General features: G+C 70.6%; 99 protein-coding genes, 2 tRNA genes, 2 pseudogenes and 1 riboswitch (2 of these 104 only partly in view). Of the genes and pseudogenes, 40 read left to right on the top strand and 63 right to left on the bottom strand.

Translation table 11 applies throughout. The features are described from left to right. Window positions 1-1,363: the 3' portion of a tetratricopeptide repeat protein gene (locus ACZ60Q_RS10330; protein ID WP_469631127.1), read on the top strand. The gene continues 647 nt to the left of window position 1, outside the view; 1,363 of the gene's 2,010 nt are visible here — the last part of the coding sequence; the start codon falls outside the window, past its left edge; the stop codon is at window positions 1,361-1,363. A gap of 160 nt (window positions 1,364-1,523) precedes the next feature. Here ACZ60Q_RS10330 and ACZ60Q_RS10325 read toward each other — a convergent pair whose 3' ends face one another. The 4 genes from ACZ60Q_RS10325 to ACZ60Q_RS10310 all read right to left on the bottom strand — a co-directional run bounded on the left by ACZ60Q_RS10325 (window position 1,524) and on the right by ACZ60Q_RS10310 (window position 8,110). Beyond that, entirely contained in the window at window positions 1,524-2,801 is a 1,278-nt protein-coding gene (locus ACZ60Q_RS10325) for a mannosyltransferase family protein (protein WP_469631124.1), read from the bottom strand. Window positions 2,802-2,974: 173 nt separating this feature from the next. Continuing rightward, window positions 2,975-3,448, bottom strand: a complete 474-nt coding sequence (locus ACZ60Q_RS10320) for a hypothetical protein (protein ID WP_469631121.1) — start codon at window positions 3,446-3,448, stop codon at window positions 2,975-2,977. Next, window positions 3,441-3,941, bottom strand: coding sequence for a SigE family RNA polymerase sigma factor (locus ACZ60Q_RS10315; protein ID WP_469631118.1), 501 nt, complete (start codon window positions 3,939-3,941; stop codon window positions 3,441-3,443). Before ACZ60Q_RS10315 ends, ACZ60Q_RS10320 begins: the two co-directional genes overlap by 8 nt. Window positions 3,942-4,255: 314 nt before the next feature. Then, window positions 4,256-8,110, bottom strand: coding sequence for an nSTAND1 domain-containing NTPase (locus ACZ60Q_RS10310; protein WP_469631115.1), 3,855 nt, complete (start codon window positions 8,108-8,110; stop codon window positions 4,256-4,258). 33 nt (window positions 8,111-8,143) lie between these two features. Between ACZ60Q_RS10310 and ACZ60Q_RS10305 the strand changes: the two genes are divergently transcribed. Next, window positions 8,144-9,847 (top strand): glycosyltransferase family 39 protein, encoded by a 1,704-nt coding sequence (locus tag ACZ60Q_RS10305; RefSeq protein WP_469631112.1) that lies wholly within the window; start codon window positions 8,144-8,146, stop codon window positions 9,845-9,847. 372 nt (window positions 9,848-10,219) lie between these two features. Further along, window positions 10,220-11,038 (top strand): hypothetical protein, encoded by an 819-nt coding sequence (locus ACZ60Q_RS10300; protein ID WP_469631109.1) that lies wholly within the window; start codon window positions 10,220-10,222, stop codon window positions 11,036-11,038. Between the two features lie 86 nt (window positions 11,039-11,124). Here the strand turns inward: ACZ60Q_RS10300 and ACZ60Q_RS10295 are convergent, their stop codons facing one another. The 5 genes from ACZ60Q_RS10295 to thrC all read right to left on the bottom strand — a co-directional run bounded on the left by ACZ60Q_RS10295 (window position 11,125) and on the right by thrC (window position 17,618). Then, window positions 11,125-13,098: an ABC transporter ATP-binding protein gene (locus ACZ60Q_RS10295; RefSeq protein WP_469631106.1), complete on the bottom strand. Its 1,974-nt coding sequence runs from the start codon at window positions 13,096-13,098 to the stop codon at window positions 11,125-11,127. Between the two features lie 211 nt (window positions 13,099-13,309). Then, window positions 13,310-14,932: a chaperonin GroEL gene (gene groL, locus ACZ60Q_RS10290; protein WP_018958808.1), complete on the bottom strand. Its 1,623-nt coding sequence runs from the start codon at window positions 14,930-14,932 to the stop codon at window positions 13,310-13,312. Window positions 14,933-15,361: 429 nt separating this feature from the next. Next, window positions 15,362-15,568 (bottom strand): cold-shock protein, encoded by a 207-nt coding sequence (locus ACZ60Q_RS10285; protein ID WP_469631102.1) that lies wholly within the window; start codon window positions 15,566-15,568, stop codon window positions 15,362-15,364. Between the two features lie 441 nt (window positions 15,569-16,009). Next, window positions 16,010-16,288, bottom strand: coding sequence for a MoaD/ThiS family protein (locus tag ACZ60Q_RS10280; RefSeq protein WP_469631099.1), 279 nt, complete (start codon window positions 16,286-16,288; stop codon window positions 16,010-16,012). A gap of 28 nt (window positions 16,289-16,316) precedes the next feature. Continuing rightward, a complete protein-coding gene (gene thrC / locus ACZ60Q_RS10275) occupies window positions 16,317-17,618 on the bottom strand; it encodes a threonine synthase (RefSeq protein ID WP_469631096.1) in 1,302 nt (433 codons plus the stop codon). Between the two features lie 19 nt (window positions 17,619-17,637). Next, window positions 17,638-17,765, bottom strand: a riboswitch (SAM riboswitch). Window positions 17,766-17,919: 154 nt separating this feature from the next. Here thrC and ACZ60Q_RS10270 point away from each other — a divergent pair. Together ACZ60Q_RS10270 and ACZ60Q_RS10265 are read left to right on the top strand one after the other, a co-directional pair. Then, on the top strand, window positions 17,920-18,870 hold the full coding sequence (locus ACZ60Q_RS10270; RefSeq protein ID WP_469631327.1) for a glucosyl-3-phosphoglycerate synthase: 951 nt from the start codon (window positions 17,920-17,922) through the stop codon (window positions 18,868-18,870). A gap of 121 nt (window positions 18,871-18,991) precedes the next feature. After that, the gene (locus ACZ60Q_RS10265; protein ID WP_469631093.1) at window positions 18,992-20,392 is read left to right on the top strand and encodes an alpha,alpha-trehalose-phosphate synthase (UDP-forming); all 1,401 of its coding nucleotides are present in this window, start codon (window positions 18,992-18,994) and stop codon (window positions 20,390-20,392) included. A 128-nt stretch (window positions 20,393-20,520) separates the two neighbouring features. Here ACZ60Q_RS10265 and otsB read toward each other — a convergent pair whose 3' ends face one another. The 3 genes from otsB to ACZ60Q_RS10250 form a co-directional block, all read right to left on the bottom strand. Next, entirely contained in the window at window positions 20,521-21,372 is an 852-nt protein-coding gene (gene otsB / locus ACZ60Q_RS10260) for a trehalose-phosphatase (RefSeq protein ID WP_469631090.1), read from the bottom strand. A 149-nt stretch (window positions 21,373-21,521) separates the two neighbouring features. After that, on the bottom strand, window positions 21,522-24,119 hold the full coding sequence (locus ACZ60Q_RS10255) for an ABC transporter permease (protein WP_469631087.1): 2,598 nt from the start codon (window positions 24,117-24,119) through the stop codon (window positions 21,522-21,524). Beyond that, window positions 24,113-24,910, bottom strand: coding sequence for an ABC transporter ATP-binding protein (locus ACZ60Q_RS10250; protein WP_469631084.1), 798 nt, complete (start codon window positions 24,908-24,910; stop codon window positions 24,113-24,115). Before ACZ60Q_RS10250 ends, ACZ60Q_RS10255 begins: the two co-directional genes overlap by 7 nt. Window positions 24,911-25,036: 126 nt before the next feature. On the opposite strand from ACZ60Q_RS10250, the gene ACZ60Q_RS10245 reads away from it, so the two are divergent. The 6 genes and pseudogenes from ACZ60Q_RS10245 to ACZ60Q_RS10220 form a co-directional block, all read left to right on the top strand. Then, window positions 25,037-26,584 carry a sensor histidine kinase gene (locus ACZ60Q_RS10245; protein ID WP_469631081.1) on the top strand — a complete coding sequence of 516 codons (1,548 nt, stop codon included), beginning with the start codon at window positions 25,037-25,039 and terminating at the stop codon, window positions 26,582-26,584. Further along, window positions 26,584-27,228, top strand: coding sequence for a LuxR C-terminal-related transcriptional regulator (locus ACZ60Q_RS10240; protein ID WP_469631078.1), 645 nt, complete (start codon window positions 26,584-26,586; stop codon window positions 27,226-27,228). The genes ACZ60Q_RS10245 and ACZ60Q_RS10240 overlap by 1 nt, the downstream gene beginning before the upstream one ends. 183 nt (window positions 27,229-27,411) lie before the next feature. Next, complete coding sequence (locus ACZ60Q_RS10235; RefSeq protein ID WP_469631075.1) at window positions 27,412-28,356, top strand: ABC transporter ATP-binding protein; 945 nt, start codon at window positions 27,412-27,414, stop codon at window positions 28,354-28,356. Beyond that, window positions 28,353-29,327 carry an ABC transporter permease gene (locus ACZ60Q_RS10230; RefSeq protein WP_469631072.1) on the top strand — a complete coding sequence of 325 codons (975 nt, stop codon included), beginning with the start codon at window positions 28,353-28,355 and terminating at the stop codon, window positions 29,325-29,327. Before ACZ60Q_RS10235 ends, ACZ60Q_RS10230 begins: the two co-directional genes overlap by 4 nt. A gap of 45 nt (window positions 29,328-29,372) precedes the next feature. Then, on the top strand, window positions 29,373-29,777 hold the full coding sequence (locus tag ACZ60Q_RS10225) for a GntR family transcriptional regulator (RefSeq protein WP_097866115.1): 405 nt from the start codon (window positions 29,373-29,375) through the stop codon (window positions 29,775-29,777). A gap of 283 nt (window positions 29,778-30,060) precedes the next feature. After that, window positions 30,061-30,342, top strand: a pseudogene (locus tag ACZ60Q_RS10220) (response regulator transcription factor); the annotation flags it as partial. Between the two features lie 84 nt (window positions 30,343-30,426). Here ACZ60Q_RS10220 and ACZ60Q_RS10215 read toward each other — a convergent pair. Continuing rightward, window positions 30,427-30,888, bottom strand: a pseudogene (locus ACZ60Q_RS10215) (Uma2 family endonuclease); the annotation flags it as partial. A 7-nt stretch (window positions 30,889-30,895) separates the two neighbouring features. Here ACZ60Q_RS10215 and ACZ60Q_RS10210 point away from each other — a divergent pair. The 4 genes from ACZ60Q_RS10210 (at window position 30,896) to ACZ60Q_RS10195 (ending at window position 32,639) form a co-directional block, all read left to right on the top strand. Beyond that, a complete protein-coding gene (locus ACZ60Q_RS10210; RefSeq protein WP_469631068.1) occupies window positions 30,896-31,033 on the top strand; it encodes a hypothetical protein in 138 nt (45 codons plus the stop codon). A 27-nt stretch (window positions 31,034-31,060) separates the two neighbouring features. Further along, window positions 31,061-31,303, top strand: coding sequence for a type II toxin-antitoxin system VapB family antitoxin (locus tag ACZ60Q_RS10205; RefSeq protein ID WP_469631066.1), 243 nt, complete (start codon window positions 31,061-31,063; stop codon window positions 31,301-31,303). Further along, window positions 31,303-31,722: a PIN domain-containing protein gene (locus ACZ60Q_RS10200; protein WP_469631063.1), complete on the top strand. Its 420-nt coding sequence runs from the start codon at window positions 31,303-31,305 to the stop codon at window positions 31,720-31,722. The genes ACZ60Q_RS10205 and ACZ60Q_RS10200 overlap by 1 nt, the downstream gene beginning before the upstream one ends. 320 nt (window positions 31,723-32,042) lie before the next feature. After that, entirely contained in the window at window positions 32,043-32,639 is a 597-nt protein-coding gene (locus ACZ60Q_RS10195; RefSeq protein ID WP_469631060.1) for a hypothetical protein, read from the top strand. A gap of 416 nt (window positions 32,640-33,055) precedes the next feature. Here the strand turns inward: ACZ60Q_RS10195 and ACZ60Q_RS10190 are convergent. The 11 genes from ACZ60Q_RS10190 to ACZ60Q_RS10140 form a co-directional block, all read right to left on the bottom strand. Continuing rightward, window positions 33,056-33,129: transfer RNA gene (locus tag ACZ60Q_RS10190), tRNA-Thr, on the bottom strand. Window positions 33,130-33,253: 124 nt separating this feature from the next. Beyond that, window positions 33,254-34,783 (bottom strand): alpha/beta hydrolase, encoded by a 1,530-nt coding sequence (locus ACZ60Q_RS10185; RefSeq protein ID WP_469631057.1) that lies wholly within the window; start codon window positions 34,781-34,783, stop codon window positions 33,254-33,256. 79 nt (window positions 34,784-34,862) lie between these two features. Continuing rightward, the gene (locus ACZ60Q_RS10180) at window positions 34,863-36,068 is read right to left on the bottom strand and encodes a DNA polymerase III subunit delta' (protein ID WP_469631054.1); all 1,206 of its coding nucleotides are present in this window, start codon (window positions 36,066-36,068) and stop codon (window positions 34,863-34,865) included. A 168-nt stretch (window positions 36,069-36,236) separates the two neighbouring features. After that, complete coding sequence (gene tmk, locus ACZ60Q_RS10175; RefSeq protein ID WP_469631051.1) at window positions 36,237-39,539, bottom strand: dTMP kinase; 3,303 nt, start codon at window positions 39,537-39,539, stop codon at window positions 36,237-36,239. A gap of 287 nt (window positions 39,540-39,826) precedes the next feature. Further along, entirely contained in the window at window positions 39,827-42,721 is a 2,895-nt protein-coding gene (gene topA / locus ACZ60Q_RS10170) for a type I DNA topoisomerase (protein WP_469631048.1), read from the bottom strand. 281 nt (window positions 42,722-43,002) lie between these two features. Beyond that, a complete protein-coding gene (locus ACZ60Q_RS10165; protein ID WP_469631045.1) occupies window positions 43,003-43,200 on the bottom strand; it encodes a hypothetical protein in 198 nt (65 codons plus the stop codon). 407 nt (window positions 43,201-43,607) lie between these two features. After that, entirely contained in the window at window positions 43,608-45,134 is a 1,527-nt protein-coding gene (locus ACZ60Q_RS10160) for a DUF7059 domain-containing protein (protein ID WP_469631043.1), read from the bottom strand. A 78-nt stretch (window positions 45,135-45,212) separates the two neighbouring features. Next, on the bottom strand, window positions 45,213-45,899 hold the full coding sequence (locus ACZ60Q_RS10155) for a small secreted protein (RefSeq protein WP_469631040.1): 687 nt from the start codon (window positions 45,897-45,899) through the stop codon (window positions 45,213-45,215). 397 nt (window positions 45,900-46,296) lie between these two features. After that, on the bottom strand, window positions 46,297-48,726 hold the full coding sequence (locus ACZ60Q_RS10150) for a sodium-translocating pyrophosphatase (RefSeq protein ID WP_469631037.1): 2,430 nt from the start codon (window positions 48,724-48,726) through the stop codon (window positions 46,297-46,299). A gap of 437 nt (window positions 48,727-49,163) precedes the next feature. After that, window positions 49,164-49,634, bottom strand: coding sequence for an ATP-binding protein (locus ACZ60Q_RS10145; RefSeq protein ID WP_469631034.1), 471 nt, complete (start codon window positions 49,632-49,634; stop codon window positions 49,164-49,166). A gap of 200 nt (window positions 49,635-49,834) precedes the next feature. Next, on the bottom strand, window positions 49,835-50,188 hold the full coding sequence (locus ACZ60Q_RS10140) for an STAS domain-containing protein (RefSeq protein ID WP_003967428.1): 354 nt from the start codon (window positions 50,186-50,188) through the stop codon (window positions 49,835-49,837). 79 nt (window positions 50,189-50,267) lie between these two features. Here ACZ60Q_RS10140 and ACZ60Q_RS10135 point away from each other — a divergent pair, with 79 nt between their 5' ends. Next, complete coding sequence (locus tag ACZ60Q_RS10135) at window positions 50,268-52,784, top strand: DEAD/DEAH box helicase (RefSeq protein WP_469631031.1); 2,517 nt, start codon at window positions 50,268-50,270, stop codon at window positions 52,782-52,784. 48 nt (window positions 52,785-52,832) lie between these two features. Here the strand turns inward: ACZ60Q_RS10135 and ACZ60Q_RS10130 are convergent, their stop codons facing one another. From ACZ60Q_RS10130 to ssd, 7 genes are all read right to left on the bottom strand, one after another. Beyond that, the gene (locus tag ACZ60Q_RS10130) at window positions 52,833-53,288 is read right to left on the bottom strand and encodes an Rv3654c family TadE-like protein (protein WP_469631324.1); all 456 of its coding nucleotides are present in this window, start codon (window positions 53,286-53,288) and stop codon (window positions 52,833-52,835) included. A gap of 250 nt (window positions 53,289-53,538) precedes the next feature. Beyond that, window positions 53,539-54,012 (bottom strand): TadE family type IV pilus minor pilin, encoded by a 474-nt coding sequence (locus ACZ60Q_RS10125; RefSeq protein ID WP_469631026.1) that lies wholly within the window; start codon window positions 54,010-54,012, stop codon window positions 53,539-53,541. Next, window positions 53,999-54,265 carry a DUF4244 domain-containing protein gene (locus tag ACZ60Q_RS10120; protein ID WP_469631023.1) on the bottom strand — a complete coding sequence of 89 codons (267 nt, stop codon included), beginning with the start codon at window positions 54,263-54,265 and terminating at the stop codon, window positions 53,999-54,001. The genes ACZ60Q_RS10125 and ACZ60Q_RS10120 overlap by 14 nt, the downstream gene beginning before the upstream one ends. A 130-nt stretch (window positions 54,266-54,395) precedes the next feature. Further along, the gene (locus ACZ60Q_RS10115; protein ID WP_469631321.1) at window positions 54,396-55,199 is read right to left on the bottom strand and encodes a type II secretion system F family protein; all 804 of its coding nucleotides are present in this window, start codon (window positions 55,197-55,199) and stop codon (window positions 54,396-54,398) included. A gap of 35 nt (window positions 55,200-55,234) precedes the next feature. Further along, entirely contained in the window at window positions 55,235-56,152 is a 918-nt protein-coding gene (locus ACZ60Q_RS10110) for a type II secretion system F family protein (RefSeq protein WP_469631020.1), read from the bottom strand. Further along, window positions 56,152-57,300: a TadA family conjugal transfer-associated ATPase gene (locus ACZ60Q_RS10105; RefSeq protein ID WP_469631017.1), complete on the bottom strand. Its 1,149-nt coding sequence runs from the start codon at window positions 57,298-57,300 to the stop codon at window positions 56,152-56,154. Before ACZ60Q_RS10105 ends, ACZ60Q_RS10110 begins: the two co-directional genes overlap by 1 nt. Beyond that, the gene (gene ssd / locus ACZ60Q_RS10100) at window positions 57,297-58,433 is read right to left on the bottom strand and encodes a septum site-determining protein Ssd (RefSeq protein WP_469631014.1); all 1,137 of its coding nucleotides are present in this window, start codon (window positions 58,431-58,433) and stop codon (window positions 57,297-57,299) included. The genes ACZ60Q_RS10105 and ssd overlap by 4 nt, the downstream gene beginning before the upstream one ends. A gap of 502 nt (window positions 58,434-58,935) precedes the next feature. Here ssd and ACZ60Q_RS10095 point away from each other — a divergent pair. Then, complete coding sequence (locus ACZ60Q_RS10095) at window positions 58,936-59,781, top strand: HAD family hydrolase (RefSeq protein ID WP_469631011.1); 846 nt, start codon at window positions 58,936-58,938, stop codon at window positions 59,779-59,781. 591 nt (window positions 59,782-60,372) lie between these two features. Here the strand turns inward: ACZ60Q_RS10095 and ACZ60Q_RS10090 are convergent. Continuing rightward, window positions 60,373-61,197: a Fic family protein gene (locus tag ACZ60Q_RS10090; RefSeq protein ID WP_469631008.1), complete on the bottom strand. Its 825-nt coding sequence runs from the start codon at window positions 61,195-61,197 to the stop codon at window positions 60,373-60,375. 102 nt (window positions 61,198-61,299) lie between these two features. On the opposite strand from ACZ60Q_RS10090, the gene ACZ60Q_RS10085 reads away from it, so the two are divergent. Then, the gene (locus ACZ60Q_RS10085; protein ID WP_469631005.1) at window positions 61,300-62,295 is read left to right on the top strand and encodes an ATP-binding protein; all 996 of its coding nucleotides are present in this window, start codon (window positions 61,300-61,302) and stop codon (window positions 62,293-62,295) included. Window positions 62,296-62,515: 220 nt separating this feature from the next. Here the strand turns inward: ACZ60Q_RS10085 and ACZ60Q_RS10080 are convergent, their stop codons facing one another. Next, entirely contained in the window at window positions 62,516-63,979 is a 1,464-nt protein-coding gene (locus ACZ60Q_RS10080) for a polysaccharide deacetylase family protein (RefSeq protein WP_469631002.1), read from the bottom strand. A 362-nt stretch (window positions 63,980-64,341) separates the two neighbouring features. Here ACZ60Q_RS10080 and acs point away from each other — a divergent pair, with 362 nt between their 5' ends. The 5 genes from acs (at window position 64,342) to ACZ60Q_RS10055 (ending at window position 69,904) form a co-directional block, all read left to right on the top strand. Next, a complete protein-coding gene (acs, locus tag ACZ60Q_RS10075; RefSeq protein ID WP_469631000.1) occupies window positions 64,342-66,339 on the top strand; it encodes an acetate--CoA ligase in 1,998 nt (665 codons plus the stop codon). Between the two features lie 231 nt (window positions 66,340-66,570). Next, window positions 66,571-67,992 carry a Na+/H+ antiporter NhaA gene (nhaA, locus tag ACZ60Q_RS10070; protein ID WP_469630997.1) on the top strand — a complete coding sequence of 474 codons (1,422 nt, stop codon included), beginning with the start codon at window positions 66,571-66,573 and terminating at the stop codon, window positions 67,990-67,992. A 40-nt stretch (window positions 67,993-68,032) separates the two neighbouring features. Further along, entirely contained in the window at window positions 68,033-68,575 is a 543-nt protein-coding gene (locus ACZ60Q_RS10065) for a phage holin family protein (RefSeq protein ID WP_469630994.1), read from the top strand. Then, entirely contained in the window at window positions 68,572-69,585 is a 1,014-nt protein-coding gene (locus ACZ60Q_RS10060) for an alpha/beta fold hydrolase (RefSeq protein WP_469630991.1), read from the top strand. Before ACZ60Q_RS10065 ends, ACZ60Q_RS10060 begins: the two co-directional genes overlap by 4 nt. Before the next feature lie 115 nt (window positions 69,586-69,700). Continuing rightward, a complete protein-coding gene (locus ACZ60Q_RS10055) occupies window positions 69,701-69,904 on the top strand; it encodes a hypothetical protein (protein ID WP_469630988.1) in 204 nt (67 codons plus the stop codon). Window positions 69,905-69,980: 76 nt separating this feature from the next. Here the strand turns inward: ACZ60Q_RS10055 and ACZ60Q_RS10050 are convergent, their stop codons facing one another. The 3 genes from ACZ60Q_RS10050 to nth all read right to left on the bottom strand — a co-directional run bounded on the left by ACZ60Q_RS10050 (window position 69,981) and on the right by nth (window position 72,958). Next, window positions 69,981-71,186, bottom strand: coding sequence for a MarP family serine protease (locus tag ACZ60Q_RS10050; protein WP_469630985.1), 1,206 nt, complete (start codon window positions 71,184-71,186; stop codon window positions 69,981-69,983). 91 nt (window positions 71,187-71,277) lie between these two features. Further along, window positions 71,278-72,072 carry an NUDIX hydrolase gene (locus tag ACZ60Q_RS10045; RefSeq protein WP_469630982.1) on the bottom strand — a complete coding sequence of 265 codons (795 nt, stop codon included), beginning with the start codon at window positions 72,070-72,072 and terminating at the stop codon, window positions 71,278-71,280. A 94-nt stretch (window positions 72,073-72,166) separates the two neighbouring features. Next, window positions 72,167-72,958, bottom strand: a complete 792-nt coding sequence (gene nth / locus ACZ60Q_RS10040; protein ID WP_469631318.1) for an endonuclease III — start codon at window positions 72,956-72,958, stop codon at window positions 72,167-72,169. A gap of 534 nt (window positions 72,959-73,492) precedes the next feature. On the opposite strand from nth, the gene ACZ60Q_RS10035 reads away from it, so the two are divergent. Further along, on the top strand, window positions 73,493-74,167 hold the full coding sequence (locus tag ACZ60Q_RS10035) for a Crp/Fnr family transcriptional regulator (RefSeq protein WP_003967450.1): 675 nt from the start codon (window positions 73,493-73,495) through the stop codon (window positions 74,165-74,167). Window positions 74,168-74,254: 87 nt separating this feature from the next. On the opposite strand, the gene ACZ60Q_RS10030 is transcribed toward ACZ60Q_RS10035, so the two are convergent. The 4 genes from ACZ60Q_RS10030 to ACZ60Q_RS10015 form a co-directional block, all read right to left on the bottom strand. Beyond that, window positions 74,255-75,091 (bottom strand): MBL fold metallo-hydrolase, encoded by an 837-nt coding sequence (locus ACZ60Q_RS10030; protein ID WP_469630979.1) that lies wholly within the window; start codon window positions 75,089-75,091, stop codon window positions 74,255-74,257. After that, window positions 75,088-76,029 (bottom strand): NUDIX hydrolase, encoded by a 942-nt coding sequence (locus ACZ60Q_RS10025; protein ID WP_469630976.1) that lies wholly within the window; start codon window positions 76,027-76,029, stop codon window positions 75,088-75,090. Before ACZ60Q_RS10025 ends, ACZ60Q_RS10030 begins: the two co-directional genes overlap by 4 nt. Window positions 76,030-76,250: 221 nt before the next feature. Next, window positions 76,251-76,721, bottom strand: coding sequence for a RidA family protein (locus tag ACZ60Q_RS10020; protein WP_469630973.1), 471 nt, complete (start codon window positions 76,719-76,721; stop codon window positions 76,251-76,253). Next, window positions 76,721-76,879 carry a DUF4177 domain-containing protein gene (locus ACZ60Q_RS10015; RefSeq protein ID WP_003967454.1) on the bottom strand — a complete coding sequence of 53 codons (159 nt, stop codon included), beginning with the start codon at window positions 76,877-76,879 and terminating at the stop codon, window positions 76,721-76,723. The genes ACZ60Q_RS10020 and ACZ60Q_RS10015 overlap by 1 nt, the downstream gene beginning before the upstream one ends. 72 nt (window positions 76,880-76,951) lie before the next feature. Here ACZ60Q_RS10015 and bagA point away from each other — a divergent pair, with 72 nt between their 5' ends. Then, on the top strand, window positions 76,952-77,926 hold the full coding sequence (gene bagA, locus ACZ60Q_RS10010) for an ATPase BagA (RefSeq protein WP_469630970.1): 975 nt from the start codon (window positions 76,952-76,954) through the stop codon (window positions 77,924-77,926). Then, complete coding sequence (bagB, locus tag ACZ60Q_RS10005) at window positions 77,923-79,386, top strand: ATPase BagB (RefSeq protein ID WP_469630967.1); 1,464 nt, start codon at window positions 77,923-77,925, stop codon at window positions 79,384-79,386. Before bagA ends, bagB begins: the two co-directional genes overlap by 4 nt. Before the next feature lie 96 nt (window positions 79,387-79,482). On the opposite strand, the gene ACZ60Q_RS10000 is transcribed toward bagB, so the two are convergent. After that, window positions 79,483-79,833, bottom strand: coding sequence for a WhiB family transcriptional regulator (locus ACZ60Q_RS10000; protein WP_003967458.1), 351 nt, complete (start codon window positions 79,831-79,833; stop codon window positions 79,483-79,485). Window positions 79,834-80,472: 639 nt separating this feature from the next. On the opposite strand from ACZ60Q_RS10000, the gene ACZ60Q_RS09995 reads away from it, so the two are divergent. Continuing rightward, window positions 80,473-82,710 carry a transglycosylase domain-containing protein gene (locus ACZ60Q_RS09995; protein WP_469630964.1) on the top strand — a complete coding sequence of 746 codons (2,238 nt, stop codon included), beginning with the start codon at window positions 80,473-80,475 and terminating at the stop codon, window positions 82,708-82,710. A gap of 106 nt (window positions 82,711-82,816) precedes the next feature. Here ACZ60Q_RS09995 and ACZ60Q_RS09990 read toward each other — a convergent pair whose 3' ends face one another. After that, entirely contained in the window at window positions 82,817-83,281 is a 465-nt protein-coding gene (locus tag ACZ60Q_RS09990; protein ID WP_469630961.1) for a GatB/YqeY domain-containing protein, read from the bottom strand. Window positions 83,282-83,360: 79 nt separating this feature from the next. Between ACZ60Q_RS09990 and ACZ60Q_RS09985 the strand changes: the two genes are divergently transcribed. From ACZ60Q_RS09985 to ACZ60Q_RS09975, 3 genes are all read left to right on the top strand, one after another. Further along, window positions 83,361-84,299: a metallophosphoesterase gene (locus tag ACZ60Q_RS09985; RefSeq protein WP_469630958.1), complete on the top strand. Its 939-nt coding sequence runs from the start codon at window positions 83,361-83,363 to the stop codon at window positions 84,297-84,299. A gap of 114 nt (window positions 84,300-84,413) precedes the next feature. Continuing rightward, the gene (locus ACZ60Q_RS09980) at window positions 84,414-85,184 is read left to right on the top strand and encodes a Pr6Pr family membrane protein (RefSeq protein ID WP_469630956.1); all 771 of its coding nucleotides are present in this window, start codon (window positions 84,414-84,416) and stop codon (window positions 85,182-85,184) included. A 28-nt stretch (window positions 85,185-85,212) separates the two neighbouring features. Then, window positions 85,213-85,286 (top strand) — tRNA-Pro (locus ACZ60Q_RS09975). Window positions 85,287-85,369: 83 nt separating this feature from the next. Here ACZ60Q_RS09975 and ACZ60Q_RS09970 read toward each other — a convergent pair. The 15 genes from ACZ60Q_RS09970 to ACZ60Q_RS09900 form a co-directional block, all read right to left on the bottom strand. Beyond that, entirely contained in the window at window positions 85,370-86,545 is a 1,176-nt protein-coding gene (locus ACZ60Q_RS09970; RefSeq protein WP_469630953.1) for a site-specific integrase, read from the bottom strand. A 65-nt stretch (window positions 86,546-86,610) separates the two neighbouring features. After that, window positions 86,611-86,811 carry a helix-turn-helix domain-containing protein gene (locus tag ACZ60Q_RS09965; protein WP_469630950.1) on the bottom strand — a complete coding sequence of 67 codons (201 nt, stop codon included), beginning with the start codon at window positions 86,809-86,811 and terminating at the stop codon, window positions 86,611-86,613. 174 nt (window positions 86,812-86,985) lie between these two features. Next, window positions 86,986-88,233 (bottom strand): DUF3631 domain-containing protein, encoded by a 1,248-nt coding sequence (locus ACZ60Q_RS09960; RefSeq protein WP_469630947.1) that lies wholly within the window; start codon window positions 88,231-88,233, stop codon window positions 86,986-86,988. Next, window positions 88,230-88,574, bottom strand: a complete 345-nt coding sequence (locus tag ACZ60Q_RS09955) for a hypothetical protein (protein WP_469630945.1) — start codon at window positions 88,572-88,574, stop codon at window positions 88,230-88,232. Before ACZ60Q_RS09955 ends, ACZ60Q_RS09960 begins: the two co-directional genes overlap by 4 nt. Further along, on the bottom strand, window positions 88,571-89,473 hold the full coding sequence (locus tag ACZ60Q_RS09950) for a bifunctional DNA primase/polymerase (RefSeq protein ID WP_469630942.1): 903 nt from the start codon (window positions 89,471-89,473) through the stop codon (window positions 88,571-88,573). Before ACZ60Q_RS09950 ends, ACZ60Q_RS09955 begins: the two co-directional genes overlap by 4 nt. 84 nt (window positions 89,474-89,557) lie before the next feature. Beyond that, a complete protein-coding gene (locus ACZ60Q_RS09945; protein WP_469631315.1) occupies window positions 89,558-89,839 on the bottom strand; it encodes a hypothetical protein in 282 nt (93 codons plus the stop codon). A gap of 20 nt (window positions 89,840-89,859) precedes the next feature. Then, complete coding sequence (locus ACZ60Q_RS09940; RefSeq protein WP_469630939.1) at window positions 89,860-90,330, bottom strand: hypothetical protein; 471 nt, start codon at window positions 90,328-90,330, stop codon at window positions 89,860-89,862. Window positions 90,331-90,542: 212 nt separating this feature from the next. After that, a complete protein-coding gene (locus ACZ60Q_RS09935) occupies window positions 90,543-92,654 on the bottom strand; it encodes a hypothetical protein (RefSeq protein ID WP_469630936.1) in 2,112 nt (703 codons plus the stop codon). Between the two features lie 2 nt (window positions 92,655-92,656). After that, window positions 92,657-94,246, bottom strand: coding sequence for a hypothetical protein (locus tag ACZ60Q_RS09930; RefSeq protein WP_469630933.1), 1,590 nt, complete (start codon window positions 94,244-94,246; stop codon window positions 92,657-92,659). A gap of 107 nt (window positions 94,247-94,353) precedes the next feature. Beyond that, window positions 94,354-94,689, bottom strand: coding sequence for an RRQRL motif-containing zinc-binding protein (locus tag ACZ60Q_RS09925; RefSeq protein WP_469630930.1), 336 nt, complete (start codon window positions 94,687-94,689; stop codon window positions 94,354-94,356). Further along, window positions 94,686-95,198 carry a hypothetical protein gene (locus ACZ60Q_RS09920; RefSeq protein ID WP_469630929.1) on the bottom strand — a complete coding sequence of 171 codons (513 nt, stop codon included), beginning with the start codon at window positions 95,196-95,198 and terminating at the stop codon, window positions 94,686-94,688. The genes ACZ60Q_RS09925 and ACZ60Q_RS09920 overlap by 4 nt, the downstream gene beginning before the upstream one ends. Continuing rightward, entirely contained in the window at window positions 95,195-96,205 is a 1,011-nt protein-coding gene (locus ACZ60Q_RS09915) for a DUF2637 domain-containing protein (RefSeq protein WP_469630926.1), read from the bottom strand. Before ACZ60Q_RS09915 ends, ACZ60Q_RS09920 begins: the two co-directional genes overlap by 4 nt. Beyond that, window positions 96,202-96,486, bottom strand: coding sequence for a DUF6303 family protein (locus ACZ60Q_RS09910; protein ID WP_469630923.1), 285 nt, complete (start codon window positions 96,484-96,486; stop codon window positions 96,202-96,204). The genes ACZ60Q_RS09915 and ACZ60Q_RS09910 overlap by 4 nt, the downstream gene beginning before the upstream one ends. Beyond that, complete coding sequence (locus ACZ60Q_RS09905; protein WP_469630920.1) at window positions 96,483-96,785, bottom strand: hypothetical protein; 303 nt, start codon at window positions 96,783-96,785, stop codon at window positions 96,483-96,485. Before ACZ60Q_RS09905 ends, ACZ60Q_RS09910 begins: the two co-directional genes overlap by 4 nt. Window positions 96,786-96,872: 87 nt before the next feature. Next, a complete protein-coding gene (locus ACZ60Q_RS09900) occupies window positions 96,873-97,325 on the bottom strand; it encodes a protein kilB (protein ID WP_469630917.1) in 453 nt (150 codons plus the stop codon). 435 nt (window positions 97,326-97,760) lie between these two features. Between ACZ60Q_RS09900 and ACZ60Q_RS09895 the strand changes: the two genes are divergently transcribed. From ACZ60Q_RS09895 to ACZ60Q_RS09885, 3 genes are all read left to right on the top strand, one after another. After that, window positions 97,761-98,627 carry a GntR family transcriptional regulator gene (locus tag ACZ60Q_RS09895; protein ID WP_469630915.1) on the top strand — a complete coding sequence of 289 codons (867 nt, stop codon included), beginning with the start codon at window positions 97,761-97,763 and terminating at the stop codon, window positions 98,625-98,627. After that, window positions 98,617-99,318: an HAD family hydrolase gene (locus tag ACZ60Q_RS09890; RefSeq protein WP_469630912.1), complete on the top strand. Its 702-nt coding sequence runs from the start codon at window positions 98,617-98,619 to the stop codon at window positions 99,316-99,318. The genes ACZ60Q_RS09895 and ACZ60Q_RS09890 overlap by 11 nt, the downstream gene beginning before the upstream one ends. A gap of 413 nt (window positions 99,319-99,731) precedes the next feature. After that, window positions 99,732-101,132: an MGMT family protein gene (locus ACZ60Q_RS09885; RefSeq protein WP_469630909.1), complete on the top strand. Its 1,401-nt coding sequence runs from the start codon at window positions 99,732-99,734 to the stop codon at window positions 101,130-101,132. Window positions 101,133-101,174: 42 nt separating this feature from the next. Here the strand turns inward: ACZ60Q_RS09885 and metG are convergent, their stop codons facing one another. From metG to ACZ60Q_RS09865, 4 genes are all read right to left on the bottom strand, one after another. Next, a complete protein-coding gene (gene metG / locus ACZ60Q_RS09880) occupies window positions 101,175-102,896 on the bottom strand; it encodes a methionine--tRNA ligase (RefSeq protein ID WP_469630906.1) in 1,722 nt (573 codons plus the stop codon). A 437-nt stretch (window positions 102,897-103,333) separates the two neighbouring features. Then, the gene (locus ACZ60Q_RS09875) at window positions 103,334-104,839 is read right to left on the bottom strand and encodes a LacI family DNA-binding transcriptional regulator (RefSeq protein ID WP_469630903.1); all 1,506 of its coding nucleotides are present in this window, start codon (window positions 104,837-104,839) and stop codon (window positions 103,334-103,336) included. A 30-nt stretch (window positions 104,840-104,869) separates the two neighbouring features. Beyond that, window positions 104,870-105,220 carry a helix-turn-helix domain-containing protein gene (locus ACZ60Q_RS09870; protein ID WP_469630900.1) on the bottom strand — a complete coding sequence of 117 codons (351 nt, stop codon included), beginning with the start codon at window positions 105,218-105,220 and terminating at the stop codon, window positions 104,870-104,872. Between the two features lie 203 nt (window positions 105,221-105,423). Further along, window positions 105,424-105,675, bottom strand: coding sequence for a helix-turn-helix domain-containing protein (locus tag ACZ60Q_RS09865; RefSeq protein ID WP_469630898.1), 252 nt, complete (start codon window positions 105,673-105,675; stop codon window positions 105,424-105,426). A 613-nt stretch (window positions 105,676-106,288) separates the two neighbouring features. Here ACZ60Q_RS09865 and ACZ60Q_RS09860 point away from each other — a divergent pair. From ACZ60Q_RS09860 to ACZ60Q_RS09835, 6 genes are all read left to right on the top strand, one after another. Further along, complete coding sequence (locus ACZ60Q_RS09860; protein WP_469630896.1) at window positions 106,289-107,206, top strand: hypothetical protein; 918 nt, start codon at window positions 106,289-106,291, stop codon at window positions 107,204-107,206. Continuing rightward, window positions 107,203-107,901, top strand: coding sequence for an ATP-binding protein (locus ACZ60Q_RS09855; RefSeq protein ID WP_469630893.1), 699 nt, complete (start codon window positions 107,203-107,205; stop codon window positions 107,899-107,901). Before ACZ60Q_RS09860 ends, ACZ60Q_RS09855 begins: the two co-directional genes overlap by 4 nt. A 98-nt stretch (window positions 107,902-107,999) precedes the next feature. Next, window positions 108,000-109,292 (top strand): hypothetical protein, encoded by a 1,293-nt coding sequence (locus tag ACZ60Q_RS09850; protein ID WP_469630890.1) that lies wholly within the window; start codon window positions 108,000-108,002, stop codon window positions 109,290-109,292. 340 nt (window positions 109,293-109,632) lie between these two features. Next, window positions 109,633-110,121, top strand: a complete 489-nt coding sequence (locus tag ACZ60Q_RS09845) for a plasmid mobilization protein (RefSeq protein ID WP_469630887.1) — start codon at window positions 109,633-109,635, stop codon at window positions 110,119-110,121. Next, window positions 110,118-111,857 (top strand): relaxase/mobilization nuclease domain-containing protein, encoded by a 1,740-nt coding sequence (locus ACZ60Q_RS09840; RefSeq protein WP_469630884.1) that lies wholly within the window; start codon window positions 110,118-110,120, stop codon window positions 111,855-111,857. The genes ACZ60Q_RS09845 and ACZ60Q_RS09840 overlap by 4 nt, the downstream gene beginning before the upstream one ends. Window positions 111,858-111,909: 52 nt before the next feature. Beyond that, window positions 111,910-112,344 carry a hypothetical protein gene (locus ACZ60Q_RS09835; RefSeq protein WP_469630882.1) on the top strand — a complete coding sequence of 145 codons (435 nt, stop codon included), beginning with the start codon at window positions 111,910-111,912 and terminating at the stop codon, window positions 112,342-112,344. A gap of 244 nt (window positions 112,345-112,588) precedes the next feature. On the opposite strand, the gene ACZ60Q_RS09830 is transcribed toward ACZ60Q_RS09835, so the two are convergent. Then, window positions 112,589-113,437, bottom strand: a complete 849-nt coding sequence (locus tag ACZ60Q_RS09830) for an SPDY domain-containing protein (protein ID WP_469630879.1) — start codon at window positions 113,435-113,437, stop codon at window positions 112,589-112,591. Window positions 113,438-113,529: 92 nt separating this feature from the next. Continuing rightward, a complete protein-coding gene (locus ACZ60Q_RS09825; protein ID WP_469630876.1) occupies window positions 113,530-113,883 on the bottom strand; it encodes an SPDY domain-containing protein in 354 nt (117 codons plus the stop codon). Window positions 113,884-114,812: 929 nt separating this feature from the next. On the opposite strand from ACZ60Q_RS09825, the gene ACZ60Q_RS09820 reads away from it, so the two are divergent. Continuing rightward, window positions 114,813-115,343, top strand: the 5' portion of a protein-coding gene (locus ACZ60Q_RS09820; protein WP_469630873.1) for a nucleotidyltransferase domain-containing protein. Its footprint extends 174 nt past the window's final position; the window shows 531 of its 705 coding nt (coding positions 1-531); it begins with the start codon at window positions 114,813-114,815; its stop codon lies off the right edge, out of view.

The raw sequence follows: 115,343 nt of genomic DNA, 5'->3' as shown, positions 1-115,343 counted from the left end.
GGACCCCATCGACCTTCTGGATCAGGGGGCCGCGTACAGCGGCGGCGACACCTCCCGGCATCTCGCCAGCACCACCTGGGAACTGTCGCTGAACGCACTACGTACCCAAGGGCTGCCGCAAGCAACGGCGTTGGTCCGCCTGCTCAGCTGCTGGTCCCACGATCCCCTGCCCCTCCGACTGCTGACCGTGTCCGACATCGATGCGGTCGTGCCCCGAGCACGGGTCGAGCCGGCGCTCCGCGGTCTGCTCGACCACTCCCTCACCCGTCTGGTCCCCGGCCCGCCTCGCTGTCTGCGAACCCACGGCGTATTGCTGGACAGCATCGCCCGCAGTGCCCCTGGCGATCAGCACGACGTGCTGGTGAGCACGGCGGCTCAACTGCTCAGCGCGGCCGTGCCGGACGTATCGCGGCCGTGGGCGCGTGAGGATCCTCCCCTCGCCCCGTACGTACCGCACACCCTGGCGCTGCTACGGCGGGCGACCCAGTGGACAGAAGTGGGGCCGGCATCCATGACACGCGTGCTGGAGTGCACGTTGCGGTTGGCGGTCGCACTCCACCGAGCCGGGGACTACGCGTCGGCCCTGTCGGTGGCGCAGGACGCGGTGACACGTGGGACTCAGGTGCTGGAGGCTGACCACCCCGCGGTGATCGCGATCCGCCAACGCGCGGGGCGGTCCCTCTACCGGCTCGGGCGGTACGAGGAGGCGGAGGCGACCCACCGCCTCGCGCTGGCGGACTGCACCGCCGTGTTCGGTGCGAGCGCTGTCGAAACACTGGAGAGTTGCGCGGGGCTTTCACCGGTGCTCGCCTGGGTTCTCGATCGGAAGGACGAGGCGGTGGAGCTGGTGCGGCGCGCGGTCGAAGGCCGGACCGCCGTGCTCGGCCCGACACACCCGTCCACACTCATCGCGCGGACGTACCTGCTGGAGTTCGCTGCCGGTCCCAAGACGCATCCGGACGCCGGAGCCTCCTTGGTATCGGACTGCCGCAGCGAGGTCGGTCCCGGGCACCCCATCACCTTGAACGCCGAACTGAACCACGGCTTCGCCTTGGTCACCGTCGGCCGTCAGGCCCGGGCTCTTCCTCTTGTCCGAAACGTGGTCACGGGTTTCGAGCTCACCTATGGAATCGAGCATCCGAAGACTCTCGCAGCCCGTTCCCTGCTGAGCCGCGTGCTCGGGGAGCTCGGGCAGTTCCCAGAGGCGTTGGAACAGGCCGAGTCGGTGGTGGATGCGCGCACGCGCCTACTGGGGGCCGGACATCCATGGACCCTGTGGTCACTTGATCGTCTCGCAGAGCGCCGACGCACCCTGGACGACGGGCGGAGCACTGGCGGCGGAGGGCGAGGAGAGACGTCGTAACTGCCTGAACTCCTGGACTTCCGTGCCTTCCGCAACTCCTGGAACTGGAACCGAAGATGTCCATGTACCACCAGCACCAGCACCAGACCTCTGTAACCGTCGTCGGTCCGGGCACGATGGGCAGCGCACTGGCGGCGGCCTTCATAGAGGCGGGCCGGGCTCACCCCGCCCACCTCCCCGTCAGGAACGTCAGCGCGACCAGCGTCGTCACCGGCGCGGCCACGCTCAGGTACGCCGTCCTGAACCACGGCCGCCGCAGGCTCAGCGCCGCCAGGCCGATCCACAGCGGCCACCACAGCAGCGTCGCGCGCGGGATCGACGTGTACCAGTGCGAGGTGCCCAGGGCCCAGAGGCTGAGGGCCACGTACAGCGCCTCGGGCCAGCGGCGGCGGTACAGGAGTACGGCCACCAGCGCGAGTCCCACCAGCATCGCCACGAGTTCCGCCTGGAACATGAGCGCGTAGCCGGTCGTCCGCGCGTGGCCGAACGCCTCGTTCCAGGTGTTCCCCCACGCCTCCCACGGGGTGTGGAACGTCCGGTACCAGCCGCGTTCCTGCGCGTGCTTCCAGGCCATCCAGTCGCCGGTGTGCGCGTGCAGATACCAGCTGTACGCGGCCGGGGGCAGCGCCGGAAGCAGCGTCCAGCCCGCCGCTCGCCAGTCCCGCCGGTCCCGCCGGTCCCGGGCGGTCAGCACGAAGAGCAGGGCGATGGCGGCGGCGAGGAACAGGCCGCTGACGCGGACCGTCGTCGCCAGCGTCGTCAGTACGGCGGCGAGCGCCCAGCGGTGCCGCACAGCGGCGAGCCAGGCGGGCAGGGCGAACGCGAGGAACAGCGCCTCCGTGTAGCCGACGGCCAGGAACACCGCGCAGGGCGAGAGCAGGAAGAGAAGGGCCGTCCGGCGGACCGCCGCGTCCTCCGGCAGATACGTCCGCGCGATACGGGACAGGGCCAGTACGGCCACCGCCCCCGCGACGAACGAGATCAGCAGCCCGGCCGCCGTCCAGTCCGGTACCACCGTGTGCACGGTACGGAGTAGGAGGGGATAGCCAGGGAAGAACGCCTCCCGGTTGTCCCAGCCGATCGTCCACGGGCCCGCGCCGGCGGGGAAGTAGCCGTCGCGCGCTATGTGCAGGTAATGGTTCGCGTCCCACTGCTGGAAGGGCGCGAGGACCGGTGCCGCCTCCCGCGTACCGGTGCGGGCCGAAAACAGCCGGTGGGCGAAGTGGGCCGTGATCCACAGGGATATTCGGGTCAGGAGGTAGAACCACAACACGGCCCGGTCGGCAGGGGGCAGGCGGGCCGCCGCCCGGCGGAACCGCCCCGCCCGGGGCCCGGTTGATCCAGCGGGCACCCGGAGCTCAGGGCGCACGGGTGCCCGGGGCTCGGGCGGCACGGGGCGGGCGGATGAAGGCCGCGGCCCGGGAGGAAGCGTGGACAACTGAGGCACCTTTCGGGCGCGCCTCGCGGATACGCCGAGACGAAGACGTACGGGATCGCCCGGTGAAGTCGCCGGGGCACGGCGAGGGAGGAGGGCGGGGACGGGGAGGAAAGAGGTAGGTGGAACGCAGGGGAAAGAAGGAAGCTGGTCGGGTCAGGGCAGCGCTGTTGCCCCTAGCTCGTCGCAGTCGCCGTCGCCGTCGGCGACCGCTGCGGCGTACCCGCCCCTGTACTCGTCCCCGTGCTCGTCCCCGTACTCCTGGCCGCTCCGCCCGGCCCGGTGGACCGGCCCGACGGCACCTCCGCCCCCGAGCTCTCCGCAGCCCCCGGCAGCGTGGTGCTCGGTGACGGCTCCGGTGACGGCGACTCCTTCGGCAGCCGGTCGGACGGTACGGGCGACGGGTAGCCGGGCGACGGGCCGGTGGCCGGTGCGACCGGCTGCGGCCGGACCGGCAGGAGGCCCACCGCGACCGCGCCGCCCCCGCCGACGACCAGGCACACGCCCACCGCGACCACGGCCATCCGGCGTCGCCGCGCGCGCATTCCGCGTTGCGTGATGCTCGACGCGGCGTCCGCGTCGGAGCGGGCCTGCCCGAACTCACCGGCCTCCCGGAACAGGGACCGCAACGGATCCCGCGGGTCAGACATCAGGGGCCTCCTCGATGCGGGGGTCCCGCAGACGGTGGGCGAGCGCCGCCCGTCCGCGGACCAGGTGCGTCTTGATCGTGCTGCCGGAAAGCCCGGTCTCTCCGGCGATCTGCTCGACCGTGAGGTCGCACAGGTAGTGCAGGGTCAGCGTCCGCCGCTGTTGCGGGGGCAGTTCCCGGAGCGCGTCGACCAGGACCACGTGGCCGGGGTCCGGCGGCTCCACGTGTCCGGGCTCGCCGCTCCCCCGGCTCCAGGCGTCCGCCGAACGCCGCCGGAAGCGCCAACGGCTCACCGCCAGGCGCCAGGCGACCGTACGGATCCACGCCTCGGGCTGCCCGTCGCGCTCCAGCCGGTCGCGCCGGACCCACGCCTTGACGAACGCTTCCTGCACGACGTCCTGCGCCTCCTGGAGGTCGCCGGTCATCACGTACAGCTGGCCTGTGAGACGTGCGACCGCCTGGGCGTAGAACTCTTCGAACTCCTCGACGGTCAAAAGTCACTCCCGGATCTTTCGCTTCACCGGGTATACGCCCGCCGCCGGTCATCCGGTCGACATCATCGGCGAAACAGCGGAGTGATCACCATCACGCACCCGGGAGGCCGGCAGCTCGCCCTCGCCCTCACCCGCGCCGGACACGGGGATCACCCCGGCAAGGCCGCCGGTCGGGGGCCCTTGCGGCCCCGACCGGCCCCGGCCTGCCCTGCCCGCCCCGGCCCGGCCTCGGCCCGCCCGGCCTGCCCTACCTGCCCCGCCCCGGCCCGCCCCGGCCTGCCCCGGTCCTCGGCTGCCGCTGCCCGGCCCTCGCCTCAGCAGAGGTCGCGGTAGGGGATGCCCGGCAGATACGAGTCCCACATCTCCCTGGTCAACCCGCCTCCCGCCCGCGCGCACACCGCCCCGGCCGTCCGTTCCAGCCCGAGCGGGTACGTACGGACGGGTGTGTGCGGAGTCGTCACCCGCAGGCCGGAGGCGTCCGGGCCGAAGGCCAGAGCGAGGACCGGGCCGTCCGCCGCCGGAAGCGGCGACCCCGCCGCCCGGGGGGCGTCCGTGGACCAGAAGCGCAGCTCCCCGTCCGCGTCACCCACCGCCAGCAACCCCCCGTCGGCGGAGAAGGCCAGCGCCGAGGGCCGGCCCTCCCTTCCGGTGCCCGCCTCCGCGCCGGGGGTGAGAACGGCCAGCCGGGTACTTCCGTCGCCGTCCCACAGCGTGACGCGGCCCTCGTGGTCGCTCATGGCCAGGTGGCGACCGTTCGGACCGAACACGGCAACCGCCGCCGGGCCTTCGCCGCGCATGACACGTTCGACGCTCGCCGCACGGTCTCCGCCCGGATCGATCAGCAGGCGTTCGTCGGTGATGATCCTGCCGTCCGGGGCCCGGTCGCGGAGCGAGCCGTACCGCTGGCGGGGCAGGGGTGCTCGGGATGTCCCCGGGGCCAGGAAGTCGACCCCGTACGACGTCCGGGTCACGACCACGGAGTCCCGGCCTCCGACCGCGATGCCGTCGACGCCGGTGCGTGACGGGAGCGCGGTGACGGTGGGACGCGGGCCGGAGTTCCTCAGAGTTACGGTGTCCGGCGTACTCAGGTAGGCGAAGGTGCGGCTGTCCCGGCCGAAGGCCGTCACCGGCACGGGCGAACAGGCGGCGCAGGACGCGGCGGCGAAGGTGTCGTACGGCCGGCCTGTGACGCCATCGCGCAACTCGATCTTCCCTGGACGGCCGGTGACGAGGCGGCTGCCGTCCGGGCTGAACCGGGCCGCGATGAAAGGGCGTTCCTCCCACCCGCTCGGTTCGCCGCCGGTTCCGATTCCCGTTCCCGTTCCGGTTCCGGTTCCGATTCCCGTTCCCGTTCCCGTTCCGGTGAGAGCGACGGTACGCACGGCGCTGACGAGGTTGTTCCCCTCCGTGAAGCGGATCACCCCGTTCTCCAGGTCGAGCGCGAGCTCGCTCGTGCTCGACGCGATGACCCGGTGCCGGAGCAGCGGAACGGACACGTCGGCGGTGCGCCAGAGCCGCAGCTCACCGTGGGCCAGCGTCGCGACGTGCGAGCCGTCCGCGCTGAACGCGGCATCGGGCGTGCCGTTGGTGGCGATCCGGGGTCGTTCCCGCCCGGACCGCGCCTCCCAGGTCCGCAGCGCGGACGGGAAGCCGACGGCCAGCGCCCGCCCGTCCGGGGTGAACCGGAACGCGTCCTGTCCGCACACCCGCCCCTTCGTCGCCCAGGGCGTCGACAGCCGACGGCCCTCGCGTACGTCCCACACCTGGAGCGCGTCGTCGTCCGGGCAGAACGCGAGCAGCCGTCCGCCGGGCGCGACGGCGAGGGCGCGGACCGATGCCCACCGTCGGCCCGTCTCCAGCAGGAGACGGCCCCGGGTCGCGTCCCACACCTGGAGCGGTCCTCCGTATCCGTGCACGGCGACCGTGCGCGCGTCGGGGCCGAACCAGACGTCGACGTCGTCGCCCGGCGGCCCGAACGCCGCACCGGTCGGCCTCCCGGCCGCGAGGTCCCACAGCCGCACCCCCTCCGGGGTCCGGTAGGCGACCGTGCCGGTGTCGGGGCCGACCGCGGCGATGTTCACCGCCCGACGCCCCAGACCCGGCAGGTCGGACAACGGGCGCCCGTCGGCGACGTCCCAGCGCCGGGTACGGTCCGGACCCACCACCGTGAGGGTGCGGCCGTCGTGGCTGAGCCGTCGCCAGGTGTCGTTGTCGTCGGGGGCCATCTCGGGGGAACCGGCCTCGAGAAGGCCCAGGTCCCGTTGGGCGGCGGCACCGTACAGCGCCTCCCTGGTCTCCGGAAGGTCGGCGATCCGCCAGGCGGCCACGCTCAGCCGGAGCGCCGTGCGGGGGTCCGACCGGCGCAGGGTGTCCACGACCGCCGCAACCCTGCGCGCCTCCGCCTCGGTGGCCCGGCGCTCGGCCGTACGACTCTGCTGCCGGGCGGCCAGCCCCGCGACGACGGCCAGGCAGAGCAGCACGGAGAGCGCGGCGACCAGTGCGCGCAGGGTCCGTGCCGTACGTGCCGCGGTGCGCCGCTCCCTGTCGTGCGCGCGGATGCTCGCGTCCAGGAACGCACGCTCCACGGAGGTGAGTTCAGAACTCGGCAACGTGCCACGAGTAAAGCCGAGCACGGCACCGGACGCGGCACTGGACGCTGCTCCGCGCACGGCACCGGACCCGGCACCGGACGCGGATCCGGACACGGATCCAGACACGGATCCAGACACGGTTCCGGACGCGGATCCGGACGCGGATCCGGACGCGAACACCGCTCGTGCGGACTCCAGTCGGCCTCCCCGGTACAGGGCCCCGGCGTCACGTTCCAAGGCGGCCCACGTCCCTGCCGCCTCGGTCAGCCTCCGCTGTACCCGCAACAGCTCGCGGTCGGTTTCGACCCAGGCCCGCAGTCGCGGCCACGCCCCGATCAGCGCCTCGTGGGCCAGGCTCACCATCTGGTCGTCGACCGTCAACAACCTCGCCCGCACGAGCTGTTCCAGCACCTCCCGCGCGTGTCCCAGCTCCGCCAGGTCCTCCAGCTCGCCCCGGGCGACCGGACGGCCCGTGTCCCCGGTGCCGGAGCCCGGTGTGACGAGCCGCAGCAGCAGGGCCCGCGCGGTCGCGGCCCGCACGTCGTCGAAGCCGCTGAAGACCGCCTCGGCGGTATGGGCGATCGCGCCGCGTACGCCGCCGATCGCCTCGTACGCGGCAAGGGTCATCGCCCGCCCCCGACGCCTCCGCCAGGTTTCGAGCAAGGCGTGGGACATCAGCGGGAGGCCGCCCGGTTCGTCCGCGACGTCCTCGACGATGCGAGCGGTCAGCTCGCGCTCCACGATCAGGCGCTCCGCGACCGCGGGGCCCACCACCGCCTGCCGCAGCTGCTCGGGATTCATCGGGCCGAGGAGGAGCGTGGCGCGGCGGAGAGCGGAGACGAGGGCCTCGTGGTCGGCGCACCGCCCGTAGAGGTCCGCCCGTACGGCGATGACCACGCGCGCCCGCGCCCCCACCAACAGGTCGATGAACTCCGCCCGTTCGGCGCGGTCCTGGCAGAGCGTGAACACTTCCTCGAACTGGTCCACCAGCACGACCGCGTCGTCCGCGAACAGGGCCCGGTCGATGCCCGACGGGTGCTCGCCCGGCGTCAGGATCCTGATGGCCGAGGGCGTGTCACCGGCCCGTCCGGCCCGCAGCGCCGGTACGAGCCCCGCCCGCAGCAGCGACGACTTGCCGCTCCCCGACGCCCCCACCACCCCGACGAATCCGTACCGCCCCACAAGCTCCGCGAGGTCGTCCACCACGGTGTCCCGGCCGAAGAACATCTCCCGGTGCTCGGCTTCGAAACGCCCGAGCCCCGGGTACGGCGAAACGGCGTCGTCGTCCGCCGCCGCGTCCTCCCGGAACCGGTACGCCTCCTCCGCGGCCTCGGCCAGTCGGCGCGCCCACGCGTCGGGGTCCCCTCCGCACGCGAGGACGTAGGCGCGGGTGACCGCCGGGGACGGCAGTCGGTCGCCTGCGGCTGCCGCCGACAGCGTGGGCGCCGCGTAGCGGGCCACCCGGGCCATCGCCCGGTAGGTGGGACCGCCCGACTCCCGCCGCAACTGCCGGAGCTCGTGGGCGAAGCGCTGTACGGGGCCGGATTCCGGTTCGAGCGGCTTCTCCTGACGCCCCACAGCAACTGTCCCCCACTCCCTGGTCCCCCTGCCGTGAGCGTAATTGATTGGTCCGGCGGGATCGGGCTGACCATCAACACGCCGGTGGCTGGAGTCAGGTGCGTACGTCGTCCGTCCCCTCCCGACCCGCCACCGGAGCCGACCATCACACCCGCACCCGCCCCCTCATCCGCACCCGCCCTCCCGCCCTCACCCTCACCCGCCCTCGTCTCGCGTCCGGGGCCTCCCACCGCGGCAGGCCGGTCCGCCCACCGGCCCACGGCGTACGTCCTCGCGCCCGCCGCGACAGCACTGGCCGTCGGGCTCTGGGGCATCCGGCGGCAGAACTCCCTGTGGAGCGACGAGGCCGTCACCTACGAAGTGGCCCACCGGAGCACGTCGGACATCTGGCGTCTGCTGGCGGAGGCCGATGTCGTGCACGGCCTCCACTACTTCCTCATGCACGCCGTGTTCGCCTTCTGGGAGGGCGGCCCGGTCGCCCTCCGCCTTCCCTCTGTTCTCGCCGTCGCCGCGGCGGCGGCCGGGGTCGGCCTGCTCGGCCGGCGCTTGGTAGGACCGCGCGCGGGGCTGCTGGCCGGGCTCGTCCTGCCGTTTCTGCCCTCCATACAGCGCCACGCCCAGGAGGGCCGCTCCTACGCCTTGGTCTGTGCGTTGATGACGTGGGGCACCTGGATGCTGCTGAACGCGCTCGACGGCGGAGGCCGCGGGCGCTGGGCGGGGTACGGGGCCGTGATGCTGACGGCCTGCCTCCTGCACGAGTTCGCCGTTCTCGGGCTGGTGGCCCATGGCGTCACCGTGGCGCTCTCCAGGAGGGCGCTCCGCCCCTGGGGCCTGACAGCCACCGCTGTGGTGGCCGGCCTGACCCCTCTCGCTCTCTTCAGTGCGACGCAGTCCGGGCAGGTCAGCTGGATCGGCGCTCCGAACGCGTCCGACCATCTCGCCTTCGTCGGTACGGCGTCACTGGGAGTCGCCCTTGCTCTCGTCTGCCGGTTCGGCGGTGAAGGCGGTGGTGACGGAGGAGGAGGTGACGGAGGCGGAGGTGACGGAAGAGGCGACGGAGGAGGCGGTGACGGAGGAGGTGAAGGTGGCGGCCGGGTGGTCGACAGGCCTGTGGGACTGCCCGCGCTCGCCCTCCCGCTGCTCGTTCTTCCGGCCGGGCTTCTCCTCCTGCTCTCGCTTCTGCGCCCCCTGTACGTCGACCGGTACGTCCTCTTCGGATCGATCGGTCTCGCCCTCCTCGCCGGGGCGGCCCTGGACCGGCTCCCGGCCCGCAGGACGGTCGCGGTCGTATCGCTCGTGGCCGCAACCGCGGCCCTGCTGACCCCCGGGCACCACCTGCGTACCCCGGAGAGCCGGTCGGACGACGTGACGGCGGTGGCCCGCGCCGTGAAAGCGACCGGAGCACCGGGCGACGGCCTGGTCTTCCTGCCCGCCCGCCGCGCCTGGGCCCTCGCGACTCCGGGCGCGTACGCGCATCTCGACGACCTCGCGCTGGCGGCCTCCCCCGCCGATTCGGGCACGCTCTTCGGCACGGAGGTGCCGCCCTCCGAGATCCGTGCGCGCCTGCTGGGTGCCCGACGCGTCGTCGTGGTACGGGACACGCTCGGGGAGCCCCGGGACCTCACCGGTGGCGAGGCCGCGAAACTGGCCGTGTTGCGCGCGTCGTTCGAGGTGTGCGGAACGACGAGGGTCACCCGTGCGCAGATCACCCTGTACGCCCGGCCGGGAGACTGCTGAGTACGGAGCACGCGCCTCCCGGGGCTCAAGCCGCGAGTTCCGAGCGCTCTTAACAGTGATGGGGTGGATGGGTCAGTTGTCCCACCCACCCACCCTGCTTGCGAAGTTGACAGTTTGTGATCGAGTTGCGACGCACGGTCGCCAGGCTCTAGCGTGCGGGAAGACCACGACCAGACAGAAGAACGACCCCCGCCGGTGCTCCAACACCGACAGGGGTCTCACCAACAAAGATCGAAAGCAGCGATCCCCATGGCTGAGAGCCAGTTTAGTGATGCCCCCCGCGCCCCGCACGCGGCCCTCCTCGCAGGCCCGGAGGCCGCCCACGCGAGCCCGGCGCCGAAGGCGCAGGCCGCCTACGCGTGTGCCCACCCCATGGCCAACCCCGGCTACGGAAAGCGCTCCGCCCCCGGCGAACGCCCCCGCACCGACCGGGACTTCGCCCACCTGCTCCCCCGCGACGCCGCCGTCGCCGCCTACGTCGACCGGCTGCCCGACGGCTCCGACATCTCCGTGAAGACCCTGGCCAAACACCTCCCGTACGGCCAGTGCGCCCTGCGCACGACCCTCAACCGGCTCCAGGACGCCGGGCACCTGCGGCGCGGCAGCGAGTGCGTGATCACCGACGAGGTCATGCTCTGGGTGACCCGCTCCTTCTTCTCCCGCACCGCACGCCAGGACGACTGGTGGAACACCTACACCCGAGGTGACGCCCCGCCCGACGAACCCCAACGGCCCACCCGTTCACGGGCGTTCATCCTGCTGGCGGCGCTCGGCCGGACCGCCCCCGCGCTGACGCTGTCCGCCGCCGACTGCGTACACCTGGAACCGCGGGTCAGCGAGTGGTTCGCGCGGGGTGCGACGGAGGCGGAGCTGCTGCACGCGCTCACCGGCGGGCTGCCGTCGCCCGTCCACTGCGCCGCCCGCCTCGTCGAACGACGACTGCTCGACAAGCTGCCGCCGGAACGGGTCCTGCCCGGCCCCCGTACGGTCCTGCGCACCCTGGAGTGCGGTGACTGCGGAGCCCCCGGCAGCCCGGAAGCCCTCCTCGGCGGTCTCTGCCGGCCGTGCCGGGGGCCGTCCCCGGAGCCGCCCGTCGGCCCGCCGGGAGCCGTGCAGCCGCCCGGCGTGCGCGACCGGATGAACGCCGTCAGGGCGGGCCTGATCCCCCGGTCCGAAAGAACCTACCGATGACCGCGCGGCTCACCGGCGGCCCGGACAGAGCACACGAGGGAGGGAAGGAGAAGGAAGGTGAGGTGAGGTGAGGTCCGCCCGACTCCTCACCGCGCGTCCGCCGCCAGCTGCGTCGTCGCCAGCTCGCGGTACAGGTCGTCCCCGGCGATCAGCTCCTCGTGGGTGCCCGCCGTGCGGACCCGGCCGTCCTCCAGGACCACGATGCGGTCCGCGTGCCGGACGGTGGAGAGCCGGTGCGCGATGACCAGCACCGTGGTCTGCTCGGCGAGTTCGAGGATCACGTCGCGCAGCGCCCGCTCGTTGACCGCGTCCAGTTGCGAGGTCACCTCGTCGAGGAGAAGCAGGCGAGGGCGGCGCAACAGGGCCCGGGCGATGGCTATCCGCTGGCGTTCGCCGCCGGAGAGGGTGACGCCGCGATGACCGACCGCCGTGTCCAGACCGTCCGGCAGCCGGTCGACCAACGCGTCCAGCCGGGTCCGGGCCACCGCGGTCGCCAGCGCCTCCTCCTTCGCGTCCGGGGCGGCGAAGACGAGGTTCTCCCGCAGCGTCCCGGCCAGGACCGGCGCATCCTGTTCCACGTACGCGAGCGAGCCCCGCAGCTCGGCCAGTGGCCAGTCCCGGATGTCCCGGCCGTCCACGGTGATGGTGCCACCGTCATGGTCGTAGAACCGCTCCAGCAGGCTGAACACCGTCGACTTGCCCGACCCGGACGGGCCCACCAGGGCGACCAGACCGCCGGTCGGAACGTCGAACGTCACCCCCTTGTGGGCGGGGGCCCGCTCGTCCCCGTACCCGAACGTCACGTCCTGGAAGGTGACGCCGAGCGGTGCGCCTTCTCGCGGTACGCCCCCGAAGCCCGTCGCCGGTTCGCCGGGCAGGGACTCGACCTCGTCGATCCTGCGCACCGCCGCGAGCCCGCTCTGCAAACCCGTCCAGCCCTCGACCAGGCCGCCGATCGGGCCCATCAGATAGAAGAGGTAGAGCAGGAACGCGATCAGCGACGAGATCTCCAGCGAGCCGGAAGCGACCCGTGCGCCGCCCACGCCCAGCACCGCCAGGAACGCCAGCTGGATCGACATCGCCATCGTGACGTCGGAGACCGACGACCACCGCGCCACCGAGACACCCCGGTCGTGCGCGTGCCGGGCCGCCGCCGCGACGGCCGCCGCCTCCCGCTCCTCCGCCCCGCTCGCCTTGACGGTGCGGAACGCCTGGAGCACCCGGTCCAGTGCCGCGCCCATCGCGCCCACGGACTCCTGGGCGCGGAGCTGGGCCCGCTGGATGCGCGGCATCAACAGGGACGTCACGGCCCCGATGCCGACGATCACCACCAGCGTCACGCCGAGCAGCGTCAGATCCATGTACGCCATGAAGCCGATCGTCCCCAGCAGCATCAGCACACTGTTGAACGATTCGACCAGGCCGCTGGAGAGGACGGTTCGCAGGAGCGTCGTGTCGCTGGTGACGCGTGACTGGAGGTCGCCGGGGGTCAGCCGGTCCACCGCCGGGACCTTCAACCGCATGATCCGGCCGACGAGTCGGTCGCGGGCGCGAAGGACGACACCTTCTCCCGTACGGGCCATGAGATAGCGCCCGTACGCGGAGAGACAGGCCCCGATCAGGACGAGGGCGGTGAGCACGACCAGCGGGCCGACGGGCGAGCGGTCGGCGGCGAACGCGTCGACCGCGTGCTTCGCCATCAGCGGCATCGCGAGGCCCGCCCCGGACCCGGCGAGCGAGAGGAGGCCCGCGCGGAGGAGAACGCCCCGGTGCGGACGGACCCGGGAGAGGAGGAGGCGGAGAGGGGAGGGACCCACGCCCGGCTCTCCCTCGGCGGAATCTCCCGCGGGCCGCTCCCCGGCGGAATCCCCTGCGGGCCGCTCCCCGGCGGTCGTCCCTGGGGGCTGTTCCCCGGGCTCCCCGGCGGGCGACCCTGCGGGGTCCTCCCCGGGCTCCCCGGCGGGGTCCTCGCCGCGCGCGGCCTCCTGAGCGCGCAGCGCGTCGGCCGCCTCAGGCCCTCGGCCCTCGTCCGCCTCCGTCGTCCCCGCCACCGTGCTCACCCGGACCCCCTCCGTCTGTCTGTTGTCACCACCTTCAAGGGACGCAGATCCGCCGGTTCCACCTGCCTCCCCTCCCCGACCGTATCCGGGGGCAGTTGCCCGGCCACCGCCGGGAAACGCCACAGGGGCGGCACCTCCATGAAGGAGATACCGCCCCGGTGGGACGTACGCCGGACTTCGATCAGGCGGAGGCCGGAGCCTCCGTGGCCGATCAGAAGTCCATGTCACCGCCCGGCATGCCGCCCGGAGCGGCCGCGCCGGCCTTCTCGGGCTTGTCGGCGATGACGGCCTCGGTGGTGAGGAAGAGCGCGGCGATGGACGCGGCGTTCTGCAGAGCGGAGCGCGTGACCTTCGCCGGGTCGAGAATGCCCTCGGCGATCATGTCGACGTACTCGCCGGTCGCGGCGTTGAGGCCGTGACCGATCGGCAGGTTGCGGACCTTCTCCACGACGACGCCACCCTCGAGACCACCGTTGACGGCGATCTGCTTGAGCGGGGCCTCCAGCGCGAGCTTCACGGCGTTGGCGCCGGTCGCCTCGTCACCCGTGAGGTCGAGCTTCTCGAAGACGGCCGAGGCCTGGAGCAGAGCCACGCCACCACCGGCGACGATGCCCTCCTCGACGGCGGCCTTGGCGTTGCGCACCGCGTCCTCGATGCGGTGCTTGCGCTCCTTGAGCTCCACCTCGGTGGCGGCGCCGGCCTTGATGACGGCCACGCCGCCGGCCAGCTTCGCCAGACGCTCCTGGAGCTTCTCGCGGTCGTAGTCCGAGTCGGAGTTCTCGATCTCGGCACGGATCTGGTTGACGCGACCCTGAACCTGGTCGCTGTCACCGGCACCGTCGACGATCGTGGTCTCGTCCTTGGTGATGACGACCTTGCGGGCACGGCCGAGCAGGTCCAGGCCGGCGTTCTCCAGCTTGAGACCGACCTCCTCGGAGATCACGGTGCCACCGGTGAGGATGGCGATGTCCGCGAGCATGGCCTTGCGGCGGTCGCCGAAGCCCGGAGCCTTGACGGCGACGGACTTGAACGTGCCCTTGATCTTGTTGACGACCAGGGTGGAGAGCGCCTCGCCCTCGACGTCCTCGGCGATGATCAGCAGGGGCTTGCCCGACTGCATGACCTTCTCCAGCAGCGGGATGAGGTCCTTGACGCTGGCGATCTTCGAGTTGACGATCAGGATGTACGGGTCGTCGAGCGACGCCTCCATACGCTCCATGTCGGTCGCGAAGTACGCCGAGATGTAGCCCTTGTCGAAGCGCATACCCTCGGTGAGCTCGAGCTCCAGACCGAAGGTCTGGGACTCCTCGACGGTGATGACGCCTTCCTTGCCGACCTTGTCCATCGCCTCGGCGATCTTGGCGCCGATCTCGGTGTCGGCGGCGGAGATGGAGGCGGTCGAAGCGATCTGCTCCTTGGTCTCCACGTCCTTGGCCTGCTCCAGCAGAGCGGCGGAGACGGCCTCGACGGCCTTCTCGATGCCCCGCTTGAGGGCCATCGGGTTGGCGCCTGCGGCGACGTTGCGCAGACCCTCGCGGACGAGAGCCTGAGCCAGAACGGTGGCGGTGGTCGTACCGTCGCCGGCGACGTCGTCCGTCTTCTTGGCGACCTCCTTGACCAGCTCCGCACCGATCTTCTCGTACGGGTCCTCGAGCTCGATCTCCTTGGCGATGGAAACACCATCGTTGGTGATCGTGGGCGCGCCCCACTTCTTCTCGAGGACGACGTTACGGCCCTTGGGGCCGAGGGTGACCTTGACGGCGTCGGCGAGCTGGTTCATCCCGCGCTCGAGACCGCGCCGTGCCTCCTCGTCGAACGCGATGATCTTGGCCATGTGAAGTGGTCCTCCCGGACAGGGGTGGATTCTCCGGACCGAGAGGCGCCCGCGACGGACGGCCTGCCTGCGTGGTGGTTCCTTGCCCCACCGCGCCTGCGGGCCTCACCGGCCCGGTCCAAGTTTCTGTCACTCTCACCTGGAGAGTGCTAACGCCAATGATTAGCACTCGACCCCTGCGAGTGCAAGCGTCCCTCTCCGGATGTGGACAGTGGCGCCCACCGGTACAGGGACAACGGCGGCCATCGCACACGGCGGGCGACCTGCCTTCTCACAAGGCCGACGAGGCGACGAGGCCGACGGGCCGACGAGGCCGCGCGGGAGCGCCGGGACGCACGGGAGCGCCGGGACGCACGGAGGGCCCGATCCCCTGATCCGGGGGCCGGGCCCTGCGTGCGTGAGTAGTGTCGTCGGACGACCGCGCCGAGCTCAGCCGACGGCGAACTTGACCATGTCGGCCTGGGGCCCCTTCTGGCCCTGCGAGATCTCGAATTCAACTCGCTGACCCTCTTCGAGGGTGCGGTACCCGTCCATCTGGATCGCGCTGTAGTGGACGAAAACATCCGCACCACCGTCGACCGCGATGAAGCCGTACCCCTTCTCCGCGTTGAACCACTTGACGGTGCCCTGAGCCATGCCTAACTCCCCTATTACTGGCCCTTGCACGGGACCGCACTTCGCGGGCCCGGGTCGGAACTCACCCCCGACAGGAGAGGGTGCGCGGCGCCGCAGCGCGTCGACCGCGGCCGAATGTATCCGTCCAACTGCCCTCTGCAACAGGTCAATCGGACGAGAATTCTGGGCACAGAAGAACACGCGAATATGCGGGTTTGCTGAGATTTACGGGCAAGTCGGGCCAGGCAAAGGGCACTTATGCCGCAAGAGGTTCACGTACTTTGGCTGCTTCTTATCGGGACCGGGCGCATTCTCATATGCGGGCGGCACGGGCAGCGGACGGGGCTTCCCCAACTGTACCGTGCTCAACCATACAGAATTGCCCCCTCCGCTTCTCTCGCGGAGGGGGCAACGGTGTTCACACAGAGGTGCGATGGGCCACCGAGGAGCGGCCCTGACGGTTCAGCAGCCGCCGGCGACCGCGGGGATGATCGAGACGCCCGCGCCGTCCGGCGTGGCCGCGTCCAGGCCGCCCTCGAAGCGCACGTCGTCGTCGTTGACGTACACGTTCACGAAACGGCGCAGCTTGCCCTGGTCGTCCAGGACGCGGGCCGCGATGCCCGGGTGGTCCTTCTCCAGGGACTCGATGACCTCGGAGAGCTTGACGCCCTCCGCCGGGACCTCGGCCTGGCCGCCCGTGTACGTACGGAGGATGGTGGGGATGCGGACCTTGACACTCATGGTGGCGCCTTCCTGAAGTCTCGGGTGATCAACTGGCGGCGAGGCCCGCGGCGCGGAACGCGTCCAGGCTCGGCTTGATGGTCGCCGTCGCCTGCGAGGTCGCGGCGACCGCGTCCAGCGTCTTGAGGCCGTCGCCGGTGTTCAGGACGACGGTGGTGAGCGCCGGGTCGATGACGCCCGCCTCGATGAGCTTCTTCGTCACGCCGAGCGTCACGCCGCCCGCCGTCTCGCCGAAGATGCCCTCGGTGCGCGCCAGCAGCTTGATCGCGTCGACGACCTGCTCGTCGGTCACGTCCTCCACCGCGCCACCGGTGCGACGGGCGATGTCCAGGACGTACGGGCCGTCCGCCGGGTTGCCGATGGCCAGCGACTTGGCGATGGTGTCCGGCTTCTGCGGGCGCACCACGTCGTGGCCCGCCTTGAAGGCGGCGGAGACCGGGGAGCAGCCCTCGGCCTGGGCGCCGAAGATCTTGTACGGCCGGTCCTCGACGAGGCCGAGCTTGATCAGCTCCTGGAAGCCCTTGTCGATCTTCGTGAGCTGGGAGCCGGACGCGATCGGGATGACGATCTGGTCGGGCAGCCGCCAGCCGAGCTGTTCGCAGATCTCGTACGCCAGCGTCTTGGAGCCCTCGCCGTAGTACGGGCGCAGGTTGACGTTGACGAAGCCCCAGCCCTCGCCGAGCGGGTCGCCGATGAGCTCGGAGCAGAAGCGGTTGACGTCGTCGTAGTTGCCCTCGATGCCGACCAGTTCACCGCCGTACACCGCGGCCATGACGACCTTGCCCTGCTCCAGGTCGTGCGGGATGAACACGCAGGAGCGCAGTCCGGCCCGGGCGGCGGCGGCGCCGACGGCTCCGGCCAGGTTGCCCGTGGAGGAGCAGGAGAGGGTGGTGAAGCCGAAGGCGCGGGCCGCCTCGACGGCGATGGCGACGACGCGGTCCTTGAAGGAGTGCGTGGGGTTGCCGGAGTCGTCCTTCACGTACAGGCCGCCGGTGACGCCCAGCTCACGGGCGAGGTTGTCGGCCTTGACGAGCTTGGTGAAGCCGGGGTTGATGTTGGGCTTCTCCGCGACGTCGGCGGGCACCGGCAGCAGCGGGGCGTAACGCCAGATGTTGTTCGGGCCGGCCTCGATGCGCTTCCGCAGCTCCTCGGGGGTGCCGGCGGGCAGGTCGTAGGCCACTTCCAGCGGCCCGAAACAGGACGCACAGGCGAAAAGGGGGCCGAGCTCGAAACGCTCGCCGCACTCGCGGCAGGAAAGCGCCGCGGCGGGACCGAGATCAACGGCCGGGGCGGAAGAAGTGGTGCTACCTGCGACGGTCTGAACAGCCATGATGGCGGAGGTCCCTTTCTCCTCATCTTCCTTGCGACGCATTTCGCCGCAAGACGGAATTGGCACCTTCCCCACCGTGACCTCGCGGTCGGCGGGAGGGTTGCCGGGACTTCAACGGGCCGTTCCCTCAGTCCCTCTGGATGAGCTCCTATGGCGCTGGATCTTCGATCCAGGCGTTTATGTGCGGTCCGACCCCGACATGCGAGGGCCCTACGCGTTGTTCAAGACTGTAACCGAAGCACCGGACCGTTGAGATAGTCGTCCGAACCGCGAGATGGATCACACACAGGGAGTGCCGACCGTGCTCGAAGAGGTGGAACGCTGGCTGACCAGGCGTTCCTGGTCGTCCGGCGACCGCCCGCTGAACCGGCTCACCGACGCCCGGAACGCCGATCCGCGCGCCACGTCCGTGAGCGTGGTGCTGCCCGCGCTGAACGAGGAGGCCACGGTCGGCGCGATCGTGGCGACGATCCGCCGGGAGCTGATGGAGAAGGTCCGGCTCGTCGACGAACTCGTGGTGATCGACTCCGGCTCCACCGACGCCACCGCCGCCGTGGCCCGGGCGGCGGGCGCCCGGGTGGTCCACCGGGACGCGATCCTGCCCCGGATCCCGGCCCTGCCCGGCAAGGGCGAGGTGCTGTGGCGGTCACTCCTGGTGACCAGCGGCGAGATCGTCTGCTTCGTCGACGCCGACCTCAAGGACTTCTCCGCGGACTTCGTCTCGGGCACGGTCGGACCGCTGCTCACCGACCCGTCCGTTCAGTTCGTCAAGGCGATGTACGACCGTCCGCTCGGCGACACCGCAGGTCAGGGTGGCCGGGTCACCGAGCTGGTGGCACGTCCGCTGCTCAATCTGCACTGGCCCCAGCTGGCCGGGTTCGTGCAGCCGCTGGGCGGCGAGTACGCGGTGCGGCGCTCCCTGCTGGAGCGGCTGCCGTTCCCGGTCGGTTACGGAGTCGAGCTGGGGCTGCTGGTGGACGCACTGCACACGGTGGGCCTGGACGCCCTGGGCCAGGTCGACGTAGGCGTGCGCAGACACCGCCACCAGGACGGGCAGGCGCTGGGCCGGATGGCGGCGGCGATCTACCGCACGGCGCAACTGCGGCTCTCCCGGGGCCATCTGGTGCGGCCCGCGCTGACCCAGTTCGAGCGCGGCGAGGACGGCTTCGTGCCCCGTACCCACGCGGTGGACACCGAGGAACGGCCGCCCATGCGGGAGATCGAGGAGTACGCGGAGCGCCACGCGGCGTGAGGGTGGCGGACGGCCGGTGCGCACCACACCGCGGGAGGGGCGGGAGATCCGGGGGGGGTCAGGCGGTCCAGGAGGTCCGGGAGGCGTTTGGAGGCTTCCCGAACGGGCTAGGTTCCGCTACATGGTCTCCGAGCACGCCGAACCCGCAGCCGCCTCCACCGCCCAGGTCCTCGTCGCGTCCAACCGCGGCCCGGTCTCGTACACGCTCGGCGAGGACGGGACGCTCGACGCCAAGCGCGGCGGCGGAGGTCTCGTCTCCGGGCTGAGCGCCGTCGACGACAAGCTGTGGGTGTGCGCGGCCCTCGGCGACGGGGACCGCGAGGCGGTGCGGCGGGGGGTCGGGGAGCCGGGCGTGCGGATGCTCGACATCGACGCCGAGGTCCACGCCGACGCGTACAACGGCATCGCCAACTCGGTGCTGTGGTTCGTCCACCATCTGCTCTACCAGACGCCACTCGAGCCGGTCTTCGACGCGGAGTTCCGCCGTCAGTGGGCCTCGTACGAGACGTACAACCGGGCCTTCGCCCGGGCGCTCGCCGAGGAGGCGGGCCCCGGGGCGTCGGTCCTCGTCCAGGACTACCACCTGGCCCTGGTCCCCGGCATCCTCCGTGAGCTGCGCCCGGACCTCAGGATCGGCCACTTCTCGCACACCCCGTGGGCGCCCGTCGACTACTTCCGGCTGCTGCCCGACGACATCGCGGAGCAGTTGCTGCGCGGCATCCTCGGCGCGGACCGGGCCGCGTTCCTGACCCGGCGCTGGGCGGACGCGTTCATCGGCTGCTGCACGGAGATCCTCGGCGGGACGGGCCGGACCAGGATCGGGGTGCACGGCCTCGGGGCGGACGCGGACTTCCTGCGCCGGCGCTCGCACGAGGCCGATGTGGACGAGCGGATGGTGGCGCTGCGGGAGCAGGTGGGCGAGGGCCGGAAGACCATCGTCCGGGTGGACCGCACCGAGCTGTCCAAGAACATCGTGCGCGGCCTGCACGCGTACCGGGCCCTGCTGGACGCCCACCCCGAGTGGCGCGAGCGCGTCGTGCACATCGCCTTCGCCTACCCCTCCCGGCAGGACCTCGCCGTCTACCGGGACTACACGGCGGCGGTACAGACCCTCGCCACGGAGATCAACGGGGTCTACGGAACGGAGAGTTGGACACCGGTCGTCCTCCACGTCAAGGACGACTTCGCCCGCTCGCTGGCCGCGTACCGGCTGGCGGACGTGGCCCTGGTCAACCCGATCCGCGACGGGATGAACCTGGTCGCCAAGGAGATCCCCGTCGTCTCCGACCACGGCTGCGCGCTCGTGCTGTCACGGGAGGCGGGGGCGTACGAGGAGCTGGGCGAGGACGCGATCGTGGTGAACCCGTACGACGTGACGGGCACGGCCGAGGCCCTGCACGAGGCCCTGACGATGAGCGGCGACGAGCGGGCGGGACGCACGAAGCGGCTGGCCGGGGCGGCGACCGCGCTACCGCCCCAGCAGTGGTTCCTGGACCAGCTGGAGGCGCTGCGGCAGGGGTGAGCGCACGGGGCCGCGCGCCGGGGCTTCCCCTGCCGGTGGGACCTCGCGTCGGGCTCAGCCGACGGCCGGGCACCCGGGGGCCGTACACCGGCCCGAGGCGCCCGGCGGCGTTCCGCCGGGCGCCTCGGCTACAGCCGCTCCGCCAGCGCCGCCAGGAAGTCCACCACGGCGGCCGGGCCCGGCACCGACAGGTCCGCTCTTTCGGCCAGTTCGGGCACCTCGGCGCTGCCGCTGCACACCAGGAGGCCGGGGACGCCGTCCGGGCCCTCGGTCCGCAGCTTCTCCACCGCGGCGAACGCGGCGAGGTCCCCGAGGTCGTCGCCCGCGTAGATCACGGACTCGGCGTCCAGCTCCGCGACGAACATGGCGAGCGCTACGCCCTTGTCCATGCCGGCCGGGCGCAACTCCAGTACCAGACGTCCCGGTTCGACGATCAGCCCGTGTTTCGCGGCCAGCTCGCCGAGGGGGCCGCGCAGGGTCTCGAAGGTCGCCTGCGGATCCTGCGCGCGCCGGGTGTGGACAGCGAAGGCCTGCCCCTTCTCCTCGATCCAGGCGCCGTTCGCGGAGTCGAACTCGTGCAGCACCCGGGGGAGTTCGGCCCGTGCGGCGGCGACCCCGGGGTGCGGGGCACGGGTGTTGACGGTGCCGGTCACGGCGTCCCAGCGTTCGGCGCCGTAGTGTCCGAGCACGACGAGGTGCTCCAGTCCGGGGACACCCGCGAAGCCTCCGTAGCGCACCGCGAGGCCCGCCGGGCGGCCGGTGATCACGGCGACGGCGGCGACCTTCGGCGCGAGCGCGGCGAGCGCAGCCACCGTGCCGGGGTGGGCGCGGGCCTGCTCGGGGTCCGGGACGATCTCGGCGAGCGTGCCGTCGAAGTCGAGGGCGACGACCGCGCGGTCGGGCCGGGCGAGTACGGCGTCGAGCCCCTCGCGTCCGGCCGGGGTGGTCGGGTTCGGCAGATGTGCGGAGTGACTGCCCATGGGGCGAGCCTATGCCCTGGGCCGGTTGATCACGAGTGCTGATCACCAGTATCCGCGGGGCCGACGCCGAACTCGTGCAGTGCCCCGGGACGACTGCCGGCCGGTTGATCAAGCGTGTTGATCGACCCGGATCGCGGGGCCGGCGACGACTACTCACGGGCACCCGCGAGTTCGACCGGCCGGGTCCGCAGGGCGAACGAGGCCGGCAGGGCGGCGGAGACTGCGGCCAGGAGCGCGGCGGCCGCGACGACGAGGCCGAGCGTTCCCCACGGCACGACGACGGCGGACGGGACGCCCAGCAGTGCCAGCGCGCACCACACCACCAGCAGGTTCACCGCCGCGACCACGCCCCCGAGCACGGCGCCCACCCCGACCGCCGCCACCGCCTCGGCTGCGACGAGCCGCAGGATCTGAGGGGCGGTGGCTCCGGCGAGACGGAGCACGGCGAGATCGCGGACCCGGTCGGAGGTGGCCATGACCAGGGTGTTGGCCAAGGCCGTCGCCGTGCAGAGAAGGGCGATGCCGAGAATCATCCGGAGCCCGGTCCTGGTGGAGTCGTTCGTACGCGGGCCGTTCGCGGCCAGCCATTCGGCACGGGTCGTCACCAGCGTGCCGGTGGCGTCCCCTGCGGTACGCAGCGCGGCGGCGACGGCCCGCCGGTCACCGCCCTCGGCCACCTTGACATCGATCCGGTCGACGTCCGCGCCCCCGGAGTTGCGCCGGGTGACGTACACGCCGTTGTCGCCCGTTCCGGTCGCCAGGACGGCGGCGATCCGCAGCGAGGCCCTACGGCCGTCGCCCAGCCAGACGGTCACCCGGTCGCCGACCCGCGTGGTCAGCCACTCCTCGTTGACGACGATCGTGCCGTCGTCGAGATCGGCGAGCCGGCCCGCCGTCACCGGCAGCTCCGACACGGCGGCCAGCCGGGCGGGGTCGACCGCGCGCGCCTCGGAGGTGACGAGGGCCGTGTCCTCTTCGAGGACGGTGACGGCCGTGGACCGCGAGACGCTGACCACGGCCCCCTCGACGGCCCGCGCCCGCTGCACGAAGGCGGGTGCCAGCGGCCGGCCCTCCTGCCCCGGCGTCACCACGAAGTCGGCGGTCGTGGCGGTGCTCACCTCGGTGGCCCTGGCCTCCTCCAGGGTGGCGACGGTGCCCGTCAGGGTGGCGGCGAGGGCGACGGTGATGAGGACGGGGGCGGCGACGGCCGCGGTCCTGCGCACCCCGGCGGTGGTGTTCTCCCGGACGAGCAGGCCGGTGGCGCCGGGCAGCCGCGCGGGCAGCCAGGTCAGCAGCCGGCCGACGGGGCGCACCAGGACGGGGGCCAGGAGGGCGCAGCCGACGACGAGGAGCATGGGCCGGGTGACGTAGGACTTGCGGCCCAGCAGGTCGCCGGGGTCGACGGCCAACGCCAGTGCGGGCAGGCCCAGTCCGGCGAGCAGGACCAGGACAGCGGCCACCCAGCGGCTCGCCGGCATGACCCGGCTGTCGACGGCCGCCTCGCGCAGCGCCTCGGTCGGAGCGGTCCGCCCGGCCCGGTGGCAGGAGACGAGCGCCCCGGCCGTGGCGACGAACACCCCGGTCCAGAACGCGGTGTGCAGCGGCCAGGAGGCGTCGCCGAGGGCGAACCAGGGCGGTGCGAGACCTCCCTCGACCATCCGGCCGACGAGCAGGGGCGCGCACCTGGCTCCGAGCCACACGCCCGCGGCCGAGGCGAGGAGGCCGACGACGACCGCTTCGGCGCACACCGTACGGCGGATCTGGCCGGGCGTCGCACCGGCCGTTCGCAGCAGGCCGAACTCCCGCCGCCGCCCGGCCACGGCGAACGAGAACGTCGAGGCCACGACGGCGGCGGAGACGAACAGGGTGATGCCCGCGGCGGTCCCGAGCAGGGCGTTGACGGAGACCAGGGCCTGGGCGTCGCGGTCCGGGTCCGGGTCGGCGCGGCGGCGGTCGTGGCCGGTGAGGACGTCCATGCCGCTGTCCGGCCCGAGCGCCCCGCGTACGGCGGTGGCGTCGGCGTGCACCACGAGGGCGTCGATGTCCGGTGAGATCCGGGCGGCCTCGTCGTCGGTGAAGAAGACGGCGTCCTCGAAGCCCCGGCCGGCCACGGTGCCGACGACGGTCCGGGTGTCGTTCCCGGCCGGGGTGCGGACCCGGACGCGGTCACCGGTACGGAGCGGGGCGCCGCCGGACCCCGTGGTGACGACGACCTCGCCGGGGGCGGCGGGGGCCCGGCCCGAGGTGAGACGGTACGGGGTCGCGGCCGCGACCGGCCACGGGTGCCCGACGCGGACCCCGGCTCCCTGGCCGGTACGCGACTCCTCGGCATCGGGACCGGTAAGCGACTCCTCGGCGCCTTGGCCGGTACGAGGCTCCTGGGCGGTACGAGGCTCCTCGCCGTCAGGGCCGGTACGAGGAACCGTGACGTCCGCCGGGAACGTCCGGTCCTCCACCGTGCGGCCGAGGGCGGCCAGTCGGTCGGCGATCCGCGGGCGGACCGGTCCGGGGCGGTCGAGCGGCTTGCTCCGGGTCCCGGTCGGGGTGTCGATACGGAGGCGATCGGCGGCCCGGACGACGACGGGGGCGGCGCCGAACCGTTCGGGTCCGCGCTCCGGGGCGTCGAACGTCGCGGCGAGGGCGAGTCCGGTGGCCGCGATCAGGCCCACGCCCAGGGCGAGGGCGACGAAGGACCCGACGAAGGTGACCCAGCGTGTGCGCAGCCCGCACAGTGCCAGCGTCAGCACGAGACCACCTCCGGGGAAGCGGACGCAGGGCGAGCCGGGGCAGCCGAAGCGGCGCCCGCTGCCATCCGGGCCGCGACCCGCTCCGCAGAGGGCGCGTCCAACTCGTCCCGGATACGGCCGTCGGCGAGGAAGACCACCCGGTCGGCGAAGGAGGCGGCGACCGGGTCGTGGGTCACCATGATCACGGTGCGCCCCTCGTCGGTCATCGCACGCAGCAGGCCGAGCACCACGCGCCCGGCGGTGGAGTCCAAAGCCCCGGTCGGTTCGTCGCCGAAGAGCACCTCGGGCCCGGTCACCAGGGCGCGGGCGATCGCCACCCGCTGCTGCTGGCCTCCGGAGAGCTCGCCGGGCCGGTGGCCGCCCCGGTCGCTCAGCCCGACCTGGTCCAGCGCGTGGAGCACCTCGGCCTTGCGCGGCCGTCGGCCGGCGAGCCTCAGGGGCAGCGACACGTTCTGCGCGGCGGTCAGGGAGGGCAGCAGGTTGAACGACTGGAAGACGAAGCCGATCCGCCCCCGGCGCAGTCGGGTCAGCCGGGCCTCGCTCAGCCCGGTCAGATCGGTCTCGCCGAGCAGCACCCGGCCGCCGGTCGGCCGGTCCAGGCCCGCGACGCAGTGCAGGAGCGTCGACTTTCCGGAGCCGGAGGGCCCCATGACAGCGGTGAACGTGCCGCGGGGAATGGTCAGGCTGACATCGTCGAGCGCTTTCACCGTGCTGCCGCCACGGCCATAGGAACGGGTCACGGACCGGAGCCGAACGGCCGGTACCTGACCGGCGCTTGCTGCTGGATTCATGAGCTCCACTCAACCGGCGGCGCTCGCACGGCACATCGCAGCGAGAGGGGGCTCCCATGGTGGAGCCAGCTCCACCATCCCCGTGGCAGAGAAGAGGGTGGCCGCCCGGGGGGACCCTCTCGTAGCGTGCCCGGCATGCTCTCCCCCAGCCCGCCGCCCGCGTCCCCGGAACCCCGGCCGCCCCTCCCACCGGCCACCCTCCAGACTCCTCCCCGGTCCCTGTCCCGATCCCTGCCCCGGTCCCTCCCCCGAGCCCTGTCCCGGCGGCTCCTCGGCGGCCGGCCGTGGCGTGCCGCGCTCTACCTCCTGACCAGCGTGCCCCTCGGCGTCGCGACACTGGTGGCGCTGCTCCTGCTGGCGGTCGCGGGCAGTGCGCTGACCGTCCTCGTCATCGGCGTGCCGCTGCTGCTGACGCTCGTCCTCGCCGGGATTCCGCTGGCCGCGCTGGAGCGGCGCAGGCTCCGGCTGATCGACCCGGCGCCCCTCCTCGATCCCCACCGCGAACCGCCCGAGCCGGGCCTTGCCTCCTGGCTGCGGACCCGGCTCCAGGAGCGGTGCACCTGGCGGGAGTTGGCGTACGCGCTGCTCTTCGCGTTCGTCCTGTGGCCGCTGGAGGCGCTGGCCGTCGGCAGCGTTCTGCTGGTGTGCGGCGGGCTGATCGGAACCCCGGTGATGATGGCGGCGGGCGGGGACGGGGAGGCGCGCGTCCTGAAGCTCTGGCTCGCCGACTCCTGGCCGGAGGCGTTCGCGGTGCTGCTGGCGGGGGTGGTGCTGCTGCCGTTGCTGACCTGGCCGCTGGAGGTGGTGGCCCGGGGCAGGGCCGTACTGACCCGGGCGCTGCTCTCCCCGCCGGACTCCGCACTCGACTCCCGGATCGCGGAGCTGGACCGGTCGCGGACGCGGCTGGTGGACGCTTTCGAGGCGGAACGCCGCCGTATCGAACGCGACCTGCACGACGGGGCGCAGCAGCGGCTGGTGGCCCTCTCCATGACGCTGGGCCTCGCCCGGCTGGAGAGGCCCGCCGAACCGCTGGGCGGACTGCTGGACCGGGCGCACGAGGAGGCGTCGGTCGCGCTGGTGGAGATCCGCGAGCTGATCCACGGGATCCATCCCCATATCCTCACCGACCGGGGCCTGGAGGCCGCCGTCGAGGACCTGGCGGACCGCTCGCCGATCCCGGCCGAGGTGCTCCTGGCCGTACCGGACCGGCTGCCCGAAGCCGTCGAGACCGCGGTCTACTTCGCGGTCAGCGAGGCTTTGGCGAACGTGGCGAAGCACAGCGGGGCGGGCCGCGTGACGGTGACCGGCGCGACCACGAGGAGGTGGCTGACGGTGGAGGTCGAGGACGACGGGCGCGGGGGCGCGCGCCTGGGCGGGACGGCCAACGGGAACAGGGGACGACCGGCGAACGGGGACGGGGACGGCACGGCGAACGGGAGCGGGGGACGGACAGCCGACGGAGACAGGGACGGGGTGGCGAACGGGAGCGGGGGACGGACAGCCGACGGAGACAGGGACGGGGTGGCGAACGGGAGCGGGGGCGGGACGGGCCTTCAGGGCGTCGCCGATCGCCTCTCGGTGCTGGGCGGGACCCTGCTACTGTCCAGTCCGCCCGGGGGGCCGACGGTGTTCCGGCTGGAGGTTCCCTGCCCGCCCGCCCGATCGAGGACCTGATGCTGCGCGTCGTACTGGCCGAGGACAGTGTGCTCCTGCGCGAGGGCCTGGTCGGCCTGCTGGAGCGCTTCGGGCACCGGGTCCTCGCCGCGGTGGGCACCGCCGACGAGCTGACGGCCGCCGCCCTGGAGCATCGCCCGGACATCGTGGTGACCGATGTCCGGATGCCGCCCGGCTTCTCGGACGAGGGCCTGCGGGCCGCGGTCGCACTGCGCGAGAGGCTGCCGGGGCTGCCGGTGCTGGTGCTCAGCCAGTACGTTCAGCGCACCTACGCCGAGGACCTGCTGGACGCCTCGGACGGTACGGGGGTGGGCTATCTGCTCAAGGAGCGCATCGGCCACGTCGAGGAGTTCGCCGACGCGCTGCGCCGGGTCTCCGAGGGCGCCACGGTGGTGGACCCCGAGGTCGTACGGCAGTTGATCCGGCGCCGCCGCGACCCGCTCGCCCGGCTCACCGCCCGCGAGGTGGAAGTGCTCGCGCTGATGGCGGAGGGCAGGTCCAACGCGTCCGTCGCCGAGGCCCTGCACGTCGGCGAGGGCACGGTCAGCAAGCACTTCGGGTCGATCCTCACCAAGCTCGACCTCGACGTCTCGGACGCCACCAACCGCCGGGTGCTCGCGGTCCTGGCGTTCCTGCGCGGCTGAGCCGACCGCCCCGCCTCGGCCTCCCAAGAAGGCTTCCACCGACTCCCGCGCCCCACCCCACCCGACCCACCTGTCCCGCCTGTCCCGCCTCCGGCGACCACCCGGCGACCACCCGGGCTTGACAGCCATTCCCCCACGACTCCATGATTCCATTAATTGACTAATGGAATTGAGGTGAGGCGCGTGGCGGACACGGGCACTCCGAACGCGACATCCGGTAGCTGGGCGCTGGAAGCCCGCGGCCTGGGCAAGCGCTACCGGCGCGGCTGGGCGCTGCGCGACTGCTCCTTCCGGATCCCGGCCGGCCGCATCTGCGGCCTGGTCGGCCCGAACGGGGCGGGCAAGAGCACCCTGCTCGGACTGGCGACCCGACAGGTGCAGCCGACCACCGGCGAACTGCGGATCTTCGGCGTACCGGTCGACAACGCCGCCGTGCTGCCCACCTTCGCGTTCCTCGGCCAGGAGAAGCCGCTGTTCAAGCGGTTCACCGTGGCCGACACCCTGCGCATGGGCGCCGAACTGAACCCCGGCTGGGACGCGGCGGCGGCGACGCGCATCGTCCGCTCGGGCGACGTCCCGCTGCACGCGAGGGTCGGCACGCTCTCCGGCGGTCAGCGCACCCGCGTGGCCTTCGCGCTCGCCTTCGGCAAGCGGCCGGACCTGCTACTCCTGGACGAGCCGATGTCGGACCTCGACCCGCTGGCCCGCGACGAGATGAGCACCCTGCTGATGGCGGAGGCCGTCGAGCGCGGCACCACGGTGGTGATGTCCTCGCACATGCTGACCGAGCTGGAGGACATGTGCGACTACCTGCTGGTCGTCTCCGAGGGGCGGATCCGGATGGCCGGTGACGCCGACGCGCTGGTCCCGGCCCACGCGCTGGTGACCGGCGTGGCCAGGGACGGCTCGCTGCCGCCCGAGCTGGCCGACCACACCGTCATCGAAACCCGCCTCCAGGGGCGGCAGTTCCAGGCGATGATCCGGCCGAAGGCTCCACTCCCGGCCGACTGGGAGAGCGCCGAGCCCTCCCTGGAGGAAGTCCTCCTCGCCCATCTCCGCTCCCCGGACGCGCCCTCGCTCTACACCCAGGGCGCCCGCGTCGAGGCCGAAGGGACCCAGGCCGCATGAGCACCACCCTCACCGAGAAGCCCGCCGTGTCCGACTCCGGACGCCGCCTGCTGCGCGGAATGCCGTGGCTCGTCGTACGCCAGCACCGGGTCGCGCTGGCCTGCGTCCTCGGCCTCACACTGCTGACCGCACTCTGGATCGCGTACGAGCGCAACGAGCTGGTCCAGCTGCTCGACGCGAAGGGCTGGCCGGAGAAGGACGCCGGCCTGCGGATGGAGGACGACCGCGGTTACGGGTACATCACCTCCATCCTCGGCGGCCTCCCCCTGATCCTCGCCGTCTTCATCGGCGCCCCGCTGATCGCGGGCGACCAGGAGAACGGCACCGCGCAGCTCGTCACCACCCAGTCCACGACCCGCCGCCAGTGGCTGATCGCCAAGCTGGGCCTGGCCTACACCCTCGCGCTGGTCTCCGGCGTGGTGCTCTCCGCGCTGTTCACCTGGTGGTGGAGGCCGCACCGCTCGGTCTTCCTCGGCGAGTGGATCGACGGCGTGATCTTCGACAACACCGGGCCCGTCCTGCCCGCGTTCCTCCTCTTCTTCACCGCGGCGGGCATCACCATCGGCGTCCTGATCCGCCGGGTGCTCCCGGCCATGGTGGTCGCGTTCCTCTTCACGGCGATCACCACCATGATCGTCTGGGACGAGGTGCGCGTACGCCTCGGCGTCACCCAGATCTTCACCTACCCGATGGGCAGCGAACTCCCGGCCCGCTACGCCGAGGTGCACGAGGTGGACCGCTGGGTCGGCAGCGCGGACGGGGCCCTGTACGGCTGGGGCACCTGCGTCAAGGCGACCGAGAAGGCGCATAACGCGTGCATCAAGGAGCACGGCATCGTCAACGACGTGGTCGAGTACCTCGGCTACGACCAGATGGCGTCGATGCAGTGGACCGCGGCAGGCCTCCTGCTCGCCGGGACGGCCCTGCTCACGGCGTTCACCCTGTGGCGGGTCGCCCGCCGCCCGCTGTGAACATCGCCCTCTCCTCCTACGTAAAATGTCGCAATCGAGCGGAAGGTGAAGACCGTGGTCGTGTTCCGCATCGACCGGCGCAGTGGAGTGGCGACCTATCTCCAGATCGTCCGGCAGGTCGAGCAGGCGCTGCGCATGGGCGCACTGGAGGAGGGCGACCGGCTGCCCACCGCGGCCCAGGTCGCCGCGACCACCAAGGTCAACCCGAACACGACCCTGAAGGCCTACCGCGAGCTGGAACGCATGGGCCTCGCCGAGGTGCGCCAGGGAGCGGGCACGTTCATCACCCGCTCCCTCGCGCAGCCCCAGTCCGGCCCCGGATCTCCGCTGCGCTCCGCGCTCGCCGACTGGCTGGACCGGGCCCGCGCCGAGGGCCTCACCGGGCAGGACGTCACGGCCCTGTTCCACGCGGCGTTCGAGAGCGCCTACCCGGGCGAGGCGCCGGACTGACCGACACCGGTCAGGCGCGGTCGCACCGGTAGCCGCCGCCGGGGGCGGGGCCGACGTCGCACTGGATGCCGGACCCCGGCGACGGCGAGGAACGAGGGGTCGGTGTCGCGGCGCACACCAGTGGAACGACCTTGTCCACCAAGGCCGTTCCACCATTGCTCCGCCGTCCGCCTACAGCCGTCCGTCACGGACGTCACGGACGTCACCTTCGCGGTGTCCTCGCAGCGCCCGGCCCCCTGTACGCCGGCGACGAGTGTGACCGCGCTCCGCCCCGACGACACCGGGCGACACCCTGATCAGCCCCTCCCTCACCGTCAGCCTGCTGAGGCACCACCGGGACGCCGGCCGGCCCAGGACCGCGCAGCCGATGGACGCACTGACGAGCGGGGAAACGGAGATCGCCCGCCTGGTCGCCAAAGGAATGACCAACGCGGAGATCGGGGCGGAGCTGTTCATCTCGGCCGGTACGGCCAAAACGCATGTGGCCAACGTCCAGCGCAAGCTGAGCGTCCGCAATCGGGTCGGCATCGCCGCCTGGATCTGGGGCAACGGACTGGAGGAGTGACCCCGGCGGGGACCACCACGAAACCACGAAAGCCCAGCTCAGAGACTTCTGAGCTGGGCATAGAGAGACTGCTTCAGAAGGAGATCAGATCCTGCCGAGGTCGACCTCCGCGGTGAAGGGCGCCGAAACCTTGACGACGCCGGTGAACACCTCCCCGTCCCGGTAGGTCCTGGTAGCGGGGTCGAGAACGTAGGTGTACACAAGAGGGACGCCGGTCGCGGCCTGCTCAACCCTCCAGTAGAAGGCGATGCCCGACTTTGCGTACTGATCCGTCTTCACGATCCGGTCGGTGGTCTCCGACCCCGGCGAGACAACCTCCACAACCAGCAGCACGTGCTCAGGGCGGGTAGGCGTGATGTCGATCGTGTCCGCGCGGTACACCACGACATCCGGGCGCCGATTCGTGAGCGGGACGTCTTGAAGGCGGACGTCGAAGTCGGTATCGGCGTTCCCATCAGGGCCCGCAGCCGCTTCCAAGGCATTCGCCAGGATCCGAGCGAACCGGTTGTGGCGCTTGGGCGCACTGGGGCTCACAACGATCATCCCTGCGTGGATGCACGAGCAGATCACCCCCGTCGAGCGCCGGGATCCGCTGAAGATCAGCGGTCACTACTCGGTGGGCGTTGCCGAGCCTCAGCCACCCGAGCACACCAAACGATATCTACTCAATCAAGAAAATGATATCGTTTGATGTGCTCGAGACCCAAAGGAGGCCCGCATGGCAAGGACAGTGATCGACCTCGACGAGACCATGGTCGCCGAGGCCATGCGCATTTTCGGCACCAAGACAAAAGCCCAGGCCGTACGTCTCGCCATGGAGGACGCCGTCAAACGGCACCTGCGGCAGGAGGGCTTCGACGCCATGGACACCGGCGACTTCGACTTCAGCGAGATCATCGAGAGCACTGGCCCTCGCAACGCCGACGGAACTCTCAAGCGTGAGGGCGGTCGCGCCGCCTGATGCAGGATCGCTACCTGATCGACAAGTCCGCTCTCGCACGCTGGACGAAACCCGGCGTCAGAGAGGTGCTGAAGCCTCTCCACGAACGCTATCTGCTCGCGGTCTGCCAACCGACCGAGTACGAGATGATCCACTCAGCTCGGGACACTGCCGAGGCAACGCGTATCAGCACCTGGCTCCACGCCTTCGACTATCTGCGCAGCGACGACGACACGTTCGCCCGCGCACTGGAAGTCCAGCGCCACACTCTCAACGCAGGATTCCACCGGGCTCTGTCACTGCCTGACCTTCTCATCGCTGCGACAGCGGAGCTGAGTCGGCTGACCGTGCTCCACTACGACGGCGACTTCGACATGATCGCTTCCCTCACCGGCCAACCCACCGAGTGGGTAGTACCGCCTGGCAGCGCGGACCGCTGAGAGCGCCACCACGCTTCCTCAGCTGTCTATCGGGCCGACCGGCGTCAACTACTGAGCAAGGATGTGGTGAGGAGCCACGAACGATGCTCTGTTGATCTCCAGGGCCCATGGCAGAGATATCACAACGGTAATGGTGAGATGCCGGCAACGAATCCGCTCGTCAAGCCATTGAACCGTCTCAGGCCGATCCAACACCTTGAGCAGGTCACGGCAGAAGAAGGCCCGACAGAAGGAGGTCAAAGACGTAGGCCACGACGGCCTACCCTGCCTGCGCCCGGCAGGGTTCCCTTCGACGCGGCACGCCGACATGATGAGTTGTCGTGGAGAACTACGTGATTCCCCTCTCGATCGCAGTCATTGGACTGGCTGCCACCGCTGTAGGCGCTCTCATCGGAGCGCGGTCAACCAGGTTCGGCGCGGAGCGGAATGCTGAAGTCGCTCGTCAACAGGTACGTGACCAAAGTGTCATTGAGCACGGTCACCGGCTGAGGCAGCAGCGTTTCGACACCTATGAGAGCTTCCTTGGCGCGTGGGACGAGTGCCTCAGGATCACTCAAGAATCCGCCGAGAATCATGATACGGACCTGGCCGGCCTCGCGAACCTCAGGAACGCCGCAGACCGGATGGCGGAACGCTCGCGACGTATCGCGCTACTCGGCCCCGAGGCAGTCACGCGTGCGGCAGACGAACTGACCGAGACGATGCGGAGCGACGTCGAAGTCACCACCGAATTCATCGAGGTGGCACAAGCCGCGCTCGCGGCGATCGACGATTCACGTCTGTCAGGGGACACCTTCCGAGAGGCCACCGACGAGCTCGTAAGACACACCGAGCGGGTTACCGCCCTGATGTGGGCGAACTTCGACGAGGGGGGAGCCTGCAAGATCTTGATGGCCACCCCTTGTTGGGAGAAGTGATGACGAGCGGCCAGCAGTATCAGCGAGCCTCCCAGGAAGCACTGCGAGCGCTGGAGTCGGACGCGGAGCAGCTCACAGGCGCTGCGGAACAGGCAGCTGGCACAGTGAGCACCCTCACTCAGAATAAGGAGGCGCGAGAAGACAGTCGAAAACGCTTCACTGCCGCAGTACAGCAGGCTCTCGGTACACCTCCCACGACCTCGGCGAACCCCGGAGCCCGGTAGGGCACATGCCCAACAGTCGAGATCCCACATGATCTTGTGGGACGCGCCGACGAAGCGTGGCAGGCCACCGCTTAACACCCTCCGCTCGCGCATCGCTCACGCAGGCCATCTCGCGGCACCCCCGCCCGAACCGCCTGCCACCCCAAAAAGAAAGACCCCAGGTCACGGCGAGTGACTCCTGGGGTCCTTCTGAGCCGCCTTCGGGATTCGAACCCGAGACCTACGCATTACGAGTGCGTTGCTCTGGCCAACTGAGCTAAGGCGGCATGCCCTGTCGCACTATGGTGCGATCAGCAGCGGAGCCAAGTCTACACAGTTTCCGGAGGCGCTCCGCACACGGCACCCCCGGCGGCGTTTGCGCTGGTCAGGGCAGGTTGGAGGGGCAGCAAGTCAGGTGCACTTCTTGCCGTCGGTGGGGGGAGTGCCCTCCAGGAGGTACGTGTTGATCGCCGTGTCGACGCAGTCGCTTCCCCGGCCGTACGCGGTGTGGCCGTCACCCTCGTAGGTGAGCAGGGTGCCGGAGGAGAGCTGCTCGGCGAGGGACCGGGACCACTTGTACGGGGTGGCCGGGTCGCGGGTGGTGCCGACGACGACGATCGGGTCGGCTCCCTTCGCCTCGGTGCGGTGCGGGGTGCCCGTGGCCTCGGTGGGCCAGTAGGCGCAGTTCAGGGAGGCCCAGGCGAAGCCGCGCCCGAAGACCGGGGAGGCCGTCTCGAAGTCCGGGACCGCCTTCTTGACCGCGTCGGGGCCGTCGAAGGCGGGCGGCAGGTCGAGGCAGTTCACAGCGGCGTTGGCGAACATCAGGTTCGCGTACTTCCCGTTCGGCTCGCGCTCGTAGTAGCTGTCGGCCAGGGACAGCAGACCGGAGCCGTCGCTGCGCTGCGCGCCCGCCAGCGCCTCGCGGAGCTGCGGCCAGGCCGCCTCGTCGTACATGGCGGCGATCACCCCGGTGGTGGCCAGGGACTCGCCCAGCTTGCGGTCGTCGCCGGTCGGGATCGGCTTGGCGTCCAGGTCCTTGAAGAGCTGCTTCAGCGCGGTCGCCGCGTCGGCGGTGGACGTGGTGCCGAGAGGGCAGTCCGGCTGCTCGACGCAGTCGGCGGCGAAGGACTGGAAGGCCCCCTCGAAGCCCGCCGTCTGGTCGCGGTTCATGTCGATGGCCTTCAGGGAGGGGTCCATCGCCCCGTCCAGGACGAGGCGGCCGACCCGCTCCGGGAAGAGGTCCGCGTAGGTGGCGCCCAGGAAGGTCCCGTACGACGCCCCGACGTAACTCAGCTTCTCGTCGCCGAGCAGGGCCCGCAGGACGTCCATGTCGCGGGCCGTGTCGACGGTGGAGACGTACGGGAGGATCTCGCCGCTCCGCTTCTCGCAGCCCGCCGCGAACTTCTCGAAGGACGCGCTCAGCTTCTTGACCTCCGCCTCGTCGTCGGGCGTCTGGTCGACCTGGGTGTAGGCGTCCATCTCCGGTCCGGTGAGGCACTCGACGGGTTCGCTGCGGGCCACGCCGCGCGGGTCGATCGCCACCATGTCGTAGCGGGCTCTCACCTGGGCCGGATAACCGAGTGCCGCGTACCCCTGGAGATAGCCGATCGCGGAACCGCCGGGGCCACCCGGATTCACCAGGAGGGAACCGATCCGCTCGCCCGGTCCTGTGGCCTTCTTGCGGGAGACGGCGAGCTCGATGTCGCCGTCAGCCGGCTTGTCGTAGTTCTTCGGCGCCTTCATCGTCGTGCATGCGAACCCCTCCACCCCGCAGTCTCGCCAGCTCAGCTTCTGCGCGTAGTACGACGACAGCCCCTCGGGGGCCGCGGTACCGGTGGCCGAAGCGCTCGGCGACGATCCACTGCCGCTGCAGCCGGAGATGAGGAGGCCGGCAGTGCCGATCCCGATGGCGAAGGTGCGGAGCAGCCGCCTGGTATCCATTCAGGGAGCGTATCCGCCGGGTGACGAGTCGCCCGATTCCCTGCTCATTCGGGTGAACAGGGTCCTGTCGTGGACGCCTTCAGCCCGCCCTCAGCGCCATCGTCATCGCCTCCACCGCGAGCAGTGGCGCCACATTGCGGTCCATCGCCTCCCGGCAGGCGATCACCGACTCGATCCTGCGCAGGGTCCCCGCTGGTGTCGACGACTCCGCGATCCGGTCGAGGGAGTCCTGCACATCCCCATGGGCGATGGCGATCCGAGAACCGAGCTGGAGCGCCAGCACATCACGGTAGAACCCGGTGAGCTCGGTCAGCGCCAGATCGAGGCTGTCCCGCTGCGTACGCGTCTTGCGGCGCTTCTGTCTGTCCTCCAGCTCCTTCATCGCCCCCGCCGTACCGCGCGGCATCCGGCCTCCGGCCACCCCGCCGAGCGCCGCCTTGAGATCCTCGGTCTCCTTGACGTCGACTTCCTCCGCCATCTGCTTGGCGTCGTCGGTTGCCGTGTCGATCAGCTCCTGGGCCGCCTTGAGGCAGCCGCCGACGTCGGCGACCCGCAGCGGAACCTTCAGCACCGCCGCCCGCCGCGCCCGCGCCCGCTCGTCCGTGGCGAGACGACGGGCCCGGCCGATGTGCCCCTGGGTGGCGCGCGCCGCGGAGTGCGCCCGCTCGGGGTCGACGCCGTCGCGGCGGATCAGGACGTCGGCCACCGCCTCCACCGACGGGGTGCTCAGAGTGAGGTGCCGGCAGCGGGATCTGATCGTGGGCAGGACGTCTTCGAGCGAGGGGGCGCACAGCATCCAGACCGTGCGCGGCGCGGGCTCCTCGACGGCCTTCAGCAGGACGTTGCCCGCACCCTCGGTGAGGCGGTCGGCGTCCTCCATCACGATGACCTGCCACCGGCCGACCGCCGGGGAGAGCTGGGCCCGCCGGACCAGGTCGCGGGTCTCCTTCACACCGATGGAGAGGAGATCCGTACGGATGACCTGGACGTCGGCGTGCGTGCCGATCAGGCTGGTGTGGCAGCCGTCGCAGAAACCGCAGCCGGGTGCGCCGCCCAGCGCCCGGTCCGGGCTGGTGCACTGGAGCGCGGCGGCGAAGGCCCGTGCCACCGTGGACCGGCCGGAACCGGGCGGTCCGGTGAACAGCCAGGCATGCGTCATCTTCGAACCCTGGTCCAGCGGCTTGCCGTGGGACACGGCGGTGACCAGAGCGTCGGCGTCCTTGGCGGCGGCGGCGAGCTGTTCCTGCACGCGGGTCTGTCCGACCAGGTCGTCCCATACGCTCATGGGTCACCGCCCTTCCGATGGTGTCGTGCCGTGCTGCGGAAGCGCGGTGCGTCCTCGCCCTCCGTCGTGGTCTTCCTCCATTGTGGGGGACGACACTGACAGTCCGGCCCGCCCACCCCTGGAGGGACGGACGGGCCGGGACTTCACCGTCGGCGGTGGGGCGGGGCGTCAGCCGCGCGGGCGACGTCCCCGGCCTGCGGGGCCGTCGTCCTCCTGGCCTCCGAGCAGCTCGTCCGCCAGGGTCGGCAGATCGTCCAGCGGAGTCTCCTCCGCCCAGTCCGGGCGGGGGCGCTTGCGGCGGCCCTGCTGCCGGTCGGGCGTCTCCCCGGCGTTCGGGTCCTCGACCTGCGGCAGTTCCCGGGTGCGCTCGTTCTCGCTCTCCGCGGGCGAGGCCGCCGGGCTCTCGTCCCGGAAGAAGCCCTGCGGCACCCGGTCGGAGGGCTGATCGGCGGAGACCGGCGGCAGCACGGCCGTCTCGTCCGCGTCCCGGGCCTGTCGCCGGTCCGCCGGTCCACCGGCCGCCGTCCGCCGGTCCTCCGGCCGCTGGTCCGTCACGCGCGGCAGCATCGCCGTCTCGTCGTCCCCGAGAGCGGAACCCGAACGTGCGCTCGTGCCCGCACCCGTACCGGATCCGGAAGGACGGTCGTCCTCCGGCCGGATTGCCGGGACCGGCTGCGTGATCTCGTTCGGGTTCACGATCGGTGTGGGCACCGTGAGCTCGTTCTCCGGGACGGACGGGCCTTCCGACTGCGAGGACGACCGGGAGGACGACTGCGAGGACGACCTGGAGGACGGCGACGACGAGTGTGAGGACGTCTCCGTCCGGGACGCCCGCTCCGCCTCCCGCGCCGCTTCCGCCCGGTCGGCCTCGACCCGCGCCGCCTCCGTACGGGCGGCAGCCTGGGCCTCGGCCCGGCGGCGGGCCTCCTCGGCACGCATCAGGGCCTCTTCGGCCCTGCGCTGCTTCTCCAGCCGCTGCGCCTCGGCCTCCTTGCGGAGCCGGGCCTCCTCCTCGGCCTGCTTGCGCAGGCGTTCCTGCTCGGCCTCGCGGACCCGCTCCTCGGCCTCCAGCCGGAGCCGGTCCTCCTCGGCACGCCGACGAGCCTCCTCGGCGCGCTGCCGGGCCTCCTCCGCCTGACGCTCGGCCTCACGGCGGCGGGCCTCCTCCAGCTCGCGCTGCTTGCGCTCCTCCTCCTCGGCGCGCAGCCGGGCGAGCTGCTCCTGGCGCTCCTTCTCCAGGCGCTCCTCCTCGGCCTTGCGCGCGGCCTCTTCCTCCGCCTTGCGCCGGGCCTCCTCGATGGCCTGGCGGCGGGCCTCCTCAATGGCCTCGATCTCGGCCTCGGAGAGCGGAAGGAGCTGGTCGAGCCGGTGACGTACGACCGTGGTGATCGACTCCGGCTCCTGGCCGGCGTCCACCACCAGATAACGCGCCGGGTCGGCGGCGGCCAGGGTCAGGAACCCGGACCGCACCCGCTCGTGGAATTCGACGGGCTCCGACTCCAGCCGGTCCGGCGCCTCGGTGAACCGCTCCCGCGCGGTCCTCGGGTCGACGTCCAGCAGCACCGTCAGATGCGGTACGAGGCCGCTCGTCGCCCACCGCGAGATCCGGGCGATCTCGGTCGGGGCCAGGTCCCGGCCCGCGCCCTGGTAGGCGACGGACGAGTCGATGTAACGGTCGGAGATGACGATCGCGCCGCGCTCCAGCGCCGGGCGGACCACGGAGTCGACGTGCTCGGCGCGGTCGGCGGCGTACAACAGGGCCTCGGCCCGGTTGGACAGCCCGGCGGAGGACACATCGAGCAGGATCGACCGCAGCCGCTTCCCGACCGGTGTGGCCCCGGGCTCACGGGTCACGACGACCTCGTGGCCCTTGGACCGGATCCAGTCGGCGAGCGCCTCGACCTGAGTGGACTTGCCCGCTCCGTCACCGCCCTCCAGCGCGAGGAAGAAGCCGGTGGCGGCCGGCGCGACCGCCGGGTCGCCGCCGCGCAGTGCCTCGCGCAGGTCCCGGCGCAGTGGTACGCCCGCCCGGTCGTCCGCCCTGGCGAGGACGAGGGCGGCGACGGGCAGCAGCAGCGCGCCGAGCAGCATCAGGGTGAACGCGGCCCCGCCGTGGGCGAAGACGAAGTCGCCGGCGACCAGGCGGTGCCGCCCGATCGCGGCGGCCAGCAGGGGGCCCGCGACCGCGCCGAGCGCGACGAGCACCCGGACGACGGCCTGGAGGTGCTCGGTGGTCCGGGCCTGCCGGAACGCCTCGCTCTCCTGGTCGATCAGGGTGTGCCCGGTGTTCGCGGCGACCCCGGCGGCGTAACCGGCGAGCAGGGCGATGGCGATCCCGGTCGCGGTGTCCGGCACCAGGCCGAGCGCGAGGAGCGCGAGACCGGTGACGGCCGTGGCCAGCGCCAGCAGGCGGCGGCGCGACAGGGCGGGCAGCACGTGGCGCGCGGTGCGGATACCGAGGGCGGTGCCGCCGGTCAGTCCGATGACCAGCAGCGCGAACGTCGCGGGCCCGCCGCCGAGGTCGTAGGCGTGCAGTACGGAGACGGCCGCGGCTGCGGCGACGGCTCCGGCGAGGGCCGCGCAGACCGCGACCAGCAGGGGGACGGCGCCGGTGCGGCCCTTGTCGGGACCGTTGCCGGTGGCGGGGCGGCGCAGGCCCTCCAGCGGGGAGCGCGGCCGGGACGTCTGCGTGGCCGGGAACTGAAGGAAGTACAGGATGGAGATGGAGGCGGCGAAGAGCCCGGCCGCGACGTAGGAGCCCAGGGCCGCCTGGTGGAAGGAGAACCACTCCAGGCCCGAGCCGAGGAGGTTGCCGACCAGCGTGGCGGCCAGCAGGACCACCCCGGCGGCGGGCACGGCGAGGAAGTTCGTACGCAGCGAAAGGCGGCGCAGGGCGTCGAGATGGTCGGGCAGGGGGCGTACGGCCGCGCCTTCGAGGGGCGGGGCGGGCAGCAGCGCCGGGGCGGCGCTGTCCTTGGCCACAGCCCACAGGCGCTCACCGGCGCCGGTCACGAAGACGGTGATGAGGACCATCATGAGCGCCTTGTCGGGCGTCCAGTCGATCCACAGCGGGGCGACGACCAGGAGCGCCAGGCGCAGCCCGTCCACCCCGATCATCAGCCATCGTCGGTCCAGCTTTCCGCCGGGCCCCGTGAGGGACGTCAGGGGCCCCAGGAGTACGGCTCCGAAGAACAGGGTGGAAAGGATCCGGGCACCGAAGACCGCGGCGACGGCGAAGGCCGCCCCGCGGTATCCGGTGCCGAATGAGCCCTCAAGGACCGCCGCTTGCAGCGACAGCAGCACCAGCACGAGAAGGGCGAGTGCGTCGCCGATACCGCCGACGAGCTGGGCGCTCCACAACCGCTTCAGCGGGGGAATACGCAACAGGGCCCGTACGGCGCGCTCGCGTGAGTCTGCGGCAAGTGTGTCGGAGGTGGGGCTCACGACCGTTGGCTGCTCGGCTCGCGTCATCCGCCCAGCCTATCGGCAGCGGTGCGGTGACCGTCGGCCCGTCCGAACATACGGACGCAGACAGCTTCCGGCCATGGTGCGCGAGACCCCCTTGCGCACCACCGCCGCGCACGCCTATGTGCCGCCGCCCGACACGCGTACGCGCCACCCTGCCCGCCACGCTTCCGTGCCACCGCCCGCGCACGCTTCCGTGCCACCGCCCAGCACGCTTACGCAGCGCCGCCCGGTACCTGGATCACGGGGATCGAGGTACCGGGCGGCGGGGTGCGATCCGCGCGATGCCGGGGTCAGTCGTCCGACAGGGCGGAGGAGGCGGCCGAAGCCGTCTTCTTCGCCGTCGCCGTCTTCTTGGCGGCCGTCTTGGCGGTCGTCGCCTTCTTGGCCGTCGTCGTCTTCGCCGCGGTCTTCTTGGCGGCCGTGGTCTTGGTGGCCGTCGTCTTCTTCGCGGCCGTCTTCTTGGCCGTCGCCTTCTTCGCCGGGGCCTTCTTGGCCGTCTTCTTCTTGGCGGGCCCCTTGGCGCGCTTCTCGGCGAGCAGCTCGTAGCCGCGCTCCGGCGTGATGTCCTCGACGCTGTCGTCGGTCCGCAGCGTCGCGTTGGTCTCGCCGTCGGTGACGTACGCGCCGAAGCGGCCGTCCTTCACCACGACCGGCGCGCCGCTGACCGGGTCGGTGCCCAGCTCCTTCAGCGGCGGCTTGGCCGCGGCCCGCCCACGCTGCTTGGGCTGGGCGTAGATCGCGAGGGCCTCTTCGAGGGTGATGTCGAAGAGCTGGTCCTCGGAGGTCAGCGACCGGGAGTCGGTGCCCTTCTTCAGATACGGGCCGTAGCGGCCGTTCTGCGCGGTGATCTCGACGCCCTCGGCGTCCTCGCCGACGACGCGCGGCAGCGACATCAGCTTGAGGGCGTCGGCGAGGGTGACCGTGTCCAGGGACATGGACTTGAAGAGGGAGGCGGTCCGCGGCTTCACCGCGTTCTTGCCGGTCTTCGGCGTCCCCTCGGGCAGTACCTCGGTGACGTACGGGCCGTAGCGGCCGTCCTTGGCGATGATCTGGTTGCCGCTGACCGGGTCGGCGCCCAGCTCGAAGTCGCCGCTGGGCTTCGCCAGCAGTTCCTCCGCGAGCTCCACGGTCAGCTCGTCGGGTGCCAGGTCCTCGGGGACGTCGGCCCGCTGGTGGCCCTCGGCGTCCTTCTCACCCCGCTCGATGTACGGGCCGTAGCGGCCGACGCGGAGCTTGATGTCGTTGCCGACCGGGAAGGAGGAGATCTCCCGGGCGTCGATCGCGCCGAGGTCGGTGACCAGTGCCTTCAGGCCGCCGAGATGGTCGCCGTCGCCGTTGCCCGCGTCGGAGGCCGCGCCGGCCACGGCGGTGTCCTCACCGGGCTGGGCGCCGAAGTAGAAGCGCTTGAGCCACGGCACGGACTGGGCCTCGCCCCGCGAGATGCGGTCGAGGTCGTCCTCCATGCGGGCGGTGAAGTCGTAGTCGACGAGTCGGCCGAAGTGCTTCTCCAGCAGGTTGACCACGGCGAAGGACAGGAAGGACGGGACGAGCGCCGTGCCCTTCTTGAAGACGTAGCCGCGGTCGAGAATGGTCCCGATGATCGATGCGTACGTCGACGGACGGCCGATCTCGCGCTCTTCGAGCTCCTTGACCAGCGAGGCCTCGGTGTAGCGAGCCGGGGGCTTGGTGGCGTGCCCGTCGACCGTGACCTCCTCGGCGGACAGCGCGTCGCCCTCGGTCACCTGCGGCAGCCGGCGCTCGCGGTCGTCCAGCTCGGCGTTCGGGTCGTCGGCGCCCTCGACGTACGCCTTCATGAAGCCGTGGAAGGTGATCGTCTTGCCGGAGGCGGAGAACTCGGCGTCCCGGCCGTCGCTCGCCCGGCCGCCGATCTTGACGGTGACGGAGTTGCCGACGGCGTCCTTCATCTGGGAGGCGACGGTCCGCTTCCAGATCAGCTCGTACAGCCGGAACTGGTCGCCGGTGAGGCCGGTCTCGGCGGGGGTGCGGAAGCGGTCGCCGGAGGGGCGGATCGCCTCGTGCGCTTCCTGCGCGTTCTTGACCTTCCCGGCGTACGTACGCGGCTTGTCGGGGAGGTAGTTCGCCCCGTACAGCTGCGTGACCTGGGCACGGGCCGCGGAGATCGCGGTGCCGGAGAGGGTCGTGGAGTCCGTACGCATGTAGGTGATGAAGCCGTTCTCGTACAGCTTCTGCGCCACCTGCATGGTCGCCTTCGCCCCGAAGCCCAGCTTGCGGCTCGCCTCCTGCTGGAGGGTCGTGGTCCGGAAGGGGGCGTACGGGGAGCGGCGGTACGGCTTCGACTCGACGGACCGGACCGCGAAGGAGGAGTCGGCGAGCGCGGCGGCCAGGGCGCGGGCGTTCGTCTCGTCCAGGTGCAGGGTCTGGGCGGAGCCGGCCTTCAGCTGCCCGTCGGGGCCGAAGTCGCGGCCCTGGGCGATCCGGCGGCCGTCGACCGCGCTGAGGCGGGCGGTGAGGGTCGAGGGGTCGGAGGCGTCACCGGTGCGGCCGGTGGCGAACTTTCCGGTCAGGTCCCAGTACTCGGCGGAGCGGAAGGCGATGCGCTCGCGCTCCCGCTCGACGACGAGCCGGGTGGCGACGGACTGCACGCGGCCCGCCGAGAGCTTCGGCATGACCTTCTTCCACAGGACCGGCGAGACCTCGTAGCCGTAGAGGCGGTCGAGGATACGGCGGGTCTCCTGGGCGTCGACCATGCGCTGGTTGAGCTCGCGCGGGTTGGCGACGGCGGCCCGGATCGCGTCCTTGGTGATCTCGTGGAAGACCATCCGGTGGACCGGGACCTTGGGCCTGAGCACTTCCTGGAGGTGCCACGCGATGGCTTCGCCCTCGCGGTCCTCATCGGTGGCGAGGAAGAGTTCGTCGGACTCGGCCAGCAGCTGCTTGAGCTTTCTGACCTGGGCCTTCTTGTCGGCGTTGACGACATAGATGGGCTGGAAGTCGTGTTCGACGTCCACTCCGAGGCGGCGGACCTCGCCGGTGTACTCGTCCGGGACCTCGGCCGCGCCGTTCGGGAGGTCGCGGATGTGCCCGACGCTCGCCTCGACGACGTATCCGGGGCCGAGATAGCCCTTGATCGTCTTCGCCTTGGCAGGCGACTCGACGATGACGAGTCGGCGGCCGCCCTGTGCGGTCTCGCTGGTCGGGGACAACTTCGCTCTTCTCTCCGGTCGACACTCGATGGGCATCCGGGCAGCGTCATGACGCTGCCCGCGGTGCTGTCGCTGCGGAGTGTGACGGTACAACCCGCCCCCGTGTCAAACGGCAAAAGCCCGCAACGGCCACTCGAACGGTAACCCGACTTCCGCCATTCCTGCCGCCCGGACCGCCGGGTCCGCGCCCCGCGGAGGCTTGGCCAGTGTCTTTTGGGCGGTGGTCGCGGTGTCCGCCGCCCAACCTGTCGGCCCGGGCGCCGCCCTGCCGGGGACGGGAATCAGACGAGCGTGAAGCACCACACGCCGAGGCCGAGAGAAACTACGCCGAAGAGCGTCGTGAGTGCGGTGGAGGCGACGGGGCTCACATCGTGCGCCACCGGCGCGCGGTGCAGGGCTCGCGCCCCTGTCCAGATCAGGAGGGCGGCGCCGAACAGCGCCAGGGCCGTACCGGCGAAGACTGCTGAGACGCTCTCCATGTCGTACCCCTAGACCGTCGTGGCGAACCACCCGGGGCGGGCCGGCCGGTCCCGGAGCCGGACCTCCGAGGTCCGGCACGGGGAGGTTGTCACCCCGGGGCATCGCCCACGCCAACCCAGGGTGAACAGCACTCCCCCGCCGACCAGCGGAACCCCATCGGCCGCGTACGGCGCGCACAGGGGCCGCACACGACCGGAATGCGCGGTCCGGGCGCGCCGGAGAGCGCGCCGAGCGGGAACGCACTGGTGACAAGGACGACACCGCCCGACCCGGGAGCGTCCTTGGCCCCGTACCGGAAGACAGTCGCAGCCACTGTCGTACGGACACGCCTCCAGGTCGCCGGTCGCCCGCACCTCCACACCCTCCACGCACCCCACGGCCTCCTGGACCCCCGGTGGTTCGCGGCCTACTGGACCCGCGGTACGACGCCGGGCGCCGGCTCCAGGAAGCCCTCCTCGACCAGCAGCCGGATCGCCTGCGGGGTGCGGTCGCGCAGGAGCACCGGGTCTTCCGCCATCAACTGTGCGATGGCGTCCAGGATCCGCCCGGCGGGCAGCGAGCCGTCGCAGACACCCGCGAACCCGGCGGCCACCGCGTCGACCTTGGTCGCCCGCATCATTCCGCGGTGCTGACGCAGCACCACGTGCTCGGGGTCCTCCGCGCCCGGCAGTCCGACCTGCTCCTGCACGACCTCGGCGGCGAGGGTGAAGTGCCCGGCGAGCAGCGCCGCGTCGTCCTGGTCGCGGAGGTAGTCCTGGCGGGCGAAGTGCTCCTGGACGGCCTGTCCGAGCGGTTGCCGCACCGCGTGCGGCCATTCCTCGACGAGGATCGAGGGGTTCCCGGCCGCTGCCGCCGCGGATTTACGCAGGGTGATCCAGCCGAACCCGACGGCCGTTGCGCCCCGTGCCTCGAACTCGTCGAGCCACGCCTCGTACCGCTCGGTGTACTCGGCGGGGTCGCTGCGGTGGTCGCCACTGTCCCGCAGCCACAACTCGGCATACTGCGTGACGTCCTGGACCTCTCGCTGGACGATCCAGGCGTCACAGCCGAACGGCACCCAGGAGCGCAGCCGGTCCTGCCACTTCTCGCCCTCCACGTGCTGCCAGTTGGCGAGGAACTGGGCGTAACCCCCCTCGTTCAGACGGTCGCCGGACTGCTGCACCAGCATGCGGCACAGGTCGTCGCCGCCCATGCCACCGTCCCGGTAGGTGAGGCGGGCACCGGGCGAGATGACGAAGGGCGGGTTGGAGACAATCAGGTCGAACGTCTCGGAGCCCACCGGCTCGAAGAGGGAGCCCTCGCGCAGGTCGGCGGGGGCGGCGCCGGACAGGGCGAGGGTGAGCCGGGTGAACTCCAGGGCACGAGGGTTGAGGTCGGTGGCGGTGACCCGGGTCGCGTGCTGGGCAGCGTGCAGTGCCTGGATGCCGGAGCCCGTACCGAGGTCGAGTGCCGAGACGACCGGCGCCCGGACGGTGATCCCGGCGAGGGTGGTGGAGGCCCCGCCGACCCCGAGGACGACGCCCTCCTCGCGCGAGCCGATCCCGCCCGCACCACCGACCGCGCACCCGAGGTCGGACACGATGAACCAGTCCTCGCCGTCCGGCCCCCCGTACGGCCGTACGTCGACGCCCGCACGGACCGTCCCGTCGGCGAGGCTCACCCAGCCGTCCGCGACGCACTCGGCGAGCGGCAGGGCGTCACGCGCCTGCTCCTCGGCGACAGGACGCTGCAGAAGGAACAGCCGCACCAGCGTGTCGAGCGGGGTGTCACCCCGGGTGGCCCGCAGGGCGGGCACCGTCTCGCTACGGGCGAGGGCGGCATAGGCGGGCGCGCCGAGGCGGTCGAGGAGCCCGTCCGCGGTGAAGTCCGCGGCGAGCAGGGCCTCACGGAGGGCGGCGGCATGGTCGGGTGCGGGAAGGCTGCTCTTACTCACCCACCCATTGTGTCCGCTCCCACCGACAACGGCAGCGGCCCGGACACCTACCGGGTGTCCGGGCCGGGAGAACGGCGCTCAGTCCTTCTTCTCCTCGGAGGCCTTGTCCGCGGCGTTCGTGTCCGCGGATTCCTTCTCCGTAGATTCCTTCTTGTCGGGGGCCGTGCCCTCCGGGGGCGCGTCGGAGCCGGCCGCCCCGGAGCCGGAGGGACCGGTCGAGGCAGTCGGCTTCTGGCAGCCCTTCTGCTTCGACATCGCGACGCCGACCTCGCCGGACTGGAGCTTCTTCAGAGCCTGGTCACCGCTGGTGCTGATCTTGTTCAGCTCGTCGGCGATGCCCTTCAGTCCGTCGGCGAACTTCGCCTGGTCCTTGGTGTCGAGCGCGTCGACCTCGGTCTTGAGGTCGGCGTACGCCTTGGAGGAGGCGTTGAGCTCCTTCACCGCCTCCTTCTGCGTGGTCTCACCGTCGTCGACCGGCGGCGGACCGGCCGAGTCCACGGCGGTGCCCAGTGACTTGTACGCCTGGGAGATCTGCTGGAAGGCGGCAGAGTCGGTCTTCTGGACGTCGGCGGGCTTGCTGTTGTCCGCGGTCTGCTGCTGGATGGACGCGTTGGCGTCGGCGATCTTCTGCAGTTGCGGCTGAACCTGGTCACAGACCTTCTTGGCCCAGTCGTCGACCTTGTTGTCGCTGTCGTCGCTGCAGCCCGACAGCGTCAGTACCAGTACCGCACCGCCGGACAGTGCGGCTGCAAGCTTCTTGTTCACCGGATTGGTCCCTTCCAAGGCTCTCGGCCCCGGAACTTACACGCCGAGGGGACGACAGCCGGGTGCCGGTCATCCGGTGTGCATGCTTTTGAAGCCATTTGCACCAAGGGAAATGAGGGAGATGCCACTCGCGCAGAGAATCGGACGCACGATCGGCCACTCATCCGAAAGGCTGTCTCTGTCTCATCGGCACCCACCGACGCGGACGACACCGGACGAGGGCGGAGGGCGCGGGCGGAAGGCGGGCGGGAGGAGGGCGCGGGAGGACGGAAGAAGGCAGAGGCGGGCGGAGGCGGAGGGGACAAAGGCGGACGGCACGTCAGCACGCACCGTCCGCCCGACCCTTGACCACACGTCACACCGATCCGGGCGCCCGGCACACCTCGCTACGTGCGGCTCACGGGGCCGCCGCGGGATCCGGCGCGGGAACCGGGGGGCCGCCGCCCCCCGCGGCATCGTCGTCGCCCACGGCGATGCCCCGCCGCTTGGATACGTAGACCGCGACGACGATGATCCCGATGGCGACGACGGCCACCATCGCCCGCACCCAGGGATTCGCGTCCGCTCCGTAACTGAACTGCACGATCGCCGGGGCGATGAGCAGGGCGACCAGGTTCATCACCTTGAGCAGCGGGTTGATCGCCGGACCCGCCGTGTCCTTGAACGGGTCTCCGACCGTGTCGCCGATGACGGTCGCGGCATGGGCCTCGCTGCCCTTGCCACCGTGGTGGCCGTCCTCGACGAGCTTCTTGGCGTTGTCCCAGGCGCCGCCGGAGTTGGCGAGGAACACCGCCATCAGCGTGCCCGTGGCGATCGCGCCGGCGAGGTACGAGCCGAGCGCGCCGACACCGAGCGTGAAGCCGACCGCGATCGGCGCCAGGACCGCGAGCAGTCCCGGCGTGGCCAGTTCGCGCAGGGCATCGCGGGTGCAGATGTCGACGACGCGCCCGTACTCGGGCTTCTCCGAGTAGTCCATGATCCCGGGATGCTCGCGGAACTGCCGCCTGACCTCGTAGACCACGGCTCCGGCGGACCGGGACACCGCGCTGATGGCCAGCCCGGAAAACAGAAAGACGACCGCGGCGCCCAGGATCAGACCGACGAGGTTGTTGGGCTGCGAGATGTCCAGGCTGAGCCCCAGCTCTCCCGCCCCGGCCCCGACCTCGTCCACCGCCGTGGCGATGGCGTCGCGGTAGGACCCGAAGAGCGCCGCCGCCGCCAGGACGGCGGTGGCGATGGCGATGCCCTTGGTGATGGCCTTGGTCGTGTTGCCGACCGCGTCCAGGTCGGTGAGCACCTGGGCGCCGGCCCCCGTGACGTCCCCGGACATCTCGGCGATGCCCTGGGCGTTGTCCGAGACCGGCCCGAAGGTGTCCATGGCCACGATGACGCCCACCGTGGTGAGGAGCCCCGTCCCGGCGAGCGCGACCGCGAAAAGCGCCAGCATGATCGACGTACCGCCCAGCAGGAACGCCCCGTAGACGCCCAGGCTGATCAGCAGCGCGGTGTACACGGCCGATTCCAGGCCGATGGAGATGCCCGCCAGCACCACGGTGGCCGGGCCGGTGAGCGAGGACTTCCCGATGTCCCGGACCGGGCGGCGATTGGTCTCGGTGAAGTAGCCGGTGAGCTGCTGAATGAGCGCGGCCAGGACGATGCCGATGGCAACCGCGACCAAGGCGAAGATCCGCGGATCGCCACTGTGCCCGGCGATCGCCTGGTCGGTGACCCCGGCCAGCTCGGCGTACGAGGAGGGCAGATAGGCGAAGGCGGCGACGGCCACCAGGGCGAGCGAGACCACCGCGGAGATGAAGAAGCCGCGGTTGATCGCGGTCATCCCGCCGCGGTCGGCACGGCGCGGGGCCACCGCGAAGATCCCGATCATCGCGGTGACGACGCCGATCGCCGGGACCATCAAGGGGAAGGCGAGACCGGAGTCGCCGAACGCTGCCGTACCGAGGATGAGCGCGGCAACGAGCGTCACGGCGTACGACTCGAAGAGGTCGGCGGCCATGCCCGCGCAGTCGCCGACGTTGTCGCCCACGTTGTCGGCGATGGTGGCGGCGTTCCGCGGATCGTCCTCCGGGATGCCCTGCTCCACTTTGCCCACCAGGTCGGCGCCCACATCCGCCGCCTTGGTGAAGATCCCGCCGCCGACCCTCATGAACATGGCGATCAGCGCCGCGCCGAGACCGAACCCCTCCAGCACCTTGGGCGCGTCGGCGGCATAGACGAGCACGACGCAGGAGGCCCCGAGCAGACCGAGTCCCACCGTGATCATTCCGACCACACCACCGGTACGGAAAGCGATCTTCATCGCTTTGTGCGAGACAGCGGTGAGATCCTTTTCCGGTTCGCCTTCCGCCGGAGTCGCCTCACGCGCCGCTGCTGCCACCCGCACATTTGCCCGTACGGCGAGCCGCATGCCGATGTAACCAGTCGACGCCGAGAAAAGCGCGCCCACCAGGAAGAAGAGGGAACGCCCCGCGCGCTGCGACCAGTTGTCGGCCGGCAGCAGGAAAAGCAGGAAGAACACGACGACGGAGAAAACTCCGACTGTGCGCAACTGCCGGGCCAGATAGGCGTTCGCGCCCTCCTGGACCGCCGCGGCGATCTCCTTCATGCGTTCGGTGCCCTCGCCGGCCGCCAGGACTTGGCGTACGAGCAGCTGGGCGACGATCAGCGCGGCGACGGCCACGACCGCCACCACGATGACGATCAGCCGGTTGCCGTCGGTGAGTACCGCCGCCGCGAGGGAGACGGGTCGGTCGGAAAGTGCGGATTCTTGCGTCAGTGCTGCCATTGGGGTGGTGAAGAACTCCGCCATACGTCCTCCTTGACGCTCAGCGCTCAAGTCGTGGACGGATTGTAGGGAGCGGAACCTGATCAAAACAGTGGGCGGGAGGAGAATTGACCGCACTCCCCCCAACGCCGAAAGATCAGCGGAGAGATTCTGCTCGAATGCAGTAATGGGGCAGACGCATTACGCGAAGATAATCAAGAAAGAAGGCCCTGCTCAGCTGGGCCTGAGAAAACGAAACATCACCCGCGCGGCTCAACGCCCACGGTTCTCAACACCCGGGGCGGGACGGGAGGGCGGACCCAAGCACTCAACACCTCGGCACCTCGGCACCTCGGGCACAGTGCTCAGCACCTGGAATCAGGGGCAGAAGCACGGAAACAGACAGAGGCTCGGGGCGCGGGCACAGGCCACGCGAGCACGGGCACAGGTGCGGGTACGGACACAGGTGCGGGTACAAGCCCTCAGGGGCGTACCGTGGCGTCGGCCGTCGGCCAGCTCATACGGATCACTCCGCCGCCCGCACCGGATCGAACCTCCACGTCGTCGACAAGACCGCTGATGACCGCGAGGCCCATCTCGTCCTCGCTATCACCGTCCATCTCGGGATCGGGCCGGTCCGGTCCTGCTCCGGAAGTGCCGGAGCCGTTACGCGCCCCGGACACGGCGGCATCCCCGCCGGGGCCGGGAACGCTGTCCCCGACCTCGATGGAGAACGCCTTCTCCTCCTCGGTCAACGCAACGCTGACCGGCTCGGTGATGCCGTGACTGCGGTGCAGCCCGACCGCGCGGCTGCACGCCTCTCCGACGGCGAGCCTGACCTCGTCGAGCACCGCCTCGTCGACGCCGGCCCTGCGCGCCACGGCGGCCGCCACCAGGCGGGCCGTCCTGACATGTTCAGGCTGGGCGCTGAAGCGGAGTTCAACGGTGGCCATGACATCCCCCTCGAACGTTCGGGCGTACGCCTCAGAGGCCCCGGGCATGTCACCCGGCACCCCTGCTCTCCTCCTCCGGAAGCCGACAAAGCCGACAGCCGACCCGAGGGTCGACCGCCTGCCCATCGCGGCCCACACACTGCCGCTGCCGGCCTGTTCACTGCCTGCCGACCGACCCGGGGGGCCGGTCCGCTCCGACCTCAGTCGGTGGCGGCGACAGCCTCGTCGACCGTGGTGTGAATCGGGAACACCTTGGTCAGACCTGTGATCCGGAAGATCTTGAGAATGCGCTCCTGGTTGCAGACCAGGCGCAACGAGCCCTCATGGGCCCGGACACGCTTCAAGCCGCCCACGAGCACGCCGAGGCCGGTGGAGTCGAGGAAGTCGACGCCTTCCATGTCGACAACCAAGTGGTAGCTGCCGTCATTCACCAACTCGACCAACTGCTCGCGCAGCTTGGGCGCGGTATACACATCAATCTCGCCACCGACCTCGACGACCGTACGGTCGCCACCAGGGCCGGACACATTGCGAGTCGACAGGGACAGGTCCACGGATCCTCCAGCACCTTGCTATCGAGCGGTCGCCCCTCGGTCTCCCCGACGGAGGCCAGGGGACGGATCGCCAGCCGCGATGGCATTCAATCACTTACCAGCAGCCATGCACGACGCCTTGGGACCATTGTCCGTCACGCCAGTGACACACTCGGTGCCGATGGCCAAGAATCACCGTCCCGGACGACCACCCGAGAGTGGGGCCTCGCGCCCCTCTCCCGCCATGATCCTCGACCGGCTCGCCGCAGGGGCGGGCCGGGCCGCGCGCATCACTCATACGGAGCACTTGCCCCCGCGATCGGGAACCCATGCCATCTGGCCGGATCGCATCCGACCAGAAGTGATCTCGGCGATCGAAAAAGCCGGGATCGCCCATCCGTGGGCGCATCAGGCTGCCGCGGCGGAGCACGCGCTGGACGGCGAATCGGTCGTGATCGCCACCGGCACGGCCTCCGGGAAGTCCCTCGCATACCTCGCGCCGGTCCTCAGCACCCTCCTGGACGGCTCAGAGGCCCCCAACGGCCGCGGGGCCACCGCCCTGTACCTTGCCCCCACCAAGGCCCTGGCAGCCGACCAACGGCGCTCGGTGAAGACGCTCGCGGCCCCGCTCGGCAACGCCGTCAGGCCCGCGGTCTACGACGGCGACACCCCCGTCGAGGAACGCGAATGGGTGCGGCAGTACGCGAACTACGTCCTGACCAACCCCGACATGCTGCACCGCGGGATCCTGCCGTCCCACCCCCGCTGGGCGTCCTTCCTGCGCGCCCTGCGGTTCGTCGTGATCGACGAGTGCCACACCTACCGGGGTGTCTTCGGCTCCCATGTCGCCCAGGTCCTGCGCCGCCTACGCCGTCTGTGCGCCCGCTACGGGGCCGATCCGGTCTTCCTGCTCGCCTCCGCCACGGCGGCCGATCCCGCGGTCGCAGCAGGGCGTCTGACAGGCCTGCGGGTCCGGGAGGTGTCCGACGACGCCTCCCCGCGCGGCGAGCTGGTCTTCGCCCTCTGGGAGCCGCCGCTGACCGACCTGCACGGCGAGAAGGGCGCACCCGTTCGCCGTACCGCGACGGCCGAGACCGCCGACCTGCTCACCGATCTGACCCTCCAGGGCGTCCGCTCGGTCGCCTTCGTACGCTCCCGGCGCGGCGCGGAACTGATCTCGTTGATCGCCAAGGAACGTCTTGCGGAGGTCGACCGCTCGCTGCCGAAGCGGGTCGCCGCCTACCGCGGGGGTTACCTCCCCGAGGAGCGCCGGGCCCTGGAGCGGGCGCTGCACTCCGGCGAGCTGCTCGGTCTGGCGGCCACCACCGCCCTCGAACTGGGAATCGACGTCTCCGGCCTCGGCGCGGTCGTCATCTCCGGCTACCCGGGCACGCGGGCCTCCCTCTGGCAGCAGGCGGGCCGCGCCGGCCGCTCGGGCCAAGGCGCCCTGGCCGTACTCGTGGCACGGGACGACCCGCTGGACACCTACCTGGTGCATCACCCCGAGGCCCTGTTCCAGCAGCCCGTCGAGTCGACGGTGCTGGACCCGGACAACCCCTACGTCCTGGCCCCCCATCTGTGCGCCGCAGCCGCCGAACTGCCCCTCACCGAGTCCGACATCGCGCTCTTCGGGCCCGCCGTGCCCGAGCTGCTGCCCCAGTTGGAGGCCGCGAAACTGCTGCGCCGGCGGGCATCGGGCTGGCACTGGACCCGACGCGAGCGGGCCGCCGACCTGGCCGACATCCGGGGCGGGGGCGGCCGCCCCGTCCAGATCGTCGAGGAGGGCACCGGCCGCCTGCTGGGCACCGTCGACGCGGCCGCCGCCCACACGGCCGTCCACGAGGGGGCCGTCCACCTCCACCAAGGCCGCACCCACCTGGTCCGGAAGCTGGATCTGGAGGACTCCGTGGCCTTGGTCGAGCAGGCCGACCCGCCGTACTCGACGGTCGCCCGTGACACCACGGCCATCACCGTCCTGGAGACCGACATCGAGATCCCCTGGGGCCAGGGGCGGCTTTGTTACGGCTCCGTCGAGGTCACCAACCAGGTCGTCTCGTTCCTCCGCCGGAAGCTGATCACCGGGGAAGTCCTGGGCGAGACGAAGCTCGACCTGCCGCCCCGCACTCTGCGCACCCGCGCCGTGTGGTGGACGGTCACCGAGGACCAGCTGGACGCGGCCCGCGTCAACCCGGAGATCCTCGGCGGCGCACTTCACGCCGCCGAACACGCGTCGATCGGCCTGCTGCCGCTCTTCGCCACCTGCGACCGCTGGGACATCGGCGGCGTGTCCGTACCGCTGCACCCGGACACCCTGCTGCCGACGGTCTTCGTGTACGACGGCCACCCAGGCGGAGCAGGGTTCGCCGAGCGGGCCTTCCACACCGCCCGTACATGGCTGACAGCGACACTGGCGGCCATCGTGTCCTGCGAGTGCGAGGCGGGCTGCCCCTCCTGCATCCAGTCCCCCAAGTGCGGCAACGGCAACGAGCCCCTGCACAAACGCGGAGCCGTACGCCTGCTCACCGAACTCCTCAAGTCCGCACCCCCGGAACCGAGCGAACCGGCCGCGCCCGGCGGACCGACTACACCCGACGGTCCGGCCACGCTGAAGGGTTGAGGCGCCAGGAACAACACCTTCGACAGCCGGCCGTCGGCGACGACACTTTCAGGAATCTCTGTCAGGACGCTCTGTCAGGAGCGGGGAGGGCCGAGGGACCGGCCGGACGAGCGGCCGGGGGCTCACCCAGTGGTCCGGTCCGCGATCGCCCGGAGGGTCCGGCCCGACGATCGCCCGGAGGCCCTGCCTAGGGCCGGTCGGAGGCCCTGCCCGGGACCTGACGACGGGCAGGTAGGGCCCGAACGCCGAGCGGGCGGTCACATCGGCGATCTCCCCGTGCACCTCGCAGCGAACGAGCACGGCCCCCTGTGCCAGGGCTACCCGCCGGGCCGTCTCACACGCGACCACCGCCCCTTCCAGCGCCCGGTCCGCAGCCGCGAGGGCCGCCAGATCCGCTGCCCCACCTGCCCGGTGACGGGCGGCTACGGCCTGGCCCAGTGCGAGCACCACAGCGAACACGGTGCAGAGACCGGCCGCAGTGACAGCCACCCACACGGTCGCCATACCTCGATCCGCGCCGAGCCCCGCACGCAGGATTGCGACCCGGGGTGCGATCCAGTTCATTCGTCGATCCATTCGCCGACCCACCCCCGATCCGCGCCACGCCCCATACCCCTGCCCATACCTCTGCTCTCGGCCTCGCCTACCTCTGCCCTGGGCCTCGCCCTCGCGCTTCTCCCCCGCCCCGACCCAACGCCGAAACCTGCACCGACGACAACCCCGTCCAGTCTCCGGCCCCAGGTTTCCCTCGTCCTCATGGCCCGGCACCCCCGACCGTGTCCTCCGCCAGGGCAGCCGCCTCGGCGCTCAGCGTCAAGGCCAGCACTCCCGGTCCCGGGGTCGGGGCCTCCACCCGGACGCGCCACAGGTCTCCTGCCCGGCCCATCTCGACCCGGGCGCCGTGGGGCGCCGCGTCACGCGCGGCTTCCAGCACCGCCGCCTCCGGCTCAGAACGGGCCGCCGCCCGCGCCCCCGCCCGCGCCGCGTCCACGCACAGGATCTGGTCCGAGGCCGCCATCAACGCCCACAGCAACGCCATGGCGAAGGTCACCAGCACCGGGATCGCCACGGCTGCCTCCGCAGTCACCGCGCCCCGGTCACCGCACCCGTAGCCGCTCGGGGCCGGGCGCCCGTGCGACCCCCGGTGCCGTCCCCGAGAAAGGCTGCGGTCCGACGCCACAGGCCCCTTCCACGGGCAGGCCCCCGCCGCGGCCTCAGAACTTCGCATCGAGCGCGTCCTCGACCAGCGACTGCAGCGCCGACAGCACCGGCCCGCTGTTCACCACCTTGTAGAGCACCGCCGCGAAAGCGCACGCGGCGATGGTTCCCACCGCGTACTCCGACGTGGTCATCCCTCGGTCGGACCGGCCGAGCCGTCCCGCCCACCGTGCGGACCACTTCACCATCCGGTCCGGCACACCTGCGGACAACCGGCCTCCACGCAGAACGTCGACGGCCCGGTCCCAGAACTTCGTTTCCATTTCATCCCCCGATGAGCATCGATGAGGAGCGGGTGCCCGATCGGAACACCCGCGAGCGACAGCGAGAATGAGTGACCGCCAGGTCACCGCACGCCGCGAAAGCCGGGCAGGCTCACCGGCCCGCACAGCCTCACCGGCCAGGCCGGCCGGTCGCGAGCAGGTCGCCGGCCAGGCCGATGATCACCGGCGCCACCCCGACCGCCAGGAAGGCGGGGAGGAAGCACAGGCCGACCGGCGCGGTGATCAGCACCCCGGCCCGTTGCGCCCGCGCCACCGCCGAGGCGGCTCGCTCGGCGCGCATCGACTCGGCCAGCCTGGCAACCGGCTCCGCGGCCGGGGCCCCCGTCGAGCCGGCCCGATGCAGACAGCGGGCCAGCGGGCCGGCGCCCGGTATCTCCCCGAACCGACCCCACGCCTCGGCCGGTTCGCCGCCGAGACGGATCTCGGCGGCGGTTCGGGCGAGCCGATCGCCGACGGGGCCGCCGATGGATTCGCCCACCTCCGCAGCCGCCTCCCGGGGGCCTGCCCCGACCGCGATACAGGCCGCCAGCAGATCCGCGGCCAGCGGAAGCTGCCCGACGATCGCGGCCCTCTCCGAAGGGTTGTCGCCGGGATGAGGACGGGGGCGGGACAGCTGCCACCGCCACGTCCCGTACGCAGCGACCGAACCGACCGCGCAGCCCATCACACCGCCGACCAGAACCCATCCGGCCGACCAGGCTCCGGCCGGAGCCGCCCAACGCCGAGCGGTCTCGGGGAGACCCGAACCACCGCCCGCCAGGAACGGCGCGACCAACCGGCTCCACCTGCCGGACCGTGCCGCAATGGCCGTCCCCAGCAACAGTGCGCCCCGTCGGCGAACCGCTCGCTTCCCAAACCTGGCGGCAATCACGGCTGCCAGGTGCGCCGCCACTCCCAGCACCGCCGCCGACATCCCCAGGCTGTGGAGAACTTCTCCGTCCGCCACGTTCACGCCGCCTCCCCTCCGCGCACGATCCGGCAGGCCCAATACAGCCCGGCCGCCTCCAGGAACACCCCCACCGCCAGGCAGGCCAAGCCGCCCGGGGTGTGCAGCAGTACGCGCAAGGGTTCGGCTCCGAGTGCCGCTCCCAGCCCCAGACCAGCGAGCGGGAGCAGCGCCAGAACCACGACCGTCGACCAGGCTCCCGCCAGTTGAGCGCGTAGCTCCTCCCGTCTGCGCCGGTCCTCCCGCAGCGCGGACTCCAGGCGCTCAAGCCCGGTCGCCAGCCCGGCCCCGCCGTCCACGGCCACCCGCCAGCACGCGGCCATCCCGGACAGGCCCCCCAGTCCCGGGCCCTCCGCCGCCTGCCGCAGCGCCGCCGGCACATCACCGCCGAACCGCGCCGCCGCCAGCACCGCGGCCTCCGCCTCCCCCAGCCGGCCGCCTGAAGCGGGCGCAGCCGAGGGGCTGTCCGCCGCCGGACCTTCGCGCAGCGCGACCAGCAACGCCTGTCCCGGCTCGCGGCCGGCCCGCAGCTCCCCGACCACGGCTCCGCACAACGCCGCCACCGCGGTCGTGGCCCGCTCCGCCTCCCGCGCTCCGGCCCGCCTCCGCAGCCACCGGCGCACCAACGGGACCGCCACGGCCCCCGCGACGAGCGGCAGCACCGAACCCCCCAGCACCGCAAGCAGCAGGGCGACCGGGACGCACCCCCACTCCCGACGCCCCCGGACGGACTCCGTCACGCGCCCAAGGGCCCTGAGCAGGCGTGGCCGCCGACTCCATGTCCGACACGACTCGGTGGGAACGTCCACGAACAGCACCCGCGCCCGCCGAACGCCCGGGTCCCGCACCATCGCGAGCCACACCGCTGAACCCGCGCAGAGAGCCACCGCATGGGCGGCGTACACGGAGGTTGCCCCCATCACAGCGCACCCCCGATCAGCGACCGCAGCCGTTCCCAGCCCCGCTCCGGAACAAATCCGCCGATGCCCCAGCTCAGGGCCGGAACCGTGAGGACCAGACCCGCCGGATCCCTCTCCAGGACGTGCACCTCGGCGACTCGCCGTTGCCCCGCGCGGTCCCGCACGAGATGCACGACCACCGAGAGCGCGGCCGCCAGCTGGCTGTGCAGGGCCACCCGGTCGAGACCGGCCGCGGTGCCCAGAGCCTCCAGCCGGGCGGGAACATGCTCGGCGGCGTTGGCGTGGACGGTGCCACACCCGCCTTCGTGCCCGGTGTTCAAGGCGGCCAACAACTGAGTGACCTCAGCACCTCTCACCTCTCCGACCACCAACCGGTCGGGCCGCATGCGCAGTGCCTGTCGCACGAGATCCCGCAACGTCACCCGGCCCGCACCCTCCTGATTGGCCGGACGGGACTCCAGGCGGACCACATGCGGATGATCCGGCCGCAGCTCGGCGGAGTCCTCGGCGAGCACGATCCGCTCGTTCGCCCCGACCGCCCCCAGCAGACTGGCGAGGAGCGTTGTCTTGCCCGCCCCGGTGCCGCCGCTGATCACATAGGAGATCCGCGCTTCCACAAGGGCCCGCAGAATCCGGTCTCCGCCCGGCGGCACCGTGCCCGCGTCCACCAACTCCGCCAGCGAGAAGGCCCGTGGCCGCACCACACGCAGGGAAAGGCAGGTCGAGCCGACGGACACCGGGGGCAGCACGGCGTGCATCCGTGTGCCGTCAGGCAGTCGTGCGTCCACCCATGGCCGTGCGTCATCCAGCCTCCTTCCGGCCACCGCGGCGAGACGCTGGGCCAGCCTCCGCACCGCCGCCGCGTCCGGGAAAGTGACGCCCGTCAGCTGGAGCCCCCCGCCCCGGTCCACCCACACTCGGTCCGGTGCGGAGACCAGCACATCGGTCACCTCCGGATCCGCGAGCAATGGCTCCAGCACTCCCGTGCCGACGAGTTCGCCGCGCAGCTCTGCCGCGGCCCCGAGCACCTCGGCATCCCCCAGCAACCGCCCCTGGGCCCGTAGAGCGGCGGCCACTCCGGCCGGGGTGGGAGCCGCACCGCTGCGTGCCAGCCGCTGGCGTACGGCGTCCAGCAGTTCGTCCGTCATGCCGCCCCTCCCCCGGACGGGCCGGTCACGGCGCTTGCGTCACCGGCCGCCGCCGCGTGCTCCCAGAAGGCCGAACAGAACCGGGCCAGCGGGCCCTTGGCGCTGCCTCCGGGCGGGGTTCCATCGTCCTGGGAGACCAGAAGGCCGGATTCCAGAGGGAGTTCACCGACGAGCGGGAGGCCCATGGCCCGGGCGACCCATCGCCCGTCCAACCCTGACGCATACGGTCCCCGGGGCACCACCCGCAGGTCGTCCAACACCATTCCGGCCATGGTCGCGACGCGCCTGGCCGCTGCTACCGCGCGCAGTTCACCCGGCACCACGAGCAGTCCGAGATCGAGTTGGGCCAATGCTTCGGCAACTGACTCGTCGACCCGGCGTGGCAGGTCCACGACCACCACGCCGCCGAGTCGCCGCGCGGCGGCCAGCACCGCACGCATCGCCTGCGGCGGGATCACCACCTCGTCGTCCCGACCACAGCTCAGCACCCGCAGCCCGTGGAGCGCGGGCAGCGAGTCCTCAAGAGCTCCGCCCCCGAGACGGCCCTTCGACTGCGCGAAATCCGGCCACCGCATACCTTCGGCGCGTTCGCCGCCGAGCAGGACGTCGATCCCGCCCCCCAACGGGTCGGCGTCGATCAGCATCGTCCGCCTACCGGACCTCGCCGCGCTCACGGCAAGGGCACAGGCCAGCGTGGATGCGCCGGAGCCGCCCCGGCCGCCCATCACACCGACGGTGAGAGCGGGCCGCCCCACGCCTTCGGCGGCGTTGGCGATCTGATCGACGAGCCAGGCCTCGGAATCGGGCAGCCGCAGTACATATTCGGCCCCGATCTCCACCGCCCGCCGCCACACGTCCGGGTCGTCCTGGTCCCGGCCCACCAGCATCACCCCCTTCCTGCGGCCGGTGCCGCGGCAACGCGCGGCGGCGTCATCTCCCACCAGCACCATCGGAGCCCGCTCCCAACCACCCCGACGTCCGGGCGGCCCGTGATGAACTTCCGGCTCGGCTCCGGCCGCCGCACACAGCCGCAGCAGGTCGTCGAGCAGCTCCACGTCTTCCGTCACGATCAGCGGGCCTCCGCGCCGCGCCTCGGCGACCGCCGCTCCTTCTCCTGCGATGGATCCAGCCACGATCTCCGCCCCCTTCTCACTGCCCCTACAGTGCGGTTCGCGGTGTTCTCGGAGCGTTTCCGAGATGCGCGATTCCGGCACCCGCGGACTTCGCGGGTGGAATCAACGTGCAGCACCGCGGAAAATCATGTGGATCTTGATGAAAAACTGTGGACAACTTCGAGGCTGTGAATAACTTCGTAACCCGAACCAGCGACTTCCGGAGCGCAGCCTTCTGGCTACACACTGTGACGAGTCGGGTGGCACGACACCCGACTCGCACAATCAGGCCGATGACGGCCGGACGGGAGGCTCAGGTGATACCCACCCCTAAAACGCGTCCGGACATGCGACGACCCCCGCCGGGGGGGAGAGCGGGGGTCGTCCCCACGGCCGACTCGGGGGGGGGGAGGAGCCGGACCGGGTTAGCACGGTCGCGAACGATCCGTGACTTCCATGGTGTACCCGAGGGCCTTCTCAGGCAAACCCACGCGCCGGGGTTTACGCCGAATGGTGGGCCCCTATGCTCAGCGTTGTGGAAAACTGCTTCTCGCCGCGCACAGCAGCCTTCTTTGACCTGGACAAGACGGTCATTGCGAAGTCTTCGACGCTGACCTTCAGCAAGTCCTTCTACCAAGGCGGACTGATCAACCGCCGCGCTGTACTGCGCACTGCGTACGCACAGTTTGTGTTCCTGGCCGGGGGCGCAGATCACGACCAGATGGAGCGGATGCGTGAATACCTCTCCGCTCTCTGCAAGGGGTGGAACGTCCAGCAGGTCAAGGAGATCGTCGCTGAGACCCTCCACGACCTGATCGACCCGATCATCTACGACGAGGCCGCCACCCTCATCGAAGAACACCACACGGCGGGGCGCGACGTGGTCATCGTTTCCACCTCGGGCGCCGAAGTCGTCGAGCCCATCGGCGAATTGCTCGGCGCCGACCGCGTCGTCGCCACGCGTATGGTCGTCGGCGACGACGGGTGCTTCACGGGCGAGGTCGAGTACTACGCCTACGGACCGACCAAGGCCGAGGCAGTGAAGGCGCTAGCGGCCTCGGAGGGGTACGACCTTTCGCGCTGCTACGCCTACAGCGACTCCGCGACCGATGTACCGATGCTGGAGTCGGTCGGCCACCCGCACGCGGTCAACCCGGACCGCGCGCTGCGCCGCGAAGCGACCCTTCGCGAGTGGCCGATTCTCGTCTTCAACCGCCCGGTCCGACTCAAGCAGCGACTGCCCACCTTCTCCATGCCGCCCCGCCCCGCCCTCATGGCGGCGGCCGCGGTCGGCGCGGCGGCCGTCACCGCCGGGCTGGTCTGGTACGCCAGCCGTCGGCGTACCGCCGGCGCGACCCTGTCCGGGTGAGATGGGACGAGGCGCAGCGAGGTGAAGCGGGCAGCGCTCCACCGGAGTGGCGCCTCGCCCGATTCGCCCTTGATTGAACCTAAAAGTAAAGAAGCGGAGCCAGGGCTATCCCTTCCCCGGGTCCTGGAGTACAAAGGATGTAACGGCCCGCGAGACCAAGGACATCCGCGAGGATGACCTGTAACGCAGGACGGCCCCACGGACCGAGCACGAAAGCCGAGCACCCACGCGACGTCGACCCGTCGATTACGGGCCAGCCGCACCAGGTGACGGGCAAAGTACCCGACCTGATGGGCAACACAAGAGGACGCTTGGTAACTGGGCGGACGTGCCAGCGGCGGCACCGCACATCGGTGCCGCCGCAACCCTTACCCCGGGCCATCACCCTTCGTCCGCCCTGGAGTCGCCCTCCTCCGTGCCGTCCGCGCCCTCTGAGCCCGCCGTATCGGGCCTTGGAGCCGCTTCCACCCCGAGACGCGTCGAATGAGGCCGCATCCACCCCCTGAGGTCGTGTCGGGCCCTGGACAGTGTCGGGCCCTTGGCCGCGTCGACCCCGTGGTGTCACCGGGCACCCCGGCTGCGACAGGCCCCTCAGGCGGCGCCTCGCTGAAGTGCCTCGCACACTGCGGTCGACTCGCGCACACCCAGCTCGACGGAGCGCCCGCAGTGGGTGATCCAGGCGGCCACGCCCTCCGGAGTTCCGGCCGTATAGCCCTCGAACGCCGCGACATAAGCCGCCCGGCCCTGCTCCGCGTGCCCCACCTCAGCCGGACAGATCGACTTCGGGTCAAGTCCACTGCCGATCAGCACAATGCGCTCAGCCGTCCGGGCCACCAAACCGTTGTGCGAGCCGAACGGGCGCAGCGCCAGTAGCTCACCATGCACCACAGCGGCCATGACCAGCGCGGGGGCGCTGCCGCCCGCGATGATCAGCCGCGAGAGCCCTTCGAGCCGTCCGGCGACCTCCTCGGCCCCGGGAATCGGCGCCTCGATCAACGGCTCGTCCACGGATTCGCCCGCCAGCCGAGGACGCCCCACCGCGTCGTCGGAAGTCACCCCGCCGGCCGCCACCAGATGCAACCGAGCCAGCACCCGCAGCGGCGACTGCCTCCAGATGGAAAGGAGTTGCCCAGCTTCCGCGGTAAGCCGCAACGCGGCGCCGACCATGCGCGCCTCATCCTCGCCACTGAAGTCGGCACGCCGACGCACCTCCTCGAGGTTCCAGTCGGCACCGGCCAGCGCGGCCGAACCACGAGAACCCCGCAGAGCGGCTTCAGCTGTGACCTCATTGCTGCGGCGCCGCATGACGCGATGACCGTAGACCCGGTCGACGGCCTTGCGCACGGAATCCACGGCATCGGGAACTCCGGGCAGGGAACCGAGCGCGGCAAGCGGGTCCGAGGCAGTCGTACTCATAAGTAGCGAGGCTACGCGCCCACCGCACCCACACCACCCCCAAGTGGCCTTCTTCACGAACAGTGGCAGCGCAACGCAATGGAGCGACTACCCTAGGTGAACATGAAGATCGCTTTCGTCGGGAAGGGCGGCAGCGGAAAGACCACGCTGTCCTCGCTCTTCATCCGCCACCTCGCCGCCAACGAAGCCCACGTCATCGCCGTGGACGCCGATATCAACCAGCACCTGGGGGCCGCTCTCGGTCTGGACGAGACAGAGGCCGCCGCGCTGCCCGCCATGGGTGCACACCTCCCCCTCATCAAGGACTATCTGCGGGGCACCAACCCCCGTATCGCTTCCGCCGAGACGATGATCAAGACGACTCCACCCGGCGAGGGCTCCCGGCTGCTGCGGGTCTGCGAGGACAACCCGATCTTCGCGGCCTGTGCGCGCACGGTGCGGCTCGACGACGGGGACGTCCGGCTGATGGCGACAGGGCCCTTCACGGAGTCGGATCTCGGAGTGGCCTGCTACCACTCCAAGGTCGGAGCCGTGGAGCTCTGCCTCAACCACCTGGTAGACGGCCCCGATGAGTACGTCGTGGTCGACATGACGGCGGGCTCGGACTCATTCGCCTCGGGTATGTTCACCCGCTTCGACATGACGTTCCTGGTTGCGGAGCCGACCCGCAAAGGCGTGTCGGTGTACCGCCAGTACAAGGAGTACGCACGCGACTTCGGCGTCGCCCTGAAGGTCGTCGGCAACAAGGTGCAGGGCCCGGACGACCTGGAGTTCCTGCGCGCGGAGGTCGGCGACGACCTGCTGATCGGGATCGGCCACTCCGACTGGGTACGGTCGATGGAGAAGGGGCGGCCGTCCAGGTTCGAGCTGCTGGAGGCCGACAACCGGATGGCCCTGCAGACGCTGCAGGACACCGCCGAGGACTCGCACGGGTTGCGCGACTGGGAGCGCTACACGCGCCAGATGGTGCACTTCCACCTGAAGAACGCCCAGAGCTGGGGCAACGAGAAGACCGGTGCCGACCTGGCCGCCCAGGTCGACCCCGCCTTCGTGCTCGACGAACGGCACGCAGGAGCGGGCATGACCGCACCCGCCTGACGGGTCGCGTGGGGCCACCGCCCTCGCCCCGCGGGGCGAGGGCGGGGCGGCACCCACGCCACGTGGGCATCACCGTCGCCGCCCCACGTCCTGCCATCCCGCGCCCTCCGTCCCCTCCGTCCACCCCCTCCACACGCATTCGCCGGCCACCGAAAGGTGGCCGGCGAATGATGCCGTGCGCGCGGCCGGCCGATGTTCGGCCGGCTGCCTCCTCGGTGTCTCAGCCAGTCGCTCCTGCGGGAGCCGAACCTGCCTCACCCTGTCCCGACACCTTCTCCGGAGCCCGATCCGGAGCCTCTCCAGCGCCCTCGGCCGGGGCTTGGCCCGGAGCCTGATCCGGGGCCCTTTCCTTGCTTTCGGCCCCGCCCTTGCCCTCGGCCTTGTCCTCTGTCTTGCCCTTGCCCTTGTCCGCGGGCTGCGCGGCAGCCGGCTGGTTGCCCAGGTAGGACGACCAGCCCGTCTTCGGCTCCTCGCCAACGCCGAGCGTGGTGAGCTTGGCCAGCGCCTTCGGGTCCTGTGCGTCCAGCCAGTCGGCGAGCTGGCGGAAGGACACGCAGCGCACGCCCTCCTTGGTGCACACCTGCGCGATGGTCTCCTCGATGGCGCGCATGTAGGTGCCGCCGTTCCAGGACTCGAAGTGATTGCCGATGATCAGGGGCGCCCGGTTGCCGGTGTACGAGCGGTCGAAGGCCTGAAGCAGACCGTCCCGCATCTGATCGCCCCAGTACTCGTGCTGGGAGGGGTCTCCCTGGGTGGCCGTGCCGGACTGGTTGACCATGAAGTTGTAGTCCATCGAGAGGGTCTCGAAGGCACGGCCCGGCATCGGAACCAGTTGGAGCGGAATATCCCAGACCCCGTCCTTCTTCTTGGGCCAGACCTGGTTGCCGACACCGCTGGAGTCGTAGCGGAAGCCCATGTTCCGAGCAGCGGCGACCATGTTCTTCTGGCCTTCGAGGCAGGGGGTACGGGCCCCGACCAGTTCCTTGTCGTAGTCGAAGGGGAGCGGGGCCTCGCCCTTCAGCTCCGGAGTGTTGGTCTTCCAACCCTTGACGAAAGCTTTCGCCTGGCTGATCTCGCTCTTCCACTCATCGACGGACCAGGTCCCGACGCCGCCGTCCTCGCCACAGAAGTGGCCGTTGAAGTGGGTGCCGATCTCGTTGCCTTCCAGCCACGCGGCACGCACCTCGTCAAGGGTGTCGCGGATGCCCTCGGTGTCGTTGAAGCCGATGTCAGAACGGCCCGGTGCGTGCTGGGGCGGGTTGTAGAGGTCCTTCTTGTCCTCCGGCAGCAGGTACACGCCACTGAGGAAGTACGTCATGTCGGCCTTGTACTTTTCGGCCACGCCACGGAAGTGCGAGAAGAGCTTCTGACTGTCCTCTCCAGCTCCGTCCCAGGAGAACACCACGAACTGGGGAGGCTTCTCGCCGGGTGCCAGACGTTCGACGGCCGGCATCTTCGGCTGGACCCCGGTGAAGGCCGTGGACCCGTCCCCGATGAGCTTGACCGCGCTCTTCGGGGCGACGGCCGGGGGGTTCTCCTTGGCCCCGTGGGCACCCTTCTCCGCGTCGGCTCCGGCGCCCCCTGACGCGGACCCTCCGGGCCCGGCCCCGGAACAGCCCGCGAGAACGGCGACCAAGGCCGTGGACATGACGCCCAAGGCGATCCTCTTCGTGGCGGCCATCATCCGCCCACCCTCTTCCTTGCAGGTTATTTGCGTTGAAGTGCCGACACGGCGCGGCCAAATTCGCACGCGGTTCCGCATAGCAAGGGCGACATACCGAATGAAAAGCTGACTATTCACTGATAAGGGTTATCAACTAGCCCGAACGCCTCCGACCTGAACCGGGCGAGCCCTCGGCCCGTGCAACCAGGTGACCTCGTTCCGTATCGCACCTCGACGCACCTGACGGGGGCGGAACTGCCGTGCGCCACGCGTCGTACGGCGCCCCTCGACCGCGGAGCGGGATCATGGCTCCATACACGAAGACACAGGTCTAAACCAATTCCCGGCAGGCCCTTGTCACCCGGCCCCGCGCCTGATGAGCTATGCCCCGGGACACAACGGACACCCTGGGACTGGGAGAAGTCGTGAGTAACGAAAGCCTGGCCAACCTGCTTCGGGAAGAGCGGAAATTCGCTCCGCCCGCCGAGCTGGCCGCCAACGCCAACGTCACCGCAGAGGCGTACGAGCAGGCCGAGGCGGACCGGCTGGGCTTCTGGGCCGAGCAGGCCCGTCGCCTGACGTGGGCCACCGAGCCGACCGAGACCCTCGACTGGAGCAACCCGCCCTTCGCGAAGTGGTTCGCGGACGGCAAACTGAACGTCGCGTACAACTGCGTGGACCGCCACGTCGAGGCGGGCAACGGCGACCGGGTCGCCATCCACTTCGAGGGCGAGCCGGGCGACAGCCGCGCCATCACCTACGCGGAGCTGAAGGACGAGGTCTGCCGCGCCGCCAACGCCCTGACAGAGCTGGGCGTCGGCAAGGGTGACCGGGTCGCCGTCTACCTGCCGATGATCCCCGAGGCCGCCGTCGCGATGCTGGCCTGCGCCCGCATCGGCGCAGCGCACTCCGTGGTCTTCGGCGGCTTCTCGGCCGACGCCATCGCCGCCCGTATCAAGGACGCGGACGCCAAGGTCGTCATCACGGCCGACGGTGGCTACCGCCGCGGGAAGCCGTCCGCTCTCAAGCCCGCCGTCGACGATGCCGTCTCGCGTTTCGAGAACGTCGAGCACGTCCTCGTGGTCCGCCGCACCGGCCAGGACACCGCGTGGACCGAGGGGCGCGACGTCTGGTGGCACGAGATCACCGCCCGGCAGTCCGCCGAGCACACCCCCGAGGCCTTCGAGGCGGAGCAGCCGCTCTTCATCCTCTACACCTCGGGCACCACCGGTAAGCCGAAGGGCATCCTGCACACCTCCGGCGGTTATCTCACCCAGGCGTCGTACACGCACAACGCGGTCTTCGACCTCAAGCCGGAGTCCGATGTCTACTGGTGCACCGCCGACATCGGCTGGGTGACCGGGCACTCCTACATCGTTTACGGTCCGCTGGCCAACGGCGCGACGCAGGTCATGTACGAGGGCACTCCGGACACCCCGCACCAAGGGCGGTTCTGGGAGATCGTGCAGAAGTACGGCGTCACGATCCTCTACACCGCCCCGACGGCGATCCGTACGTTCATGAAGTGGGGCGACGACATCCCCGCGAAGTTCGACCTGAGCAGCCTCCGTGTCCTGGGTTCGGTCGGTGAGCCGATCAACCCCGAGGCGTGGATGTGGTACCGGAAGAACATCGGCGCCGACACGTGCCCGATCGTGGACACCTGGTGGCAGACCGAGACCGGCGCGATGATGATCTCGCCGCTGCCCGGTGTGACGGAGACGAAGCCGGGAAGCGCCCAGCGCGCGCTGCCGGGTATCGCAGCCACCGTCGTGGACGACGAGGCCAACGAGGTGCCGGACGGCGGGGGCGGCTACCTCGTCCTCACCGAGCCGTGGCCCTCCATGCTCCGCACCATCTGGGGCGACGACCAGCGGTTCATCGACACCTACTGGTCGCGTTTCGAGGGCAAGTACTTCGCGGGCGACGGTGCGAAGAAGGACGAGGACGGCGACATCTGGCTCCTCGGCCGGGTCGACGACGTCATGCTCATCTCGGGGCACAACATCTCCACCACCGAGGTCGAGTCCGCCCTCGTCTCCCACCCCTCGGTCGCCGAGGCCGCCGTGGTCGGCGCCGCCGACGAGACGACCGGCCAGGCCATCGTGGCGTTCGTGATCCTGCGCTCCACCGCGACCGCCTCCGACGAACTGGTCGCGGAGCTGCGCAACCACGTCGGCACGACCCTCGGCCCGATCGCCAAGCCCAAGCGGGTGCTCCCGGTCGCCGAGCTGCCGAAGACCCGCTCCGGCAAGATCATGCGCCGGCTGCTCCGCGACGTCGCCGAGAACCGCGAGCTGGGCGACGTCACCACGCTCACCGACTCCTCCGTGATGGACCTGATCACCACCCAGCTGCCGTCCTCCTCGTCCGAGGACTGACGGCACAGAACAGACACATGAGTACGGCTCCGATGGGCATCCGGCAACGTGCCGGGTGCCCATCGGGCGTTTAGCCTGAAGATCACCCATAACGGTCCCGCTCTTTACGCCCCCGGTAGAGTGGCCGCTTCACGCACAACTACAGAGAACATCTCCACAGGGGCGCCGGGAAGTCTGGTCGGCACGTCGATCAGTCATGCCCTCATGCCGCCCTGACCTGGAGGTCTTCTCGTGGTACCGCCCAACCCGCCCACAACCGCGCCCCCCACACCGCCCCAGCGCTCGCTGCTCGGCAGGCTCTCGCTCCCCGAGCGGAACTACGTGGCAGAGGCGCTGCGCACCGAGACGGTGGGCGGTGTGCTGCTGCTGCTGGCGGCGGTGGCCGCACTCGTCTGGGCGAACACCTTCGGCGGCTCGTACGAAGCGGTCAGCGACTTCCACTTCGGCCCCGGCTTCCTCGGCCTGGACCTCTCCGTGGCGCACTGGGCGGCGGACGGACTGCTCGCCGTCTTCTTCTTCGTCGCCGGCGTCGAGCTCAAGCGCGAGCTGGTCGCGGGCGAACTCCGCGACCCGAAGGCCGCGGCCCTCCCGGTGGTGGCGGCCCTGTGCGGTATGGCGGTACCCGCCCTCGTCTACGCCCTCACCACGGTCATCGGCGGCGGCTCGACCGACGGCTGGGCGGTCCCCACAGCCACCGACATCGCCTTCGCGCTCGCCGTCCTCGCGGTGATCGGCACCTCGCTGCCGTCCGCGCTGCGGGCGTTCCTGCTCACCCTGGCCGTCGTCGACGACCTCTTCGCGATCCTGATCATCGCGGTGTTCTTCACCTCGGACCTGAATTTCCTGGCGCTGGGCGGGGCCGTCCTCGGCCTGGTCGTCTTCTACCTCCTCCTCCGCTTCGACGTCCGGGGCTGGTACGTCTACGTTCCGCTCGCCCTGGTCATCTGGGGCCTGATGTACAACAGCGGCATCCACGCCACCATCGCCGGTGTCGCGATGGGCCTGATGCTGCGCTGCACCCATCGCGAGGGCGAGAAGCACTCCCCCGGCGAGCACATCGAACACCTGGTCCGCCCGCTGTCGGCAGGGATCGCCGTCCCGCTGTTCGCCCTGTTCTCGGCCGGGGTCGCTCTGAACGGCGAGGCGCTGGCCGGTGTCTTCACCCGGCCCGAAGCGCTCGGCGTCGTCCTCGGTCTCGTCGTCGGCAAGACGGTCGGCATCTTCGGCGGCACCTACATAGCCGCCCGATTCACCAAGGCGGAGCTGAACAAGGACCTGGCCTGGGCCGATGTGTTGGCACTCGCCTCGCTCGCCGGCATCGGGTTCACCGTCTCGCTGCTCATCGGCGAGCTCGCCTTCGAGGGCGACCCGGAGATGGTCAACGAGATCAAGGCGGCCGTCCTGCTCGGTTCGCTGATCGCGGCGCTGCTCGCCTGCGTACTGCTCAAACTCCGGGTACGCAGGTACAGGGAGTTGTACGAGGCCGAGGAGCTGGACGAGGACGAATCCGGGGTACCCGACGTCTACGAGCAGGATGATCCGGAATATCACCTGCGCATGGCCGTCATCCACGAGCGCAAGGCGGCAGAACACCGCCGTCTCGCCGAAGAGCGGGCGGGGGCAGCGCGCAACAAGCCGAACAGTCCGGCATGATCTGACATCGGATGTGTCGAAGACGGAGAGGGAGTCAGGGATGAGCGACCCCGGCAACTACACGGGCAGTGCGGACCGCAGCATCGGGCAGCTGGTCGCCTCGGCGACGGCCGAGATGTCCGCGCTGGTGCACGACGAGATCGCCCTGGCCAAGGCGGAGGTGCGGCAGGACGTCAAGCGCGGGGCGATCGGCAGCGCGGCGTTCATCGCCGCGGGCGTGCTGCTGCTGTTCACGATGCCGATGCTGAGCTTCGCCGCCGCGTACGGGATCCACAACCTGGGCCTGGGCCTGGCGTGGTCCTTCCTGATCGTGGCCGGAGCCTTCATCCTCCTGGCCGCCCTGATCGGCTTCATCGGTCTGCGGAAGTTCAAGAAGATCAAGCCGCCGGAGAAGTCCATCGCCTCCGCCAAGCAGACCGCCGCCGTCCTGCAGAACGCCAAACCGCACCCGCGTCCGTCGATCGAGGCCGCCGCGATCATCGAGCGCTCCGGCAGCTCGCCGGCGAAGAAGAGCATCGGGAGCGGCTCCGGAAACGCCTCCGGTAAGGACAAGGCCGACGCTGTGGCACGCTCGTCCACATGACGGTTCCCGATTCCAGCGCATTCGGCCCGACGGGCCCGGTGGCCCCGGAGGGTTCGGCCGCCCCGGCCACGAGCCCCGTGGGCCGGACCGCCGCCGGGGGCCCGGTGCGTCTCGACGGCCCCTGGACCCACCGCGACGTGGCGGCCAACGGTGCGCGGTTCCACATCGCGGAGATGGGCGAGGGGCCGCTGGTGCTCCTGCTGCACGGCTTCCCGCAGTTCTGGTGGACCTGGCGTCACCAGCTGCCCGCGCTCGCCGAAGCGGGCTTCCGGGCGGTCGCGATGGACCTGCGCGGGGTGGGCGGAAGCGACCGCACGCCGCGCGGTTACGACCCAGCCAACCTGGCCCTCGACGTCACCGGGGTGATCCGCTCCCTCGGTGAGCCCGACGCGGCCCTGGTCGGCCACGACCTCGGTGGCTACCTCGCCTGGACGGCCGCCGTGATGCGGCCCAAGCTGGTCCGCCGGCTCGCCGTCTCCTCCATGCCGCACCCGCGCCGCTGGCGCTCGTCGATGCTGTCCGACTTCGCGCAGTCGCGGGCCGGTTCGTACGTCTGGGGCTTCCAGCGCCCTTGGCTGCCGGAGCGTCAGCTCCTCGCGGACGACGCCGCCCTGGTCGGGAGCCTCATCCAGGACTGGGCGGGCCCCCGCACCCCGGGCTTCCCGGACGAGGCGACCCTGGACGTCTACCGGCGGGCCATGAGCATCCCCACCACCGCCCACTGCTCGATCGAGCCGTACCGCTGGATGGTGCGGTCGATGGCGCGTCCTGACGGGATCCAGTTCAACCGGCGGATGAAGCGTCCGGTCCGGGTGCCCACGCTGCACCTGCACGGGTCGCTCGATCCGGCGGTCCGTACCCGTAGTTCGGCGGGGTCCGGCCAGTACGTCGAGGCGCCCTACCGGTGGCGACTTTTCGACGGTGTCGGGCACTTCCCGCACGAGGAGGATCCGGTCGGCTTCTCCACCGAACTCATCAACTGGCTCAAGGACCCCGAGCCCGACCGGTAGCCGCCCGCCCGCCACGGGCACGCGTGTCCGACGAACAGCCAATTGCCTGCCGCATACGCCAATTGGCTGACTCGCACACGATTACCGACCTTGGGTCACGGGCAGACGTCGGGGTATGGGCTGGACGCACGACTTCACTGACGAAGCACGCAACCGCCGCTCCACCGCGTCTGCCGGTGTGGGCACTCATGAGGGGGGCGGCCCTCGTGGCCGGGTGCACGAAGTGCATGACCTTCACCGTTCCCGTCTCGGGATTCCGCGCATCCTCCGCCGTCGGGCCCGCTGGGTCTCGGCACGGCTCCGACACCCCCGTAACTGACCCTTCCTGAACCGCTGAGGCGGGAGTACGGGGGCGGGCACCGGTCCTACGGCGGGCGGGACTCTCGCAGCACGCCCTAAAGGGCGCAGCCCTGGCTGTCGACCTGCTGGTTGGCCTCGCGACCGATCTCGATGTCCTCGCGGATCTCGTCGGCCGTCAGCGCGTAGCCGGTCTCCGGGTCGTCGAGCGACTTGGCGAACACCACTCCGTACACCTTCCCGTCCGGAGTGAGCAGCGGGCCGCCCGAGTTGCCCTGGCGCACCGTCGCGTAGAGCGAGTACACATCGCGGCGCACCGTGCCCCGGTGGTAGATGTCCGGACCGTCGGCGTCGATGCGGGCGCGGACGCGGGCCGAGCGCACGTCGTACGCGCCGTTCTCGGGGAAGCCCGCGACGATCGCGCTGTCGCCGGTCTCCGCGTCGTCGTTCGGGCCGGTGAACTGTAGCGGCCTGGCCCTCAGATCGGGGACGTCCAGGACAGCGATGTCGCGCTGCCAGTCGTAGAGGACGACCTTCGCGTCGTACAGCCGGCCTTCGCCGCCGATCTGGACGGTGGGTTCCTCCACGCCGCCGACCACATGGGCGTTGGTCATCACCCGGCGCTCGGAGAAGACGAAGCCGGTGCCTTCGAGGACCTTGCCGCAGCTCGGGGCCGTGCCCACGACCTTGACGATCGACTGCTTGGCGCGGGCGGCCACCGGGCTGCCCACGAGGGCCGGGTCCGGGGCCTTGACCTCGGTGATCGGTTCGTTGGCGAACGGGCTGAAGACCTGCGGGAAGCCGTTCTGCGCGAGGACGGAGGAGAAGTCCTGGAACCAGCTGGGCGCCTGCTTGGGCATCACCCGGTCGACCCCGAGCAGCACCGAGGAACTGCGGACCTCCTTGCCGAGGGTCGGCAGCGAGGTGCCCGCCAGCAGCAGGCCGATCATCCAGGCCACCAGCAGCATGGCCACCACATTGACCAGGGCGCCGCCGGTGGCGTCCAGGGCGCGCGCGGGCGACCACGTGATGTACCGGCGGAGTTTGTTGCCCAGGTGGGTGGTGAAGGCCTGGCCGATCGAGGCGCAGACGATCACGATGACGACCGCGCCGATGGCGACGGCGGTGGAGACCTCGGCGTCCTCGGTCAACCGGTCCCAGATGACCGGCAGCAGGTAGACGGCGACGAGACCGCCCCCGAGGAAGCCGATCACCGACAGGATGCCGACGACGAAACCCTGGCGATAGCCGATGACCGCGAACCACACGGCAGCCAGCAGCAGCAGGATGTCCAGCACGTTCACCGTCTGTAGCCTCGCAGTTTCGTCACCTGGCCCGTCGGTGGTGACGGGGTCCGGGCCGGGCCCGGAACAGCGCAGCAGGACAGCCAGCGTGTCATGCGCGCCAGTCGAGCGGCACCTGTCTGGTCCTGTCCCAGGGGCGTTCCCATCCCGCGTAGTGCACAATCCGGTCGATCACTCCGGCCGTGAAGCCCCAGACCAGAGCCGATTCGACCAGGAACGCCGGGCCGCTGTGCCCGCTCGGGTGGATGGCCGTGGCCCGGTTCGCGGGGTCCGTGAGATCCGCCACGGGGACCGTGAAGACCCGGGCCGTCTCGGCCGGGTCGACCACCCCGACCGGGCTGGGCGCGCGCCACCAGCCGAGCACGGGGGTCACGACGAAGCTGCTGACCGGGATGTAGAGCCGGGGCAGCACGCCGAAGAGCTGTACGCCCCGGGGGTCGAGCCCGGTCTCCTCCTCGGCCTCGCGCAGTGCCGCCCGCAGGGGCCCGGTGGTGGCCTGGTCGCCGTCCTCGGGATCCAGTGCGCCGCCGGGGAAGGACGGCTGCCCGGCGTGGGAGCGCAGGGTCCCGGAACGCTCCATCAGCAGCAGCTCGGGCCCGCGCTCCCCCTCGCCGAACAGGACCAGGACGGCGGACTGCCGGCCCGCCCCGCTCTCGGGCGGCAGGAAGCGGCTGAGCTGCTGCGGCTGGACGCTGCGCGCGGCGCGGGCGACGGGGTCGAGCCATGCGGGAAGGCCGTCGGTGGTCACGGCGACCCCGGCGTCCCCTGCCCAGCCCCCCGGGACCGGGACCGGTCCCGATGCCGGCCCTCCGGGGCTTTTGTGCCCCAGCCCCTCGGCGGAGCCGTTCCCGGCCGGTGTCCTGCCGTGTGTCTGCGTGTGCGTCATGGGCACCCCCGTTGATTCACAACGCCTGTCGTCGGCCATTTCGTTCCGAGCCGTTCCGTCCTTGAGGGTGAAGGCGAAGGCGAAGGCGTGACCCTCACTCCGCCCCGAGCGCGGGCGCGGGCTTTCCCGGGTAGTCGGCGGGCGGGCTGAGCCGCTGGCCCGGATAGCCGCCCATCTCGTACTTCAGGAGCTTTCTGGCCTTCTCCGGATCGGTTTCACCCTCTCCGTACGAAGGACAGAGAGGGGCGATGGGGCAGGCCCCGCAGGCAGGCTTGCGGGAGTGGCAGATCCGGCGGCCGTGGAACACCACCCGGTGCGAGAGCATCGTCCACTCGCTCTTGGGGAAGATCCCGGCGACGACCGCCTCGACCTTCACCGGGTCCTCCTCGTCGGTCCACTTCCAGCGCCGCACCAGACGCCCGAAGTGCGTGTCGACCGTGATGCCGGGGACGCCGAAGGCGTTGCCCAGGACCACGTTGGCAGTCTTGCGGCCGACGCCGGGCAGCTTCACCAAGTCATCGAGGCGCCCCGGGACCTCGCCGCCGAACTCGTCCCGGAGGGCGGCCGAGAGGCCGAGCAGCGACTTGGTCTTGGCCCGGAAGAACCCGGTCGGCCGGATGATCTCCTCCATCTCCTCCGGCACCGCCGCCGCCATGTCCTCGGGCGTGGGGTAGGCGGCGAAGAGCGCGGGGGTGGTCTGGTTGACCCTCAAATCCGTGGTCTGGGCGGAGAGGACCGTGGCCACGAGGAGCTCGAACGGGTTACGGAAGTCCAGCTCGGGATGGGCGTACGGATAGACCTCGGCGAGCTCGCGGTTGATCCGGCGCGCCCGGCGGACCATCGCGAGGTGCGACTCCGCCTTCGGCGCCTTGCGCGCCGTGGCCACCTTGGCCGTGGCTGCCGTACGCGCCGTGGCTGCCGTACGCGCCGTGGCCGCCTCGCCCGCCTTGCCCGCCGTGGTCGTGGCCGCCTTGCGGACCGTGGAAGCTCTGCCGGTTCTGCCGGGTTCACCGGACTTGCCGGGCGTTGACGATGGCGACGATGACACTGCGGACCTCCTGGCCGACTTCCGGAGCGGCTTCCCCGGCTCTCCGGGGGAGCCGTGCGCGCCCCCGAGGGGGCCATTCGCGGCATTCTCCGAGCGCGGCCGAGGCTGTTCGCCCACAGCGGAATCGCCACCCTTCGGTACCCCGTCAGCCCCCTTGGTCTGCGCTCTCCCCGGCGTTCTGGACACCCGGCCAGCCTAGAGCCAGGCACCGACAACCACCGCTGTCACGGCGTATCCACCCCCGATCGGCCCCCCTGCCGTAGGGTCCGGCACGCCCGTGCGTCAAACTGGTTTGTGATTGATCGCACTGTTTTACCGTCCGGCATGATGGGGACCACGGTTCCCTGAACAGGCCGACAAGGAGAGAAACTCGTGGACGACGTTCTGCGGCGCGCCCCGCTTTTCGCGGCGCTCGATGATGAGCAGGCCGCGGAGCTCCGCGCCTCGATGAGTGAGGTGACCCTCGCGCGCGGAGACGCGCTGTTCCACGAGGGCGACCAGGGTGACCGCCTGTACGTGGTCACCGAGGGCAAGGTGAAGCTCCACCGCACCTCGCCCGACGGGCGGGAGAACATGCTGGCCGTGCTCGGCCCCGGCGAGCTGATCGGGGAGCTGTCGCTCTTCGACCCGGGCCCGCGTACGGCGACCGCCTCCGCGCTGACCGAGGTCAAGCTCCTCGGCCTCGGCCACGGCGACCTGCAGCCCTGGCTGAACGCCCGGCCCGAGGTGGCCACCGCGCTGCTGCGCGCGGTCGCCCGGCGGCTGCGCAAGACCAACGACCAGATGTCCGACCTGGTCTTCTCCGACGTGCCGGGCCGTGTCGCCCGCGCCCTCCTGGACCTGTCGCGCCGCTTCGGCGTCCAGTCCGAGGAAGGCATCCACGTCGTGCACGACCTCACCCAGGAGGAGCTGGCCCAGCTGGTCGGCGCCTCCCGCGAGACGGTCAACAAGGCGCTCGCGGACTTCGCGGGCCGCGGCTGGCTGCGCCTTGAGGCCCGTGCGGTCATCCTGCTGGACGTGGAGCGGCTGGCGAAGCGTTCGCGCTGACCCCGATTCCGTACGCGAAGGGCCCCGCCGACCGACGTGCCTACCGGTGCGTCCGCCGGCGGGGCCCTTCGCCGCGCGTGGGCCGAATCAGCTCTGGATCAGCCCGTGCTCGGTCAGGTATTCCAGCTGCGCCCGCACCGACAGTTCGGCGGCCGGCCACAGGGAGCGGTCCACGTCGGCGTACACCTTCGCCACCACCTCCGACGGCGTACGGTGCCCGGCCTCCACCGCCGTCTCCACCTGGGCGAGGCGGTGTGCGCGGTGGGCCAGGTAGAACTCCACCGCCCCCTGCGCGTCCTCCAGCACCGGCCCGTGGCCCGGCAGCACCGTGTGGACGCCGTCGTCGACCGTCAGCGACCGCAGCCGCCTGAGCGAGTCCAGGTAGTCGCCGAGCCGCCCGTCCGGGTGCGCGACCATCGTCGTGCCGCGGCCGAGGATCGTGTCGCCCGTCAGCACCGCCCGGTCGGCGGGCAGATGGAACGAGAGCGAGTCCGCGGTGTGCCCGGGTGTCGGCACGACGCGCAGCTCCAGGCCGCCGGTGGTGATCACGTCGCCCGCCGCGAGGCCCTCGTCGCCCAGCCGCAGCGCCGCGTCCAGGGCCCGCACCTTCGTCCCCGTCAGCTCCGCGAACCGGCCCGCGCCCTCCGCGTGGTCGGGGTGGCCATGGGTGAGCAGCGTGAGACCCACGCGCCGACCGGACCGCTCCACCGCCTCGATCACGGCCCTCAGGTGTACGTCGTCGAGCGGCCCGGGATCGATGACGACCGCGAGACCGGAGCCGGGCTCGGCCACGATCCAGGTGTTCGTCCCGTCGAGCGTCATCGCGGACGGGTTGGGCGCGAGGATGTTGACCGTACGGGCGGTCGCGGGGCCGGAGGCCACGGTTCCGCGCGGCTGTCCGGGCAGTGCTGCCGCATCACTCACGCCGCACCGCCTCCCGGGCCAGCCGCGGGCACGTGTTGGGTGAACTCGTCGTGCCCCGGCCAGCTCAGCACCAGTTCGCCGCCCTCCGGACGGGCCTGCGCGAGGACCGGGGTCATGTCCTGCCCGTCAGCCGCCCCGAGCGCCTCGGCGGCCGTCCTGTACGGCGCGAGGGCCCTCAGCGTGGTCACGGTGGGCGGCATCATCAGCAGCTCGCCCGCGTCGTAGCGGCGTGCCGCGTCGGCGGCGGCGATCCACACCGTGCGGTCGGCCTCCGTGGAGACGTCCCGGGTGCGCTGGCCCTCGGGGAGCGCGGCCACGAAGAACCACGTGTCGTACCGACGCGGTTCGAACTCCGGGGTGATCCAGCGCGCCCAAGCGCCCAGCAGGTCCGAGCGCAGCACCAGGCCGCGCCGGTCCAGGAACTCCGCGAAGGACAGCTCCCGGGCGACCAACGCCTCCCGGCCGGCCTCCCAGTCGTCCCCGGTCGTGTCGCCGACCACGGTGGTGGCGGTCGGCCCGGCGAGAAGGACACCCGCCTCCTCGAACGTCTCGCGTACCGCCGCGCAGACGATGGCCTGAGCCTCGGTGACCGTCGCCACGCCGAGCCGGGCGGCCCAGCGCTCCAACGGGGGCCCGGCCCACCCGATCAGCCGGTCGTCGTCGCGCGGATCGACTCCGCCACCCGGATAGGCGTACGCGCCTCCGGCGAACGCCATGGAGGTCCGCCGCCGCAACATGTGCACGACAGGGCTAGCGGTGGCATCGCTCTCCCCGCCCCGATCGCCGCGCTTCCCGTCCGGATCACCACCGATCCCGCCGGGATCGCGGAGCAGCATCACGGTGGCGGCCCGCCGGGGTGTCACGGCCGTCAGCTCACCGGCGGCGAGGGCCCGGATCCGGTCGGGCCATTCCGGGGGGTACCACTGACCTTGGGACATGGCCGGAGGCTATCCGGAACCGCGCCGATGTTCGAGAGGCTCCCTGATCATCGTTCGAGGCTCCCCGATCGTCGCGGAGACCCGGCATGCCCCGTACACGCCCGACACGCCCCGTACACGCCCGGCATTCCTCGTACACGCCCGACACGCCTCGTACACACGATCGATCCCGCCCGGTCGCGGGACCGGACGGGATCGGAAGCACGAGCGAAAAGGGATACTCAGGCGTCGACGAGCTCCACCTGGACCTCGACCTCGACCGGTGCGTCCAGCGGCAGCACGGCGACACCCACGGCACTGCGGGCGTGCACGCCCTTGTCGCCGAGGACCGCGCCCAGCAGCTCGCTGGCACCGTTGATCACGGCGGGCTGTCCGGTGAAGTCGGAGGCCGAGGCGACGAAGCCCACGACCTTCACGACGCGCTTGATCCGGTCCAGGTCGCCGGCGACCGACTTCACGGCGGCCAGGGCGTTGAGCGCGCAGGTCCTCGCGAGCTCCTTCGCCTCGTCCGGCGTGACCTCGGCTCCGACCTTGCCGGTGACGGCGAGCTTGCCGTCCACCATCGGCAGCTGGCCCGAGGTGTACACGTACACCCCGGTCCGCACGGCCGGCTGGTACGAGGCCAGCGGCGGCACGACGGCGGGCAGGGTCAGGCCGAGCTCGGCGAGCCGCGCCTCGACGACGCCCGCCACTACGCCTTCTCCCGCTTCAGGTAGGCCACGAGCTGCTCGGGGTTGTTCGGGCCGGGAACGACCTGGACCAGCTCCCAGCCGTCCTCGCCCCAGGTGTCCAGAATCTGCTTGGTCGCGTGCACGAGAAGCGGCACGGTCGCGTATTCCCACTTGGTCATGGGCCCGACTGTAACGCCTGGCACGTACGGTCCCGTGCGTAGGCCGGGGCCGGACTGGTTAGGCTCGAATACGTGAGCAGGTTCCAGGTCGTCAGCGGCAAGGGCGGTACCGGTAAGACCACGGTCGCCGCCGCCCTCGCGCTCGCCCTCGCGACCGAGGGCAGGCGCACCCTCCTCGTCGAGGTCGAGGGCAGGCAGGGCATCGCCCAGCTCTTCGATTCCGACGCGCTCCCCTACGAGGAGCGCAAGATCGCCGTCGCGCCGGGCGGCGGCGAGGTGTACGCGCTGGCGATCGACGCCGAACGCGCGCTCCTCGACTACCTCCAGATGTTCTACAAGCTCGGCAGCGCCGGCCGGGCGCTGAAGAAGCTCGGCGCGATCGATTTCGCCACCACCATCGCGCCCGGCGTCCGGGACGTCCTGCTGACCGGCAAGGCGTGCGAAGCCGTACGCCGCAAGGACAAGCAGGGCCGGTTCGTCTACGACCACGTGATCATGGACGCCCCGCCGACCGGCCGGATCACCCGCTTCCTGAACGTCAACGACGAGGTCGCCGGACTGGCGAGGATCGGCCCCATACACAACCAGGCCCAGGCTGTGATGCGGGTCCTGAAGTCCCCGCAGACCGCGGTCCACCTGGTGACCCTCCTGGAGGAGATGCCGGTCCAGGAGACCGCGGACGGCATCACCGAACTGCGCGCCGCCGAACTGCCCGTGGGCAGCGTCTTCGTCAACATGGTCCGCCCGCATCTGCTCGACGAGGACGCCCTGCGCACCGCCGCGGGCGGCCGCCGAAAGGAGATCGCCAAGGTGCTGACCCGGTCCGGGGTGACCGGTTCCGCGGCGCTCGTGCGGCCCCTGGTCGAGCAGGCGGCCGAGCACGCCGAGCGGGTCGGCCTGGAGCGGGAGCAGCGCGCGGTGCTGGCCGGTCTCGGGCTGCCGACGGCGGAGCTGCCGCTGATCGGCGACGGGGTGGACCTCGCCGCGCTGCACGACCTGGCCACGGAGCTCCGTAAGCAGGGCGCGGGGGAAGAGGGGGACGCATGAGCGCGGACACATCCGCTACGAACACGGCCGAGGCGGGGCTGGACATGGACGCGCTGCTGGACGATCCGGGCATCCGGATCGTCGTGTGCTGCGGCTCCGGCGGGGTCGGCAAGACCACGACCGCCGCCGCCCTCGGCGTACGGGCCGCCGAGCGCGGCCGGAAGGTCGTCGTCCTCACCATCGACCCGGCCCGCCGACTCGCCCAGTCCATGGGCATCGACCGGCTGGACAACGTGCCGAGGCGGGTCGACGGCATCGACGGCGAGGGCGAGCTGCACGCCATGATGCTGGACATGAAGCGGACCTTCGACGAGACCGTCGAGGCGCACGCGGACGCCGAACGGGCCAGGGCGATCCTGGAGAACCCCTTCTACCAGTCCCTGTCGGCCGGGTTCGCCGGTACGCAGGAGTACATGGCGATGGAGAAGCTCGGGCAGCTGCGGGCGCGCGACGAGTGGGACCTGATCATCGTCGACACCCCTCCCTCGCGCTCCGCGCTGGACTTCCTGGACGCGCCGAAGCGGCTCGGGTCGTTCCTCGACGGGAAGTTCATCCGGCTGCTGATGGCGCCCGCGAAGGTGGGCGGCCGAGCCGGGATGAAGTTCCTCAATGTCGGTATGTCGATGATGAGCGGAACGCTGGGCAAGCTGCTCGGGGGGCAGTTCCTGCGGGACGTCCAGACGTTCGTCGCCGCGATGGACACCATGTTCGGCGGCTTCCGCAGCCGCGCGGACGCCACGTACAAGCTGCTCCAAGCGCCCGGCACGGCCTTTCTCGTGGTGGCGACGCCGGAGCAGGACGCGCTGCGCGAGGCCGCCTACTTCGTGGAGCGGCTGGCCGCCGAGGAGATGCCGCTGGCCGGTCTGGTCCTCAACCGTGTGCACGGCAGTGAGGCTTCGCGGCTCTCCGCCGAGCAGGCACTGGCCGCCGCGGAAAATCTTGACGCCGCCCGCATTGTGGATCAGCGGGCCGGGAAGGCTGACCTTGGTGACCAGGAAGCCCCCGACCCGGCGGTCACCGCTTCCGGACGGACCGAGCCGCCCCTCTCCCCCGAGGCCGGGCAGGCGTCCGGGCCCGAGCCCACAGCCGAGCACCAGGACCCTACGGAGAACGAGCCGCCCCACGAGAGCATCGCGACATCCGCGACCACCCCTGACGACTCGACCACCCCTGACGACGCGACGAGCCCTGCGGATGCGGCCGACTCTGCCGGCGCGTCCGCCGACGAGGCAGTCGGCGTCGAGGAACTGACGGCGGGTCTACTGCGTCTGCACGCCGAGCGCATGCAGGTCGTCGCCCGCGAGCACCGCACCCGCGACCGCTTCACCGCGCTGCACCCCGAGGTGCCGGTGACGGCCGTGGCAGCGCTGCCCGGCGACGTACACGACCTGAACGGCCTCCGGGCCATCGGCGACCGCCTGGCGGACGGTTCCACGCCGACCCCTGCCGGAGCGGCGTAGACACCCCTCACCGGGGCCGCGTAACACCACCCACCGGAGCTGACGGCACAGCGGCCCGGACCTGATGCAGCCGGGCCGGCTCAGCGGTGCCGACGCCTACCCGACAGCCGCGTAGGTCTCGTGCAGCTCCTCGTCCTCCAGCCCGATGACTCCGGGCAGAACGCCGGTGGACCGCTCGTATTCACTGCGTGCGGTCTCCAGCAGTCGGCGCCAGGACGTGACGGTGGGCCGACGCCGCAGCAGTGCGCGGCGCTCCCGCTCCGTCATTCCGCCCCACACGCCGAATTCGACGCGATTGTCGAGCGCATCGGCCAGGCACTCGGTCCGCACCGGACATCCGGTGCACACCGCCTTGGCCCTGTTCTGCGCTGCCCCTTGTACGAACAGTTCATCCGGATCGGTAGTGCGGCAGGCTGCCTGCGCACTCCAGTCGGTTACCCAGCCCATGCCGGCGCCGTCCTCTCCCGAATCGAGGCTCCCCCACGGCGGTAGCGGCATATTCACCGCTGCCAGTTGAGGACGTTACGGAAGGTAGGGGCACCACAACACCCCCTTCGGGCCCAATCTTGAATGGTCCGAACGGACTATGCGTATGCGGCAGATCACCCAGGGGAGTGAGCCGAGGACATGCGCGACTATCTCCGCGAAAATGGGACAGTGCACTCAAGTCGCAAGGGGCTTCTCGCGACATAAGGGGCGATTTCGGGAGCGCCCCTATGGCTACGTGAAGGGCGATGCGGTTGCTCATCCGCCGGGTGAAGAATGACCAGAAGATGCGCATGGGATTGCAGGGGACTTGATACGGAACCGGACTGCTGTGACAGTTGAGAGCAGCTTAGGCCAAGGCCTGTCCGTCTGTCCGGCGAATGAGAACGTAGGCGCTCCGCGTCCGCGCGCCCGCGCCGCGACGCCCGGCACGCTCTCGCCGAGAGGCTTCCGGCCTGCCCGCCCGACAGGCCGGGGCCTCCCGTCCGGCAGACGGCCGGCAGGTGATCGGCCCGTCCGGATGTCACGGTCCGGTACCCGAACGCTCCGAGAGCCCCCGCTCCTGCGACTCCTTCATCACTACGGATTAGGCTGCCCCCTATGCCAAAGAAGCGCTCGGGCGGGGGTCTCACCACGACCCAGCAGGCCGCCAAGTTCCTCGGTGTCGCCGCGCTCTCCGGAGCTGTCCTGGCAGGCATCGCACTGCCCGCAGCCGGAGCGCTGGGGCTCGCCGCCAAGGGGACGGTCGAAGGATTCGACGAGATCCCCTCCAACCTCAAGACTCCACCGCTCAGTCAGCGGACCACGATCCAGGACCGCGACGGCGGCACCATCGCCACGGTGTACTCCCGCGACCGCACGGTCGTCCCGCTCAAGGACATCTCGCCGCACATGCAGGCCGCGATCATCGCGATCGAGGACTCCCGCTTCTACGAGCACGGCGCGGTCGACCTCAAGGGCATCCTCCGCGCGATGAACCGCAACGTGCAGGCGGGCGGGGCCGCGCAGGGCGCGTCGACACTCACCCAGCAGTACGTGAAGAACGTCTTCGTCGAGGAGGCGGGCGACGACCCGGAGAAGGTCGCCCAGGCCACCCAGCAGACGCTCGGCCGCAAGGTCCGCGAGCTGAAGTACGCGATCCAGGTCGAGGAGGAGCTCGGCAAGAAGAAGATCCTGGAGAACTACCTCAACATCACGTTCTTCGGGCAGCAGGCTTACGGCGTCGAGGCCGCGTCCCAGCGCTACTTCTCCAAGCGCGCCAAGGACCTCAAGGTGGAGGAGGCCGCGCTGCTCGCCGGCATCGTCCAGTCGCCGAGCCGCTACGACCCGGTCAACGACACGGAGGAAGCGACCAAGCGCCGCAACATCGTGCTGGCACGGATGGCCGCGGTCAAGAACATCTCGCAGGCCGAGGCCGACAAGGCCATGGAGACGCCCATCAAGCTGAAGGTCTCCCGGCCGAAGAACGGCTGCATCACCGCCGTCAGCGGCTCCGGCTTCTTCTGCGACTACGTCCGCAAGACGATCCTCACCGACCCCGCGTTCGGCAAGACCGACGAGGACCGGGCCAAGCTCTGGAACCTCGGCGGTCTGACCATCCGGACGACACTGGACCCGCGCGCCCAGAAGGCCGCCAACAGGGCCGCCACCGAGAAGGTCAACAAGGACGACAAGTTCGCGGCGTCCGTGGTGCAGGTCAAGCCGGGCAGCGGCAAGATCCTCTCCATGGGCCAGTCCCGCCCCTACGGCCTGGACCAGAAGCAGAACGAGACCGTCCTGAACCTCGCCGTCAACAACAAGATGGGCGGCAGCACGTACGGCTTCCAGGTCGGCTCGACGTTCAAGCCGTTCACCGCGGCGGCGGCGCTGGAGAAGGGCATCAGCCCGGCGACGTCGTTCTCGACGGACTGGAAGCTGACGTTGAAGGAGCGGGACTTCCGCAACTGCTCCGGCTCCCCGGCCGGTTACGCGGACTGGGCCCTGGTGAACGAGCTGGAGTCCGAAAAGGGCACCTGGGACATGACGAGCGCGCTCGGCAAGTCCATCAACACCTACTTCGCTCTGCTGGAGCAGAAGGCCGGTCTCTGCGAGACGGTGGAGCTGGCCAAGAAGGTCGGCTACGAGCGCGGTGACGGCAAGAAGGTCGGCGAGTACCCTTCGATCACCCTCGGCGGCGAGGTCAGCACCCCGCTCTCCATGGCCGGCGCCTACGCCGCGTTCGCCAACCGGGGCACGTACTGCACGCCGATCGCCATCGAGTCCATCAAGGACCCGCAGGGCAAGAAGGTCCCCGTGCCGAAGACGTCCTGCTCGCGGGCGATGAGCGAGAAGACCGCGGACACGATCAACCAGATGCTCAAGGGCGTCGTGGAGGACGGCACCGGTACGCGGGCCGGACTCAGCGACCGGGACAACGCGGGCAAGACCGGTACGACCAACGACCGCAAGGATGCCTGGTTCGTCGGGTACACGCCGAACCTCTCCACCGCGGTGTGGGTCGGTGACGACGTCGGCGAGAAGAGCTCGATGTTCGGCGTCACCATCGGCGGCGAGTACTACGACAAGGTCTGCGGCGGCTGCCTTCCCGGTCCGATCTGGCGCATCGCGATGACCGGAGCGCTGGACGCTTCGGAGACCCCCGGGTTCAACCCGGTCTCCGTCCCGCGCGGCAAGGAGAAGAAGGAAGAAGAAGAGGACCGCGACGACGAGGACCGCGAGGACGCGCGGCCCGGCAACGACGGCAACCGGTTCCCCGGCGCCGAACTCCCGGACGGCGGGACCGGCGGGCCGGGCGGTGGCGGCGGGCGGGGCCAGAACGGCGAACAGAACGGCCCCTGACCCGTACCCCTGCTCGTACTCGTACTCGTACGGATATAGCGAAAAGGGTGGGCGCCCCGGTCCTGGACCGGGGCGCCCACCCTTTTCGCTGTCTTCTCCGCGTGCCTCAGCCGGCGAGGAGCTTCTTCACCGCGCCGGCCACCCGGCCGCCCTCGGCGAGCCCGGCGACCTTCGGGTTGACGATCTTCATGACGGCGCCCATCGCACGCGGCCCCTCGGCCCCGGCGGCCTTCGCCTCCTCGACGGCGGACGCCACGATCGCGTTCAGCTCGTCGTCGGAGAGCTGCTTGGGCAGATAGCCGTCGAGCAGCTCACCCTCCGCCTTCTCCCGCTCGGCCTGCTCGGTCCGACCGCCCTGAGCGAAGGCCTCGGCCGCCTCACGGCGCTTCTTCGCCTCCTTGGCGATCACCTTCCGCACCTCCTCGTCGGAGAGCTCGCGCGCCGACTTGCCGCTGACCTCTTCCTTGGTGATCGCGGTGAGGGTGAGCCTAAGGGTGGACGAGGTCAGCTCGTCACGCGCCTTCATGGCGGTGTGGAGGTCGTCCTTGAGCTTGGACTTGAGCGTGGTCATGCCGCGATTGTGACAGGTGAGGGCCCCGGGCCGCCCACCGGTTTTCCGCTCACGGTTCCGCTTCTGCGACGATGGGCGCATGCGCGCACGCTACGGAGTACCCCTGAAAGTCACGGCAGTCGGCGCGGCGGTAGGCGTCGCCGGACTCGCCTACGCCGCCGGGTTCGAGGCCCGCTCGTTCCGCCTGCGACGGGTCACCGTTCCCGTGCTCCCGCACGGGGCCCGCCCGTTGCGCGTGCTCCAGGTCTCCGACATCCACATGGTGAGCGGTCAGCGCAAGAAGCGCGCCTGGCTCCAGTCGCTCGCCGGACTGCGCCCCGACTTCGTCGTGAACACCGGCGACAACCTGTCCGACCCGGAGGCCGTGCCCGAGCTCCTCGACGCGCTCGGCCCACTGATGGAGTTCCCGGGGGTGTACGTCTTCGGCTCCAACGACTACTACGGCCCCAAGCTCCGCAACCCCGCGCGCTACCTCCTGGAGAAGACCCGGGGCAAGCACGGCCTCAACGGAAACGCCCCCGCGGTCGGCGTCGTCCACAACCCGTGGGAGCCGATGCGCGACGCCTTCGACGAGGCCGGCTGGCTGAACCTGTCGAACACGCGGGGCCGGCTCAAGCTCGACGGCCTGGAGCTGGCGTTCACCGGCCTGGACGACCCGCACATCAAGCGGGACCGGTACGCCGAGGTCCAGGGCGGCCCTACGAGCGGCGCCGACCTCTCCATCGGCGTGGTCCACGCCCCGTACCTGCGCTCCCTGGACGCCTTCACGGCCGACGGCTACCCCCTGATCCTGGCGGGCCACACGCACGGCGGTCAGCTGTGCATCCCGTTCTACGGGGCGCTCGTCACCAACTGCGACCTGGACACCGACCGGGTCAAGGGCCTGTCCAGCCACACGATCGGCGACCGGCGCGCCTACCTCCACGTCTCGGCAGGCTGCGGCACCAACCGCTACACCCCGGTCCGCTTCGCCTGCCCGCCCGAGGTCACCCTGCTGACGCTGACGCCGAAGGCCTGAGCGAAGGGGCACGCGGGGCGGGCCCCGGCGCACGACGGACGCCGGGCGGTTCACCTTCACGCACGGCGGGCGGACAAATCGCGAGGGTCCTCCCACCCGCTTACGGTACGAATCATGACCGCGCCCCGGATCACCCTGCTCCCCCGCCCCCGGGCGGCAGAGGTGCTACCGGACCCCGCAGGGTCCCGCCGCCCCTGGGCCGTTGCCCTGCGCGCGACCGCGTGCGGGGCGGCGGCCGCGGGCCCCGTCATCGCCCTGGCGACCGGCTACGCGCCACCGACGCTGATCCACTTCACGGTCCTGGCGAACCTCCTGGTCGCGGGGGCCTTCGGGTGGTCGGCCGTACGCTCCTGGCGGGGCGGCCCACCACTGTCGCCGGGGCTGTCGGGCGGGGTGGTCCTGCTCGCCGCGATCACCGGGCTGATGTACCACCTGGTGCTGGTGAACCACGGCGGCTCCCCGGCGAGCGCCTCCCTCGGCGGTCCGGACACGGGGGCCGGCCGGTCCAACGCCGTGAGCCTCCTGCTCCACACGGTCACCCCACTGGCCGTCGCCGCGGACTGGCTCCTGCTGACCGCCCCCCGCACCCTGCGCCTGGCCCACATCCCCCTCTGGCTGTCCGCCCCCGCGGCCTATCTGGGCCTCACCCTGGCCCGCGGAGCCCTGCTCTCCCCCGGCGCCCCGGCCCGCTACCCGTACCCGTTCCTCGACGTCGACACGTACGGCTACTCCGGCGCCCTCGCCCAGGCCCTCGCCCTCGGCCTCCTCTTCGCCGCCCTGGGCGTCCTGATCACCACCGTGGACCACCTCCGGCCGAACGTGGCGGGGTGGTTCCAGCACCGGAGAAACCGGATTTCGCCTCCGGCCGCAGGTGGGCTAAAGTAATCGATGTCGCCGGGAGTCCGGTGGGCATCGGGGTGTAGCGCAGCTTGGCAGCGCGCTTCGTTCGGGACGAAGAGGTCGTGGGTTCAAATCCCGCCACCCCGACGCTGGTCAGAGGCCACATACGGATATCCGTATGTGGCCTCTGACGTATCTAGGGGGCCAAACAGGGGGCCAAAGGGATTTGATCAAGCCTTCGGCATGGGTGCCTTATGCCGCTCGGCAAAGATCTCGTCCATAGCCTCCGCTCCCTGCGTGATCACCGGCCGAAGCTGCTTCCTGTACACAGCCTCGGTGGTCGCCTGACTGCTGTGGCCGACCAGCATGGCGATGCGCTCCAGCGGGATGCCGTGATCGGAGAGCAGGGACACGAAACTGTGGCGAAGTTCCCGAGGCGTCCATTCGGGATCGAGCCCGGCCTTTTTCACGATGGCGCGGAAGTCGCGCCGCACGTTCGCGGCGTCCAGCGGCTCCCCGCTCCGTGTGGTGAAAACCCGGCCGTCAGGACGCCACTCAATGCCGTGCGAGGCGCGTTCCTGCTTCTGCCACCGCAGGTGTTCGACCAACACATCCACGACCTGCTTCGGAAGAGCGATCGTCCGGCGACTCTTGCGCGTCTTGGTCTCCCCGTGCCTGCGCACGGACCGCCACACGGCGACGTGCGGCGGAATGCCGTCCTCGGGGGTCAGGTACACGTGATCCCAGGTGAGCGGCCGGGCCTCCTCAGTCCGCACCCCTCCGAGCAGTGATAGCACCAGGTAGGCGTACAGGCGGCTCCCCCGCGCGGCCCCGAGCACGGCTTTCGCTTGCTCCAGGTTGAGCGCCTTACTCGGTCGGCCGGCACGCCCCTCCGGGACGGTGACCAGCAGCGCGACGTTGCGCACTGCCTTGTCTCGCCGCTGGGCGTGCTCGATGGACCGGCGGAGGATCGCCAGCACGTCCCGGAGGCTTCGCGTGGAGAGCGCCTCTACGCGGCTGGTGAGCCAGTCATCCACGGCGTCGGCACTGAGATCCTTGAGCTTGGCCTTGCCCACGAAGGGGATCAGGTGCTTGTCAGCGAGTGTGCGGTTCTTGGCCACGGTCTGGGCGTCTCGCCCCTTCAGCCCGCGCTCCAGCCAGTCGTTCACGGCGTTCTCAACGGTGTAGTTGGCGGGGGTGCGAACACCCGCTGCGACCTCCTTCTTGAGATCGCGGATCTTCTCGCGGACCTCCGTCTTGGTCTTGCCGTAGACCTTGGGTCGCAGGCGCTTGCCGTTCGGCGCATACCCCAGGGAGACCGCGCCCACATAGCGGTTCTTCGCCTGGTCCCAGTAGATGGTGTCTTCCCCGTGCCCGGCCCTGCGGGTGGGCTTGCTGGTTGCCACGTCGGCAGTTCCTTTCATGCAGCGGGCCCGCCCACGAGGGTGGACGGGCCCGCTGATCTGGTTGGTCAGCTGGATTCGCGCTTGAGGAGGTCGATGTACTCCTCGACGTACTCCGTCGGGATGCGCCGACTGCGACCAATCTGGACGGTGCGCAATCGCCCGAGTCGGATCTCCTCGTATGCGGTGGAGCGTTTGACCCCCAGGATTTCGGCGGCGACATCGACGCGGAGGAGGCGGGCGGGCGGCGAGGTGGTTGGCGTGGCCACGGGATTCTCCTCTGGGTGTGGCGGGCGGCTGCCTTCTCTGTCCTGGCAGATCCGCAACATCCGCCACGCCGCCACATCGCAGGTCAGGGGCCTGCGTTTGTGGCGGATGGCGGTCGTGTGGCGGATAGGTGCCGCCACATCCGGGGGTGTGGCGGCACCTGGTGGCGCTGGGGGTCAGCCCGCGACCGGGAGGAGCGGTGTGGCGGTTTCCGCAGGCATGTGGCGGGAGGCTGTGGCGGTATCCGCCACGGATTCACCCCCGCTGACCTGCGGTGTGGCGGACGTGGCGGATGTTGCGGACTCCTCGGGGGGCGGAGGGCAGTACCGGGTCCAGGCGTCCGTGAGGTCTTCGGCGTAGTAGCCCTTCGGGGTGCCGGAAGGGGTGCGGATGCCGCGCGGCTTGATGGGCTTGATGGCCGGGGTGACGTACTGGCCAAGAAGCTTGGCGAGCGTGCGGGAGTTCAGGGGCTTGTCGTCCAGGTCGCCCCAGGGGCCGTCGTCCATGCGGAGCAGGATTTCGAGGATGACGGCGGTGGGCACCCGGTCGGCGCCGCAGAACACCTTGTCGCGCAGGTCGGTCAGCAGCCGGACGCCCAACGATGCTTCGTCGTTGTCCTGACCGGCGTTAATCAGGTCCAGGCAGGCGGCCCGGGCTCGTGCGGGCCAGGTTCCGCCGGCCGCGTCCGCGACGGCGAGCAGCGGTTCCCACACGTCGGCGGGCCGGTCGGTGACCCCTTCGGGCATGTCGGGCCAGGCGTTGGCGACCTGGTCGCGGACGGTGTCGGCCCACTTCGCGATCCGGTCGCGCAGGGCGTGGCCCTGCTTCTCGTGGATGCGCTGGCGGTAGGGCTCGACCTTCTCGTTGGGGGCCCGCTTCCGCATCCGGATGATGACCGAGCGGGTCAGCACGGTGTCGGGGAGGGAGCCGAGCCCGGCCATGGCGACGGCGCAGTAGGAGCCGAACACCTGGGCGTTCTGGTTGGAGCCGTCCCCGACGCACCGCAGGGCCCCGCCGATCCTGCGGTATCCGGCGTTCAGGAACCCGCGCAGCGCCTCGTCCGCCCCGGCCTTGGGGCCGAAGATGGTGTCCACCTCGTCGAACAGGACCGTGGGCAGTCCCTCGGCGGAGTCGACCAGCCGGTAGAGGGCGTTCGCGGACGCGGACACCGTGCTCATGGGGCGAGGGGTGAGGAGTTCCACGATCTCCAGCGCCCGAGACTTCCCCGACCCCGGTTCCGGGGAGAGGAACGCGATGCGCGGGGTGGTCTCGAAGCAGTCGATCAGGTGGGCGTGCGCGTCCCACAGGGCGACCGCGACATAGGCGGACTCCGTGGGGAAGACATTGAACCGGCGGTGGAAGGTCTCCAGTTCATCGAGCAGGGCGGCGCCGTCGATGGGCGGTGCGGTGGGGGTGGTGTTCATGCGGCGGCGCCTTCCTGGGAGGTGCGGAGCGGACAGAGGTCGCGGTGGCGGGTGTGGTCTTCGATCAGGGCCAGGGCCTTGCGGTGGCCTGCGGCGAAGAGGTTGCGTCCGCACGCGCAGACGCTGGTCACGGTTGGCACGGCACCACGCGGGGCGGTGATGGTGAGCCAGGCGATGGGGTGGCGGCCGTCTCCGGTCTGCTGGTCAGGGCGAAGGGCAGTGGGGACGCCTTCGGCGACGACCTTCGGCGCCCCACTGTCGGATGCGGCGGGGGTCGGTTGGGCGGGGTCGGGGCTGGTGGTGGGGAGGCATTTCAGAGGGGGGTGTGGCCGGGGGTTCATGTTGTCTCCCTTGGCCGGCAGGTGCGCAGGGACCAGTTCAGGACGCTGCGCAGGGTGGCGCGGCACTGGGATGCTGGGAGTCCGGCCGCCTCGCCTGCCCTCTGAAATGCTTCTTCCACCTCGTGGCGGGTGAGGTCGCCCCATCCGACGAAGCGGGCCACCTTTCGGGCGCTTTCGAAGAGTTGGGCTTCCCGGCCGCCCTCGGCGGTGGCGGTCACGAGGGCGGCTTCCCGCTCCAGCGCGGTCTCAGCGGCTCGGTTGCCCCGCTTGGGCAGGGACAGCCGCAGGGGACCTGTGGGGCGCTCTGGGGGCTTGAGGGCGTTCAGCAGCCACGCGGGAAGAGGTGCGACCGGGGTGTCGTCGAGGACTTCGTACGTACGCCCGTTGACGGTGCTGCCGGGGGCGACGACGTAGCCGCCCCAGGCCCGGGTGTCGATCGACGGGCCGAGGGACCCGGCGGTGTTGGTGAGCCGGATTCCGGCGGGGGCGGTGAAGTAGAGGTGCTGTCCACCGCTCGCGGTCCGCACCCGGTAGGTGGCGGGCACGGCCTGGTCGGCGCGCTCGCAGAGCGCTCGAAAGGTCGTCGCGCCGTCAGGCGTGTCCGTACTGCTGTTGGGCTTGGGCAGGTCGAGATCCACCACGACCAGCCCGGACGGGCCGGTCGCAATGCCGACGTTGAATCGGCCGGCGGACCAGGCTCGGTGGATGCGGTCGGGATCGGTGGTGGCGCGCTGCTCCCACTTGCGGTGGCTGGTGGTGCAGTCGCCGGTGCGGGGGCAGGCGGTCTCGCCGTGCAGGGCGGGCGGCTTGCCGCCTGGCCGTAACGGGAACACTGCCCGGCCGCGGGCTGCGGCATCGAGCGCTGCGGAAAGCAGCGCGGGACGTGCGTTATGGGTCATGCTGGATGTCTCCAGTTCTCTTCTGTGAGCGGCTGGACGAGGGCGGCCCGCTTCATTGGTGTGAGAGGGGCCGCCCTCGGCATGTCAGAAAGGCGGTTCGTCGCTGTAGCCGTTTGCGGCCCAGGGGTCGCGTCCGGGCCGGTGATGGCGAGGGATGCGCGGGAGCCGGAGCAGGGTCCAGCGGCGGGTTTCGTCCCAGCAGGTGCAGGAGTCCCACTCGGTACCGGCGTACTCCCCTTCGTGGTCGCCGTAGTCGTAGGCGTGGCCCCCTTCGCCCTGGCACTCGGCGCAGTCGGGGCGAGGGGTGTCGGTCAGGACCAGTGCGCGTCGGTCGTTCCACCCGGTGAGCGGGCGGCGGAGTCGCAGTCGCAAGGTCGATCCTTCGGTCAGTGGTTGATGGTGCCGTTGGCCTTGCCGAACATCCCGGTCGCGGTGATGTTCTGCGTGATGTGCGTCGAACCCCGCCCGGCCCCGCCCCCGGCAGAACTGCGTCTGATGCGGAGGAGCATGGGGACGCCGATGGCTGCGGCGGCGATGAGGGCGACGGCGGCCCAGAGTGCGTTGGTCATGGCGATCAGTCCCGGGGCTGCGTAGGAGAGTCCGATGCCGGCGGCGGCGATGCCGCCGCCGATCGTCGGGGTGAGCAGGGCGGTGGTCTTGGCCCATGTAGGGATCGGCTGGGCGACGGGGATGGGCGGTGCGGGCGGGGCCTGCTGGGGGGTGTAGGCGAGGGTGCGGGCGCCGCCGGGGAGGGTGACCATCTGGACGCCGGGCAGGATCTCGGTGTGCAGCAGTCCGGGGTTCGGGGTGGGCTGCTGGGGGGTGAGGGTGGTGATCTGGTACGCGGTTTCATGCACGACGGGGCTCCTTCAGCAGCACGGGCGGCACCCGTGGTGGCGGGGTGCCGCCCGACGCGTTGTGACGGTGCGTGGTCTTAGTGGTTAGTGGCTACTGGTTACTGGCAACTGGGAAATGCCCTGCTAGAGGGCCCTGGTGGCCAGTAGAGGGGTGTTCTACTGGCTACTGGAAAGTTGCCGGTGACCAGTAGCCAGTAGCGCTGTGTGAGACGTCAGACGTGGTCGGGGTGGACGTATACGGAGTGCGGTCCGTTGTCCCGGTAGACCAGCTCGCCCCGCTCCGCCGCTGCTTTGAGCGCGGCGCGGACGGCCTGGCGGCTGCGGCGGACAAGGTCGGCGACGGCGGAGGGCTTCATGCCCGTCTGGCCCGCTGCCTTGATCGCGGTGATCGCGTCAGCCATCCACGGCGGGCCGCTCTCGTCATCGCTGTCACGGAGCGCGGAGAGGTTCAGTCCCGTCTGCGCCGCGGGGGGTTCGGGCGTGGCCGGAGGTTCGGGTGCGGTGCCGAACTGGGCGTCGATCTGCTCCATGAACGCCCGCACAGCCGCGTCCGCATCCACGGCCGGAGCCGAGTCCGATGTGGGTGGCGGGGTGCGGAGCGCGGAGAGGTTCAGCCCGCCCTCGGCATCTGCGGGCTGGTCGTCCGTGATGGTGGTGGGGGTGTGGTTGGTGTCGCGCATCCATGCGGTGCGGTCGGGGTCCCAGCGGGTTGCGTAGGCGGGTCCGGCGGCCTGGCTGCTGATGGTGTCGAGGGTGGGGTGGATGGGGGTGGTGGCGTGGACGATGTCGCGGATCTGGTTGGGGAGGATCCGCCAGACTTTGAACTGGGCCGCCCCGGATTCGGGGGTGCCCATGAACCCGGCTCCCTTGTAGGGGGCTTGGTCGGGGCGGAGTCCGCGGGTGCCGGGGAAGACCTTGGACAGGTCCATGCCTTCCACTTCCCCGCCGGTGAGGCAGACGCGGGCTTTGGCCTCGCGCCGGATCATCAGGTTCCCGAGGACGGACCCGGTGGCTCCGAGCGCGGTGAGGACGGTGCGGACGCCCATGGCGCGGAGCATCCGGATGACCTCAAGGATCTTCTTCGCGAGGTTCTTCATGCTCCGGTCGGTGCTGGTCAGGATCTCCGCGCCCTCATCGACCACGAGCATGATCTGCGGGATCTTTGCGCTGATGGGGAGCTGGTCGGTGTTCGCCTGGGCCATGAGGTCCTGGTAGGCGACCTTCCTGCGCAGCCCGACCACGAGCGCGGCGTCCAGCATCAGCAGCGCCTCTTCGTAGGTGGAGGCGAGCCAGTCGACTCCCGGGCGGACCCCGTCGACCGGGTGTCCGGTGGGGTCGAGTGCGGGGCGGACCCAGGGGAGGCCGGCGGATCCGGCGTTGAGGTCGATGACCCAAGTCAGGACGTCGGTGGCGCGGGCGAATCCGGCGAGGATGACGTGGACCATGTTCGTCTTCCCGGACCCGGTGGGGCCGACGACCAGTGCGCACTGCTCGCGCAGGAACACGCAGATCTCTTCGGCGTTGGTGCGGTAGCCCCACGGGATGCCCGTGTAGAGCGACAGCGGGGTGTAGGTGTCGGGGTAGGAGCGCTCCTCCGCGAGGACGTTGACCGTGGTCACGTCGATCAGGACCCGGCCTTGGTCGATGCCCTGGGAGGCGACGGCGGTGCAGCCGTGAGGCAGCCTCGCGTCGGCGGAGAGGGCGGCGGAGTGCTGGGCAATGCGGTCGTAGGTCGTTCCGCCGGCGGGGAGTTCGGCGTCGACGGTGAACCCGGTCCCGGTCGGCCAGATCTCCACCGCGAGGACCCGCAGCGTGATGTGACAGACCCGCTGGACCCGGTCCACCCACTCCGCGGCGATCCCCCGGCGCTCCGCACTGAGTTCGCGGGCGACCTGGCGCTCATCAGCGGCGATGGCCTCCAGCTCCCGGGCCTCTTCGTGGAGGAGGGCGGTGCGGGCGGCGGCCCCGATCCCGACGCCGATCGTGGCGAGGGACCCGAGAGCGGCCCAGGTGAGGGGGCCGCTGGTGATGGCCCAGGTGGTCCAGCCCGCGCCGACGAGCCAGGAGGCGGAGCGCAGGGCGATGGTGCGGGCGGAGAGGCGCTCGCGCAGGCTGCTGACCGTGTGGCCGATGGCCCCGGCGGCGCCGACGGTGAGGGCCCAGGCGGGGGGCATGCCGGTTGCGGCCCCGGTGGTGGCGACGGCCAGGGCGCCGGTGGTGGCGGACAGGGCGCCGGTCACGGGTCCGTGACCGGCCGCCCAGTCCCACACCGGACCACCAGCAATGTCCTTGTCCTTCTTGGCGGTGGTGGTGTTGGTGGTCATGGTCAGACGTTCCAGCCCTTCTCGGCCTCGGTCCCGTTGCGGGGGTCCTCGTGGCGGGCGATGTCCTGCTCGTGGAACTGGCGGAAGATCGGGCCCATCTCCTCGGCCACGGAGACAGCGGCCATCACGGCGCCGAAGCAGTCACGGAAGGACTCGGCGACCGCCTTCTCCAGCGGGAACTCGGCGTCCGAGCGCTCCCCGAGGATCCGCATCACGCTCGCGACCGAGGCCAACGCGTTGGGCAGCCCCTCCACCATGGTCAGGATCTCCATCGCCCCATCGGGGTCGTACTGCTGAGCAGCCGCTTCCATCTCGGCCGCGTGCTCCTCGAACCGGAAACCAGACATGTTCGCTCCCTCGATCACGGTGGTGGTGGGTGCTGCCGGCGTCGGCCCAACCGGGCGTTGCGCCTTGTCGCTGATCTCAGTGCCGTCCTCGGCCTCGGCCGCCTCCGCGTCGACGGCGGCCTCGTCCTCGTGCAGGGCGGCGATAGCGATCTCGTCACGCAGGCGGCGCTGCTCCTGGGCGGTGCGCATCAGCCGGGCGTACAGACGACGCCCGGGATACATCAGCCACGCCCAGCCGAGCTTCCGGCCGAGCGGCGTGGACACCAGCCCGACCAGCCCCAACGCCCCCGCCAACAGACCGGCGAGCAGGCGACGGCCCTGGAACCGCATCGCGGAGCGCCGCAGCGCCTTCCGCGCGGCCTTACGGGCCGGGGCCTTGCGGACCGCGTCCCGCCGGAATGCGACGGTGCCCACGGCCTTGCGGTCACGGGCCTTCCGGCTGCGCTCAACAGCGGCGCCCTTGGCGGCGCTGATCCGGCCCGCGGCTTTACCCACGGCCCGGCCCAGCGCCCCCTTCCCCTTCAGGGAACCGGTGCGGGCGGTGTCCTTCGCGGTTCGGCGGGCATCCGCGACCGAGCGCCGCGCACCGGCCGTCTCCGACCGGCGCACAGCCCGGGACGGCGAGGAAGCACGGGCGGAGTCGCGCAGCGCTTTGACCTGCCCCACACGACTCCTGGGCTTCCCCGCACTGGCCCCAGCTCCGGTCGATCCGTGCTTGGTGAGGGGCTTACGGGTGGGGGCCATACTGTTCTTCGGTCGGCTCGCCGCTCCGGATCCCAGCGCCGAAACAGCGCTGCCCCGACTGGACTTGCCCCGCCCGTGACCAGCGCTCTTACCGGTGCCGGCGGCACCGTTGCGGGCCTGGCCGGGCACTCGCCCGGAGCCGCTGCCCCGGCTGGTCGATCCGAGGCCGGTCGCGGTGCGGGATGTGCGGCTGGTGGTGGTCTTGCGGGGCTTCTTCGTGGCGCGGAGCTTGCGGGCCACGGCGACGGTGCCGAGCACAGCCGCGCTGGTCGCGGCGACCGCGAGAGCGGCCGGACCGCCCCCGACCAGCGCAGCGGCGGCAACGACCGATGTGGTGGCGTTGGTGCCGGTCACGGCGAGCGGAACGACCGGCCACCCGCCCGGCGTGTGCTCCACGGCGGGGGTGGTGGGTGCGGGCTTCTGCTCGGGTGCCGGTGTCGGTGGCGGGATGTCGGGGGTGGCCTCGGGGGCCGCTACCGGAGTGATCGTGAGGTCAGTCATGCTGTGCGCACTCCCTTGCGGAGTAGGAGGGCCCGGCCGGATCTGTGGTGGAGAGGGCCGGGCCCTGCGTTTGTGTGCGGCACGTACGTGAAGCGGGTTGCCTGCGGTCAGGAAGACGACGAGGGAGTGTCTTGGCAGGTCACACACATGCCGAGCGACCGAGGGATGCAGTACCCCGCGTCCAGGCGGCAGGTGGGGCAGGTGCGGCGGGCGAGCATCGCCGCGGCGAGCGCGGCCCGGCGGGCCGGTGTCATCGGGCGGACCGGTTTGGCCCGGTCGACGCGGTAGAGGTAGGCGACCAACGCCCCGCGCCGGCGGCGCGGGCGGTGGAGTTCGGCGACGACGTCCTGACCACCCGGCCGCAGCCCCAGCGCGCGGAGCTGACGGCGGGTCGCCAGACCATCGGGGGCAAGGCGCCACCGGTAGGTGGGCAGGGTGCTCACCGGACGCCTCCGAGCAGGACGGGCTGGATACGCCACCGGACCTCGGCGGCCGGGACCGTGGTGCCGTCGCAACAGGTGGTGTGCGGAGTCCATCCGTCTTGTGCGGCGCCCTCTGCCTCGGCGGCGATCTCAGCGGCGGTCGAGGTGGCGTGGACGCTGTGGAGTTTCCCGAAGCGGAAGAGCACGTAGACCCGCTCGGCCCGCTGGTTCTGCTTCCGGGTCGCCCGCAGCAGGGTGCGAAGGGCCTGGCGGTCCTCGGTGTCCAGCAGCACCTGGGCCCGCAGGGCATCCAGCTCGCCTTCGAGCCGCGCCGCATCCAGCCGGGACTGGGCCAGCTCGGCCCGCAGCCCGTCCGCGACGTCGTCGGCGTGGGTCAGATGGTCGAGCAGGTCGCCGCTCTGCTCCAAGCACGCGTTCGCCTCAACGCGGGCCGCCTGGGCGTCCGTCTGGGCCGTGGCGAGGTCGGTGTGCAGGGTGTTCAGGGTGCGGGTGCGGATCAGGGTGATCATGCGGTGGCTCCCTCAAGGTCCGGGGCTACAGCGGTGGGGGTGTCGCGCTGTTCCTGGTAGCGGGCGGTCACCCAGCCGGTGGACCAGCCGCACAGCTCGGCGGCCTGCCGGATGGACAGCCCGGCCTCGAACGCGGCCCGGACCGTGGCCCGCGCCCGCTCCTCGCCCTGCTTCCCCACAGCCGGTCCGGAGGACAACAGGGCCTGGCGTTCATGCTCGGCCCGTTGCTGTTCACGCATCTGCTCACGGCGCTCACGACTCTCCCGTTCCCGGGCCTCCAGCTCCCGGCGCTGGGAGGCTTCGCGTTCGAGGCGTTCACGCTCGGCCTGCTGCTGTTCACGCATCTGCTCACGGCGTTCACGGCCCTCCCGCTCGGCCCGCTCCTTCGCCTCGGCCCGATCGTGTTCCTCACGCCGCGCGGCTTCTTCCCGGGCGGTCTGTTCACGGGCGATCAGTGCTTCGTGCTCGCGCTGTTCACGGACCAACTGGGCCGAGTGCTCCCGCTCCTCACGCCGCCGCCGCTCCTGCGCTGCGCTGCGCTCGTCAGCGGCCTGCTCCCGCTCCGTACGCTCGGCTTTGAGCTGCGCTTCGCGGGCGGTGTGGGCAGCGGTGATGGCCCGCCGGTAGGCGAGACCGGTCTCCGCCGTGACGATCAGCAACAAGGGTGCGACCGCGTGGACAGCAGCCCCGACCAGGTCCTTCTTCAGCGCGCTGTCGGCCACGTTCAGGGCCAGGGTCATGAAGCCGGTCATCCACCGCAGCGCGACGGGCCACCGGCCACCATCCCCGCCCACAGCCGCCAGGACCGAGTCCAGGCGGACCACGATCACCACCGCCGCGTCCACGACGAGGGGCAGGATCGGGGCCGTCCACTCCCACCCCTTGGGGCTGTGGCGCTCCATCAGCGGGGTGACCGTGAGGATCGAGAACAGCATCGCCCCGCCCACGATCAGCCACGTCCCGACCGACAGCGCCTTCTCCGCTGAACGGATCTGAACACTGTTCATGACAGGCCCCCGTCCCGTGAACACACCCGGATCGTGGCCAGCAGGCAGACCGGGGAAGTGCCGTCGCCCGGCATCTCGGGGTACTCCGTCCACTCCCACCCGGCCCCCCTCATGAACGCGAACCCGAGGCCGGTGAGCACCCGTGAACGCTCCGCCGGAGTCGGCACGTCCACGGAGCCGAAGTCGTGCTCCGGCCACTGCGAGACCGGGACACCCATCAGGGCGACGTACAGGATCCACCTGCCGTCGCGGGTGGACATCTGCGCGGTGTGCACGCTCATGCGGCCACCGCCGTGCCCTCGTGCAGCGGCCGACGGCCGGTGGCGCGGCGGGCGCGCCGGCCGCTGGGGCGGGGCTGCTTGAGCGGGAGGGCCCGCATCAGGCTCTCCGCGTAGGCCGCGGTCTCCGGGTCGCTCTCCCGCAGCTCCGACAGGACCTCGCGGGCCACGTCCAGACGGGCCGCCCGGTCCATCACGGACTCGGTGGGCGAACCGGTGAACAGCTCCAGGTCGATACCCAGAGCCAGCTCAACGAACTCGGTCGCGGTAACGGGCTCGCGACCAGCAACGATGTTCTTCATGGGTCGTGCACTCCTTAGACGGTTGGGCGGCCCAAAGCGCCCCCGGAGTTGCCTCTCCGGGGGTGCGGCCGTATGTGGGGTGGTGGTTCAGGGGCGGGACAGGACGCCCGCCGCTGCCGCGGTCAGGGCGTCGGCCGCGGATACGGCCATCTCGCGGTGCGAGGCCAGCGCCTCGGCGCACCGGGCACCGCGCATCGCGTACACGGCACGAACAGCCGCCTCGATGTCGAGACGCAGCGTGGGAAGCAGCACGGTCAGGGCGACCTGCGGAGCGGTGAGAGCGGAGCGGGTCACATGGCTCGCCTCACGAGCCTCCACCACCCTCTCCGCAGCCGCACCGGACAGGCGCAGGTCCTCGCGGACCCACATCGCCCGGCGGTGATCCGCCAGCGCGATACTCAACTCCGCCAAAGCGGCCATGGCCCGGTCCCGCAGCGCCTGCCGACGCTGCGCCCGGACCACCAGGTACTGCTGGATGCCGACCACACCGGCACCCAACACGGTGCCGACTACCGCGACAGCGGCAACAGCGATCTCCATCGAACTCCCCCTCCCGGGGCCAGAATCTCCGGCTCCCCTCAACCCCGCCCGTACGGTCGCCGCCACAGGGGCAGTCCGGACGGGCGGAGGAGGCAACCGGCCGCAGCGGTCATGAGCACTGCGGAGTGGCTGAGCACGCGGGACGGCGTCCCGCGCTGCCGCCTGCTTGGGGCACAGGAGAGGCGGCGAATCCTTGGCACGCTGTTCAGTTCTCAAGGAACAACCAGCTCAGGGCCCGCAGCGCGCAGCCGAAGCCGCCTTCAATCGAGCGATCCTGAACCATCTAGAGCAGCCCAAAGAAGGGCCTCACTCCCCGAGCCGACCAACTTGGCTAGCCCGGTTGAGCTGCCCTTAACGTAGCCATCGTGACTAGCCATGTCAACATCTGGCTAGCCTGGCTGCCCTGATCGCGGATTTGGGGCGTAGCATCGAGGCATGACCTTCACGCCCGAACCGCTGGACCCGGACGACAGTCGTCCGCCCTACGAGCAGGTCGCGAGCAGCCTTGCCGCAGCCATTCGGACAAGGAGGCTCGCCCCCGGCGACAAGTTGCCGTCGCACAAGAACCTCACCGACCTGTACGGGTTCGCCAGGGCGACGATTCAACGCGCGCTGCGGGACCTGGAGGATGAGGGGCTGGTCGTCTCCCGCAAGGGAAGCGGTGTGTACGTCCGGAACCGAACCGAGCGGCCGGCCGGTCTGCGGCCCTACGTCGAGCAGGCTTTCGCGAGCCCGAACGTCTCAATCGACTTCGCTGGGTTCTCCAGCGAGACACTGCATGGAGCCCTACAGGAACCGATCGACAAGATCCGGGTCGGCCGACTGACACCGACCAGCATCAGCATCCGAATCCTGGTGCCGGACATGGCCGTGCCCCAGGCCGCCCCAGTGCGCCGGAGTGACGGCGCTGACGATCCCCGCCTCCGGGCCCGCATGCACGACATGATGGTCGGCTTCACCCGAAGCATCGCCAACACCGTGGGAGAACTTCAGCACCTCGGCCTGGTCCAAGAGGCCACTGTCAGCGTGCGGGTTCACAGCGGAACACAGTTCTTCAAGCTCTACGTCATCAACCAGGGAGACGCGTTCTTCGGGTACTACCCCATCCGCCCGAACAAGGTGTCCGCAGGAGGGGAAGCGATCGACATCTACGACCTGGTGGGCGCGGACGCCGCACTGTTCCACTACTCCACCAATGAAGGAGACGCGACCAGCGGCGCGCAGCAAGTCGAACAGGCCCGCCTCTGGTTCGAGAGCGTCTGGAGCACCATCGGAAGGGACTTCGACCCCTATGGCGTCTGAGAGCCTGACCGCGACCGTTGCCGCCACCAGCGGCGTGCTCTTCGACTTCGACGGGCCTGTCTGCGACGTGTTCGCTGGGCACCCGGCCCCTGGCGTCGCGCGAGAGCTGGCCGCCATCCTCGCCCAGATCGACGCGACGACTGGCGAGCGGGCCCTCGAAACGGACGACCCGATGGAAGTACTGCGATTGGCACCCCGCGTCGGCGAGGATGCCGTGCGACGAGTCGAAGAAGCCCTGACGTCGGCAGAAGTCTCGGCGGTCAAGGCCGCGGGCATCCCCGTCACGGGCGCCGTGGATTCCCTTCGTGCGGCCCATGCGTCCGGCCGAAGAGTCGCGATCGTCAGCAACAACTCGGCAGCGTGCGTGAGGGAGTTTCTGGCACTCCACGACCTCGATCGATTCGTTCACCGAGTGATCGGCCGCTACCCGAACCGCCCTGACCTCATGAAACCCTCGCCGTTCTCTCTTGAAAGAGCCGCCAAGGAACTTGGGGTCAGAGCGAGCACCTGCACTCTGATCGGTGATTCGACTACGGACATCGAGGCCGCCGCGCGAGCGGGCTCCATGGCGATCGGCTTCGCCAACAAGCCAAGCAAAGAGGCAAGTCTCGTTGCGGCTGGAGCTAGGACGATCATCACGACCATGGCCACCGTCGCTGAGGCCTTTCTGACGCCGCCCCTTGCGCGTTGACTCTCTCACTCGGGGGGCCAAACGGGGTGCCAACGCACTCAACCGAGGGCGGACGAGCATGGACACCCACGGACAAGCCGACGCCCCATCTGCCCAGCACAGGACCAAGCTGACCAGCCTGGCAGCCCCCTGAATAGCGTTCGGGACGAAGAGGTCGTGGGTTCAAATCCCGCCACCCCGACAGCTGAAACACCAGGCCAGGGGCCTGATCCGCGAAAGCGGGTCAGGCCCCTGAGTGGTTTCTGGGGGCGTCTTGGGAGCCGTTTGGGAGCCGATCTCGGAATCCGGCTCCCCGTTGGCTCCCGAAGCAGTTCGGCATTTCGACGATTCGGCGAGATAGCCCTCGTAGAGGGACCCCGCCCGCGTACGCTCTGGGCGTCCAACGCACCGCGCCGGGCGCACGAGGGGGCATCGTGGATCATCTCTTCACCGTGGACGGCCGGACGGCCACGCCGATATCGCGCACCGGGCTCGCCGCCGAGAGCCTGCTGGAGCGGCAGCACCTCCAGGAATGGGTGATCGCCCATCCCCAGGTGCTCGGGGAGTCAGTGCTCGTGATCACCGCGGAGTACGACCGGTGGGCCGACACCGACGGAGTGCCGGCCCGCGACCGGCTGGACGTGCTCGGGTTGGATGAGACAGGGCGCCTCGTCGTGGTCGAGCTGAAGCGGGGGACAGCCGACCGGGACGTGCACCTCCAGGCGATCACCTACGCCGCCCTGGTGTCCCGCTTCGACCTCGACACCCTCACCCAGGCACACCGCGACTTCCTGTCGCGCAGGGGGCAGACCCTCGACATCGGCGCGTGCAGGCAGCGGCTGCTCGACCACGTGGACGGGGAGTGGAGCCCGGCGTTGCTCCAGCGGCCCCGGCAGGTGATCATCGCCGCCGACTTCCCCAAGCAGGTCACCCACTCCGTCGTCTGGCTTTCGGAGATGGGCATCGACATCGACCTCGTCCAGGTCGGCCTGTGGCGGGTGGAAGGGCATATCGTCGCCGGGTTCACCAAGGTCTATCCGACCCCGGAGGTCGAGGAGTTCACGCTCACCCCGACCCGGGTCGAAGGCGAGGCGGCGGCCAAGAAGCTGCAGGAACGCTCGCGTTCACGCAACGCCGTCCACGTGCTTGTCGGCGCGGGCCTGTTGCCTGATGGGACGAGGCTGCTAATGACACCGCGCCACGGTGTGACGGAAGCGATCCGCGCCGAGATCCGGGCGTGGGTGGCGCAGGACACCGGCCGGGCAGCCGCCACCTGGACCAATGACACCGCCAAGCCACTGGTCTGGGACGCGGACGGAGCCTCCTACTCCCCTACTGGGCTGGCCAACCACATCTTCACGAGCGTGACCGGACGCACCGCCGACGGCATACAGGGAACGACGTGGTGGGACGTGGATACCGCCCATGTGCCCGCCGACGTCGACCCCGACGCATGGGCCACGCTGGCAGGGTCCGACCTCACCGCTCTGGCCAGGCAGCTCAGCGGCACTCGCAAGGACTGGGCCGGGCTGCACACTCTGCTGAGCGGTGTCCCGGCTGGGCGATGGACCACCTACGGCGACCTGGCGGCGGCGGTCGGGAGCCATGCCGTCCCCATAGGTCAGCACCTCGGCACCTGCGGTCGATGCCCCAACCCCTGGCGCGTCCTCACGGCCGCCGGGAAGGTCAGCCCCGGCTTCCAGTGGCCCGACCCCTCGCGTACGGACACCGCCGCATCCCTCCTGATCAGGGAAGGCGTGCGCTTCGATGGGGACACCGCCGACCCGGACCAGCGCCTGCGCCAGGACGAGCTCCGACACGTCCTCGACGGCTGAGAGCCCTTCGAAGCCCTCAGCCCATCGTGACCGGTCCCTGGCTCAGGCGTCAGCGCCGCCGAAGCGCTCGCGGTAGGACTCCAGGTCCTCCTCCGTGATCTTCGCGAAGAGCACCGGCGGCACGGTGAACGGCGTGCCGGCCGGGACAGCGTCCAGGGACTTCGTCTGCTCGGCGGTCACCCAGGTCGCGGTGTCGTTCTCCAGGGCGAAGGCCCCGCGCATGGCGGCGGCCGAGGCCGGGGTGAACGGCTCGGAGACGACCGAGTAGAGGTGGATGAGGTTCATCGCCGTGCGCAGGGTCAGGGCCGCGCCGTCCGGGTCGGTCTTGATCTCCAGCCAGGGGGCCTTCTCCTCCAGGTAGGAGTTGCCCGCCGACCACAGGGCCCGCAGCGCGGCGCCGGCCTTGCGGTACTGGAGAGCGTCCATGTGCTCCTCGTACTCGGCCAGCAGCCGCGCGATCTCCTCGCCGAGCTTCGTCTCCGCCTCGCCGGCCGCCGCGCCTCCGGGAACCTCGTCGCCGAAGCGCTTGCGGGAGAAGGAGAGCACGCGGTTGACAAAGTTGCCGAGGGTGTCGGCCAGGTCCTTATTGACCGTGGCCGCGAAGTGCTCCCAGGTGAAGGAGGAGTCGTCCGACTCGGGGGCGTTGGCGATCAGGAAGTAGCGCCAGTAGTCGGCCGGGAGTGTCTCCAGCGCGGCGTCGGTGAAGATGCCGCGTTTCTGGGAGGTGGAGAACTTGCCGCCGTAGTAGGTCAGCCAGTTGAAGCCCTTGACGACGTCGACCTTCTTCCACGGTTCGCGGACACCGAGCTCGGTGGCGGGGAACATCACCGTGTGGAACGGGACGTTGTCCTTGGCCATGAACTGGGTGTAGCGGACCGTGTCGTCAGCCTCGTACCACCAGGACTTCCAGTCGCGCCTCTCGCTGTCCGGTGCGGCGTCCGCCCACTCCTTCGTCGCGCCGATGTACTCGATCGGGGCGTCGAACCAGACGTAGAAGACCTTGCCCTCGGCAGCCAGATCCGGCCAGGTGTCCGCCGGGACGGGCACGCCCCAGTCCAGGTCGCGGGTGATCGCCCGGTCGTGCAGGCCCTCGGTCAGCCACTTGCGGGCGATGGAGGAGGACAGCTGCGGCCAGTCGGCCTCGTGCCGCGCCACCCACGCCTCGACCTCGTGCTGGAGCTTCGACTGGAGCAGGAACAGGTGCTTGGTCTCGCGGACCTCCAGCTCCGTGGAGCCGCTGATCGCCGAGCGCGGGTCCAGCAGGTCGGTCGGGTCCAGGACGCGCGTGCAGTTCTCGCACTGGTCGCCGCGCGCCTTGTCGTAACCGCAGTGCGGACAGGTCCCCTCGACGTACCGGTCGGGGAGGAACCGGCCGTCGACCGGAGAGTACACCTGGCTGATCGCCCGCTCCTCGATGAAGCCGTTCTCCCACAGCTTCCGCGCGAAGTGCTGCGTGATCTCGGCGTTCTGCCGCGAGGAGCTGCGGCCGAAGTAGTCGAAGGCCAGCCCGAAGCCGTCGTACACGGCCTTCTGCGCGTCGTGGGCCTGCGCGCAGAACTCCGCCACCGACGTGCCGGCCGCCTTGGCCGCCAGCTCGGCGGGCGTCCCGTGCTCGTCGGTCGCACAGATGTACAGGACGTCGTGGCCGCGCTGGCGGAGGTACCGGGAGTACACATCCGCCGGAAGCATCGACCCGACCATGTTGCCCAGGTGCTTGATCCCATTGATGTAGGGAAGCGCGCTGGTTACCAGGTGTCGAGCCATCCTTGGATGCTCCATTTCGTACGTTGGGCGCCGGCGGCGGTGCCACGGCGGACCGAGGTCGGGAGGGCTCAGCAGGCGCGACCGCACAGGGGCGCTCAACCGTGTCACGCATGGTGACGGCCAGAGCTGCGAGCCGCCGCAATCGTAGGGCACCCGGGTGCCACTCCGCCGAGTCGTTTACCGTCGGCCGGGCCGTACGGAAACGCACTCGGCCGTCCGAGACAGGCGGCCAAGCGAGTCTCGGACGGCCGAGGCGGTCCTCATATTAGGGCCCGTATGTCCGTGGTTGCGCACCCCTTGTCCTCATGCGAGACCGAAGGGTGATTCATATGATCCGAGAAGCCTCTTCCAGCAGGCCAGGCGCTCCGGACCGGCGCCACCCTGCGAACAGCGAAGTCCGGGGGACTCTCACCGCCCAGACTTCGCCTCGGTCTGCGCTACCGGCGTACACGCAGGAGGGCGTCGAGCACGTGCACGGGCGAGGTGGGACTCATCGCCAGGCGGGCAGCGAGTGCTGCCTCCCACTGCTCGGTCAGGCCGAGCAGGAGGCGCTTGCGCATACCAGGGGTGACATGGGCATAGCGCGCCGAGACGGAGCCGTCGATGTGTCCCATGCGCTGGTCCATGAGGACCTTCTCGGTGCCGAGGTCCTCCATCACGGTCCTATGGGCGTGGCGCAGTCCGTGAGGCGTGAGACCCTTGGCGATCGGGAGCCAGCAGGCGTCAGCCCGTTGGCCGGCGCCCCGCCCTCGCGCGGGGACTCCTGGCCACGGCTCGCCGAGTAGCGGCACGGGTCGTGCCTCCTGCGGGGCCTTCTTCGGGTACCACCCCGATACCGCCGGGGTGAACAGCCACGTCGCGAAACCGTTCCTGCGCCAGTGGGCCGCAGGCTCCACCACCGCGCCGCCTCGTATGAACCCGAGGTCCGTGATGGCCTCCTCCACCCGCATTCGCGTCGCCTCAGCGACGCGATCGGGGTGGTTGAGGACGTTGGACACCGTCCCCGTGGAGACTTCGGCACGGCGTGCGACGTCGACGAGTTTCGCCCCGTGGTGGCCGCCCGTACGAGCCGTGCCCTGCCCGCGGAAGACGTAGGTCCTACCGTGGCAGGTGCAGGGCTTCGGCTTCGTGCGGGCGACATGGTTGGCGACCAAGGCGGACAGCCAGTCCACCGAGTCGAGGGTGCGATAGCTGTCGTCCTTGGGCGGGCAGCGCACCATCTCGCCCGAGTCGAGTTCGTACAGCTGCCATTCGACACGGACGGAGCCAGGTCGAGTGAACTCGGTCTCCAGGCCGACTATTTCGCCCCAGCGCATGCCGGTGTATCCCTTGAGGACGACGGCGACGAACTCGTCATCTCGGCCGGACAGCAGTGCTGCTCGTTCGGCGATCAACAGGATGCCGAGCGGATCGGTGACGACCTTCTCCGGGCCTCGGTCACGGGAGCGGCCCGCGCGCTTGCCCCGCCCACGCCGCCTGGTCGCCGGGTTCGACGTGATCAGCCCTTCGTCGATCGCGTCCTCGTAGATCAGGTGGAACGTCGAGCGCCAGGTCTTGACGCTGGAGGCCGCGTACAGAGCCCTTTCCTTCTTCTCCCACCGGTCGACGTCCGAGCGCAGGATGCCAGCGAGCGCATGGTCCCCGAAATCGGGAAGCAGGTGCTCTTCGATGTGGCGCTTGTAGTTCTGCATCGTCGATGCGGCCAGGTCCTGGGCCTCGTACCAGCGGCTCGCGTACTCGCCGAACGTCTCCTGGCCGAGTGCCGGGTCACGCCAGTCGCCGCGCCGGTACTTGTTCTCGGCCTCGCTCGCGGCGCGCTGAGCCTCGCCCTTGGTGGCGAACTTGATGGCCTTGCCCTGCTCGTCGACGACCGTGAGGTGCTTCCCAGGTGCGGTCTTGTACCGGCCACGCCAGTAGTTCGCGCGCTTCTCCGCGAAACCCACGCTCCTCCTCTCCCTTGGTACGCGGTCGTGTCAGGCGACGGTGCTGAACTGGCTCTGCCTGGCGCGGGCCGGAGGCCGCGCCCGCAGGCGGGTTGTGGGCACGGCACGCTGGGGCGCTTTCGCCTGCTGGGCGTCGGTCTTGGCGACGGTCCGAGCTGTGGCGGGCTGGTGTGCCCGTGCGGGCCGTTCCTCGTGGAGGCGGATGATCTCTGCGAGGTGTTCTGCGGTGAAGCGGTACGCGCGGCCGACCCGGGTGAAGGGGATCAGCCGCCGACGGGCCCTGTCCTTGACCCACCAGGCAGAGCAGCCGAGAACAGCAGCGATGTCCTCGGGACGGTAGAGGCGGGCCGGTGCTACGCCGGTGCCTGGCTGCTCAGCCATGCGAGATCGCCTCCTTCGCGGCACGGAGGCGGAACGGCAACGGGGCAGGGGGAATGGCCTCTCGGCGCAAGGAGGTTCCTTCTCTGGCGCGGCCGTGCGGAGACGGGTACGCCGGTCTTGGTGGTTCAGGTACGGGCGGGGTGGTGCGCGTAGCGGCTGCCGGGTGTTGGCCCACCCGGAGAGCGCTGTTGGGACTCGTTCCGCTAACTCGTCTCGGCGAGCAGGGCGAGCGGGGAGAGGCCGAGAGCAGCTGCGATGGCGACGAGATCGTCGACATCGCAGCGGCGCTGTCTGCATTCGATGCGGGACAGCATCGTGATGGTCATGGGCCGGCCGAGCGCGGTGACCTGTTCGGCCAGCTGGCGCTGGGCGAATCCGCGCGCTGTGCGGGCACGGGTAATGGCGCGGGCGGTCAGCACGCCGGCCGGACCAATTCCCAAAGGGCTTTCAGGCATGGGTCAGTTGTAGCTCTGCATTGCCGGTTTGGGTAACCGGCGATGTGCTGCTATGTTTCGCATCTTTTTTGTCAGATCTGACCCCCAGGCTCCTTGCGAGCGGCGCAACATAGACCGGAATTGGCAGATGACCAAATCACCTGATGCCCTCATGCTGGTAGCACCTACGTGGTCTCGACGTGGGCATCTTGCATCGCGCGCTCACCAGCGCCGCCCACGGATTCGCTTGCCAACTGCCCGATTTATGCAACTTCTTGGTTAACCGGCGATTCGGGTCTACCGTTTTAAGGAAGCCGCGCACGACACGTTCGCCGAGAGCTGTTTGCTTTCCCGGCGGAATGCTGGACTTGTGCGGGGAAGATGTGGCTGTCTTGGCCATGCGCCCGGAAACCCCTGCGGTTCCGAGCACATGAAGAAGCCCCCGGCGGGCCAACGCCGGGGGCCAAGAAGTCCCTACCGATATCGCCCGTACCTGAACGATCAAGACGGTGGCGGCCATAACGCCACCGGGTGAGGAACTGTGCATGCCCCAACAAGCTACTGCCTTCGTGGCCGTAGTCGCATCCCCGTCGCCGAACTCGCCTGCTCGGCCCACGAAGGCGGGGCGATAGACATGGCGCGGATACGCACCATCAAGCCGGAAGCCTTCATCTCCGAGTCGCTGGCCGCGGTGAGCGTCCATGCCGAGCGGACCTTCTTCGGCCTGCTTACGCAGGCGGACGACCACGGCCGCTTCCGCGACCAGGCCGCCGTCATCGCCGGCGCCCTGTGGTCCCTGCGCCCCGAGCACGGCCCGCTGGAGGTCGAGGACGACCTCACGCAGCTCGACAGTGCGGGTCTGATCTGCCGGTACGAAGGCGACGACGGCAAGCGGTACCTGCACATCGTCACCTGGGCCCGTCACCAGAAGATCAACCGGCCCAGCGGCAGCCGCTGCCCGGCCTGCCCGCGCCACCAGGGCAGCCGGTCGGACGAGGCGGCCTCGCCTGTTCACGGAGCCCTCCATGAACAGGCCGTGAGCCCTCACGGTGGACGCCCTGATGCGTCACGCGAATGCAGCGAGCCCTCCGTGAACCGGAAAACCGCAGGTCAGGGCAATTTCAGTGAGCCCTCACCACAACGCTGGGAGACTGCGGTGAGGACTCAGGGTCCGGATCTAGGACCTAGGATCCTGGATCTAGGATCACCTCCGGTGGGGAGCGCAAGCGCCCCCACGCCCCCTGCCGTCTCGGGTTCGGTCTCGGCCAAGGACCTGGTCGCCGAGCACGTCGCCGCATGCCAACACCGCCCGCCCAGCGACGTCCTCGGCCGCCTCGGCAAGGTGGTCAGCAAACTGCTCGGCGAGGGGTTGTCCCCCGACCACATCAGGGCCGGGATGGACCGCATGCGTACCAAGGGGCTGTCCGCTGGGCTGCTGCCGAGCCTGGTCGACGAGGCCATTAACGCTCCACGGGCAGCTGCCGCCCCGCACCGAGCATGGACCAACCCGGCGCCCGCTGGCGTCGAGGCGGCCTACGGGGGTCAGCTGTGACCACAGCCACCACCAGCCGGGAGCCGCGGCGCATGAACACCCTCGCCGCCCGCCTCGGCACGATCCTCGCCGATCGGGGCATCGATCCAACTACGTCACCTGCCGAGGCCCCTTCGGAACGGGTGACCGCGCTGGAGCTGGCCGCGGCCCGCATCCCACCCCGCTACCGCCACGCCCTCGCCGGCCACCAGCAGGTTGCCGCCTGGGTTGACGAGGTGGCCCTCGCCGCACGGCCCGGCCCGAGCGGCACCCGGGGCATCGCACTCGGACCGTCCCTGCTGATCGCCGGGCCCACCGGCACCGGCAAGACACACCAGGCGTACGGCGCGGTGCGCTCGCTGCTGACCGCCGGGGTACGGCTGCGGTGGGAGGCGGCCACCACAGCCGACCTGTACGCCCGCTTGCGCCCACGCCCCGGCCATGACGCCGAGCGCGACCTCGCCACCCTCAGCACCTGCCCGCTGCTGATCCTGGACGACCTCGGCGCAGCCAAGCAGTCGGAGTGGACCGAGGAGATCACGTACCGGCTGATCAACCGCCGCTACACCGACCTGCTCCCCACCCTCCTCACGACCAATCTGCCGACCGCCGCTCTCCGCGACGCCGTCGGCGACCGCGTCGCCTCCCGTCTCGCCGAGATGACCACCACCGTCGTCCTCACCGGCGCCGACCGCAGACGCCAGCTCTCCGCCTGACCGCACGGCGCGGCCCCGCACCAGCTCACCTTCACCACACCGCCCGTCCGCGCCCACGCCTGCCCACACGGCGCGGCGGGCCCTTTGGAGACCCCTGCATGACGGAGCTTGCAATGCCCGCACTCGGGCACTGGAACGCGATACCTGTCGCCCTCGCCGCCCTCCTGGCCACCTGCACAGTGCTGCTGGTCAGCTGGCTGATCTACCGACGCGCTCCCCGAAACCACGCCAAGCGACAGCCCGGAACACCCGCGGTCAGGGTCGCCGCACTGGCCGCGGTCGGATGCACTGCCTACAGCGCCGACACCAGCTGGCGGTTCGCCGCCGACTACCTCGACATGAGCGGCACCACCGAGCGCACCGCGATGTTCGCCGCCGCGGAACTCGCCCTCTTCGCCACGGCCCTGCTGGCGCGGCAGAACCTGCACGGCCCCAAGCGAGCACCCGGCCTGCCCGGCGTCCTGACCTGGGTGATCACCGCTGTACAGGTGATCCCCGCGTACGCCGAGTCGGGTGTGGTCGGCGGCACGGTGCGGGCCTTCGTGGGACCGGTCATGGCCGCGCTGCTGTGGCATCAGGCCATGGGCATCGAACTGCGCATCCGCACGCCCGAGGCGGCCTCCCACAGCGTCCTCGCCCGGATAGGTCGCGAAGTACGCGAACGCGGCCTCTCGCGCCTTGGGATCGCCGAACACGATCGTGACGCCGCGCAGATCAGCCGCGACCGTGCCACCCGCAGGGCCGTCGCCCTGGCCGCGCACCTTGCGGAGCGAACCCCGAAGCAGCGCGCCGGCTGGCGAGGCCGGCGAACCGCGCGACGGCTTTCCCGCGCCGTCGCCCAAGCGTCTGTGGGAATCGACCAGCGCCAGCGCGAAGTGCTGCTGCACCAGCTTGCCGTCCGCCGTCACGCGACAGAGCTGGCCACGATCGAACTGCCTTCGCCTTGGTACGCCTTCACTCCGAACGAAGGCGCCATGCGCCACGTCGAGACGACTCCGCGGCGCAGCCGATCGGGTGCAGGTTTCGACTTGACGAGCGAGGAAGCCGGGGAGCACGCCGACTCCAACCTTCGTCTTGAGTCCCTGCCTCCCCGATCCGTGCAGAACCAACTTCCCCTGCACGATTCGGTCCCCACCCGCGAGACCACAGAGCCGTCCCGCGAGGACGACGTCCCTGCGGCGCAACGCTACGGACGTCCTCCCGGTGCCGAGATGGACGAACTCCTCGCGATCGGCCGCGCGGCCATCGCCATGCACGGAACAGTCACCCGCGCCGTGCTACGAAACGCCATCCGCGAGGCCGACCTCCCCATCTCCGAGAACCGGCTCACAGAACTCAAGGCCCTCCTGGTGGCAGAGCAAGGTTGCGAGACCACCGTCCCCACGGGCTGACCGGATATCCGGTCAGCCCTGAACGTCGAACGGGGGCCGTGGGACCAGCACCCCGTCTGGTCCCACGGCCCCGCCCCATTGGCACCGCTTGACCAGGCACTCACGGCCCTCCCTCGCGACTCACCGCTCGAACCAGCGTGCGTTGGGGACGCTGCCCGTACGTCGACCTGGTCCGCTGCCCTCTCCCCTCAACCAGGAGCTGCTCTCCATGCAGGATTCGTGCACCCACAGCCCAGGGCATCAGAACGCGCCCCAAGCCACGCCAGCCCAAAGCGGAGCAAGTTGGAGGTTCGGACACTCCCCCGCAGGGGGAGCGTCCGAACCCAGCCCCGCCCCGGGGGTGGCGGGGTCCGACCAGCGCCAGGGGGCGCCGGACGGAAAGGCTGCGACCGAGGGCGGATCGCAGCCAACAACGGCCGTCCGTAAACGCCGCCCCAAGGGAAAATCGCGACCGCGCGACAAGAAGCAGCGTCCCGCCCAGAGCGTCCGGCTCAACGAACGCGAACACACAGTCATCCAGGCCGGCGCCGACGCCGTCGGCATGAGCGTCGCCGGGTTCCTCGCCCACTCCGCCTTGGCCGCCGCCCGCGACCAGACCCGCACCGCCGCAACCATCGCCGCCGACCAGGACATCCTCACCGAGCTCTTCGCCACCGGACGCAAGCTCGGCTGGGCCGGCAGCAACCTCAACCAGATGACCAAGGCCCTCAACTCCGGCGGCGATATCGCCCGCATTGAGGAGACCCTCGCCGCCGTCCGCCACGCGGCCACCGCGACCAGGGCGGCCGTCGAGCGGATCAACAACAGGCAGAAAGACGAGACCGCTTGATCCCCCGCATCCACAAGCAAGGCAGCAGCACCTGCGGGCTGCTCAACTACCTCTACGGCAAGGGCACCCGCGAGGAGCACGTCGACCCGCACCTGGTCGCCTCCTTCGACTCCATGGCCCCTGACCCCGGCCGCGACCCCTCCGCGACGAAAGAGGATCTCCAGCGGCTTCTCGACCAGCCACTGCACCTGCTCGACGAAGGCCAGCGACCCGACCAGCACGTGTGGCACTGCTCCGTACGCGCAGCAGGCACCGACCGCATTCTGAGCGACGAGGAGTGGGGCGACATCGCCCACCGCATCGTGGCCGCCACCGGCATCGACCCCGGCGGCGTAGATGACGCCGGGTGCCGGTGGGCCGCCGTCCGTCACTCCGACGACCACATCCACATCATCGCCACCCTCGTACGCGAGGACGGCCGCCGCCCCGACCACCACCGCTCCGGCCAACGCGCACAAGCCGCTGCCCGCCTCATCGAAGCCGACTACGACCTGCACCGTGTCGCCCCCGGCGACGGCACCGCGGCCAAGCGCCCCACCAGCGCCGAGCGCCACAAGGCCGAACGGCAAGGACGAGAGCGCACGGCGAGGGAGAAGCTGCGCGAGACCGTACGCACTGCCTCGGCCGGCGCTGCCTCCACGGATGAGTTCTTCGACCGTCTGGCCGCCGACGGTCTGCTGATCCACAAGCGGATCGCACCGTCGGGCGACCTGCTCGGCTACAAGGTCGCGCTGCCTGACGACCGTAACAAGGACGACGAGCCGGTCTTCTACTCCGGCTCCACACTCGCACCCGACCTGTCCCTGCCTCGCATACGCGAACGCTGGGCCCTTCACGCGGAGGCGGTCACCGAGGGCGAGCGTGAGCCGGTGCAGCCCGCTCTACCGCCTGTGACCCATCCCGCGTTCGCTCGGCGCCGGGCTGCTGCTGCCACCTGGCAGGCTCTGCTGATCATTGATCACGGTGACGACGGCATGGCAGCAGCGCAGATCGCCGCGGCAGGAGAAGTCCTGGACGCGCTCGCCAAGACCTCTGCCGCCCATACCCGCGCTGAACTCCGGCAGGCGGCCTTCGCGTTCGAGCGAGCCAGCCGCTCCCACATCCGTGCCGTACGCGGGCATGACCACGCCCTGCGACAGGCCGCGCACGATCTCGTCCACAGCGGCCCCGCCCTCGGCCGCGGCGAAGACGGAGCCACCACGGCGATGGTCATCGACATGGCCGTCTTCCTCGCCATCACCGCGGCCAACTGGCACGCCAAGAAGCACCACGGCCAGCAAGCCGCTGCGGCCCGGCAAGCCGCCGAGCACCTGCACGCCGCCTACCAGGCCGCCGCAGCCCACCCCATCGCCGCCCTCCGCCAACGTGGCCAGCGTCTGACGCCTCGGATCCGGCAGCGGCACGCCGATCTCCTGCACCACGCGCTGCCGGAGCTCGCGGATCGAATCCAGGGCGAGCCCGGCTGGCCCGCCTTGTCCGCCACACTCGCCGACGCCCGGCAGGCAGGCCACGACCCGGCCGCACTGCTCGCCGAAGCCACCCGACGTCGCGAGCTCGACACCGCCGACTCCATCAGCGACGTCCTCGTCTGGCGCCTGCGCCGAAGCGCCCATCTGCCTGCCGCACCCGAAAGCCCTCCGGCGGCGTCCACCCGAGACAGCTGGCACGCCTCGCCGTCAAACCCCGCCACACCACCGGCGGCCAGGGCAGCGAACCACTCGAGCCGTCGGCCCTGACCCGGAAAGCGGGCGCAACATAGCCGACGATCGCCGGTTAGCCAAACCGGCGATGCTCCAGACCATTGATGTACCCCAACCGATCCACGAGGAGCACGACACCTGCATGGCCAATCCCGACTTCAATCCCTGGATTTTCGCCCTTCTCTGCGACTCGGACTTCCAGCCCCGAAAAGACACCGGCACGTGGTCCCACCGCGACGGTCGCCCGTTCAGCAAGGAGGAACAGGCCCTTGCCGACAGTGCAACCCGCGCCGAAGTCGAAGAGCTGAGTGCGCAGCACACGCGGTACATGAAGTACGTGCGTGAGATATGCGACGCCCCTGACGTCACACAGCGCTTTCTTGCCCCGTTCATGGAGCGGCTCACCGAGAAGAAGCTCGGTAACGCAGTCGAGCTCATGAGCGAGGACGAAATGGCGGAGTTCAATCGCCTGTTGGCCCTCGCGGACGAACCGATACGTCCGTTCACCCCTTACGCCTTCTGACACCGGGTGTGTCACTCACCGGCCGGAGCAAGAAGCTGACCAGGCGGAGCCTCGCCCTCCCGGTAGTCGCAGTCAAGGAAGGTCACACAGGAACCGTCTCTCCCCGATGCTCACGAGCTGACACCGCATCCAGCACATGCGCCAGCCCGCCCCGGTAACTGTCCGCCAGACACAGAAGCTGCCGCTGCAGCGCGAAGCCGGGCCTCCCGAACGGAGGCCCGGCTTCATCGCGCGGGAGTACTGCTCAGCAGGCAGGGGCACACAGGAGCCGGTCGCGTGAGCTCTCCGGCAACACCCGGCGTAGAACCGGTGCGGTGGAGCTGAGCGAGGAGGCGAACGCGGCAACGAGGCCGTGCGGCACGCTGGAACTGAACGATGCAGCCCACAAGCACGGAGCACCCGCGCCGAGCTCGGCCCACGCCTGCCAACCCGCCACCCCTGGCACATCGCCCTCGACGACCAGGGCACAGGGATCGGCATCCTGGATGAGCGGTGGCAGCTCGCCAAGGCCGAGGCGTGCGGTGAAGGTGGGATGCATCGCCGCCGCATGCGGTTGGTCGGCGTCGCGGAGCCAACCATGCGCGGAGGCCGCATCGAGAACGGTCTCGGGACTGGCGGCCGCGTCGGTGGGCTCACCGCATACATCGAGCGCGAGAAGGAAGTCGGCGATGGCCTCGCCGGGGATGCCGGAGGTGAAGTAGGCGGACCAGTCCGCGAGCGACCTGCTCGCATCCGAGCGGGCAGAGATCTGCCACGCGATCGGCAGCCCCCCGAGGTGAAACGGCTCGTCCGACAGCGTCCATTGAGCCCACCGACGGGCGTCGGGACTGATGTGCAGGACAGTGCTGCGCAGGACCTGGCGGTCCTCCAGCGACTCGTCGAGCTCACGTCGCCCGCGGACCGTTGTCAGGCTTGTCCAGCCGAAGCCGGCGAGAGTGTCCGCGACGACGTCGTAGAGACATCCGTCGTCGCCGGCCAGGTGCCGGGGGCCGACCCAGTACGCAGGCAGTGCGCCCTGGTTCGGGGTGGACGGGTTGAGCTGAGGGTTGGGATACAGGGCGCCTCCAAGGGCTGGGTACGGGGCTACTGACATCGTCTTGCTTCCGGGTAGTCGGCTGGCGGGCTCGGATCGCCACCCGTCCATGAGCCAGGCGGAGCCGAGTCGGCTGACGCCGACTGCCCTGCCTACCGAGAATGGGCGGTTTCCAGCACGCGCGTCACAGTGGCGGCGACGATGTCGGCCGGCGTCTCGGCGTCGAAGGAGATGCTGTAGCCAGGCACCTTCGTGGTACCGGTGACGGCGATCTTCCAGCCTTCGCCGTCACCCCCAGGGCGGCCGAGCGGAAACCAGCCCAAGTAGAACCGGCCGTCCTTCGAATTGACGTGGACGTCAGCACGGTCGTCCACAACCACGTGGAAATCCTCGGCAGAGAACTGATCCATCACGAGCGTGGGCTGGCCCGGGCCAAGCTGCCAGGTGCGCAATTTCAGGGACTCGGCGGCGGTGGAGAAACCGGAGCTCGTGGATGCGAAGGTCACGGCGAATACCTCTCTGACCTGGGGTTCCGGAAGGTCGTCTACGTTGACATCCGTCTGCACTCTCTGGCCAGTCCTTCGCGATTCTTTCCTGTCTGCCCCCGGCGAACTGGTGGCCTGTGGCATAGAAACTGGACCTTTGGCCATCCAAGTTGGACTGCTCGCAGGTACTCCCGCACCCGGGGCCCGCACATCAGTGATCAAGAGGGAGGGGGGTAGCCGCTGGGCATGGGGCAATGGTGGAGACGACTCGGCGCCGCGGCGGCGACGGGAGTCGTGATGAGCACTGTCATGACGTGGGTGGGCGACATGCCGTGGGGATGGGACTTCGCGGCCCGATGTCTACTCATCTCGGCGGCTTACGCGGTGCTGGGGCCCTTGGTAGCACGGTCTCGGCGGCATGCTGAGGAGCAGGATCGCCACCACATGCGAGCCATCCGGGAAGCGCGGCGCGACCGGCGCTGACCCACGCCCTCGGGCAGCCAGTCGCAACAATCGCGGTCATGACATCGATGCCGAATATCTTCCACCAGGCCCTGCAGACTGCACTGGCCAGCCGGGAGACGATCCTCTCCCTGCATCCGATCAGGCCGACGCCGACGGTCCGTGGGGCCAGGGGCCCGCGTCGACCTACCTGCCTCTGGACGAGAAAATCATCAAGGCACGCCCTGCCGTGCCGAGCTCGCGGCGCTCCGGCCCTGCTGGAAGGCCGAATCCCGTACTGACAAGCGGGACCGCTCCATGACGGAGACGGCAGGAGCCAGCTGATCCTCTGGTCGGCGCACCTGTGCGAGGAACCGGAGCGCAGGCGCCGGACCTTCCAAGAGCGCATGCACTTCACCGCGCATCGGCAGCCACTCGCCGACGTTGGAAATCCATATGCCTGAAGAAATCCCGGTGCGCACGACGGACAGAGTGCTGATAGTTGCTGCATGGATGCGATCGCCACCGCGCGTGCCGTTGTAGAAGAACACCACCCTGACGCTCAGGCTGCGTTCCTGGGCGGCAGCGTTGTGACGGCCCGCCGCACGCCGATGTCTGACCTCGATATCGTGGTGATCCTCCGCGGATCCCCAGCCCCATACCGGGCGAGCTTCCGGAGCGGTGAGTGGCTGGTGGAGATGTTCGTGCACACCGAAGCGACCTGGCACTCGTACGTCGACCGAGAAGTACGCAAGCGCCGGTCGCCGCTGCTCTGGATGTGTTCGGACGGGATCCTTCTCCTCGACAAGGATGGCACCGGGGCGCACCTCGCCGCTGAGGCCCGAAAGCTGACCGCTGCAGGGCCACCTGCGGCGTCGGCCGAAGAGATCGATGACCGCAGATACGCGATCACCGACCTCCTCGATGACCTCGCGGGGAGCGCCGAACAGGGCGAACGGTTGTTCATTGCCACCGAACTGGTACGACGCAGCGCCGAGTTAGCGCTGACCGCTGGCGAGTCCTGGAACGGGGGCGGGAAG

This window comes from Streptomyces sp. NPDC104313 (assembly GCF_055583985.1).
Note: the sequence above shows the minus strand (reverse complement) of the source record. Positions and strands in the feature narration are given on the sequence as shown.

Bases quoted from the DNA above. Each gene is read 5' to 3' on its own strand.
- ACZ60Q_RS10055 (WP_469630988.1), top strand. From the start codon at position 69,701: ATGGGCTGGACGCACGACTTCACTGACGAAGCACGCAACCGCCGCTCC.
- ACZ60Q_RS10145 (WP_469631034.1), bottom strand. From the start codon at position 49,634: ATGGCCACCGTTGAACTCCGCTTCAGCGCCCAGCCTGAACATGTCAGG.
- thrC (WP_469631096.1), bottom strand. From the start codon at position 17,618: ATGGCTGTTCAGACCGTCGCAGGTAGCACCACTTCTTCCGCCCCGGCC.
- ACZ60Q_RS09890 (WP_469630912.1), top strand. From the start codon at position 98,617: ATGGCGTCTGAGAGCCTGACCGCGACCGTTGCCGCCACCAGCGGCGTG.
- ACZ60Q_RS10090 (WP_469631008.1), bottom strand. From the start codon at position 61,197: ATGAGTACGACTGCCTCGGACCCGCTTGCCGCGCTCGGTTCCCTGCCC.
- ACZ60Q_RS10320 (WP_469631121.1), bottom strand. From the start codon at position 3,448: ATGTCTGACCCGCGGGATCCGTTGCGGTCCCTGTTCCGGGAGGCCGGT.
- ACZ60Q_RS09850 (WP_469630890.1), top strand. From the start codon at position 108,000: ATGACGGAGCTTGCAATGCCCGCACTCGGGCACTGGAACGCGATACCT.
- ACZ60Q_RS10210 (WP_469631068.1), top strand. From the start codon at position 30,896: ATGCACGAGCAGATCACCCCCGTCGAGCGCCGGGATCCGCTGAAGATC.
- ACZ60Q_RS09960 (WP_469630947.1), bottom strand. From the start codon at position 88,233: ATGAACACCACCCCCACCGCACCGCCCATCGACGGCGCCGCCCTGCTC.
- ACZ60Q_RS09900 (WP_469630917.1), bottom strand. From the start codon at position 97,325: ATGGAGATCGCTGTTGCCGCTGTCGCGGTAGTCGGCACCGTGTTGGGT.
- ACZ60Q_RS10000 (WP_003967458.1), bottom strand. From the start codon at position 79,833: ATGGGCTGGGTAACCGACTGGAGTGCGCAGGCAGCCTGCCGCACTACC.
- acs (WP_469631000.1), top strand. From the start codon at position 64,342: ATGCCCCGGGACACAACGGACACCCTGGGACTGGGAGAAGTCGTGAGT.
- ACZ60Q_RS10095 (WP_469631011.1), top strand. From the start codon at position 58,936: ATGCTCAGCGTTGTGGAAAACTGCTTCTCGCCGCGCACAGCAGCCTTC.
- ACZ60Q_RS10250 (WP_469631084.1), bottom strand. From the start codon at position 24,910: ATGAATCCAGCAGCAAGCGCCGGTCAGGTACCGGCCGTTCGGCTCCGG.
- ACZ60Q_RS09835 (WP_469630882.1), top strand. From the start codon at position 111,910: ATGCTCCAGACCATTGATGTACCCCAACCGATCCACGAGGAGCACGAC.
- ACZ60Q_RS09935 (WP_469630936.1), bottom strand. From the start codon at position 92,654: ATGACCACCAACACCACCACCGCCAAGAAGGACAAGGACATTGCTGGT.
- tmk (WP_469631051.1), bottom strand. From the start codon at position 39,539: ATGACGCGAGCCGAGCAGCCAACGGTCGTGAGCCCCACCTCCGACACA.
- ACZ60Q_RS10085 (WP_469631005.1), top strand. From the start codon at position 61,300: ATGAAGATCGCTTTCGTCGGGAAGGGCGGCAGCGGAAAGACCACGCTG.
- ACZ60Q_RS10300 (WP_469631109.1), top strand. From the start codon at position 10,220: ATGGCCAACCCCGGCTACGGAAAGCGCTCCGCCCCCGGCGAACGCCCC.
- ACZ60Q_RS10120 (WP_469631023.1), bottom strand. From the start codon at position 54,265: ATGGAAACGAAGTTCTGGGACCGGGCCGTCGACGTTCTGCGTGGAGGC.
- ACZ60Q_RS09865 (WP_469630898.1), bottom strand. From the start codon at position 105,675: ATGCCTGAAAGCCCTTTGGGAATTGGTCCGGCCGGCGTGCTGACCGCC.
- ACZ60Q_RS10150 (WP_469631037.1), bottom strand. From the start codon at position 48,726: ATGGCGGAGTTCTTCACCACCCCAATGGCAGCACTGACGCAAGAATCC.
- ACZ60Q_RS09980 (WP_469630956.1), top strand. From the start codon at position 84,414: ATGACCGCGCCCCGGATCACCCTGCTCCCCCGCCCCCGGGCGGCAGAG.
- ACZ60Q_RS10025 (WP_469630976.1), bottom strand. From the start codon at position 76,029: ATGTCCCAAGGTCAGTGGTACCCCCCGGAATGGCCCGACCGGATCCGG.
- ACZ60Q_RS10125 (WP_469631026.1), bottom strand. From the start codon at position 54,012: ATGCGAAGTTCTGAGGCCGCGGCGGGGGCCTGCCCGTGGAAGGGGCCT.
- ACZ60Q_RS10285 (WP_469631102.1), bottom strand. From the start codon at position 15,568: ATGGCTCAGGGCACCGTCAAGTGGTTCAACGCGGAGAAGGGGTACGGC.
- groL (WP_018958808.1), bottom strand. From the start codon at position 14,932: ATGGCCAAGATCATCGCGTTCGACGAGGAGGCACGGCGCGGTCTCGAG.
- ACZ60Q_RS10185 (WP_469631057.1), bottom strand. From the start codon at position 34,783: ATGGATACCAGGCGGCTGCTCCGCACCTTCGCCATCGGGATCGGCACT.
- ACZ60Q_RS10060 (WP_469630991.1), top strand. From the start codon at position 68,572: ATGACGGTTCCCGATTCCAGCGCATTCGGCCCGACGGGCCCGGTGGCC.
- ACZ60Q_RS10230 (WP_469631072.1), top strand. From the start codon at position 28,353: ATGAGCACCACCCTCACCGAGAAGCCCGCCGTGTCCGACTCCGGACGC.
- bagB (WP_469630967.1), top strand. From the start codon at position 77,923: ATGAGCGCGGACACATCCGCTACGAACACGGCCGAGGCGGGGCTGGAC.
- ACZ60Q_RS10280 (WP_469631099.1), bottom strand. From the start codon at position 16,288: ATGAGTGTCAAGGTCCGCATCCCCACCATCCTCCGTACGTACACGGGC.
- ACZ60Q_RS09930 (WP_469630933.1), bottom strand. From the start codon at position 94,246: ATGACTGACCTCACGATCACTCCGGTAGCGGCCCCCGAGGCCACCCCC.
- ACZ60Q_RS09990 (WP_469630961.1), bottom strand. From the start codon at position 83,281: ATGACCACGCTCAAGTCCAAGCTCAAGGACGACCTCCACACCGCCATG.
- ACZ60Q_RS09950 (WP_469630942.1), bottom strand. From the start codon at position 89,473: ATGACCCATAACGCACGTCCCGCGCTGCTTTCCGCAGCGCTCGATGCC.
- ACZ60Q_RS09860 (WP_469630896.1), top strand. From the start codon at position 106,289: ATGGCGCGGATACGCACCATCAAGCCGGAAGCCTTCATCTCCGAGTCG.
- ACZ60Q_RS10130 (WP_469631324.1), bottom strand. From the start codon at position 53,288: ATGGCGACCGTGTGGGTGGCTGTCACTGCGGCCGGTCTCTGCACCGTG.
- metG (WP_469630906.1), bottom strand. From the start codon at position 102,896: ATGGCTCGACACCTGGTAACCAGCGCGCTTCCCTACATCAATGGGATC.
- ACZ60Q_RS09905 (WP_469630920.1), bottom strand. From the start codon at position 96,785: ATGAAGAACATCGTTGCTGGTCGCGAGCCCGTTACCGCGACCGAGTTC.
- ACZ60Q_RS09895 (WP_469630915.1), top strand. From the start codon at position 97,761: ATGACCTTCACGCCCGAACCGCTGGACCCGGACGACAGTCGTCCGCCC.
- ACZ60Q_RS10015 (WP_003967454.1), bottom strand. From the start codon at position 76,879: ATGACCAAGTGGGAATACGCGACCGTGCCGCTTCTCGTGCACGCGACC.
- ACZ60Q_RS10165 (WP_469631045.1), bottom strand. From the start codon at position 43,200: ATGGAGAGCGTCTCAGCAGTCTTCGCCGGTACGGCCCTGGCGCTGTTC.
- ACZ60Q_RS09910 (WP_469630923.1), bottom strand. From the start codon at position 96,486: ATGAGCGTGCACACCGCGCAGATGTCCACCCGCGACGGCAGGTGGATC.
- ACZ60Q_RS10135 (WP_469631031.1), top strand. From the start codon at position 50,268: ATGGCATTCAATCACTTACCAGCAGCCATGCACGACGCCTTGGGACCA.
- ACZ60Q_RS10080 (WP_469631002.1), bottom strand. From the start codon at position 63,979: ATGATGGCCGCCACGAAGAGGATCGCCTTGGGCGTCATGTCCACGGCC.
- ACZ60Q_RS10065 (WP_469630994.1), top strand. From the start codon at position 68,033: ATGAGCGACCCCGGCAACTACACGGGCAGTGCGGACCGCAGCATCGGG.
- ACZ60Q_RS10045 (WP_469630982.1), bottom strand. From the start codon at position 72,072: ATGACGCACACGCAGACACACGGCAGGACACCGGCCGGGAACGGCTCC.
- ACZ60Q_RS09870 (WP_469630900.1), bottom strand. From the start codon at position 105,220: ATGGCTGAGCAGCCAGGCACCGGCGTAGCACCGGCCCGCCTCTACCGT.
- ACZ60Q_RS09995 (WP_469630964.1), top strand. From the start codon at position 80,473: ATGCCAAAGAAGCGCTCGGGCGGGGGTCTCACCACGACCCAGCAGGCC.
- ACZ60Q_RS10105 (WP_469631017.1), bottom strand. From the start codon at position 57,300: ATGACGGACGAACTGCTGGACGCCGTACGCCAGCGGCTGGCACGCAGC.
- ACZ60Q_RS09920 (WP_469630929.1), bottom strand. From the start codon at position 95,198: ATGATCACCCTGATCCGCACCCGCACCCTGAACACCCTGCACACCGAC.
- ACZ60Q_RS10240 (WP_469631078.1), top strand. From the start codon at position 26,584: ATGCTGCGCGTCGTACTGGCCGAGGACAGTGTGCTCCTGCGCGAGGGC.
- ACZ60Q_RS09955 (WP_469630945.1), bottom strand. From the start codon at position 88,574: ATGAACCCCCGGCCACACCCCCCTCTGAAATGCCTCCCCACCACCAGC.
- ACZ60Q_RS10205 (WP_469631066.1), top strand. From the start codon at position 31,061: ATGGCAAGGACAGTGATCGACCTCGACGAGACCATGGTCGCCGAGGCC.
- ACZ60Q_RS10110 (WP_469631020.1), bottom strand. From the start codon at position 56,152: ATGGGGGCAACCTCCGTGTACGCCGCCCATGCGGTGGCTCTCTGCGCG.
- ACZ60Q_RS10265 (WP_469631093.1), top strand. From the start codon at position 18,992: ATGGTCTCCGAGCACGCCGAACCCGCAGCCGCCTCCACCGCCCAGGTC.
- ACZ60Q_RS09830 (WP_469630879.1), bottom strand. From the start codon at position 113,437: ATGTCAGTAGCCCCGTACCCAGCCCTTGGAGGCGCCCTGTATCCCAAC.
- ACZ60Q_RS10180 (WP_469631054.1), bottom strand. From the start codon at position 36,068: ATGAGCGTATGGGACGACCTGGTCGGACAGACCCGCGTGCAGGAACAG.
- ACZ60Q_RS09915 (WP_469630926.1), bottom strand. From the start codon at position 96,205: ATGAACAGTGTTCAGATCCGTTCAGCGGAGAAGGCGCTGTCGGTCGGG.
- ACZ60Q_RS10200 (WP_469631063.1), top strand. From the start codon at position 31,303: ATGCAGGATCGCTACCTGATCGACAAGTCCGCTCTCGCACGCTGGACG.
- ACZ60Q_RS09985 (WP_469630958.1), top strand. From the start codon at position 83,361: ATGCGCGCACGCTACGGAGTACCCCTGAAAGTCACGGCAGTCGGCGCG.
- otsB (WP_469631090.1), bottom strand. From the start codon at position 21,372: ATGGGCAGTCACTCCGCACATCTGCCGAACCCGACCACCCCGGCCGGA.
- ACZ60Q_RS10115 (WP_469631321.1), bottom strand. From the start codon at position 55,199: ATGTCGGCGGCGGTGCTGGGAGTGGCGGCGCACCTGGCAGCCGTGATT.